Source organism: Chitinophaga ginsengisoli (genome assembly GCF_003014595.1).
Taxonomy (GTDB): Bacteria; Bacteroidota; Bacteroidia; order Chitinophagales; family Chitinophagaceae; genus Chitinophaga; species Chitinophaga ginsengisoli.
Genome location: NZ_PYGK01000016.1, coordinates 57,672 through 173,014 on the forward strand (window position 1 = coordinate 57,672; position 115,343 = coordinate 173,014).

64 protein-coding genes and 1 pseudogene (2 of these 65 cut by a window edge) are annotated in these 115,343 nt (G+C 45.6%); 37 read left to right on the forward strand and 28 right to left on the reverse strand.

Annotated features, from left to right (window positions below):
- The 7 genes in view from CLV42_RS27425 to CLV42_RS27455 are tightly spaced (at most 15 nt apart) and all read left to right on the forward strand, a layout consistent with a single transcriptional unit that may run on beyond the window.
- A protein-coding gene (locus CLV42_RS27425; protein WP_106605140.1) for an aminotransferase class III-fold pyridoxal phosphate-dependent enzyme crosses the window boundary here: on the forward strand, positions 1 to 3,899 show its 3' portion. 982 nt of this gene lie to the left of the window's left edge; only the last 3,899 of its 4,881 coding nucleotides appear in the window; its start codon lies off the left edge, out of view; the stop codon is at positions 3,897 to 3,899.
- A 6-nt stretch (positions 3,900 to 3,905) separates the two neighbouring features.
- Entirely contained in the window at positions 3,906 to 4,907 is a 1,002-nt protein-coding gene (locus CLV42_RS27430) for a TauD/TfdA family dioxygenase (protein ID WP_106605141.1), read from the forward strand.
- Complete coding sequence (locus CLV42_RS27435) at positions 4,907 to 12,238, forward strand: non-ribosomal peptide synthetase (RefSeq protein WP_106605142.1); 7,332 nt, start codon at positions 4,907 to 4,909, stop codon at positions 12,236 to 12,238. Before CLV42_RS27430 ends, CLV42_RS27435 begins: the two co-directional genes overlap by 1 nt.
- 10 nt (positions 12,239 to 12,248) lie before the next feature.
- On the forward strand, positions 12,249 to 16,511 hold the full coding sequence (locus CLV42_RS27440) for a non-ribosomal peptide synthetase (RefSeq protein ID WP_106605143.1): 4,263 nt from the start codon (positions 12,249 to 12,251) through the stop codon (positions 16,509 to 16,511).
- A 2-nt stretch (positions 16,512 to 16,513) separates the two neighbouring features.
- Positions 16,514 to 22,612: a non-ribosomal peptide synthetase gene (locus CLV42_RS27445; protein WP_106605144.1), complete on the forward strand. Its 6,099-nt coding sequence runs from the start codon at positions 16,514 to 16,516 to the stop codon at positions 22,610 to 22,612.
- A 2-nt stretch (positions 22,613 to 22,614) separates the two neighbouring features.
- Positions 22,615 to 24,432, forward strand: coding sequence for a class II aldolase/adducin family protein (locus tag CLV42_RS27450; protein ID WP_106605145.1), 1,818 nt, complete (start codon positions 22,615 to 22,617; stop codon positions 24,430 to 24,432).
- A gap of 15 nt (positions 24,433 to 24,447) precedes the next feature.
- Positions 24,448 to 31,080 (forward strand): non-ribosomal peptide synthetase, encoded by a 6,633-nt coding sequence (locus CLV42_RS27455; protein ID WP_106605146.1) that lies wholly within the window; start codon positions 24,448 to 24,450, stop codon positions 31,078 to 31,080.
- A 3-nt stretch (positions 31,081 to 31,083) separates the two neighbouring features.
- Here CLV42_RS27455 and CLV42_RS27460 read toward each other — a convergent pair whose 3' ends face one another.
- The 3 genes from CLV42_RS27460 to CLV42_RS27470 are packed head-to-tail and all read right to left on the reverse strand — an operon-like array spanning position 31,084 to position 40,736.
- A complete protein-coding gene (locus tag CLV42_RS27460) occupies positions 31,084 to 32,823 on the reverse strand; it encodes a carbamoyltransferase family protein (protein ID WP_106605147.1) in 1,740 nt (579 codons plus the stop codon).
- Complete coding sequence (locus tag CLV42_RS27465) at positions 32,823 to 39,068, reverse strand: type I polyketide synthase (protein WP_106605148.1); 6,246 nt, start codon at positions 39,066 to 39,068, stop codon at positions 32,823 to 32,825. Before CLV42_RS27465 ends, CLV42_RS27460 begins: the two co-directional genes overlap by 1 nt.
- A gap of 9 nt (positions 39,069 to 39,077) precedes the next feature.
- Entirely contained in the window at positions 39,078 to 40,736 is a 1,659-nt protein-coding gene (locus CLV42_RS27470; RefSeq protein WP_106605149.1) for a cyclic peptide export ABC transporter, read from the reverse strand.
- A gap of 162 nt (positions 40,737 to 40,898) precedes the next feature.
- Between CLV42_RS27470 and CLV42_RS27475 the strand changes: the two genes are divergently transcribed.
- A complete protein-coding gene (locus CLV42_RS27475) occupies positions 40,899 to 41,972 on the forward strand; it encodes a class I fructose-bisphosphate aldolase (protein WP_106605150.1) in 1,074 nt (357 codons plus the stop codon).
- 99 nt (positions 41,973 to 42,071) lie between these two features.
- Here the strand turns inward: CLV42_RS27475 and CLV42_RS27480 are convergent, their stop codons facing one another.
- Positions 42,072 to 42,344 (reverse strand): DUF4242 domain-containing protein, encoded by a 273-nt coding sequence (locus tag CLV42_RS27480; protein WP_106605242.1) that lies wholly within the window; start codon positions 42,342 to 42,344, stop codon positions 42,072 to 42,074.
- A gap of 229 nt (positions 42,345 to 42,573) precedes the next feature.
- Between CLV42_RS27480 and CLV42_RS27485 the strand changes: the two genes are divergently transcribed.
- From CLV42_RS27485 to CLV42_RS27535, 10 genes are all read left to right on the forward strand, one after another.
- Positions 42,574 to 43,827 (forward strand): glycoside hydrolase family 2 TIM barrel-domain containing protein, encoded by a 1,254-nt coding sequence (locus CLV42_RS27485; protein WP_170117677.1) that lies wholly within the window; start codon positions 42,574 to 42,576, stop codon positions 43,825 to 43,827.
- A 4-nt stretch (positions 43,828 to 43,831) separates the two neighbouring features.
- The gene (locus tag CLV42_RS34030; protein ID WP_170117678.1) at positions 43,832 to 47,608 is read left to right on the forward strand and encodes a glycosyltransferase; all 3,777 of its coding nucleotides are present in this window, start codon (positions 43,832 to 43,834) and stop codon (positions 47,606 to 47,608) included.
- Positions 47,609 to 47,718: 110 nt separating this feature from the next.
- Positions 47,719 to 50,814, forward strand: coding sequence for an AsmA family protein (locus CLV42_RS27495; protein ID WP_262510012.1), 3,096 nt, complete (start codon positions 47,719 to 47,721; stop codon positions 50,812 to 50,814).
- 83 nt (positions 50,815 to 50,897) lie between these two features.
- Positions 50,898 to 51,701 carry a hypothetical protein gene (locus CLV42_RS27500; protein ID WP_106605153.1) on the forward strand — a complete coding sequence of 268 codons (804 nt, stop codon included), beginning with the start codon at positions 50,898 to 50,900 and terminating at the stop codon, positions 51,699 to 51,701.
- Positions 51,688 to 52,230: a hypothetical protein gene (locus tag CLV42_RS27505; protein WP_106605154.1), complete on the forward strand. Its 543-nt coding sequence runs from the start codon at positions 51,688 to 51,690 to the stop codon at positions 52,228 to 52,230. Before CLV42_RS27500 ends, CLV42_RS27505 begins: the two co-directional genes overlap by 14 nt.
- Positions 52,231 to 52,611: 381 nt before the next feature.
- Positions 52,612 to 53,253, forward strand: coding sequence for a DUF6266 family protein (locus tag CLV42_RS27510; protein WP_106605155.1), 642 nt, complete (start codon positions 52,612 to 52,614; stop codon positions 53,251 to 53,253).
- A 164-nt stretch (positions 53,254 to 53,417) separates the two neighbouring features.
- The gene (locus CLV42_RS27515) at positions 53,418 to 54,056 is read left to right on the forward strand and encodes a DUF6266 family protein (RefSeq protein ID WP_106605156.1); all 639 of its coding nucleotides are present in this window, start codon (positions 53,418 to 53,420) and stop codon (positions 54,054 to 54,056) included.
- A 789-nt stretch (positions 54,057 to 54,845) separates the two neighbouring features.
- A complete protein-coding gene (locus CLV42_RS27525; protein WP_106605158.1) occupies positions 54,846 to 55,343 on the forward strand; it encodes a hypothetical protein in 498 nt (165 codons plus the stop codon).
- 58 nt (positions 55,344 to 55,401) lie between these two features.
- On the forward strand, positions 55,402 to 59,223 hold the full coding sequence (locus CLV42_RS34220; protein WP_211303545.1) for a YecA family protein: 3,822 nt from the start codon (positions 55,402 to 55,404) through the stop codon (positions 59,221 to 59,223).
- A gap of 121 nt (positions 59,224 to 59,344) precedes the next feature.
- On the forward strand, positions 59,345 to 60,655 hold the full coding sequence (locus tag CLV42_RS27535; RefSeq protein WP_146154496.1) for a hypothetical protein: 1,311 nt from the start codon (positions 59,345 to 59,347) through the stop codon (positions 60,653 to 60,655).
- Between the two features lie 650 nt (positions 60,656 to 61,305).
- Here CLV42_RS27535 and CLV42_RS34340 read toward each other — a convergent pair.
- The 8 genes and pseudogenes from CLV42_RS34340 to CLV42_RS27580 all read right to left on the reverse strand — a co-directional run.
- Positions 61,306 to 61,745: pseudogene (locus CLV42_RS34340) on the reverse strand (transposase); the annotation flags it as partial.
- A gap of 217 nt (positions 61,746 to 61,962) precedes the next feature.
- Positions 61,963 to 62,460, reverse strand: coding sequence for an SLATT domain-containing protein (locus CLV42_RS27550; protein ID WP_106605162.1), 498 nt, complete (start codon positions 62,458 to 62,460; stop codon positions 61,963 to 61,965).
- Positions 62,444 to 63,376 (reverse strand): hypothetical protein, encoded by a 933-nt coding sequence (locus CLV42_RS27555; protein WP_106605163.1) that lies wholly within the window; start codon positions 63,374 to 63,376, stop codon positions 62,444 to 62,446. The genes CLV42_RS27550 and CLV42_RS27555 overlap by 17 nt, the downstream gene beginning before the upstream one ends.
- 142 nt (positions 63,377 to 63,518) lie before the next feature.
- The gene (locus CLV42_RS27560; RefSeq protein WP_106605164.1) at positions 63,519 to 64,925 is read right to left on the reverse strand and encodes a hypothetical protein; all 1,407 of its coding nucleotides are present in this window, start codon (positions 64,923 to 64,925) and stop codon (positions 63,519 to 63,521) included.
- A gap of 327 nt (positions 64,926 to 65,252) precedes the next feature.
- Positions 65,253 to 66,071: a trypsin-like serine peptidase gene (locus tag CLV42_RS27565; protein ID WP_106605165.1), complete on the reverse strand. Its 819-nt coding sequence runs from the start codon at positions 66,069 to 66,071 to the stop codon at positions 65,253 to 65,255.
- A gap of 7 nt (positions 66,072 to 66,078) precedes the next feature.
- Positions 66,079 to 68,214 carry a hypothetical protein gene (locus tag CLV42_RS27570; RefSeq protein WP_146154499.1) on the reverse strand — a complete coding sequence of 712 codons (2,136 nt, stop codon included), beginning with the start codon at positions 68,212 to 68,214 and terminating at the stop codon, positions 66,079 to 66,081.
- Positions 68,215 to 68,219: 5 nt separating this feature from the next.
- The gene (locus CLV42_RS27575) at positions 68,220 to 69,344 is read right to left on the reverse strand and encodes a S8 family peptidase (RefSeq protein ID WP_106605167.1); all 1,125 of its coding nucleotides are present in this window, start codon (positions 69,342 to 69,344) and stop codon (positions 68,220 to 68,222) included.
- Positions 69,344 to 70,423 (reverse strand): hypothetical protein, encoded by a 1,080-nt coding sequence (locus tag CLV42_RS27580; protein WP_106605168.1) that lies wholly within the window; start codon positions 70,421 to 70,423, stop codon positions 69,344 to 69,346. The genes CLV42_RS27575 and CLV42_RS27580 overlap by 1 nt, the downstream gene beginning before the upstream one ends.
- Positions 70,424 to 71,630: 1,207 nt before the next feature.
- Here CLV42_RS27580 and CLV42_RS27585 point away from each other — a divergent pair.
- The 3 genes from CLV42_RS27585 (at position 71,631) to CLV42_RS27595 (ending at position 74,997) form a co-directional block, all read left to right on the forward strand.
- The gene (locus CLV42_RS27585; protein WP_106605169.1) at positions 71,631 to 72,980 is read left to right on the forward strand and encodes an NtaA/DmoA family FMN-dependent monooxygenase; all 1,350 of its coding nucleotides are present in this window, start codon (positions 71,631 to 71,633) and stop codon (positions 72,978 to 72,980) included.
- Between the two features lie 248 nt (positions 72,981 to 73,228).
- Positions 73,229 to 74,050 (forward strand): SDR family NAD(P)-dependent oxidoreductase, encoded by an 822-nt coding sequence (locus CLV42_RS27590; protein WP_106605170.1) that lies wholly within the window; start codon positions 73,229 to 73,231, stop codon positions 74,048 to 74,050.
- A gap of 56 nt (positions 74,051 to 74,106) precedes the next feature.
- Positions 74,107 to 74,997, forward strand: a complete 891-nt coding sequence (locus tag CLV42_RS27595; RefSeq protein WP_106605171.1) for a helix-turn-helix domain-containing protein — start codon at positions 74,107 to 74,109, stop codon at positions 74,995 to 74,997.
- A 379-nt stretch (positions 74,998 to 75,376) separates the two neighbouring features.
- On the opposite strand, the gene CLV42_RS27605 is transcribed toward CLV42_RS27595, so the two are convergent.
- Together CLV42_RS27605 and CLV42_RS34510 are read right to left on the reverse strand one after the other, a co-directional pair.
- Positions 75,377 to 76,156 carry an NADPH-dependent F420 reductase gene (locus tag CLV42_RS27605; RefSeq protein ID WP_262510013.1) on the reverse strand — a complete coding sequence of 260 codons (780 nt, stop codon included), beginning with the start codon at positions 76,154 to 76,156 and terminating at the stop codon, positions 75,377 to 75,379.
- Between the two features lie 31 nt (positions 76,157 to 76,187).
- Complete coding sequence (locus CLV42_RS34510; RefSeq protein WP_211303546.1) at positions 76,188 to 76,445, reverse strand: hypothetical protein; 258 nt, start codon at positions 76,443 to 76,445, stop codon at positions 76,188 to 76,190.
- A gap of 190 nt (positions 76,446 to 76,635) precedes the next feature.
- Between CLV42_RS34510 and CLV42_RS27615 the strand changes: the two genes are divergently transcribed.
- A complete protein-coding gene (locus tag CLV42_RS27615; protein ID WP_106605173.1) occupies positions 76,636 to 76,983 on the forward strand; it encodes a winged helix-turn-helix transcriptional regulator in 348 nt (115 codons plus the stop codon).
- A 124-nt stretch (positions 76,984 to 77,107) separates the two neighbouring features.
- On the forward strand, positions 77,108 to 77,305 hold the full coding sequence (locus tag CLV42_RS27620) for a hypothetical protein (protein WP_106605174.1): 198 nt from the start codon (positions 77,108 to 77,110) through the stop codon (positions 77,303 to 77,305).
- A gap of 10 nt (positions 77,306 to 77,315) precedes the next feature.
- Here the strand turns inward: CLV42_RS27620 and CLV42_RS34640 are convergent, their stop codons facing one another.
- Both CLV42_RS34640 and CLV42_RS27630 read right to left on the reverse strand, forming a co-directional pair.
- Positions 77,316 to 77,627: an IS66 family transposase gene (locus CLV42_RS34640; RefSeq protein ID WP_106605175.1), complete on the reverse strand. Its 312-nt coding sequence runs from the start codon at positions 77,625 to 77,627 to the stop codon at positions 77,316 to 77,318.
- A gap of 186 nt (positions 77,628 to 77,813) precedes the next feature.
- Positions 77,814 to 78,377 carry a hypothetical protein gene (locus CLV42_RS27630; protein ID WP_106605176.1) on the reverse strand — a complete coding sequence of 188 codons (564 nt, stop codon included), beginning with the start codon at positions 78,375 to 78,377 and terminating at the stop codon, positions 77,814 to 77,816.
- An 829-nt stretch (positions 78,378 to 79,206) separates the two neighbouring features.
- Between CLV42_RS27630 and CLV42_RS27635 the strand changes: the two genes are divergently transcribed.
- From CLV42_RS27635 to CLV42_RS27660, 6 genes are all read left to right on the forward strand, one after another.
- The gene (locus CLV42_RS27635; protein WP_106605177.1) at positions 79,207 to 80,169 is read left to right on the forward strand and encodes a sensor histidine kinase; all 963 of its coding nucleotides are present in this window, start codon (positions 79,207 to 79,209) and stop codon (positions 80,167 to 80,169) included.
- 71 nt (positions 80,170 to 80,240) lie between these two features.
- Positions 80,241 to 80,528 (forward strand): hypothetical protein, encoded by a 288-nt coding sequence (locus tag CLV42_RS27640; protein ID WP_146154500.1) that lies wholly within the window; start codon positions 80,241 to 80,243, stop codon positions 80,526 to 80,528.
- Positions 80,485 to 81,804, forward strand: a complete 1,320-nt coding sequence (locus CLV42_RS27645; RefSeq protein WP_106605179.1) for an McrB family protein — start codon at positions 80,485 to 80,487, stop codon at positions 81,802 to 81,804. Before CLV42_RS27640 ends, CLV42_RS27645 begins: the two co-directional genes overlap by 44 nt.
- A 470-nt stretch (positions 81,805 to 82,274) precedes the next feature.
- A complete protein-coding gene (locus CLV42_RS33745) occupies positions 82,275 to 82,499 on the forward strand; it encodes a hypothetical protein (RefSeq protein WP_146154501.1) in 225 nt (74 codons plus the stop codon).
- 2 nt (positions 82,500 to 82,501) lie between these two features.
- Positions 82,502 to 83,083: a TetR/AcrR family transcriptional regulator gene (locus CLV42_RS27655; RefSeq protein WP_106605181.1), complete on the forward strand. Its 582-nt coding sequence runs from the start codon at positions 82,502 to 82,504 to the stop codon at positions 83,081 to 83,083.
- 86 nt (positions 83,084 to 83,169) lie between these two features.
- Complete coding sequence (locus tag CLV42_RS27660) at positions 83,170 to 83,964, forward strand: SDR family NAD(P)-dependent oxidoreductase (protein ID WP_106605182.1); 795 nt, start codon at positions 83,170 to 83,172, stop codon at positions 83,962 to 83,964.
- A 170-nt stretch (positions 83,965 to 84,134) separates the two neighbouring features.
- Here the strand turns inward: CLV42_RS27660 and CLV42_RS27665 are convergent, their stop codons facing one another.
- The 8 genes from CLV42_RS27665 to CLV42_RS27700 are packed head-to-tail and all read right to left on the reverse strand — an operon-like array spanning position 84,135 to position 97,926.
- Positions 84,135 to 84,923, reverse strand: a complete 789-nt coding sequence (locus tag CLV42_RS27665) for an SDR family NAD(P)-dependent oxidoreductase (RefSeq protein WP_106605183.1) — start codon at positions 84,921 to 84,923, stop codon at positions 84,135 to 84,137.
- A 29-nt stretch (positions 84,924 to 84,952) separates the two neighbouring features.
- Positions 84,953 to 86,599, reverse strand: coding sequence for a sodium:solute symporter (locus CLV42_RS27670; RefSeq protein WP_106605184.1), 1,647 nt, complete (start codon positions 86,597 to 86,599; stop codon positions 84,953 to 84,955).
- A gap of 11 nt (positions 86,600 to 86,610) precedes the next feature.
- Positions 86,611 to 87,834 (reverse strand): enolase C-terminal domain-like protein, encoded by a 1,224-nt coding sequence (locus CLV42_RS27675; protein WP_106605185.1) that lies wholly within the window; start codon positions 87,832 to 87,834, stop codon positions 86,611 to 86,613.
- Positions 87,835 to 87,839: 5 nt separating this feature from the next.
- Positions 87,840 to 90,170 (reverse strand): glycoside hydrolase family 95 protein, encoded by a 2,331-nt coding sequence (locus CLV42_RS27680; protein ID WP_106605186.1) that lies wholly within the window; start codon positions 90,168 to 90,170, stop codon positions 87,840 to 87,842.
- Between the two features lie 24 nt (positions 90,171 to 90,194).
- Positions 90,195 to 91,415, reverse strand: a complete 1,221-nt coding sequence (locus tag CLV42_RS27685; protein WP_106605187.1) for a DUF4998 domain-containing protein — start codon at positions 91,413 to 91,415, stop codon at positions 90,195 to 90,197.
- Between the two features lie 22 nt (positions 91,416 to 91,437).
- A complete protein-coding gene (locus CLV42_RS27690; protein ID WP_106605188.1) occupies positions 91,438 to 92,697 on the reverse strand; it encodes a DUF4959 domain-containing protein in 1,260 nt (419 codons plus the stop codon).
- A 36-nt stretch (positions 92,698 to 92,733) separates the two neighbouring features.
- Positions 92,734 to 94,656, reverse strand: coding sequence for a RagB/SusD family nutrient uptake outer membrane protein (locus CLV42_RS27695; RefSeq protein WP_106605189.1), 1,923 nt, complete (start codon positions 94,654 to 94,656; stop codon positions 92,734 to 92,736).
- A 24-nt stretch (positions 94,657 to 94,680) separates the two neighbouring features.
- On the reverse strand, positions 94,681 to 97,926 hold the full coding sequence (locus tag CLV42_RS27700) for a SusC/RagA family TonB-linked outer membrane protein (RefSeq protein ID WP_106605190.1): 3,246 nt from the start codon (positions 97,924 to 97,926) through the stop codon (positions 94,681 to 94,683).
- A 287-nt stretch (positions 97,927 to 98,213) separates the two neighbouring features.
- On the opposite strand from CLV42_RS27700, the gene CLV42_RS27705 reads away from it, so the two are divergent.
- The 4 genes from CLV42_RS27705 to CLV42_RS27720 all read left to right on the forward strand — a co-directional run bounded on the left by CLV42_RS27705 (position 98,214) and on the right by CLV42_RS27720 (position 101,289).
- Positions 98,214 to 99,119 carry an AraC family transcriptional regulator gene (locus CLV42_RS27705; RefSeq protein WP_106605191.1) on the forward strand — a complete coding sequence of 302 codons (906 nt, stop codon included), beginning with the start codon at positions 98,214 to 98,216 and terminating at the stop codon, positions 99,117 to 99,119.
- 424 nt (positions 99,120 to 99,543) lie between these two features.
- Positions 99,544 to 99,867 carry a S24 family peptidase gene (locus CLV42_RS27710; RefSeq protein ID WP_106605192.1) on the forward strand — a complete coding sequence of 108 codons (324 nt, stop codon included), beginning with the start codon at positions 99,544 to 99,546 and terminating at the stop codon, positions 99,865 to 99,867.
- A gap of 280 nt (positions 99,868 to 100,147) precedes the next feature.
- A complete protein-coding gene (locus tag CLV42_RS27715) occupies positions 100,148 to 100,591 on the forward strand; it encodes a MauE/DoxX family redox-associated membrane protein (RefSeq protein WP_106605193.1) in 444 nt (147 codons plus the stop codon).
- Between the two features lie 428 nt (positions 100,592 to 101,019).
- Positions 101,020 to 101,289 (forward strand): hypothetical protein, encoded by a 270-nt coding sequence (locus CLV42_RS27720; RefSeq protein WP_106605194.1) that lies wholly within the window; start codon positions 101,020 to 101,022, stop codon positions 101,287 to 101,289.
- Positions 101,290 to 101,365: 76 nt separating this feature from the next.
- Here CLV42_RS27720 and CLV42_RS27725 read toward each other — a convergent pair whose 3' ends face one another.
- Both CLV42_RS27725 and CLV42_RS27730 read right to left on the reverse strand, forming a co-directional pair.
- Positions 101,366 to 102,787: a RagB/SusD family nutrient uptake outer membrane protein gene (locus CLV42_RS27725; protein ID WP_106605195.1), complete on the reverse strand. Its 1,422-nt coding sequence runs from the start codon at positions 102,785 to 102,787 to the stop codon at positions 101,366 to 101,368.
- Positions 102,788 to 102,792: 5 nt separating this feature from the next.
- Positions 102,793 to 106,137: a SusC/RagA family TonB-linked outer membrane protein gene (locus tag CLV42_RS27730; protein ID WP_106605196.1), complete on the reverse strand. Its 3,345-nt coding sequence runs from the start codon at positions 106,135 to 106,137 to the stop codon at positions 102,793 to 102,795.
- A 376-nt stretch (positions 106,138 to 106,513) separates the two neighbouring features.
- On the opposite strand from CLV42_RS27730, the gene CLV42_RS27735 reads away from it, so the two are divergent.
- Together CLV42_RS27735 and CLV42_RS27740 are read left to right on the forward strand one after the other, a co-directional pair.
- Entirely contained in the window at positions 106,514 to 107,125 is a 612-nt protein-coding gene (locus tag CLV42_RS27735) for an RNA polymerase sigma factor (RefSeq protein WP_106605197.1), read from the forward strand.
- 7 nt (positions 107,126 to 107,132) lie between these two features.
- Positions 107,133 to 108,260, forward strand: a complete 1,128-nt coding sequence (locus CLV42_RS27740; protein WP_106605198.1) for a FecR family protein — start codon at positions 107,133 to 107,135, stop codon at positions 108,258 to 108,260.
- A gap of 485 nt (positions 108,261 to 108,745) precedes the next feature.
- Here CLV42_RS27740 and CLV42_RS27745 read toward each other — a convergent pair whose 3' ends face one another.
- Positions 108,746 to 109,543, reverse strand: a complete 798-nt coding sequence (locus CLV42_RS27745) for an alpha/beta fold hydrolase (protein WP_245901747.1) — start codon at positions 109,541 to 109,543, stop codon at positions 108,746 to 108,748.
- Positions 109,544 to 109,910: 367 nt separating this feature from the next.
- Between CLV42_RS27745 and CLV42_RS27750 the strand changes: the two genes are divergently transcribed.
- Entirely contained in the window at positions 109,911 to 110,813 is a 903-nt protein-coding gene (locus tag CLV42_RS27750) for a glucose 1-dehydrogenase (protein WP_106605200.1), read from the forward strand.
- A gap of 96 nt (positions 110,814 to 110,909) precedes the next feature.
- Here CLV42_RS27750 and CLV42_RS27755 read toward each other — a convergent pair whose 3' ends face one another.
- The gene (locus CLV42_RS27755; protein WP_106605201.1) at positions 110,910 to 112,433 is read right to left on the reverse strand and encodes a carboxylesterase/lipase family protein; all 1,524 of its coding nucleotides are present in this window, start codon (positions 112,431 to 112,433) and stop codon (positions 110,910 to 110,912) included.
- Between the two features lie 655 nt (positions 112,434 to 113,088).
- Here CLV42_RS27755 and CLV42_RS27760 point away from each other — a divergent pair.
- A protein-coding gene (locus tag CLV42_RS27760; protein WP_106605202.1) for a SusC/RagA family TonB-linked outer membrane protein crosses the window boundary here: on the forward strand, positions 113,089 to 115,343 show its 5' portion. The gene runs 898 nt beyond the window's last position; 2,255 of the gene's 3,153 nt are visible here — the first part of the coding sequence; it begins with the start codon at positions 113,089 to 113,091; the stop codon falls past the right edge of the window.

Genomic DNA, 115,343 nt, shown 5'->3' on the forward strand with positions numbered 1-115,343 from the left:
ATGATGTGCTGTATATAGAAACACACGGCACAGGCACTAAGCTCGGCGATCCTATTGAAGCAGAGGCCTTGCAACAGGCGTATATCACAGGAAGAAAACGACAACATTCCCTCTATGTAGGTAGTGTGAAAACCAATATTGGTCACCTGGAATCGGCTGCCGGCATCGCAGCATTGATAAAGACTGCTTTATGCCTGTATCATGGAAGGATACCGGCAAGCCTGCATTATCAGCAGCCTAATCCTGTTATCAGTTGGAATGAACAGGTAAAGGTGGTGACGACCCTCACCGATATGCCGCAACAGGAGAATCGCCTGGCGGCAGTCAGTTCTTTCGGATTCAGTGGCACGAATGTGCACATGATATTACAATCAGCAGCGCGGGATTACAGTAATCCTTATCCGGATGAATGTGCTGTATTGCTGCTCTCTGCCCGTTCTCTGCCTGCATTGAAGAAACTGGCGGGGGCATATGTTGATTATCTCGCTAATACGGCTTTTGCTTTACCTGATATTGCTTATACAGCATTGCTGTGCAGAGATCATTTTGAAGAGCGGGTGGCCGTGATCGCAGAGAATAAAGTAGCGGCTGCGCAATTGCTCGAAATGTTCATGGCAGGTGCGCAGGAGAGGTTATTGACATCTCCCGGTATGGTAGGCAGTCATTGTCAGCTGTTACAGGAAGATGCGCAGCAATTCCTGCTGAAGAAAGCAGCGCATACTTATTCATTAACAGGTAAGCTGGTTCCCATTCCCGTTTATCAGTTTGATCATGAAGAATTCTGGGTAGAAGACAGCCTGTATCGTTTGTCAGAAGAATCATCTCCGGAACTTATTAAAGCCACACCGGCAACAGGAATAGAAGATGCTTCAGTGGCGCTATACGTGGACAGGATCGTTGGTGAGATCACAGAAATGAGTGCGGGTACATTCGGTGATAAGGATGATTTCTTTGGTATGGGAATGGACTCTATTATGGTTATGCATCTGAGAGAGCGCATCCTGGAAGATAAAAAGGTGAATATTGACATATCGCTGTTCTACGACAAACTGAATACACCGGGTAAGCTGAAAGAGTATTTACAGACTACTGTTCCCGGTGCCTTGCCGGTAAAGAAGACAGTGGAAGCTGCCTTTGTTCCCTACAGAGTACCGGAAATAACCACCGATCAGATGGCAGAGGGAACGGAAGCAGCCCTACAGGCTTTGGTGAATGACGTTGTGAAAAGAAGCAGCAGCTCCAAAGAGCTGACACAGCGCTACCGCCCATACCACGCTAATAACAGGAATATTGCCGGCTTCAAGCCACGGTGGAAAGAGATGGTCTATCAGCCAGTAGCAGCAAAGGCAGAAGGCGCTTATATCTGGGATACGGCAGGAAACCGTTACCTGGATTTCACCATGGGATTTGGCGTACACCTGTTTGGTTATAATCCACCGTTCGTCAATCAGCATTTACAGGATGTACTGGAAGATAAATTATTCCTGGGGGCATTAAGTCCGCAGGCGGGAGAGCTGGCCATGCGTATCTGTAACATTACAGGTAATGAGCGTGCCGCTTTTTACAATACGGGAACAGAAGCAGTGATGGTGGCTATCAGGCTGGCAAGGGCGGTAACGCAAAAGAACAGGATCGTTATTTTCTCCGGTTCCTATCACGGCACCTTTGATGGTATACTGGCGCGGCAGGGAAAAGACATTTACGGTGAACCACTGGCGCCAGGTGTGAGTGCATCTGTTAGCCAGGATGTTTTGGTATTGCGGTATGGCAACGAAGAAGACCTGGAGGTGATCGCTGGCATGGCAGGAGAGATTGCGGCTGTATTGGTAGAACCTATACAGAGCCGCAGACCGGATTTCTTTCCCGAACATTTCCTGCAGCAGTTATCCGGCGTTACCACACAGCATAATATCGCACTGATATTTGATGAGGTTATATCAGGCTTCAGGTTCTCGCTCAATGGTATCCGCTCTTTTACAAAGGTAAGGCCCGATATATCTGTATATGGCAAGATCATCGGTGGCGGCATACCCATTGGCGTAGTAGCAGGCAACAGGCGTTTTATGGATGCGGTGGATGGCGGCTACTGGTCTTATGGCGATAGTTCACATCCCACTGTGATGAATACGTTTGTAGCAGGTACTTTCTGTCACCATCCGCTGGCAATGACTGCAGGTATCCATGTATTGGATCACCTGGAGGCGAACCCCGGCATCTACCAGCAGCTGGAAGAAACGACCGCTGGCATCTGTGATGAACTGAACGCCTTCTTCAAAAGCCGACGCCTTCCTGTCAGCATGGTGCATTTCGGATCGCTGTTCCGCTTTGTACTGAAAGGTAACTATGAGTTGCTGTTCTATAAACTGTTAGCTAAAGGCATCTATATATGGGAAGGCAGGAACTGTTATGTTTCCACTGCACATACTGCTGCTGATGTCCGTTACCTGATAGACGCCGTAAAGGACAGTTGCGAAGAACTGTTGCAGGATGAGCTGATTGGTGCCACTGAGGAAGAGGCGTTACCGGAAATAAAGCTCTCCTTCGCTCAGCAGAATCTCTGGTGGGCATGGCAACTGCAACCGGAATCAGCATTATTTAATCTATCGGAAACCATGCTTATAGCAGGTGGGTTCCTGCCTGATAAATTCGAAGCGGCTTGTAACCTGCTGATGCAAAGGCATGAAATATTACGTACCGTATTCTATGAAAAAGACGGCGTCCCCTGGCAACGTACCATACAGGACAGAAGGTTTGCGTTAACCTGGATGGAACTGCCGGAAGATGACAAGGCCGCAGAACAACTATTGCTGGAAAAGAACCGGGAGCCTTTCAGACCAGGCGATGATTGGTTATGGCGGGTGGCTGTCGCGGAAAGAAAGAACGGCGCATACCTGGTGGCTATTACAGTACATCATATCATTTGTGATGGATGGTCGATGGAAGTACTTTTTAATGACCTTATTGATGGGTACAATGCATTGGTGAAGGGCGAGACAATTAAGAGCGCCGGATCATTACAATACCGGCATTATGTGCAGGAAGAACAGGACAGTATTCAAAACGAAGCACTGCGTACCTTCTGGCATCAACAGGTGAAAGATGTGAACCCGCTCCATATTCCGGGAACAACCGCGCAGGGAATACCGGGAAATGGAGAGTTTTCATTTCTAATTAGTGGTCAGCACTACGCCGGCATCCGGCAGCTGGCCACTGATTTTAACCTGAGCGTGTTCACTGTCACTACAGCCGTGACCCAATTATTGTTACACAGTTATACTGGAGCAACTGACATTACCACCGGCACACCTGTTACGGGCAGGAGCAAGGCGAAATGGCACAAGCTCATAGGGCATTTCCTGAATATACTGGTACTGCGTACGCAGCTGAGAAAAGAGGAAACATTCGCACAATTGCTGCAAAGGCTGAAGGTACACCTGATGGAGATGTTTGAAAAGCAGGATTACTCTTTCGAAACATTAAAGAACGAATGCTGGGACAGGCGTAAGGGCGAACAACATCCCTTCTTTGACATAGAAATATCACTACAAAATTTCAGACTGAAGCGGCACCATACTTCCAGGGAGTTTAACGGTCTGTCCGTAAGCACTGTCAAAAGCTTGTCTATCGATCCAAGGAAATACCCCATGGAGTTCCGCTTTGACGAAGGGTGTGACGATATAGCACTGCAGCTGCATTATGATACCGAACGTTATCCTGCATCGCTGGTGAAAGAAATGGCGGAAGACTGGCAATTACTGCTGGAACTGGGCGTTAGTGGCAGAGATGAAACCCTGGTGGCATTGACAGGAAAACTGAAGGAGTTGCGTGCAACCAAAACTAAACAGGCATTACATTCTCGTCGTAGTGAGAACCTTTTGAAATTAACCACAACAAAATAAATCCCCATGCAATTCCAGCGACAGCAATTTTCATTAAAAGACGTAAAGCCCAAAACCATTGATATTGCAGGTGATCTTATTGAGAAAATACCCGGCTTCCCGGTGATCTATAAACCTGCCATGGATGGTGTCTCTTTGAAGTCCTGGTTAGCGGGCCACCAGGATGAAGTGGCAGAGGACCTGAAAGTGTATGGTGCTATTTTATTCAGGGGCTTCGACGTGCCAGACAGGAATGCCTTCCAGGATGTAATGGGTGCCTTTAATGAAGAATTCCTCTCTTATAAAGACCGTTCCTCCCCACGTACGGAAGTAAAGGAGAACCTTTACACTTCTACAGAACATCCGGCAGATCAGGTAATTAATATGCATAATGAATTGTCTTACTCGCATACCTGGCCGCTGAAGATTGCTTTTTATTGTTCGCAGGAGCCATCTGAAAAAGGAGAAACACCTGTTGCGGATGTGCGTAAAGTATTAGGACGACTACCTGAAAGGCTGGTAAGCGCATTCAAAGAAAAAGGAATACTATACCGCAGACTATTACAGCAGGGCGTAGGATTGCCTTGGCAGGAGGTATTCCAGACAGAAGATCCAGCAGTAGTAGAACAGCATTGCAAAACATATGGACAGGAGTTCAGCTGGACAGGTAATGACCGGCTGGAGATCAGGTGGCACAGGCCCGCTGTCAGAACGCATCCGGTTACCGGGGAAGAAGTGTGGTTCAATCATGGCTACTTCTTCAACTTCCTGGCACTGGCACCCGAGATAAGAGCTGCCTTTTCTAGTAGTGATGAATTGCCCTTTAATACGTATTACGGTGATGGCTCATCTATTGAAGCCGAATGCCTGGAGCTTATTCATAGGGCATACCAGGAGGAATGCGTCTATTTTCCCTGGAAAAAGAATGATATCCTGCTGATGGATAATATGCTGGTAGCGCATGGCCGTAATGCTTTCAAAGGTCCACGAGAGATCAATGTAATCATGATGAAACCTATCAGACAATAATGACGAGTTTATCCGGTGCTGTCCTCCTGCCTGTGACCGAAACACAGAAAGGATATTTTCAATCATACGTATCGCAGCTGCCAGTTACTTTTTGCTGGCAGATCCATTGTGAGCTGGTGCAGGACATGAAGGCGCTTGAAGAGGTGCTGCGCCATTTTTTTTACGGGCAGGAAGCCCTCCTGGTCCGCTTTGTATACCAACCTGATATAGTGTATCCTTTGCAGCATATCACAACAAGGGCTGAACATATACATATTTTCCTTGAGGAAGGGGGTAGGGACGCAGACTCATTTACAATCGCTTGTAAGCAGTACTTGCGGGAGTTTGATGAGCATGTTGTTTTTGCTGCCTCCCAGGATAGGGAAGAAGACAGTTACCATGCATATCTGCAACTACCCTTTGGCGTTGCAGACGCTCATAGCGTAGGTAAGTTATGCAGTGCTATACAGTTTGTCTTTTCGGGCAAGGAATTGCCTGATCCTGCAATATCCTATTCCCAATATGTAAGCTGGCAAACGGAAACATTAAAACAACAGCCGGAGGAGATCACCGATTGGTTTAAACAACAATTGACTGAACGCGTAAGAGCGACACCTTTTTTGTTTGAAACAGTAGGTAGTACAGATAAACCAATATACGAAAGCACGACTATCAACCGGAAAGGAACCGCATTACCGCTGGCAGCAGAAAAGGCAGGTATGTCAATGAGGGATTGCTGTTACGGCATCTTCAGTGTGCTGTTAAGTCATTTTACCAGCAGGGACTTTGTGATGCCAGGGGTGTTACTGAACGGGAGAGTGTACGATGAACTGGATAATACAGTGGGCCTCATCGAACAGCTGATTCCTTTACCGGTGACATGGGAGGACAGTTTTAAATCTCTGGTTGAAAAGATCTCTCAACTGATCAGTGAAAGGCAATCCGTAGCTGAATATTTCAGTCATACGTTTATACAAGAGGTTTCAGGCAATACACTGCCCTATGTGGTGCAGTATATCAAGATGCCTGATAATGTAAGGCATTGCAGGGAGTGGCAGGTAATGCTTCCCGGGGTAACACTACAGCTGGATATATTGGATACGCAGGATGGACTCGCGACACGCTGGAGCTTCGACAGCACACGCATCTGTCGCCTTGCTGTTGAACAGGTAGATCGTGTATTACAGCGGTTGTTAGATCTTGCTGCGATAGACCTTGAGCAGGTTACTGATATTAATTTATTGGTGGATGATGTAGCCGTTGACAGGGCTTCGTCTATAACTGCAGAAGCCGATTTTATAACATTGTTTCAGGCAAGCTGCCAGCAGTATCCTGATGCAATTGCTGTTATCAGTGAAGATATAGCGTATACGTATGGCGCATTGGAGCAGTCCGCCAATAAGCTGGCGGCTGTACTGATGCATGAAAAGGGCGTACAACCCGGAGATATTGTAGGGATCAGCGCGGGTCGAAGCCCGGAGGTGATCATAGCGCTTATAGCTATTATGAAGGTCGGCGCTGCCTTCCTGCCGCTGGACAGGTCTCAGCCGGCGGCCAGAATGGCCGCCATCCTGGAAGATGCTGCCCCGGTGCTTGTGCTGACAGAAAAAGCAGACGACGATACCGGCTGTTCGATAACAGCCTTACTGGAAAGGGCGGATCGTCTCACCGCTCAGGTGGCATGTCCGCAGCAAGATGGTGAAGCGTTGGCTTATGTGATCTATACATCCGGCACCACAGGCCAACCAAAAGGTTGCATGCTATCAGTGAATAACCTGTCCCATTATCTTCACTGGTGCGCCAAAACATATACGAAGGATAAGACCTGTGGTAATTTCCCCTGGTTTACGCCTTTGTCTTTTGATCTTACTATCACCAGCATTTTCCTGCCGCTGATAACTGGAAAAAGGATCGTGGTATTCCGCGAGGAAGAATCAACGGACCTGATCCTGCAGCAATGTTTTTCCGGGAAGTACGGTATTGACAGCATTAAGCTAACCCCTTCGCATATCAGTTTGTTAAAACACCTGGAACTGACGCATACCCCGGTACGGGTGGTGATCACCGGTGGGGAGCAGTTACAGCGCTCACAGGCGGAGAGCTTGTTCCGGCTCAATAAAGATATTTTATTGTTCAATGAATACGGCCCTACGGAGGCGACTGTAGGATGTATTGTAAAGCGAATCAGTCCGGATGATCAACTGATCACAATAGGTCATCCGATAGCGGGCATGGAGGCCTTTATTTTCAATAACGCGGGACAGCCATTAATGCCGGGACTTGCCGGTGAACTGTTCCTTGCAGGGAATGGTATCGCCAAAGGATACCTGAACAAACAGACATTAACAGCGGAGAAATTCCGGATGGCGGGCAATCGCCTGTTCTACCGCAGCGGCGATCTCGCCAGGCAATTGCCTAACGGGGAACTGGTATTCCTCGGAAGGATAGATCAGCAGTTGAAGATCCGCGGATACCGTATAGAAGCAGCAGAAATTCTACACCATTTACAACATATTCAGGACATAAGAGCAGCGCAGGTACTGGCAGAGCCGCATGGCGATGACCAGGAGCTGGCCTTGTTCTTTGAGGGCGGCGCTGCCATTGCGGTTGTGGTGGCGTCGCTTAAATCGCATTTGCCGGCTTATATGGTGCCGCAACATTACTATCGGGTGAGACAGATACCACTTACCGTGAACGGGAAAGTGGATACCCAACGGCTGTTGTCCCATAGCTTGACCATTAAAGAAGACACCCAACCTTATCAAGCCCCTGTCAATGAGACCGAAGAACAGATCGCCGCGATCTGGAAGGAACTGTTGCAGGCAGACCAGGTGGGAAGACATGATCACTTTTTTGCTTCCGGCGGACAAAGCATCAAGGCCTCGGCATTGGTGGCTCGCTTAAATAAGCATTTTAAGGCTGGATTTTCACTGAAAGATATTTTTGATTGTCCAATATTATCAGAACAGGCAATGCGGGTAAAAAGGACTAAAAAGGCCCTTGGGGACGATCCGGTGGCGCTTCCCTCACAGGAGTCTTATGAACTGTCCGGACAGCAGCTCCGGATCTGGATGGAGCATAACAGCGTGCGTTTCTCTACCGCTTACAACATGCCTGCCGCTTACAGGATACAGGGGCCGTTTTCACTGGCACGTTTCACGACTGCCTTCGGAAAGGTGATTGCGCGTTTTGAATCATTGCGCACCACCTTTGTCTGTGAGGAGGATGGTATGCCCAGGCAGGTGATCCACGGAGATACGACATTTGTTTACCGCTATGGGGAAGGGCCGGTTGATATTGAGGAAATGTGCCGGCAGCATGCACAACTGCATATCCCGCTGGACATGCGTCCCTTGTACAGGGTTGCCTTGCATAAACTGGCAGCCGAGGAATGGCTGTTGCTGATCAACCTGCATCATATCATTGCCGACGGACTGTCGGAAGAGATCCTGTTTGATCATCTGCTGAAAGCATATGATCAGCAGAATGAAAATGAGCCGGTTTCCGGTTTACAGTATAAGGAATACGCTGCATGGCAGAACAGTCTGCAACAGGACACGGCAGCCCGTGATTACTGGCTGCAACAATTCAAAGAACCGCCTCCACTGATGGCGTTAACCGCTGCTGTTAGGGGCGGATATCAGGAAAGTAATACAGCGGGCAGTTACAGCATCCCATTGGGGAAAGCGCTGTCCGGAAAGATATTGTCCTTCTCAAAGGAAAGGAAGATCACCACCTTTTCCCTGTTGCTGTCTATCGTAGATATGCTATTATACCGCTATGGTGGCGGTAGTGATAGAGTAATGGCCATCCCCGTCGATAATCGCCTGCATGAAGCCTTTATGCAACAGGTCGGGTTTTTCCTCAATACACTGTTACTGAGAAATGAACTCGATCCGAAGGCTCCTTTTGATGCATTGACAATCCAATGGAGTCGTCAGCTGATGGAAGGGCTGGAACATCAGCAATACCCCTATGAGTCACTGGCGAAGGAACTGACGGCATTGCACGGCCTTTCAGGCGATCACCTGTTTCATGTACTGGTGAATTTCCAGGAAAGACAACAGGGAAATATTATAGAGACGAATGAGCTGCGCCTGGAGAAACTGCCCTATGAGGGATATACACAGGCAAAGGTGGGACTGGCATTTAATTTCTCTCAGCATAAAGATGAACTGAGCCTGACCATCGATTACGACAGGAGTATCTATACTGCACCTTTCATCTGCCAGCTGTTAAGGCATTGTCTGTTCCTGGCGGAGCAGCTGATTGACCAGCCGGGAAAGGCCGTAGGGACGGTACCAATGCTTTCTCCCGAAGAAGTGGCACAATGGAGGAACTGTGGTACAGGGCCTGTTGTAGATATCAATCCCGCTGAGACGATCCTATCCCGCTTCCACGAGATAGTCGCGCAATACCCGGAGTATACGGCTATTGTGGACGAGGGCAAAGCCATGAGTTACCGTACCTTATTGCAACGGGTGCTTACTATGGATATCGGCGAGGTTCAATCCGGACAGGTTGTGCCGGTACTGGCAGCCCGCAATGAACAGACTATTACGGCTATGCTGGCCATCATGAATAGGGGTGCGGTGTACTTGCCTGTCGACGCAAAACTGCCGGAAGAACGAGTGCTTGCTATCGTAAAAGAATGCGGGGCACAGATCGTACTAAATACCTCCGGACAGTCCTATGAGCTGAATGGCATAAAAATGCATACACCTGGTTTTACAAACGCAGAGAATCCCTCAGTTGACATTACAGGAGCAGCGCCTGCTTACATGATATTCACTTCTGGTTCTACCGGTAAGCCCAAAGGACTCAGCATATCACACACCGGCTTATTAAACACGATCACAGCCCAGATAGCGGGGTTTGGTGTGCAGCAACATGATCATTGCCTCTGGTTCTCTTCTCCTGGCTTTGATGCGTCTTTATCGGAGGTCCTCCTGGCCCTGTTATCTGGTGCTGTTTTGTATACTGCCACACCAGACCTGATCAGTAATCAGTATGTGTTCCTGGACTGGATGGCAACGCAGGGTATTTCGGTGGCAACTATCCCGCCGGCTTACCTTTCAACATTGCCGGCTGCGTTGCCGCAGACCTTACGTGTGCTTATTTCCGCGGGGGAAGCGTTGCCGGAAAGAACAGGACTTGCATTGGCAGACAGGCATATGTTGTTCAATGCATATGGGCCCTCAGAGAATGCCATCTGTACCACCTTCACCAGGATCCATCCTACAGACCACGGGATGCCTATCGGGATGCCGATGACAAACGTAAAAGTAAGGGTACTGGACGCTGATCAGCAGCCGGTGCCTGCTGGTGTGACAGGAGAACTGCACATTACAGGGATCGGACTGACGAAGGGATATCATCACAACGACACAGAAACCGCATTACGTTTTTATAAAGACGGAGAGGAGACATGGTACCGTACGGGGGACATTGTAAGGTGGCTCGACGATGGCAGACTGGCTTTTGCAGGAAGAAAAGACGGGCAGGTAAAGATCAATGGTAACAGGGTGGAACTGGAGGATATTCGGCATTGCCTGACAGCACATCAGCTGGTAAAAGATGCAGTGGTCGTATACAAGGTATTCGAAGAAGCGGAACATCCCGTATTGGTTGCATATGTCGTATCGGAAGATCCTGGTTGCAATGTTGATACGCTGATGGCATACACGGGAAAGGTACTACCAGCGTATATGGTGCCTTCGTTCTTTACCATCATACCGCTTATACCGCTTACCAGCAATGGTAAGAAGGACATAGTGAATTTGCCTTCGCCATTTAACCATGATCAGCAGCAGACAGTCGAACCGCTGTCAGAAAGTGAGCAGATGATCGCCATGTTGTACACCGGGTTATTAAGTACATATGCAGACCGGCATACACATTTCTTTGCCGCCGGTGGTAACAGTCTTCGCGCTATTCAGCTTATTTCAGCTGTCTATAAACACTCCCGTAAGTCTGTAACACTGGGAGAGCTATACAGACATCCGCAGGTAAAAGAACTGGCCCATTTGCTTGATCACAAAACACCGGAGGTATCTTACGAAGAACATACAGCCGGAGATGAGTGGTACAATGCTACACCTATGCAGCAAAGAATGTGGGCAGACATGGAAACAACAGGTAGCGGAAAATACGGGATGAAGGGATCTTTTGAACTGAACGGTCCGTTGGATGAGGTGCGTTTCATGCAGGCACTTCGTCATGTACTGGAAGTACATGGTATGCTGCGATGCCGCTTCCGGGTATCGGGACAGGGGCTGCAGTATAAGCTGTTCGATGTGGAGGAATGCCAGGTACAATATGGAGATGGCGCTGGTGTGGAAATGAATCCTGAGAAAGATCCCTTGTGCCGGCTTTTCTTAGAACGACAGGAACAGCAGCGGTACGTATTCACATTCCTTTTGCATCATCTTATTGCAGATGCCTGGAGTATCAAAGTATTGATGACGTCTATTCTGGATCATTATGGAGAAACAGTACAGCATAAGGAAATCATCCCCTATAGTAAATATGCACACAGTATCAGTCAGCAGCCGCCTGTTGCAACAGACAGGGCCGCATTGGCGAAGCATTGCCTGTTGAAAGAACGACAGGTGGGAAATACTGCCAACCAGGGATCGGGATATTTCAGGAAGATATTTCATAAGTATTCAGGTGATAGTATCACAGCACTATCCGCAGCATATAAGGTATCACCCTTTGCACTGATAACCGGCTTACAGGCCCTGGCGTTTATGGACGATGCGTCGCAACCGGTATTGACAGTGTTTGCGCCATTGCACGGCCGCTTTGATCCGGCCTGGTATAATACGGTGGGACTATTCATGAACGTGGTACCGTTTACTATCTACAAGCAGTTATACACGCATATATCAGACCTGATCGAACACATACAGACCCAGTGTACCGCCTATCTTGAACAGCCGGAGAAGTATGTGGCGCAATGGGTACCTGCCGGAGAGGAGATGGGAGAAAGAGGGATACTGGAAATTCATATAGATGATTTTGAAGGTCATTACAGGGATGCAGCGGTGACGCCGCCAGGTATTACTGTGCGTCCACTTCACACTGCCATGAGCAGAAAGTTCAGCATGGAAATACACTTTACATTGGGCGGCGAGGGACTTTCTGCAGAATGTCTGTATGATCAGGGCGCTTATAGCGGAAGGTTTGTACAGCGGGGTATTGCACGCTTTGAACAGGTGCTGGCTGCACTCAGCAGTGAACCTTCACAAACGATGACAGCCCTGGAACAGCAATTACATAACACGGAAAAAGATATGATGCAGGCTGCACAGCAGGCGAGCATCCGTAGTTTCCTAAAAAAGAATTAAGCGTTTTACTATGAGTACCCATTGTATATCTCCCGTACAGAAAAAGTACTTCAGTCTTAAGTGGGATCAGGCATTGTTACACAGGGCTTTATTCCGGATCACCAGACCTGTTGCACATGATATCATCAGCAGGTGGGAACAGCTGGTAAGCCGGCATGGTATATTAAGAACTGTCAGCACGTATACTAATAATGTCAGTATCCCTTTCCAGGAAGTGGAGGAGGAAGATCAGACTACATTGACCGTCATTGCTGATACCAGTAATGATGAGAAAGCGGTGATTGGCGAATGGCAGCGTATAGCTGCGCCTGAAAATGGTGAGATCAGGCTGGTCATATTCAATGACGAGGAGGGAGGACCGGCTTACCTGGGCATAATTGCTCCCACTGTATGGCTGGATAGCTGGTCTTTACGCTATCTGGTACAACAGCTTGTAACCGCAGATGCGCCGGAGGAAGAGCCCCTGCAGTTCATTCAGTATGTGGAATGGCTGGAAAGCGCTTTGGAGGAAAATCCGGAATTGTCATCCGACCTGGAGCAGGAGCCTATACAGAGCGGCGGAACGCTGACACTACAGGAAGGAAAAGACAATCCCGTATATACTTCTTATATCACCACCAACCTGCAGGCGGGAGAGATCCTGCTTGAACAATTAGAGCAGGTAGCCGCGGAAAAGGGTGTCACACCCGCTGATATCTGGTACTGGGCATGGACAAACGTCACATCTCTCTACCTGAAACAAGGTACGGGCGCCGCCGTATATATATCATCAGGCCGTCAGTTTGATGAGTTTAAGCAGATACCCGGTCCCTTTGCAAAGGGTATTTATGGCAATTTCCGTAAGGAAGACATGCAGGACCTTGTAAAACTGAAGGGAAAGCGGGAACGTTTTGACCTGTACCGGGAACAGTTTAATGCAGATACTGCTAACAACAGCTGTACCTGCAGTTTTGAATACCTGGAACGGGATCATTTTCCCGGTGGTGTATTGGTAGAGATGCCGGTTTGCGTGGATAGCCTTTCCTGTCATGAGCCCTTTATACTCTCCTTCTTTGCAGAAGATACCGCCAGTACCACCAGGATCGTGTTACAGGCAGATAAAAATGCTATTGCGCCGGCGTCACTGGAATGGATCCGGCAGACTTTACTGGACTACGTCAGCCGTTTTATTTCCGGCGAAATAATAGTCAGCAGGGCGGACATACAGCCCCTGTTCGGTGCGGAGATCCCTTTTGACTTTGTTCCTGTTACGGATACTTTCATGGCCACTGCTGGCCGTTATCCTGATCATATAGCACTTGAATGGAATGGTGGGAGTATGAGCTACCGGGATTTGTTGCAGCAGTCAAGACAAGTAGCGGAAGTATTGATCGTGCAACATGGTATACAGCCAGGCGACAGGATTCTGATCAATATGGACCGCACAGAGAAGTTATTGCCTGTTATCTGGGGAGTAATGCTTAGCGGGGCAACTTATATCCCGGCTGATAAACAGTATCCTGCAGCCAGGATTCAATATATCATGCAGCAATCCGAAGCCAGGCTGGCTATTACAGATGATGCGGAGACAGACAACAGTATCTCTCCGGAAGAACTGTTTCAACAGGCCGCCCTTATTGAGGTCAGGAGACAGTTACCCCGCTGGCAGCCGGATCAGCCGGTGTATATACTGTATACTTCGGGTACAACAGGACAGCCCAAAGGTTGTATCATTACCATGAGTAATCTGTTGCATTATACCCGTTGGGCAGGCAATTACTATTTCTCCAATCATCCTTCGGGTACCATGCCATTGTTTACACCAATCGCATTTGACCTGACCGTTACAACTGTCTTCTGCACCTTGTTGAGGGGCGCTATATTGTATATCTGCGAAGAGGATGCAGATGTGAGCGTACATCTGCGGAATGCTTTCAGTACAATGAATGCCATCAAGCTGACACCTTCCCATATCCGCATGCTGCCACACCTGGATATCAAACATACTGCGGTAGATACCTGCATTGTAGGGGGAGAAGCGTTACAGGAAAGTGATATCGCCATCCTGCGTGCATTACATCCTGGGATGAAGATCTACAATGAATATGGTCCTACGGAGTGTACCGTAGGCTGCATTGTATGGGATGTGCCGGCATCATTCAATGATATACTGATAGGCAAACCAATCAGCAATACAAGTGTCAGCATCCTGGATACACAGATGGAACCCTGTACACCGGGTATAGAGGGAGAGATCTGGATCGGCGGCAGTACAGTGGGCGCAGGATATTTTCATGATGAAGCAAAAACCGCCGCACGTTTTGTAAATGGCTTATACAAGACGGGCGACAAAGGGTACTGGTTACCTGATGGCAATATCTGTTATACTGGCCGTAATGACGACATGATCAAGCTGCGGGGCCATCGTATAGAACGGGGTGAAATAACTGCTCTTATACGAAGCGTAACTGGCGTACAGGATGCATTTGTGATCATTCGTCAGGAAGAACTTGTGGCCTATTATGTGGGCGCTCCTGAACTGGCTGCTGCCATCAGGAAGGAAATGGTGTTGCAATTGCCGGTATACATGCATCCTGCCTGCCTTATTGCATTGGACCGGTTCCCCATCAATGCGAACGGCAAACTGGATATTGCTGCATTGCCTTCTCCGGAAGAAGTGCGCAACAGGCAGGAGGTCGTGCTTCCCAACACGCCGCAGGAAAAGCTGTTGGCGCAGGTATGGGAGGCGGTATTACAGAAAACGCCGGTAGGTATCCATGATCATTTCCTGGGCATCGGTGGCGACTCTATAAAGGCCATACAGGTAGTGGCAAAGATGAGAGAGAAAGGCTGGATGCTACAGGTAGGAGACATACTGCGGTTTCCTACTATTTCACAGCTGGTGAACTATCTGAAAGAAGCAGACAATATCCCGGCAGATGAACTGACAGCCGGAGGAACAATCCCGCTTACGCCTTTGCAGATCAAGTTTTTCAGGGATAATACTGCCGACCTGCATTATTATAATCAATCAGTTTTACTACAGGCTGCGGGAAAGATAGCTGTGGATGATCTTAAAACAGCAGTGAACCGTTTGTGGCAATATCATGCCGCCCTGCGTACCAATTTCCCTTTGTCAGGGAATGAGCGTATACAGCAGGTACTGCCTGCGGCTGTTACGCTGGATGGAATCTTTGTTGAACAGGAAGCCTACGATCTGAAAGGACAGACAAAGTACTGGCAGCAGCAGTTTGACCTGGAAACAGGACCGCTGTTCCGTTGCATATTATTCCACGGAGAAGAAGCCGATTATGTGTTCCTGCTGGCGCATCACCTTATCGTTGATGGGGTCTCCTGGCGGATTATCCTCGAACAGTTATCAGGTAACGAGGGACAGCGGGAACATGCATACGGCTCTTACCTGAGATGGTCGCAGGCATTGAGGAAAAAGGCGGATAGTCTTACTGTACAGGAAATGTCTTACTGGATGGAGATGGAGGCAACAGTTGCGGATGATTGGACCGATCTGGCCCCTGTACAGAAAACCTATCAGCATTTTGATCACCTGCATGAGGCATTATCTGCAGCTAGCACGCGGCATTTGCTATCCCTGCCTTTACATAAGATGAACGTCACTATACAGGAATTACAACTGGCTGCGCTGACCAGTGCCATATATAAATGGAGCGGCAGATCCGTCGTTACCCTGTACCTGGAATCGCACGGCAGGAACAGTACTGAAGATGCGGCTTCCTTTGCGGAAACAGTGGGCTGGTTTACGATGAAGTACCCGATAGTATTGCCTTGTCTCCCTGCAGAACATATGTATAGCGGGATCCAGCAAACTATTGCTGCACTGGAAAAAGTACCCGGCAATGGAGAAGGATATCTCTGTCAGCGATACCTGGGAGAACTGCCCGGGAACAATCAGGGTCTTGAACCATTGATCACCTTCAATTACCTCGGACAACATGATACAGGAGATGCACAGCTGTTCACTATTCATCCCTTGTCGCCGCTACAACAGAATGTAGGGCCAGCCATCTACATGCCTTCAGCGCTCTACTTTACGCTGATCATTTCAGAGGGCGCGTTGCAGGTAAGTCTATCTTATCACCGGTCATTATTTACAAAAGAGGCTACTACGCAGTTGCTCGGGAAGTATATCGCATGTCTTGAACAGTTCATTGATGCATTGGGGAAAGGAGATGGCATGTTTAAAAAGAAGGTATCCGGAACAGCGGCGCTTGGGCTGAATGAACAGGAATTGGAAGAGATCTATAATTCACTATAAATATGGGCAATATAAAAAGTATACAGATATTGACTCCCCTGCAAGAAGGATTGTTGTTTCATGCCCTTGCTAAAACAGACAGGCAGGCTTATTTTGAACAGTACAGCTTTACGATGCCGGGGGGAGTAGATGTGGAACGTTTTCGTAACAGCCTGGCAATTATCATGCAGCGTCATGATGCTTTAAGGCTCCGTTTCGTAGCTGACAAAGGGGTAAGGCCCGTACAAGTGATCATGGACGAAGTAACGCCGGAATTGATATACCAATCGCTGGAACAGGAAGACCAGGTGGCAGATTTTCTGCAGGCAGACCGGGAACGTGCTTTCGATATACTCACAGATACCTTGTTCAGAGTAGCCATCTTACATATAGGAGACAGCTCCCGCCTGGTGATCTCCTTTCATCATATCATACTCGATGGCTGGAGCTTTGCCATCGTGATGAATGAACTGATTGCCCTGTACCATGGCAAGACAATATTAAAAGACCCTGTATCATTTACGGGCGTAACAGCCTATCTGTCACAACAACAGCAGGATACTGTAACACAGTACTGGCTGGACCACCTCGCCATAGAACCGGACTTCCTGCCCGGTACTCTGACTGAATCCTTCATGCAGCCTTCTCTCAATATGGAGCAGGTATCGCTGCAGACAACATTCAGCGAAGTACTGAGTAGCCGGTTGAAGCAAGCTGCTGCGGGCTTACAGGTGAGCATTAATACCATTCTGTATGGTATCTGGGGAATATTGTTGTCCCGTTATTGCCGGCAGAAGAAGGTCATAGCGGGGCTTACTGTGTCAGGCCGTGAAATAGGCATTGCCAATGCCGGTGATATTGTTGGCATGTGTATCAATACTGTTCCATTTCCTTTTCATACGGATGATGATATAGCTATAGACGAATATTTCAGCAGTATTTCCAGCCGTTTTATCAGTAGCCTGCCTTACCAATATTGTTCTGTTCCTGATATCAGGCGTCAGGCCGGTGTGGATGGAGAGCTGTTTGATCACGTAGTGGCAGTGGAAGATTATCCATATGATGAAGCACGGCTGGCAGAGGGAAAGATCTTCGGATCAGAGGTGTTTGACCGTACCAACTATCCTTTGTCCGTGCATATCTCTGCTGGTAAACAACTCCTATGGCGCATCTCTTTCAATGTAGACAGATATCCGCAGGCCCTTATCCGGCAGGTGCTGGATCACCTGGTAGTGATTGGCGAGCAGGTGGTGGAGGGTATTGGCGAGGGTAAAAGGTTGTCTGATATTAAACTATGGGGAGATAAACAGACGAATGAGCTGATCCGTAGTTTCAATAATACAGACGGCTACTTCCCGGCAGATAAGACATTGTTATCATTCTACTATGAGCTGTTGGAGAAACATTCTCCGGTGAGGATTAAAGACGAAGAACACTGCCTGTCGATAGAAGACCTGGAGGCCTACAGTAATGCCGTACAGCATGCACTGGCACAGGCAGGGGTAGGCAGAGGCGATACTGTCGCCATATGCTGTAAGCGCTCTGTATGGCTGGAGGTAGCGATTATGTCTATATTAAAGCGGGCTGGTACTTATGTGCCGATTGATCTGAGGATGCCGGAAGACCGTATTGCCTTTGTATTGCAGGATGCCGGTGTGAAGATTGTCTTAGGCTGGGGTGATCCCCTGATACAAACCGAAGTGCCCTACATTGATATGGAAGCGGTAAAAAACGCACCGTTGACAGAATATAGTCCGATGATCATGCCTCTGGTAACTGACCCCGTTTATATCATCTATACATCCGGTTCTACCGGTATGCCTAAAGGGGTGGTGGTTGAGCATAGTGCTGTGGTGAACAGGATGTACTGGATGCAGCAGGACTTTCCGTTATCAAAAGATGATTGCATCCTGCAGAAAACAAGTATAGGCTTCGATGTGTCTGTGTGGGAATTGTTTCACTGGTTATTTTCAGGTTGTACCACCTTTTTCCTGGCGCCGGGCAAAGAGATCGAGCCCTATGAGATCGTGCGTACCATCAAGGATCATCGTGTAACGGTGACACACTTTGTGCCGTCTATGCTGGCGCTGTTTATGGAGACAGTTATCCATGAAAAAATGGTGGACGACTGTGCGGGGTTGCGTTTTGTATTTGCGAGTGGGGAGGCGCTGTTATATGCGGCCATGCAACAATTCAATGAGCATATCTACCAGCATACAGGTACTATCCTGGTGAACCTGTACGGCCCCACAGAGGCTACGGTTGACTGTACAGGCTTTACCTGTTCTCCCTGGAAGGACGCGTACCGGTACGTACCCATAGGTAAACCACTGCTGAATACAAGGGCCTATATTCTTGACGAGCACCAGGCCTTGCTGCCGCCATGGATAAGCGGGGAACTGTGCATTGCAGGGACGGGAGTAGCCAGGGGATATATCGGCAGGGAGCAACTGACGGCAGAGAAGTTTCTGGCAGATCCCTTTGTTGAAAATGCGCGCATGTATAAAACAGGCGATCTGGCTATGTGGAATGATGAGGGAGAACTGGTGTACCTGGGCAGGATAGACCAGCAGGTGAAACTGAACGGGCAACGTATAGAGCCCGGTGATATAGAGGCGAAACTCCTGCTGGTACCCGGCATTAAAGAAGCAGTAGTATTACTGATGAAAAGAGAAGATGGCGCTTCTTTCCTGTATGCGTTCTATACAGGGGAAGATGTTCCCGTTGCCCTTATCCGGTCAACCATGACAAAGCAACTTCCAGTTTATATGATCCCTTCAGGGTTCAAACGGATAGAAGAGATTCCCCGTCTGAATAGTGGAAAGATCAACCGTAAGCAGTTGTCTGCTTTGCTAAAAGAACAGGAGGAGCACGAACCTGTACTACGGAGGCTGGAGAACGACGAAACAGCCACCAGACTCTTACAGGTATGGGCACAGGTAATAGGTCATGCCGTCGACCCTGAGAAAGACTTTTTTGCCAATGGTGCACATAGCCTGACGGCCGTCAGGATGATGTCTGCCATAAAGCGAAACTTTGGTGTACAGATCTCCTTACCGGATATATTGCAGCATGCTACGCTGGATAAATTATCCGCCTATATTAAAGCTGCCAGTCCTTCAAAGGCAGCGAGTATAACAAGTGCTGCTGCCCCGGATACCCTGCCGTTAATGCCTTCACAGGAAAGTATCTATGTATTGGACAGTCTGCCGGACATAGGGTTCAGTTATTATGTACCTGCCCTGATCAGACTTGATCAGAAACCGGAAGAACAGCGCCTGTTACTGGCACTCGCAAAATTGCTGGAAAGGTACTCTGTATTGCGTACCAGGTTTATTGAGAAAGATGACCAGGTATTGCAGCAGATACTGTCGGTAAAAGAAGTGTATGATGCGTTCGTACGCTCAGGCAGTATCAGGGCTACTGAATTGCCCCGTTTATTGCCACTGCAGGCTTTCAATGAACAGCGGGTGGTGATAGACATCCACCAGGTGCCGTTGTTCAGATTGTACCTGTTACAGCATAATAATACTTTCTATCTCCTGCTGGATATGCATCATCTTATTACGGATGAACTGTCAAATACCATATTCGTAGCAGACCTCATGCGCTTTTATAAACAGGAGCCAATGCAGCCACCTGTGTTACAGTACCACGATGTGGCCATGTGGTATCATAACACTTATCTGAAAGGTGAACTATACCAGCAGGATAAGGCATGGTGGGGTAAGTATCTGGAACAGCTAGCCCCGATGTCCTCCCTGCCTGCGGCTAAAGATCCGCATGGTTCTCCTTTTGAAGGAACAGTATTCCGCCCGGTATTGCCACCTGCTGTTGTACAGAGGATCAGGTCTTTATCTGCTAAGCTGGGCGTAACAGATTTCACCCTGATCTTCTCCGCTTTTCATATCGTATTGTCAGGATATACAGAAGATAACCAGCTGCTTTGCGGACTGCCATTCTCCAACAGGATGACGGACGAAATGCAGGATGTGACCGGCTTTATGGTGAGCACACTGCCGTTTTATGCAAGAATGGATCCGGCAGCTTCCTTCGGTGAATATGTACATACAACGGGCATCCGGCTGGCCCAGGTGATGGAACATTCCTGGTATCCGCCTGCGCATATATTACGAGATAAGCAGCTATCAAGATATGGTAGTAAGCATCCTTTATTCAATATCCTCTTTAACTATGTGGTAGCCGCAGAAGGAACTGCCACCCGCGAAGGACTCGACCCGGCGGCTCAATCAGGCGCACGTTTTGACCTGAGCATCGAAATAACAGAGGTAGACAACACGTTCGCACTGTCCTTTATTCATGCCACCCACCTGGTGGACGCGGCATTGCCTGTACACTTATATAATGCCTTCTGTACGCTGTTACAGTCTTTCCCTATGTTGCAGGATGTGGCAATTGCCGATTTGCAGGTGTTGACCCCTCCAATGGGTGCTGGTACAGGAACGGTGAGTTATACTCCGCCAACGGTGATACAAGTGCCTGCAGATGTGGAAGAGAAAGTAGCGGAACTATTCAGAGAAGTACTGAAACTCAAAACGGTATCGCCTGAGGATGACTTCTTCCTCTCCGGCGGACAAAGCCTGCTGGCTATTAAACTGGTAAGCAGGATCAGGGAGCAGTTCAATATACCTATCAGCTTATTTGATGTGTTCAAACATCCACGGCTGTATGATCTATCTATGTATGTGGCTTCACAACAACACAGGGCTACGTATGTCATTCCGCATGTAGGAGAACAAGCCTTCTATAGTGTATCGCCTTTACAACGGAGGTTATGGTTCCTGCAACAGCGCGAGCCGGACAATATCTCCTACAATATGACGACCGCGTTCAAAGTATCTACCCCTTTGAAAAGAGATATACTGGAAGCTGCTTTCGAAGCGCTTGTACAGCGGCATGATCAACTACGGGCGGCTTTCACCTTACAGGAGAACGGGCCGGTGGTGGAATTGAAAGAACTCCCTGAACCTTCCGCATACCTCACCTTCCTCGGTGGAAAGCGGTCTGTTGAAGAGATCATGGACCTGGCGAAAGTGTTCAGTAATACACCCTTTAAACTTGATCAGGCGCCATTGTTCCGGGTACTGATCATGGAAAGCGACGATCAGTATTTTTATATGGTGATCAACCTCCATCATATCATCGCTGATGGCTGGTCTATTGGCGTGCTGCTGGCAGACCTGTTAAGTATCTACGAGGCCAAGCTGGCAGGTACAGCTGCTTCACTGGCACCGCTGCCCTTACGTTATGTAGATATCGCACAATGGATGTCGGGTCAGTCACAGGCGGTGACGGAAAGCGCTATGGTCTATTGGCGGAAGAAGATCACGGCTGGTATAGCGCATTCAGTATTCCCTTATATGGCTGCTGATGAGGAGGTAGAGGGCATCACCTTACACCACGTCTTACCGGAACAGCTCGCGCAGAAGGTATTGCAGCTGGCCAGGAGGCGACAGGTCACTGACTTCCAGTTACTGTTATTCAGCTTTTCATTACTGCAGGCAAAGCTATCGGGTACCGGTCATTTTGTAATAGGCAGTTCTGTGTCTGGAAGAACAAATACCAGTATGGAGCCTGTAGTAGGTTTCTTCGTGAATATGCTGCCGGTGGTAGTAAACGTGGACAGACAGGCGACTGTCAGGAAGGCCTTGCAGGACTTCGCAGCAGGCATCAGACAGGATATGAACCATATGGATATCTCTTTCGATGAATTGTCTGCACTAGTGAAGAAAGAGAGTGGCATACAACTATCTGAATACATCAATACCCGCTTTGTATATAATGACTTCGGTACACGGGAACAGCAGCAGAACAGCATCGAAGCAGAAGAGATAGCCGTGGTGATGGAAGGCAGCAAGTTTGACCTCAGTTTTACCGTGCAGCCATACAGGAATAGCTTGTCGCTCAATGTGGAATATAAAGCAGGGAAGTATACCCGGGCAGTGATTATCTCCTATGTGAAACAATGGGAACAGTTACTTGAACAGCTCTGTGAGCAGGAAGAGGCCGTAGTGGATGTCCTGCTTATACATCATTGGGATGATACAGCGGTGAAGCTCAAAACGAAGTCGCACGAATTACTAAAAAGCATGAAAAAGTGAATATGAAAAACCAGGATATTTTACAGTCATTGAAGCGTACTGTGCCCCGTCCGGTGCAGCGGGAACGGACTGTACGACAGGAGATCGTACGCGGTAATGAACATGGTACGCCGTATGTACTGCTGAATGCCTTTAATACAGGCTTACAGCTAAGGGAATGGGTACAGGGGAATAAGGCGCAACTGGATAAGCTATACAGGGAATATGGCGCTATTCTTTTCCGTGGATTTGCCATTGGTGATGAAGATGATTTTCAACAGATCTGCCAGTTATATGCTACCCGCATGCTGGACTACGCAGAGCCTTCCACACCCCGTACCAAGGTGGGAGATAAAGTCTATACATCTACAGAATATCCGAAGGAAAGAGCGATCCCCTTCCATAATGAACATTCCTACACCAGTACCTGGCCGGGCAAGATATGGTTCTATTGCCAGGAAAGCGCAGCTTCAGGAGGAGAGACGCCTATTGCCGATTCCTCATTGGTATATAGGTTGATACCTGCGGCCATAAGGGAAAAATTTGAACGTTCCGGCGTGCGTTATGTACGCACTTTTCATAAAGAGATAGACCTGAGCTGGCAGAAAGTATTTGGTACCGACAGCCGGGAAGAGGTGGGTCAATACTGTGAAAAGAGAGGTATGAGCTTTCAATGGAAGGACAGCGATGTACTACAGACCAGCTACACTGCACAGGCGATTGCCATACACCCGGTAACAGGAGAAAAGGTCTGGTTTAATCAGGCCCACCTGTTTAATCTAATGAACCTCGATGAAGACACACGTACTTCACTGGTGAGTTTATTGGGTGAAGAGAATGTACCCAGGAACAGCTTCCTGGGAGACGGTACTGCCCTGACAAGGAAGGATTTTGATACCGTAATGACTGCGTACGAAGAAGCAGGCATCATATTCCCCTGGGAAAGCGGGGATGTGCTGTTGCTGGATAATATGCGGTTTGCGCATAGCAGGAAGCCCTTTACCGGTAGTCGTAAGGTATTGGTGGCGATGTCTGATCCTGTTAATGGTACTGCAAATGTGGTAGGAAATACCCGTCGCAATACTGCTGCTTTTTTCGGCAAAAAAGAGCGTCCGCAGACGATCCCCTGGCTGCGTTACCGGCTGGCGGCACTGTATCGTATACTGGCGATGGAGAAACTGGACGAAGGTATCAGCGGGCATATCTCCATGAAAGTGCCGGGCAGGGAAGATGCTTTCTGGGTGAACCCATTCGGGCTTTTCTTTGAGGAGGTGACGCCTGATAACCTGATCACTGTAGATGGAAAGGGAAATGTACTGGAGGGCGACTACCCGGTGAATGTAGCTGGTTTCTGTATCCATGCAGCCCTGCACCAGGGACGGCCGGATACACATTGTATCGTGCATACGCATTCGCCGAATGCTACCTTATATGCTTCTCTCGGCCGGCCGATACAGCCGGTGAACCAGACGTGTTGTATGTTCTTTGAGGATCACGCATTGTACGACGAATATAACGGTCCGGTATTGTCCCTGTCTGAGGGACAGCAATTAGTAGCCGCTGCCGGCAGTAATCATACGCTGTTGCTGCGTAATCATGGTACCCTTACCATGGCAGCAGAACTGGAAACAGCGGCCATCCTCATGATAACAGCAGAGCAGGCCTGCGCCGCCAACCTGATGGCTATGCGTACCGGCAATGTGAAGCTGGTAGATCCGGCCGTGGCCCGGCTTACCCGGCAATGGATCGCTAACCCACTAGGCCTGCAGATTGAATTTGATGCTTATATGCGAAAGGCAGAGCGTTTTTACCCCGACCTGATCCAATATAAACCGCTTTAATAAACTGAAGAGACAATGAACACCGCGTTTGCATACAGGTTATCCTCCCAGCAACAATCCCTGCTGCTTTCTAAGAGCGAACTTTTTTATAACAGGCTCGTTTTCTCATTGCCGGATCGCTTTACGCTGAGAGATGTGGAGTTGTCCATCGTACAATTGCTGGACTGTTATGAGGCTTTAAAGCTATCTATTCATGAAAGTGAGCAGGGTGAATGGTTGCAGTCGGCCGCACAGGAAGTGACCATCTCGTTCTCCGGAGAGCGGTTTCTGTCCGCAGACCTGGAGAGGATCAGCGCTGGAGACCCGGCAGTATGTGTGTTCCTGCAGCAGGGGGAGAATGAAATAAAGGTGACCATGCTGGTAAATCCGCTGGTGGGAGATATCAGCAGTCTGTATATCATACAGCAGCAGCTTAGCGATATGATGGAGAAGGGAGTTACACCGGATGAGGAGATAGGCTACCTGCAATACGCGGAATGGCAGCATCAGCTGCAGGAAAATGAAGACCTGACAGAGCCTTCTGCCTTCTGGAATGGACAGTATAAAGGTGTACAACCGTTATTGCGTAACGAACTGAAATACGATGGTCATCAGCAGGAAGCTGCGATAAGTACTGTTGTATTGCCAGTTGAACTGAGTGGTCATATAGAAGATGAAGAAAGTATCTTCCTGGCCAGCTTTCTTGATATGTTGCAGCTGCTGACAGATAATGAGTCGTTCGTTATAGGTGTGGAATGTCATGGGAGGGAGTTTGATGAACTGAAGAATACTGTCGGTTTGTTGAGTAAGGTATTGCCCTGCACTTATGGTCCATCGTTGGTAGCACCAGATATCCTGCACAATATGCAGGCTTTCCAGTTCTATCATGCAGCAGAACAGGTATTCGATTACCAGTTTGCTTACCTGTCGCTGAATAGTACAGCAGAAGGACTGCAATGGCTGCAGGGTAGGAAGCTGAAATGCCAGGTAGTCAATGACAATGGAGGAATAAAGGTGATATTCCTCTATCATCCTGGTTATTTCAGGGCAGCGGATATCCGGCAGATGCAGGAGCTGTATGTCGCACTGTTAACCGACCGTAGAGGAGGAAATCAACTCGGTCTTTTCCGTACATCATTTGCGGAGAATGTCTGCGGAACAGGTGTCAAAGCAGAAAGCCGGTTCTTACATATTGTGGATGCCTGTAGGGCAATTGCATTACAATTTCCTGAGCACACTGCTGTGCGTAGTTTGTCAGGGAGCCTTAGTTACAAGGAACTGGAGGATTATTCAGATAGAGCAGCCGCTGCACTGACTGACCATTATGGTGTTAGCGCTGGTGATTTTGTCGGCGTCATGATGCCGGAAGATCACTGGCTGCCGGTGGCCTTGCTGGCCATTATGAAACTAGGTGCTGCATATGTGCCCATAGATGCGGGCAATCCGCCTGCCAGGATTCAGCGGATCCTGTCAGACGCCCCCTTGCACTGCCTGTTGATCAACGAAGAACAACCTGACTACCATATACAAACAATACGCTTTAAACAACTCTGGAAACAGCAGGATCTATTGTTTGTTCCCCCTCAGCTTAATGGCGATGAAACGGCCTGTATGATCTATACATCCGGTACTACGGGCACGCCGAAAGGAGTTATGGTCAGCGGTAATAACCTGCTGAACTATACCGAATGGCTGAGTGATACATTTCAGCTGACACCCGATGATCAGAGTATACTACAGGCTTCTTATGCCTATGACCTGGGCTATACCAGCCTATGGGGATGCCTGACCACCGGTGCGGCTATACACATCATTCCTGCGGAGAAAAGACAGGACGCGGATTGGATAGTATCTTATATCGGGGAGCAGCAGATCACTTTTCTGAAGCTGACGCCTTCCATTTGTTATCTGCTTCTGCAGGCAGAGAATGTAACAACATTAAAAGATTCCTCCCTGCGCCTGGTGTTTTCCGGTGGAGAGCAAATAGATATTGCAGGTATACAACGTTTTGCTGCAATAAAGCCGGATATACAGTTCGTCAATCATTATGGTCCAACGGAGACTACTATCGGGACTTTGTATCAACCTGTAAGCCTGCCGGATTTTGCCGCTAAACCTGTGGTAGGGAAACCGGTCAGTGGTAATGAAGTGTTTATTGTAAACGAGGCAGGCGCGTTTTGTGTGCCTGGTGAAAAAGGCGAGATAGTGATAGCGGGTAAAGGCCTGAGCAAAGGATATTACAACCGCGAAACGTTGAACAGCGAAAAGTTCAGGGAAATTATACTGAACGGCAGAACTGTGCAGGTATATCATTCCGGCGATATGGGGTACTGGATGGGAGATGGCACGGTATGCCTGGAGGGAAGAAAAGACAATCAGGTAAAGATCCACGGGCACAGGGTAGAGCTGGGAGAGATCCGCAAGGCATTACAATACCCGGAAGTGAGCGAAGTGTTCCTCCGCCTGATACCGTCCCACTCATTCGGAGAAGAATTGGTCTGTTATTATCTGGCGGATAATGAAATAAATCAAGCTGCCTGGCGTAAGGAGCTCCTGAAAGTGCTGCCTGAATATATGGTACCAGCCTTCTTTATCCCCCTGGATAAATTGCCTCTTACGGCAAACGGCAAGGTAGATGAGAGCAGGTTCCCGGATCCTTATCAGTACCTGGATAAGCAGCCTTCGGGCGATAATCAGTTGAATGCTACTGAGAGCATTATTGCAGGGATATGGTCCGAAGTATTGGGGCTCCATATCCATGCAGACAGTGATTTCTTTGCATCAGGCGGAGATTCCATCAAGGCTATTCAGATAGTGGCGAAACTGAACAGGAAAGGCCTGCATTGCCAGTTGCCTGATATATTCAACTATACTACGGTAAGTACATTGGCAACCCACCTGAGGCCAGGGAAACCCATGGCTGGTCATTACCGTCTTTTACCCATGCAGGAAGCCATGTATTATCACTACAAGGTATTCCCGGAATCTGCCGCCAATTATATCATCAGGCATTTTCACATTACAGGAGAATTACAGCCGGAATTGATGAAAAAGGCGATTGACAGTGCTATACAGCAGTTTGACATCTTACGTCTCCGTTTCTTCACGGGCGAAGATCATTATTTCTACTGCACGATCAGCAATGATGAAACTTCGCCGGTGGAAATAACAGAAAGTGATGATGTAGCCGGTACTAAAAAGAAATGGCTGGAAGATGGGTTTGACCTGTCGGCAGGGCCGGTGTTGAAAGTGAAAATATTCCTTCAGCCAGAGGGGGCGCAGTTGCTGTTGGCCTATCATCATATTATCATGGATGGATGGTGTTTCCAACTGATCATACTGCAGATATTAGCCTGTTATGAGGCCTTGTGTATGGGGCGGGAGCATATCTGGAGAAAGTCTACTTCATTTACGAGGTACCTTGACTGGATACAGGGAAAAGACCTTACAGCTTCCCGTGCATTCTGGAGCAGTTACCTGAAAGGGTATGATACCCTGGCAACGATCCCTGCTGCAGGTGTACGGCATGGCGCCTATGATGCTGGCGAGTATGCGCTTACCTTATCTGCCGGGCTGACCGCACAAATCAGTGCTTTGTGCACGAAATTAAAGCTGACTGCCAGCATTTTCATGCAGGTGGCCTGGGGTATTTTGTTAGGTAATTACAATAATACCAGTGATGTTGTATTTGGTGTAACTGTAGCGGGCAGACCATATGAGATGGAAGGGTTTGAGGATTTACTGGGGCTTTTTATCAATACACTCCCCGTACGTATCTGCTGGGAGGAGCATAGTATTGCTTCCTTGCTGGCTGCAGCAAGGAATTACCTGTTTGATATTCAGGAGCATCAATATCTTTCACTGGCGGAAATACAGGCTTGTTCAACACTTAAAAAAGACTTGCTGGACCATGTGCTGATATTTGAAAATTACCCGCTGAGTAATATGGAAAAATCTATAGCCAATACCAATATCTCCGTTGCTTCGGAAAATGGGGCAGCACAGGTAGGGTATCCGCTGGCTGTAGTAGTATACCCCGGTAGTTCCTGCATAGTTAATTTCATGTACGACAGGAATAAGTATACAGACGATGCTATTGTGAAAATAGGGGACTGTCTTGTACAGGTGTTGCAAAACATGGTGGATGATCCTGAGGGACAGGTAACTGAGCTTGACATCGTACCTGAGCAGGAGCGGCTTGCATTACTGAAAGCAGGAGAACCCTATGGCAGTTATGATCCTGCTGTGAACATTGTTACCGCTATTGAAGCGATTACCATTGTCTGTCCTCAGAAGACTGCGCTGGAAGATGAGCACCAGGTCGTTTCTTACTCCGATATGCAGTTGCAGGTGCAACGGTTGGCAGGATGGCTGATAAGTAAACATAATATCAGCAAGGGGGATCGTGTGTTGATCTGTCTTCCTCCCTCTGTAGAATTGGTTATCGCAATGCTGGCGGTACTAAAGGCGGGTGGCACATACGTTCCCGTAGATGTTGAATATCCGGAAGACAGGAAAATGTATATTGCCGTTGATTGTGAAGCGAAAGCTATGATCAGCAACCGTGCATTTTCAAGCACATTGAGCGGCGTGCCGCTAATTTTAATGGAAGGAGTGCCGCCTGTTATACTGGCTGTAAAGATGCCGGCCATCAGCGGTGATGATATCGCTTACATTATTTATACTTCGGGTTCGACTGGAAAACCTAAAGGCTGCCAGGTAAAACATAGTAATCTGCAACACCTGTTCCTGCAACAGGAACCCTGGTTGGACTTTTCCCCTACAGACAAATGGATCATGGCGCATTCTGCCGCATTTGATTTTTCTGTATGGGAAATCTATGGTGCACTGGTAAATGGAGGATCGCTCTATATCCCTGATCGTGACCAGGTGCGGGATGCAGGCCTGTTCTGTCGCTTGCTGGAAGAGAAAGGTATCACCATTCTTAACCAGACACCCTCTTCATTTTACGGGCTGCTGGATATGATCAGGATCAGTGACCTGCGAATGGTGATCTTTGGTGGAGATATGCTTGATTTTACTAAACTGCGCAGGTGGCTGAATGTCCCGCAACATGAGCAGGTGGCATTGTATAACCTGTATGGTATAACGGAAACTACAGTACATGTTACCTGGCACCAGGTTACGGATGAAGAAATATTACAGGCCAATGGAAGTTCCTATATTGGTACACCATTGCCGGGAGCGGCCGTATACATTATGAATAAGGAGTTGCTGCTTTGCCCGGAGGGTGTTTTCGGAGAGATCTGTGTAGGTGGGGACGGTGTATCTGCCGGGTATTATAATAATCGGGAACTAACAAATATGAAATTCATCACTCATCCTCTGAACGATGAAGGGAAACTGTACAGGAGCGGCGATCTTGGTCGCTGGTTACCTGGTGGTGTACTGGAGTTTGGGGGAAGGATAGATGACCAGGTAAAAGTACGTGGTTATCGTATAGAACCAGGTGAAATAGTCTGCCGCTTACTGGAGCATCCGGCCATCAGGCAGGCCTGCGTGATCCCTGTTGATGTGACAGGGACGACTTCTCTTGCTGCCTATATTATATTTAAAGGAGAGCCGCTGCCTGTAAAAGAGCTCCGTGCATTCCTGGCATTGACGCTTCCAGCTCATTTTATTCCGCAATATTTCATTCCTGTCGATGCAATGCCATTGACGGCCAATGGCAAGGTGGATAAAAGTAAGCTGCCACCACCTGTCGCCACTGCTCCTGTTGCCGAGAGTGACAATGAAATAGAACAATACCTGATGGAATTATGGAGCCGGGAGCTGGGACGGCCTGTTTCCCCGCAGGATAACTTCTTTGAATGTGGAGGCCACAGCCTGATGTCTTTCCGTATCATCAGTGCCGTGCAGGCGAAATTCAATGTAAGGTTGCCTGTGACACAGCTGTACCAGGATCCTGTGCTGAAAGACTTTGCAGTGTGCATCAGGCAATATATGGAAGGCATGAACCTGCAGGTAGAGGCAGACTATGTAGTATTGAAAGATGGGCCTGCAAATAAAACATTATTCTTTTTCCCGCCTGCAGTCGGTTATGCAATAGGGTTTGGAAAGCTGGCGGAACAGCTGGATGGCTTCCGGGTAATCGGTATTAACTTCGTTGAAGGGGACACTATAGCAAAAATGGCTGCGATAGTGCAGGAACTGCAGCCCATTGGGCCGCTTGTTTTCTGCGGGTTCTCCGCCGGCGGAAGCCTGGGATATCATGTAGTGCAGGCACTGGAGAAAGTCGGAAGGAGTGTACGCGCATTAGTGTTCCTGGATTCAAGACGTTTCATGGCAGCGGAGCCGCTGGAAGAATCAATGATCAGCCAGATCGCTACAGATTACCTGGATGATCCGAGAGCAAAAGCGGTGATCAGCTCTCCTGAAATGGCAACCGTAATGCGCCACCGCATTGAGGCTTCTACCCGGTTTATCCATCAGCTGATAGATAACGGAATGGTACAAGCTGACATATACTACATCAGCTCAGAAGAGAACAGTAACAATGTAGCACGCTGGTCTGCCTGGGAGGAAGTAACTACAGGCAGGGTAATGGTGTATAAAGGAAAAGGTCCCCATGTATCCATGCTCGACCGCGAATATCTGCCGCAGAACATACAGGTATACATGGAGATCCTTCAGGAAATATTCCGCTAGTATTTACTTCTCAATCATATAATCATTCACTACCAGCACATCCAGGCCTGTAGTATAAAACATCCCGATGGCGTCTTCCAGTGAATGCAGAATAGGTTTCCCCATGATGTTTAAACTCGTATTGAGTACAATGGGGATGCCTGTGATATCATAGAACGATTTGATGAGCTTATAATAAGAGGCATTCCATTCTTTTTTCACTGTCTGCAGTCTGCCGGTGTGATTAGCATGGACAACAGCGGGTACTTTACTCTTCACTTCTTTCCTGAAAATAAGCGTACGCTCCATATACGGTGTTTCCTGATAATTCTCAAAGTAGGTATCTCCGAATTCATGTAAGATAGATGGCGCAAAGGGACGGAATTCTTCCCTGAACTTCACCATGGAGTTGATCTTGTTCTTCATGTCTTCGGGTCTGGGATCGGCGAGGATACTACGATTACCGAGGGACCGCGGACCGAATTCCGCTCTTCCCTGTACCCAGGCTACCAGTTTACCCTCAGCCAGTTTTGCCGCTGTTTCTTTATGGATACTGAGCGGCAGGTGGCGGATATTGCTGACCTTTCCTAATTGTAACATCCGTTTGATGGCTTCTTCCTGGATAGTGGAACCCAGGTAGGGTGTAAAGAAAGATCTGCTACCCAGTTTTAGTGCAGGATTATCTTCTTTGAGTGCCAGCATGGCGGCGCCTATCGAATTGCCATCATCGGCAGGTGCAGAAGGCACGAATAGTTTGCGGAAGCCGGTGGTGCTGGTCACCGTTCCGTTAAAGGAAGAATTCAGTCCGCAGCCACCGCCGATGACAAGATTAGGCGAGAGCTTCAGGGCTTCCACATCTTTCAGCATAGCCGTAGTCAATTCAGCGAAACAGGTCTGTCCGGTAAAAGCCAGATCAGCCGCCGTCCATGGATCACTGTCGGGTGCCCGTTTGAATGCGTCCAGTTCTCTTAATATAGCAGTGATCCTTTCTACAGGAGGATAATGTAGCCGCAGGTTTTCATAGCGGCATAATTCCTTGATGAGCTTATATGCCTCCGGAATGATCTTGCCGTAAGGTGCAAGCCCCATTACTTTCCATTCCTCACCGGTAAACCAGTCGAACCCGCATAAAGTGGTGATCATTTCATACAGCCAGCCCAGACTTTGTGGTCCTTTATGTAGTCTGACCTCCTTCAGTTTGTCCTGTTCATAATGGTAAATGGAGATGGAACCGCCTTCCCCATATCCGTCTATAACGGCACAGGCAGCATTGTCGTAGGGGCTGGTATAACAGGCGTAGGCAGCATGCGCCAGGTGATGGGAATAGCTGCGGAAGCTTGCCCTGCTTTCTGGGAAGTGTTGCTGTAAGGCTAGCAGGATACCCGTGCCGGCATTTTTCTGGTACTGATGCTGCAGTTTGAGGATTGTGTAAATGGAAGCCTTGGAAAAGATATACCTGGAGGGCAGTTGCAACAGGGGATTCGTCAGGCTCTTTTCCGAGAAGAATCCCAGTCTTTCCAGCCTGTCCAGGAACTGCAGGTAGTCCTGGCTCCATGAAGTGGCTACTACAAAGGAAGCGCCTCTTTTACAGTACTTTTTCAGTGTGCGGCCGATGTCGAAGTTGTCGGCAGGACAGCTCAGGCCCCGTTTGTATTGCAGCTTCCGCTCTGTCGCTTCTGCGAATAAGACCTCTCCCTGATTGTTCATAATAGCAATAGAGGAGTCGTGGAATGTATTTGAAAGACCGATGTAGTATGTTTCCATTACACTTTATATTCATTTAGGATGTTTGCGATTTCCTCATCAGAGATCATGCTGATCTCGGCAATCAGCAGGTCTTCATGATCAACGGCGGTTTTATTGATGGCTGAGAAAAGATAGCCTGATAGGGCAGCTATGGTCGGATACTGAAAGAAGTGAGACATGGGAATGGTAAGACCGGTAACCGCCACCAGCTTATTTTTAAGAGTGCTAAGCATGATGGAGTCAAACCCTGTTTCAAAATAAGGCCGGTCAGTTATCAGGGGTTCATCCTGTGTAAGTCCCAATACCTCTTTTGCCAATGCTTTTACCAGTTCCAGCATGCCTTCCTTATCTCCGGGCAATACAGCCGTTTTTTCCGCCGCATTGTCCTCCTGCGATGTCTGATACCATTCGGCAGGGAGATAGGGCTGTAACCAGTCTGGAAATGCTTGTCCCGGGGTGATATTTAAAGCGGCATATACGGCACCCCGGGTATTGATCAGTGATTCCATCAGTCTGATCCCTTCCCGGCTTTCAAAGGGACGTACGCCCAGCTGTTCAAAATGGGAGACAAGTGATGCCGCCATAGCAGAATGTTTCCAGGGCCCCCAGCAGATGCTGACACAGGGTAAATGCTGTGCTTTGCGCAATAGCGCCAGTGTATTCAGCAGGTAATTGGCGGCACTATAGTTCGTTTGGCCGGCATTACCTGTCAGGGATACGGTGGAGGAGAACAGCACAAAGAAGTCCGGTTGCCATTGCTGACTTAGCTGATGCAGTTCCCAGGCATGCTGCACTTTGCCTTCAAATATCGATGTAAAGCTCTCGGTTGTATGTGATATCAGCAGCTTATCATTGATCGTTCCTGCAGTATGAATAATGCCTTTAACGTTGGTAATACCAGCCGCCAGTAGTCGTTGTTGTAATGGCTCACCTGCATTCATCCGTATATAGGTCACCTTGCAACCCTGCTGTTCCCATTGGGAATGCAGGATCTCTTTTAAGGGGCTTCTGCCGGTGATCACAATATGCCGTGCGCCCTTTTGTATCAGCCATTGTACAGCTAATGTACCGAGGCTTCCGAAGCCACCGGTGACGAGGTAAGTATTGTCCTTCTGAATGGAAAGTGCTGGTGCCTTTTGAACAATGGGCTGTTCTTCCAATGCAGGAATGAACCATTGACCATCCCTGATCAAAAATTGTAAGCCCGTGACGGGTAGCTGCTGACTGATAAGCAACAGTGCAGTATCATATTCGTTTGTGCTGATATCTATGATATGGAGCTGTACATGTTCAAGTTCGTGTTTCAGGGAAATGAAGAATCCCCACAGCATACTACTTTGCAGATTGACGGCTGCATGATGCTGGTGTACGTTATTCGTAATGATGATAAATCTTTCGCAGGAAGCCAGCCGGATCTTTTCTGTGAGGGCAACCACCTGTAACAGCTCCTGCTGATCAATGATGGTCGCCCTGGCATCAAACTGGTTAGAGAGATAACACACCGTCATCTCCGGGCTTATTGCAGGTATTGCCGTAACCGGAGCAATAACAGTGTCCATACCTGCTGCCCGCAATTGCTGCTGCCAGCTTTCCGCCATCTCCTGCTGCTGATCATAAAGGATCATGTGTAGGTTGACCCCGGAGGTTTCTTCTGGCTGGATCTGTTTATATACCAGTTCAGAAATGGTGTTTGCATAGGTATCTGCTGATGTGGTCAGCTTCCCTTGTCCGGCTACAAACAAAGGCATCCAGTATTTCCTGCGTTGGAATGGATACGGCGCCATGGCCAGATGCTGTAGCTGGTAGCCATTCTCTCCTTGTTTCCAATCTACCCGTATACCGTTCCTTTGCAGGACGGCCAGGCTTTCCAGGAACTGGGCAACGGCAGATTTACCCCTTCTTAACGAAGGAATAGCTTCTATGGAAGACAGTTGCAGGTTGCTGACCATATTGGTCAATACCGGCTGTGGGCCCAGCTCCAGGCATATCGTGCACCCTGACTGCTGTATTGAATGAATAGAATCGTTATACCTCACGGCCTGCAACATGTGTTGCGACCAGTAGGCAGGATCCTGTTGCTGTGTTTCACTCAAAACATGCCCTGTAATATTGGATATGACGGGAATAGCCGCTTGTCCACGCCGGATCTTTGCTGACGTCTGCATCAGCGCTGCTGCTGCAGGTGCCATTAAAGGAGAGTGGAATGCATGCGATACATTCAACGGTGCACCGGCAACATCTTTCAGGTTGTTCTTCAACTGTTGCAGCTGATCTGCTTTTCCGGATACCACTGTTTGCTGCGGTGCATTTACACAGGCTATATACAGGTCAAGCCCGGATGCTGTTATCAATTCCCTTGTCTTTGCTTCTGAGACATTCAGCGATAGCATACCCGTGCCTGCCGGTAGTTCCTGCATCAGTCTTGCTCTGTCGCTGATCAACATAATGGCGTCTTCCAGGTGTAGTAATCCTGCCACACACCATGCGGTGAATTCTCCTATGCTGTGCCCCATAGCTATCGCCGGAGTGATACCGAAACTCTTATACAAAACAGACAATGCATAGGACAGACAGAAGAGTGCTGGTTGTGTAAAGCGTGTCTGATCGATCCGTTTATCAGGATCTTCTTTAAAGAGGATATCCGAGAGGGAGATACTGTTGTTATGTTTTGCGTACAGTTGACTACATTCATCTACCGCCTGGCGGAAAACGGGGTAGTATTCATACAGCTCTTTTCCCATGCCAGTGTACTGTGAGCCCTGTCCGGTAAACTGGAACCCAAGCACTTGTTTTGCTTGTTTGCTATATACGGCCTGTTCCTCGGAGAACTTTGCCAATGAGGCAGCAAGGTGTTCTTTGCTGTTTGTTACACAATGCCAGTGATAAGGTAGGAGATTATTCCTCCTGTTGATATTGTAAGTAATATCCCCGATAGTGTCTGTTGTACGGTTGATATATTGCTGCAGATCATGCACCATTTCTTTCAGCGCAGCTACGGAATGAGCTGACAAGGTGCAGACATAACTACCCTTATCGGGCGACGTATAGTGGGTAGCGGCAGGGGCCTCTATGATAGCATGGGCATTGGTACCGCTGAAACCAAATGAACTGAGGCCTGCGATCCTTCTTTTATCTGCGGGCCAGCTAACAGGTTGGTCAACTACTTTTATCTGTGCCGTGTTCCAGGGTATCAGTGGGTTGGGCCGATGAAAATGAAGATTACCAGGCAGCTGTTGGTGCCGGAAGGACAACAGTATCTTCATCAGTCCTGCGATACCGGCAGCGGATTCCAGGTGCCCGATATTGGATTTGAGGCTGCCCGTCAACAGTGGATGCTGTCTGTTGCTGGTACGGTAAGCTTGTTGTAGTGCTTCTACCTCCAGCGGATCGCCCAGGGAAGTACCGGTTCCATGTGCTTCTACATAGTCAACTTCTTCTGGTGCAATGCCTGCCAGCAAGATCGCTTTGCTCAGCAATCTTTGCTGTGCCAGTCCGTTGGGTGCTGTGAGCCCGTTACTTTTCCCGTCCTGATTGATAGCGGAGCTTCGGATCACACCCAGTATGGCATCCCCGTTCTCTATCGCCGCAGCCAGTGGTTTCAGCACAATGAGAGCACATCCTTCTCCACGGCCGTAACCGTCTGCTGATGCATCAAATGTCTTACATCTGCCATCGGGCGATAATGCCTGTATCCGAGTCAGCGCGACTGTTGGTTCGGGGGCGAGCATCAGGTTCACGCCACCGGCAATGGCCATGGAGCAGTCGCCCGACTGTAAACTTTTACAGGCGTAGTGAATCGCCACCAGGGAGGAAGAACAAGCTGTATTGATCACCATGGCAGGCCCATTCAGATCGAAGAAATAAGACAGTCTGCCGGCAGCCGTACTGGTGATGGTGCCTGTCAGGGAATAAGGGTCTATGGCTTCCATATCATCAGAACAGATATGCGCCCGCATATAATCGCTGTGGCTAAGACCAAGGAACACCCCTGTATCCGTGTGCTGAATGGCAGGAAGCGGATAACCCGCATCCTGCAACGCAAGGAACGCGGTTTCCAGCAGCATACGCTGTTGTGGGTCCAGTGCTGCAGCTTCCTTTGGCGAAATACCAAAGAAGCCCGCATCAAATAGTTCCGGATGATCTACAAAACTACCGGCAGCGAATGCCTTGTTACCCTCTGGCATCTGCCACCTTTCTACCGGTATGGCGGTCACCGGGTCGATACCTTTGATCAGCAGTTCCCATAACTTTTCCGGATCATTAGCGCCGCCCGGGAATTTGCCAGCCATACCAATAATTGCTACCGGTTCAAATGCAGTTTGCCGGTTTACAATATGTTTTTCCTGCTTCACCGTAGCCAGGTGTTCTGCCAGGCGGTGAATGGTCGGGTATTCAAATACGACAGTGGGACTTAAACTCAATTGTGTAACCTGGTTGATCCTGTTGATCAGTTCTGTGCCTTTCAGCGAGTCAAATCCGAGATCGGTCAGCGGTACATCCGTTTGTATATCAGTGATGCCAAATAGGGTAGTGATTTCCTGTTGTATCAGTTGTATATAAGTGTTGTATTGCGATATTTTACTTGCTGCAGGCGCCTTTTTCGAAAGGTATTCGGCTGCCAGTTTTCGCCTTTGCAATTTACCGCTGGTCGTTTTCGGAATACGGCTTACTGGTACCACTGCTTTTACTACAAGACCGAAGTGTTTCAGGATAGCCTTCCTGACCTGTTCTGCAATCCCTCCAAACTGTTGTTCGGACCCTCTATATTGTACAAAGATGACCAGCTCTTCTCCGTTATTATCAGCAGGTATAGAAGCTGCTGCTGTTTTAGTAAGTCCGAATAGCTTCCCGTCTTCTACCTCCAGTACTCTTTCCAGGTCGTAAGGGTAATAGTTCAACCCGTTGATGATGATCATCTCTTTCTCGCGACCCGCGATATACAAATTGCCTTCATGAATAAAACCGGTGTCTCCGGTTTTCAGCCAGCCGTCGGCAGAGAAAGTATCCTTGTCCTCCAGCTGATAGTAGCCGGTAGTAATGCTCAGGCCTTTCAACTGTATATTGCCTGTTTTTCCATCTGCAAGGGGCTGGTCACGCTTATCAGTAATCCTCAGCTGCACATATTGTGAAGCCTGACCACAGGATACAAGGGTAATAGCCTGCGGCGATCCTTCCGCTACAAATTCAACAGTTCCTTCATGCTGCAGGCTTAACCTGTTCACTGTGACCGTTATAACAGGTTTGCCGGATGGATGAAAGGACGCCATCAATGTGGCCTCCGCCATTCCGTAAGCCGGCAACATCACCTCACTGCTGATGTTATGTGGTTTAAGTGTAGTAACGAATTGTTCAATCAAAGGATGGGAGATGCTTTCGGCGCCGTTATAGATAGATCTCAGGCAGCTGAGGTCCCATTGTACTTCCTGCTTTTTGCTCTCATAATCCTGTAGGAAGTATTTGTACCCGAAATTTGGAGAGTAGCCGATATTGCCCCTGTGCTGATCAACTTTATGCATCCAGATCATGGGATGCCTGATGAACAGGGCAGTAGGGATCAGTACAAGATTAAATCCTACCAGCAGGCTTTTAAATACACAGCCCACCAGACCCATGTCATGCGTGAGCGGCAGCCAGGATACACCTGTTTCACCTGCTTTCATATTTGCGCTATTGGCAATGGCGTCGACGTTGCTCAGCACATTCATATGGGAGATCATGATACCCTTTGGCTGTCCGGTAGAACCGGAAGAGAATTGCAGATAAGCAATGTCGTGAGAGGATGCAGCATGAATAATGTGTGCAGGTTTGATATCTGTTGTCCACTGTACTATAAAAGGTTGAATGTCCTGCCACCATTGTGCTTCACTTACAGCAAAAAATTGTTCAAGCCTGGACAAGCTTTCAGTATCTGCAAACAGGAAGGGGTGCTTCATGATGCGCCAGGCGTTCCTGATCTTTTGTTTATGTTCATCCTGTGTACCTGTGGCCAGCGGTACAGCGATGATTCCGCCCAGTATACAGGCCAGGAAGGCAATGACAAACTTCCTGTTGTCATCAGTCTGTATCAATAACTCATCTCCCTTTTTTACACCATGATGGGTGAAATGGCCCAGTAATCCTTTAGCCGCATCAATCAGCTGTCCGTGCGTCAGTGTGTCTTCTTCAGCGATTCCTTTAACGAAAACGATCTTTCTTTCATGGAGATCAGGGCGGTTAAGGATAGCGGTATGTATGTCCGGGAATTGAATAAAGCCTTGGTGCATAGTGGTGCGTTATTGAGAGATGATCTTACCATATTCCATTTCTATGACTTTGTCAAACTGCTCGGTATACTTGTCATCATGCGAAACCATGATAACAGTTTTTCCTTTCAGGCGGAATGAGGGTAATACTTCTGTATAAAAGAATTTCTTAAAACCCGGGTCCTGGTCGGCAGTGACTTCATCGAGGATCATGATGGGCTTATCTTCCAGCAGGGTGCAGATCAACGCCAGCCTTTTACGCTGACCGGTAGACAGTCGTACATTACTGAAATTCGTGCCGTTAAAATGTGTCTTATGTGATAATCCCATCAGGTTAATGTACTCATTCACTTTATCAGCATTGAGGTTGGGAATGCCATATATTTTAGGAAACAGATGAAAGTCAGTAAAGATGGTGGAGAACCAGAAGCGATAATCTTCTTTATCGAAATTCCGGAGCTCTGTTCCGTTCACCAGGATGCGCCCGGACGCCGGATGATAAAGACTGGTCAGCACTTTCAGGAAGGTGGACTTTCCGCTGCCGTTACCTCCGATCACGCAGATCAGCGATCCCTTTTTTAGTGTGAAATTTATCGGCCCTAGTGTGAAGGAAGACTGCCTCTCCTCGTCCATGTAGTCATATACCACATTCTCCAGTTTGATCTCTTCGAACGGCGGCAGGGCAGGATGGGACTTAGGCGTATCGTTTTCAGCATATGACGAGATCTTCTGTTCCAGGTGATCGATATTTTGTGTAGCCTGTATCGCTTTGGCAAACAGGGGAATGGTGGTAACGATATTCTCAAGGGGGCCGATCACGAATAGGATAGAAGCTGTCAGGCGGGTGAGCGTGCCTGTATACAATGTCTGGAACTGCGGCAGCAGGAAAATGATAGAAGCCAGCAGCAGGTAAAAGACCATCTCGGAGAACATATAACCCACCGCAAAACGTAGTCCGCTGCTGGTCTTGACCTCCTTGCCATAATCAGCTGTCTGCCTGACATCAGTAAACAACTGTTCATTTTTCAGATGATTGATCTTTATTTCCTTAAATCCTTCTATAAGGTTTTCTATATGATCATAAAAAGCAGCTTCATTTTTATTGGCCTCTCTCAGTTCCCGGTTAATATCATTTTGCCTCCGGAGAAAGTAGGAGATAGCAATGACCAGGATTACGATAGTAGCGGCAAAGGCGGTGAATGAGAGGAAACCGATATAGATCAGTGCAAAGGTGACGAGTACAAGCGCCTGGAAGGCATTGATGATCACGGCGGCCGACTGTGAAATGAAATTCGTGTCGTTGGATACACGTGTGAAGATCTCATCTTTCCCAATGGACTCCATAGGTGACAGTTCACAGCGTCTTAGTTTCTCCAGTATCCGGAGGCGAAGGCTGTAAACGGCATTTTCTACTATGATAACAGATTTCCGGAGGATATATCTTTTAGTGATATAAAATATAGTTAATGCTATGGCAAACAGCAGGAGATATTTCACCTGTACTTCTCCTTCTCCGGCCGAGTTGGCGGCGGCATTCAAAACGGATAGTAATACTGCATTGACGATACCGGATATGACTGTATAAAAGATGATGGTCCTTTTGGGTATATCTGAATGTTCAAGAACCATTCTGAGGTATAACTTATATCCAGCTGGCCGGGCTGCGTCTTTATTATTCTGATCGGGCATGTGTTTTTGAATAAGCGCTAATTTACAATCAGGGTGATGAACCCTTACCACATATTCCTGTAGTCTTTAGCGACAATAGATGACCCGGTATCAGGTTTTTTTTTTAGCTTCGTTCACATCAAAACATATTCAGTTACGGTCATTCATATTAAATAAAATACCATGACTTTAGATAAACTGAGCAGCATATTAGGCGACGAAGCCAGGGACTTACTGGAGCATAAATGTACCAAGGTCACCAAAGAACAGCTTCACCTTCCTTCCCCGCAATTCCTCGACGATCACTTTACCTTTTCCAACAGAAATGCGCAGACCCTGCGAAGTCTGGCGCAGTTATACAACAATGGGCGACTGGCCGGTACGGGGTATGTATCCATCCTGCCCATCGATCAGGGTATTGAACATAGTGGAGGTGCTTCTTTTGCACCCAACCCTATGTATTTTGATCCGGAGAATATAGTCCGGCTTGCTATCGAGGGGGGATGTAATGCAGTTGCTACCACCTTCGGGGGATTGGCATTGATGTCCCGCCGTTATGCCCATAAAATACCTTTCATCGTTAAGATCAATCACAATGAGCTGCTTTCTTATCCGAACACTTACGATCAAACGATGTTCGGTTCTGTAAGGGATGCCTGGAACCTGGGTGCCGTAGCCGTAGGGGCAACCATTTACTTCGGTTCTGAAGAGTCGAGGCGGCAGATCGTGGAAGTGTCAAAAGCCTTCGAGGAAGCACATGAACTGGGGATGGCGGCGATATTGTGGTGTTACCTGCGTAATGATGCTTTTAAATCAGGCGGGAAAGACTATCACGTAGCTGCTGATCTCACAGGGCAGGCCAATCACCTGGGTGTTACGATACAGGCAGATATTATCAAACAGAAATTGCCTGAAATTAATGGCGGATACAAGGCGCTGAATATGGGCAACAGCGCTTACGGTAAACTGGATGAGCGTATGTATACTGAGCTGACCACGGAACATCCGATTGACTGGTGCCGGTACCAGGTGTTGAACTGTTATAGCGGGCGTATTGGGTTGATCAATTCAGGAGGTGCGTCTTCTGGCGCCAGCGATCTGAAAGAAGCAGTACGTACAGCGGTGATCAATAAGCGCGCCGGTGGTATGGGACTCATTTCCGGAAGGAAAGCCTTTCAGCGGCCTTTTGAACAAGGCGTACAACTGTTACAGGCTATCCAGGATGTATATCTTTCTCCGGAGGTAGCTATTGCTTAAACACCTACGCCACATTTATGATAGTGGCATAATATATCATCGCCTGCAGGACAATAAATACCCTGTAGGCGATGATATGGATAACATCAGACAGACCCTTTATTCGGCTGTAGCAGGATCAATGATGGCGGTAACCGCTTTCACTGAATTGGCAGGAAAACCTCCTTTCCTTGCGTGTTCCCGAACCATTTCTTCACTGGGGGCAATGTAAACACAATAGATCTTGTCGTTCGTCACGTAACTCTGTACCCATTGGATTTCCGGTCCCATATTACGCAGTACTTCACAGGAAGATTGTGATACCCCCTTTAATTGTTCGGCAGTTAATTGCCCTGCCCCTGGGATCTCGCGTTCTATTACATACTTTGGCATGGTGTATGGATTTATCTGATAACAATCCAATAAGTTCTTTAGTTCTTCAGTTGCCAGATAATATGCGTGAAATATATTGCCCTGCCCGGTGCCTAACAACTGATTTACACGATGGTATATTGATTGATTCGTATTATATTTATAACGCTGGTAAATGTTCGAGATAAATTTATAAGACTGAATGACTCCTGATTATCTCCGTGTATACGTTTTTCCCCTTTGTATTTTTTTGCTCCTTTTTTGCAACTGCAATAAAGCTGCTGATCCTTTCCGGAAGGTGTGGGTGGCCCGGGAGAATGGCAAATATATTTTGTACAGGAATGGCGCTCCCTTTGTAGTAAGAGGAGGATCTGGCTTTACGCATATGGCCCGGCTGAAAGCAATCGGTGGCAATACGATCCGTACCTGGGATACCGTCGGATTGGGAGCTATTCTCGATGAAGCGGCCGCGAATAACCTGGCTGTTATTGCCGGTTTCTATGTTCCCGAAAGTAAATACCTGGATTATTTCTACCGCAACAAGGAAAAAGTAGATAGCCAGTATGCCGCTTTCCGTGAGACAGTGCGGCGTTACCGTTCGCATCCTGCATTGCTGATGTGGTGCCTGGGAAATGAAGTGGATTTCCCATTCAAAGCCCGGTATAATAAGTTCTATGATGTATATAACGGCTTGCTGGATATGATACATACCGAGGATCCCGATCATCCTGTTACAACAACCATGGTCAATTACCAGTTCAGGAACGTGATGAACATACAGCTGAAAGTACCGGGACTGGACATACTTTCATTTAATGTTTTTGGTGATCTTAAAAATCTGCAACGTAATCTGGCTTCATTTAACTGGTTGTGGAATGGCCCTTTCCTGATAACGGAATGGGGCATATTTTCCCCGCAGGAATCAAAACGTACCGCATGGGGTGTTCCTATAGAGCAAACAAGTACAGTAAAAGCCTGGTTCTACCGCGATTTTTATACAAGCCATCTTCCAGTAAATAATCCCCGTTTCCTTGGCGCACTTACATTTTACTGGGGATTTAAGGAGGAGGTAACACCTACCTGGTACAGTGTTCTTGACGAGAATGGCGCAGCAACTGAGATAGCAGGCGATATGCAGACGTTGTGGACAGGCACTGCACCCAGGCACAGGGCTCCCGCATTGGAGGAGATGCTGGTAAACGGGAAAAAAGCAGCCGACAATATTTTAATGCAGCCAGGTGTATTACAAACCGCCGAAATCAAATTGAAAATGCCTGTAGCAAAGGGACTGCGGGTTGTCTGGAAAGTGCTGGATGAAGATTTTGATCCCCATAGTAACGACCTGCCTGTGGAACGCAACGCAGATATTATCCCGGCTGATAGTTTCAGTGTTACATTCAGGGCGCCAACAAAAGAAGGTCCATACCGGATCTATTCCTGGATTTATGATGCTTGCGGTAACGTGGCAACAGCCAATACACCTTTTTACGTAGTAGGACAATAATAATATGGCAATACGCAAGCGCGTTTCTCCGCCTTCTAAAAGAGAGTTATTTATTCTCCGGGTTATGATCATTACCGGATTGATCAGCTTATGCTTACTGCTGTTCTGCCTTTTCAGTCCTGCCAACCAGGGGAATCGCCCGTTGTATTGGTTATTGATATCTGCTATCATCTTTTCCTGTCTGAAGATACTGCATGAGTGGTATCACTATTTCTATATTACCATTCCTGAAAGACCTGTCTCCACATCTCAGCCTACGGTAGATATCCTCACCACATTCTGCGCCGGCGAGCCTTATGAAATGATCGTTAATACACTCACCGCCATGCAGGCGATCACTTACCCACATACCAGCTATCTCTGTGATGAGGCGAACGATCCCTTCCTGAAAGAGACCTGTGAGCGTTTAGGTGTACGTCATGTTACAAGAAATAATCGTATAAACGCAAAAGCCGGTAACATTAACAATGCCTTACAATATGCCAGCGGAGAGCTGTGTGTGGTGATGGACCCCGATCATGTGCCGACGCCCGATTTCCTGGACAGGGTAGTACCATACTTTGATGATCCGCAGATAGGTTTTGTACAGATCGTGCAGGCGTATAGTAATATCGGCGACAGCATCATCGCCAAAGGCGCTGCGCAGCAAACCTTCCAGTTCTATGGCCCCATGATGATGACAATGCATAAGTATGGTACCGTACAGGCTATCGGCGCTAACTGTACTTTCCGGAGGAGTGCCCTGGATAGTATTGGCGGCCATGCAGCGGGACTGGCGGAGGATATGCATACGGCTATGCAGCTACATGCAAAAGGTTGGCAATCGGTGTATGTACCGGAAGTACTGACCCTGGGTCTGGTGCCTTCCACGCTTTCGGCGTATTATAAGCAACAATTGAAATGGTCGAGGGGCACCTTCGAACTGCTGGTGACCAGCTATCCGGAATTGTTCAGGAAATTTACCTGGCGGCAGAAACTCCATTACGGCATATTGCCGTTCCACTATTTTGCGGGTGTCATATTCCTGATCAACTTCCTGGTACCGGTACTATCCCTGTGTCTGGGGGTAATACCCTTTCAACTGGACCTGGTATCATTCGGTATACTTGGCTTGCCTTTCGTCTGCACTACGCTGCTGATCCGGCACTTTGTACAACGATGGGTGATGGGAGAAGAGGAAAGCGGATTTCACATGGTAGGTGGATTGCTGTTGATTGGTGCCTGGTGGATCTATATACTCGGACTGGTATATACGGTGATCCGTAAAAAGGTGCCTTATATTCCTACGCCGAAAGACGATAAAGACACTACCAGCTGGAAGCTGCTGATTCCCAATGCCACCGTTTTATTGATTTCCGCAGCTGCCATTGTCTATGGGTTATGGCGGGACTGGACACCTTTCTCGGGGGTAATGGCGGGTCTCGCTTTCCTGAACTGCCTGATCATGTTGTTCAATATAATGGCCGGTATCTGGAAAGGACGTATGATGAAAGCCATACCTGTTACATTTGCAGAGGTGTTATACAACCACTATTATGTCTGGAAGATAAGGCTGTGGAAACTGCGTCATAGCGGGTATGTGATGGTAAGAAAAACAGCCCTTTTCCTGACTTTGCTGGTATGTGGATTTACCGCCTGGTTCATTTATGAGGATACAAAACCGCCTGCCAGTTATGCCGGCCGGCCCATTATAATGGAACCTGTTTTTTTAACAGGCATTTTTAGTCCCGCTAATACCTCCGGCTTAACGTCCATGCAGGACGTGGGGCGCTATAACCAGCTGACGGACGCCCGCTTTGATATCGTGTCATGTTACATTCCATGGGGAGATGCTGCCCGTTGTTTTCTGCAGGACTCCCTGATGAATGCCATATATCAGACAGATGCCGTCCCAATGATCACCTGGGAACCCTGGGCTGGATTGTTCCATGTTTCCCGGGAAGATACTTCGTTGATGAGGGAACGGAAAATGATGCAGCATATCAGCCAGGGGTACTTCGATGAGTACCTGCAAAAATTTGCGGAGCAGGTGAGGAAACTGGAACGGCCTGTTTTCATCCGGTTTGGTCATGAACCTGACAATCCTGCCTATCCCTGGTCGGGTACCGGATTGAATACGCCGGAAGAATATGTACAGGCCTGGAGGTATGTGCATGACTACTTCGACCGTGCCGGCGCCCGCAATGCGATATGGGTGTGGACCCCCTGGAAGCCGGAAGCGGTAGCGCAATACTTCCCGGGCAATGGATATGTTGACTGGTTGGGTGTAACCATATTGAATTATGGCAGTTCGCAGTCCGACGGGAAATGGTATACTTTCCAGCAGCTGTATACACCTTATCATAATAAGCCGCTGTTTCGTGCTGGTCTGCCCGTTATGGTAGCAGAACTGGGATCCCTGAAAAAGGCGGGCAACCAGCAAGGCTGGTTACAGGATGCTTTTGCAGACATGGGTGGTCATTTCCCTGAGATAAAGGCCGCTGTGCTTTTCAACAGCAGTTATGATCTGAATATTGTCAGTAAAAAAGACAGTGGAATGCTGGACTGGAAATTGTCAGCGCCCCTGGCTTCCTTAAAGGCAATGTACAGATTACAAAAGAATGATAACGATATCGCCTGTCCCTTGCCAGCGCTTGCCGCAGCTCCGGTCATTCCTCGTCATGAGTGGCTGAGGGATACCGTCAGGGGAGTGATCTACTCCAAAGCCATCCCCTGGTTCAGAAGCCGGCATACCTTAACCCGCAGGGAGGTAACGAAAGACCTGAAAGATATGCAGCACCTGGGTATTAATACCCTCAGGAGATATGGCCCTGGCGTTTATGATCATAACATTCTTGCTGTGGCCAACGAGACCGGGATGAAGATACAGTATGCCTTCTGGATGCCCGACCAGGACCCTGATATTACAAAGGTGCAGTATCGTGATGATTTCAGGGAGTCGGTGATAGCTACCGTGCGGAAAAGAAAGGACGACAAAAGTATTATTAGCTGGCATCTCGGAAATAATGCCTGGCACAGGCTGCAGCGGATGTATGTAAAGCCTTCATTATTGCGTCACGAGGATGAGTATCTGCACTGGTTGCGGGAACTGGTACAGGAAATCAAAGCAGTGGACCCGGGAAGACCTGTAACACTGGACGTACCCCTGGATAGCCAGGTTACGACCACTTTACAGACCTTTGCCTCAGCCATACCCGAAATATCCTGCCTCGGACTGGCCACGCCGGATGACACCACAAAGATTACCCTGCCGGAAACAACAATCCCCTGGTTTATAAGCGGGATTAGCGTAGATCAATACATTGCCACTGCTACAAAGAAACCCCTGTTTATCAGCTCCTGGCAGGATGTTGAAACCAGGAATGTCGTTACCTTCAACGGGTTGCTGGACCATGAACGGCATTATAAACCGGCTTATTCACGATTGGCGGATTACTGGCATGTGAAAACGGACGCTCCCCGGTTACCACCGGTGAAAATTCTGCGTCCGGCCCAGATAACATATCCCGGTATGGTCTTGTCCTATCATGCATTGGTCTATAGTAACGGTATGTGGAACCTGCAAGATCCTATCAACCGCAAGCTGCACTTTGAATGGTTCCTGTATAAAACGGATGGCTGGGGGAATGCCATTTACATGCACCGCCTGGGTACAGGACGGGGCATTCAACTCAGTATACCTGATTCCCCTGAGCTTTACAGGTTATACCTGATAGTCAGTAAGGATGGTTATGCGGTAAATGCCAGCTCCCCACTCAATACACCGTTCAGGATGGAGTAATTACACAACTTATTTTCACATGTTATTTTTTAGACATTTGTAGATTTTCTATCTTTGCGCCGCTAGTGGAATGCAAATAACAGATCCTATACCTTATGCTTAGTGCTACTATGAAGAGAACCGCAGGGCGGACGTTGAAAATTGTTTCGATAACTGCGGGGGGAATGATACTATTACTTTTTCTGCTGCCGCTCCTGTTTCCGGCGGCCGTGTCAGACAGAATAAAAGCATGGGCTAACCATAATATCACTGGCGAGATCAATTTTTCAAAAGCGAGATTATCCTTCTTTAATCACTTTCCCACTCTCACCTTAACACTGTACGATTTCAGCCTGAAGGGATCAGCTCCTTTTGAGCAGGATACACTGGTATCGGCAGACGAAATAGCGTTGGGCGTCAATCTGGGGAGTATCTTTTCAAAAGCTACCCGGGTCGATAAGATCTATCTCACAAAAGGGAATATACATGTATTGGTGGATACCGAAGGGCGTCCCAATTATAACGTATACCAGCCTGCTGCGCCTTCGCGGAAATCGACCGACAGTAGCAGCGTGTCGCTGAAGATAGAAAAGATACAGCTGGAGCACTGTAAGATCATCTACAATGATAAATCCCTGACCCTGCAGATAAGGGCCCGGGAAGTGAATTATACGGGTAAGGGCGACCTGGATCAGTCGCAGTTCGACCTGTATTCTCATATCGGCATCGCCTCCTTCGACCTGGCCTATGGCGGAGTACCTTATATACAGTCCAAGAAACTGGACGGTAACCTGATCACCCGGATCAATACGAAGTCGCTGAATTTCATTTTCGAGAGGAATGACCTGAAGATCAATCAGCTGCCGATGAAATTGAATGGTGCCTTCAGCTTCCTGAAGAACGGGTATAAAATGGATTTTAAGCTGAGCTCCGGGGAATCGACCCTGGAAGCACTTTTCAGTGCTTTACCAGCGAAATACACTTCCTGGAGGGAGCATACCGACATCAAAGGCTATGCTGAGGTAAATGCCTCATTAGCAGGTAAGTACATCGCTAAGACTAACAAGATGCCTGACCTCACGTTTAGCATGAAGGTGAGGGACGGAGAAATTTCCAGCTCAGGGGCGCCTTATGCTATTGAAGGCCTGCGCTTGGATTTCGGGGCCCGGTTACCAGAGATGAACCCTGATAAGTTTACCATCAACGTTGACTCAGCCTTCTTTAAGCTGGACAAAGGATATTTCAGCTCAGATATTAAAATAACGGGCCTGACTAAACCGGACATTCACGCTAAGATGAGTGCCGATCTGGATATGGAGAAGTGGGGAAAGGCAATGGGATGGGATGCCTTCGATCTGAAAGGACGCTTTCAGGCCAGTCTGCAGGCCGACGGCAGATATGCACAATATACAGCGAACAATGGCCCCGGGCATGAATCGGACCTGGTGATCAGCAGTATACCCGTATTTGATTTCAAAGCTACGCTCAATGATGGTTACCTGAAATTCAGGGATGTACGGGAGCCGATCCGGCATATTGGGTTTGATGTACAGGCATCCTGTGCGGATAACAACTATGCCAATGTGCACGTGAACGTGAGTAAGATCAATGCGGAGGTGTTAGGCAACTATATCAAAGGATATTTGCATCTGACCAACGCGCAGGAGCCACAGGTGGATGCCAGCCTGAAAGGTCTGGTGCATATGGGGGATGTAGAGAAGTTTTATCCGTTGGATGGCGTAGACCTGGGTGGTGAACTGAACATCAATATCTTAAGTAAGGGGATCTATCAGCCCGCAAGAAATCTATTCCCGGTAACTACTGCCTCCCTGACGATGGACAACGGAGCGGTACATACGAAGTACTATAAACATCCGGTAGAAAAGATCAATGTCAATGCTACGCTGACAGATACCGCCGGTAGTTTACAGGCGTTGAAGATCGATATTAAACCGATATCCTTCGACTTTGAGGGTCAGACATTTACCCTCAAAGCAGCACTGAACAATTTTGATGATCTGCATTATAATATCCTGGCCAATGGCGTCATCGATCTTGGAAAGATCTACCAGGTATTGGGCCGGGAAGGATATGACGCCAAAGGTTATATCAAAGCAGATCTGACCCTGCAGGGTACGAAGAGTGATGCGATGAACAGCCAGTACGACAGGCTCCTGAATAAGGGTACGCTGACGCTGAGGGATGTAGCCGTGAAAGCTGCCCGTTTCCCGTTGCCTTTCTATATCAACAATGGCGTTTTCCGCTTTGAGGAAGATAAGATGTGGTTTGACAAATTTGAAGCACATTACGGCAAATCTGATCTCCGCCTGGATGGTCATTTATATAACCTGATCGCTTATGCTACACAGAAGAACCAACGCCTTCAGGGCGCCTTTAACCTGAAGAGCAGTTACATCCTGGTGGATGAGCTGATGTCGTATAACAGCGATCCTTATTCGGGAGATGAACCCGGGACTTCCGGTGTAGTCGTGATACCGGATAACCTGTCTCTCACCCTGAATGCCGCAGCAGATAAAGCCAGTTTCCGGGGGATAGATATACAGCATTTCCATGGTCAGCTACAGGTCGACAACGGCGGCCTGCAGATGAGTAATACCGGCTTTAATATCATCGGGGCGCCGGTTGCAATGGAGGCTCAGTATAACAGCCTGAATAACGAAAGTGCCGACTTTGACTATCATATCAACGCGCGGGAATTCGATATCAAGCGAGCTTATAACGAGATCCCGCTGTTCCATGACATGGTTTCTTCTGCGTCTTCCGCCAGTGGCATTGTGGGGCTGGATTATCATGTCAGTGGCAGGTTCAGGGAGAATATGCAGCTGGTGTATCCATCTCTGAAAGGAGAGGGGGTGCTGTCATTGAAGAAGATTAAGCTGAAAGGTTTCAAACTGTTCAATGCAGTGAGCAATAGCACAAAAAGGAATATCAAAGATCCGAACCTGTCTGAGGTAGAAATAAAATCCACTATCAGTAATAATATCATCACCATCGAGCGGACAAAGATGCGTATAGCTGGCTTCCGTCCCCGTTTTGAAGGACAGGTAAGTTTCAACGGAAGACTGAACCTGAAAGGGCGTATAGGTTTGCCTCCCTTGGGTATCTGGGGTATACCTTTCAACGTTACGGGAACACAGACAAATCCTCACGTAAAACTGAAAAGGGGAAGTGATAAGGATTCGCTGGATAAGGAATCGGCGGATTGATGATAGGTGTTTCCACCTGTATTTGATCCGGTAGGTATTTCATATTTTACGATATTATTATATTTATCAGATAATCTGTACTGATGAAGTCCCGATATTTATCCTTATGCGGCCTGATAATCTGTCTGTCTTTTTCCACAGTTCATGCACAGGATATCATTTCCGCAGATAGTTTATCGAAAGCGATACGCAAAATCGATGTGGAAGAAGAGCTTATCCAAGAGAATGAGCAATTGCGTCATATGGTGGATTCCCTGGATAGGGGATTGAATAACTGGAGATACCGTGCGCTGGCGGTGATAGATGAATCCCGATACGAAATAAAGCTATACCAATTACTGTATGCGATCGAAACAGCTAAAAATGTGAATGATGGGGATATTTATAAGTGGTTTGGGAAAATGCTGACTGTAGATTATAAAGCCAATGGGGAAGTGGATAAACTGCATATCCGGGCTGACTCTTATTACCTGGATGCAGGTTATGCAGACAAAAAGTCGCTGAAGTACCGGTTATTCCGGGCCATTGAAGAAAAATCGATTGTGTCTTCATACCCTGTTACATCCCGGCTCATCATTCAGCAAAAATTATTATTGAAAGATACGACTGAGGTTGGGCTTGCTACGGTTGATCCGATGGGCATAAGGAGAATAGAATTTCCACAGTTGAGCAGCAAGGCAATACCACTGGAAGAGAAACAAAGGAAAGCAGATCAGCTGCTGAATTTTATCATGACGGTATCTGGCAGTAAGCCCTTTGAAAGATATTCTTTTCCTACTTATCAATCACTGGAAAAGAAAGAGGTGCCTAATAAAGACATCAACAAGTTACTGAAGATCCGTTATTCCTATATTCTGTATTTAAAGAAGCAATATGAAAAAATGTAAGCTCATTGCTATGCTCATCGTATTGGTTATGACGATGACAAATGCAGTTGCCCAGATCCAATTAAAAGACGAGACACAAAGGGCTTTTGATAGTGCAATGGCGATGGTGGCGGTGACAGTTCCTGAAATGAGCGAGGATTCTTCTGCTATTACCTATTTTAAACTGGAACAGGCGAAATTAAGCCTGCAACAATACCAGTTTGACCTGCAACATCAGAAAAGAGCATTCACCTGGCAGTTTTATAGTGGCATCCTTATCTTCTTCCTGGTCATCATTATCGTAGTGGCCGGGCTGGTATTATCATACCGGCAGTTCTTGTTGCAGGAAAAGATCGTCCATAAATGGATGAGTTCCAAGACACCGGGAGGTGCTACGCCGCAGCCCGAAGTACCGGATTCGGAGTTTTCTTTGGGGAAGGATGGTATTAAGTTTAACTCAGCGGTGATAGGGTTGTCTATTATGTTCTTGTCAGTCGTGTTTCTGATAGCGTATCTGACTTATGTGTATCCGATTACGTTGATAAAGTGAAATTTGGAGCTCGATCCATTAACTTTGGATATCCGGAATATATTTCCATGTTCCAACTTATATTCCACTTATCACCTTATCTTTATATCGGAATGGAAGACTAGTAGAACGGACTTTGATAATAGCTTGATCATCCTTTGATCGGTCGCGAACGATCAACATACGATCAATCTACGACCAACCTACGATCAACCTGCGAACAACCTCTGATTTAACCTATGATTTAGCGCTCCGAAGGCCAAGGAGCATCCTATTACTCACTTTAAAATACCTTATAGCCTCCATCTCGAAAAGATCACTAACAATTCAAACAGCGTTAACCCACGCTCTCACTTACGTTTTTAACCCGATTTAATCACCTGACATTAAAACCCTTATTTTATGGGAAAGTATCTCAAAGGCATCTTAGGCCCATTTTCCGGCCTGGTAGGGACCGTAGTAGGTGCCAGTTGGAAAGGCATCTCTGTAATGCGTAGCCGGTCAGTAAAAAGTAATAGACCAGCAACGGAAAATCAGATGAAGCAACGCACCGCGTTCGCCCTCATGACCGAGTTTCTCAATCCTATTCGCGATCTGATAAATGTTGGTTTCCAGACATATCAAAAAGGACTTACGCCTTACAATGCCGCGTTTAAGATCAATCTTGAAAAGGGAATCACCGGTGTTTACCCTGCCCTGACGATCAACTATCCACAGATAGTGATCGGTAAAGGACGGCTGCTGGCTCCTCCCGAATTTGCAACTGCTACTACGACAGCAGCCCGGCTGGACTTCACCTGGGTAAATAACGCAGGTACCGACAGTACCAACGGTACGGACTTACTGACCATATTGCTTTACAATCCTTTGAAACAGTCGCATGTACAGGCTGTAGGCGTTGCTACCAGATCCAGCCAGACTTATAACATGACCGTGCCGGCCCAGTGGTCAACAGACACCGTTCATGTATGGGTGCTGTTTGTCAGCTTTGATGGAAAGATAAATTCAGAGTCCCGGTATTTAGGCGATATGGAAATTCAATAGTTTCTCCAACTTTTCTTGTTCCAGGTAAAGCGAGCCTACGGTTAAAATTGTTAACTCGCGGTAAGCTCCGAAGATGAAAGGGACGAGGAATTATTTAGTCCTCTTCCCTCCGGAGACTCCGAAGGGGAGAGGACATTAACATCACGACATTAAATCCTAATACTATGGCACGACTTAAAAAAGGGCTGTTAAACGGCTTCTTCGGAGCCATTGGCAATGTAGAAGGTTATGAACAAGATGGCCAGTATATTATCCGCTCACGGCGGATTCAGGGATCTCAGCCACCCAGTGAAAAACAGTTGGCCTGCAGGGAGAAAATGCGGATTACCAATCAGTTGTTAAGCCGATTCTCTGAGTTTGTAAAGCTCGGTTTTGCTAAACCATCCAAAGACCGTTCCTTTAGAGCCTATAGCGCGGCTGTGGCCTATCAGCTAACACACGCCATTATTGGCAGTTATCCTAACTATGAAATAGATTATAGTAAACTTCGCGTTGCAGAAGGCCCTATCGATACGGACGGACTTAGCCCTTCTGTATCTTTACAAAGTAATACCTTACTATTCAGCTGGACACCAGCTGCCAACTATCCGGATAGTACAGACCATGTAATGCTCCTGGCATATGCGCCGGCATTAAAACAGGCTGTCTGTAATTTGTGCGGCGCAAAGAGAAGGATTGGTCAGGAAATATTGGAACTACCAGAGACCTGGCAGCAACAAAGAATAGAAACTTATATGGCATTTAGAGGTGAGATAAACAGACAGTGTAGTAATAGTATCTATTTGGGCAGCGTTTTTGGATGAAAGAGATTTTGAAAGATGATCTATATTGCGGTTGCTTGCAGTCCTGGAAAGGCGAATGCGATCCTTATTCTTAGGATGGCATTCGCTTTGTGTAATCTGCTAGCCCTTACCGGTAAATCTTGACTCCAAATAAATTTCGCAAATAATAACCAAGGCTATAAATACAGCAAAGGAGCAAAATGTTATCGTGAGATGTCGAGGGCTTTTCCTAATTGAATAACTTATTTGCGCTACTATCAGCGCGAGGGCGATAAAAGCAACTATAAACTCATAAATATAGAATTGAACCATTGACAAATTATAATACAGATAATAACTACCATTCAGTCCGGATTTTTCAGTTAAGGTAGCATAGCCTGTCCAGCCATATGTGACCAGAATAAGCAGACAAATTGGAATAAGAATAATTGGGAGTATAGAATGATACAACTTTAGTTCTTCGCGCATTTTGTTAAAATAATAGGTTAGAGTAAATAAGCATGCAAAAATTGAGAAAATAAATTTCTGCTGCAATTAGTCTGGATACTAATTGAAATATTGGCTATTGCAGATGATTTGAAACCTGTCCCATATTCTTGTAATTTATCTACCAGCCTTTCTATATTCTATGTACGAAATCCCGGGCAAATTTGCCTAAACGCAAAACTCATCATATATTGCAATATCCGTATCGTTGGATGTTGTCAGGGAGGCGTGGCCCAACCTAACCTATTCCAATCGATTTCCGTCTAAAAAGAGATTTCGAAATTTTGTGTTTGGTAATTCCCTTAAAACCTCAATCGTACTTCGATGCTCGCTGTAACTTTGTATTTTCTCATCAGTATTGCCTCGTTTTTGATAGCCGCTTCAATTAATGTAACGCTCACTAATGCTGGGCTTACTAAAGGCTTGAACCCAATTGGTGAATTAGTTAGTATACTGGGTGCTTTTTTTTCAATCAAAATGCTGCTTGTTACGCCGTTAAATGCGCAGGTGCTGGTTTTTCCGATGTTTATTCTCGTCGCAGGTGTATTGATAGCTATCTTTCTCAAGACCCTGCTTGGAAATGTTGCAGACACCAATTATGGAATCTGTACGTGCCTTGACCATCTTATAGCAGATGTAAAAGATGACTTCAGGCGAAATCTTGTGAAAGCTGGACAGACCCGGATCGTTCTATTTGCGAAAAATTGCCTGTTCTATATCTTTTTTGCCTTGTCGACCATTCTACTAGCTATTTTCTGTAGCATCTTGGATCTAATACTGCTCTACTTCCACTTTTATCTGTATGTACCAGGCTTTATATAAACATCCAGTGCCATTGGTCGCGTAAGATCGGAGAACCCTTCTGTCAAACAAGTATTGTATGAACAAAATTGGCCGTAATGAACGCTGTCCCTGCGGAAGCGGAAAAAAATATAAACATTGTCACCTGAAAAGTGGGATATATGAGGATAAACCAACTGCGGCGCCAGACGTGGCCCCTACATCTGTCCTGGATGGACTTGATATACGTTATGACAGCGCCATGTTGGCTTGTTTGATAGGTGCATTGCAACTGTATATGCCCAACCATGAAAGAAATGTGCGTTTGGAGTATCTGTTAGGGAAGGTCCTGGCTACAAGAGACACCGGGTTACGTAAACCGAAGCCTGTTTACCCGGCGTTTAAAGAAGCTGTAGAAGCATTCGAAGACCATGCTTATATGGAAGACACACTTACAGGCACTTTTTCAGATAATGTAGTATATAGTGAAGGTAACGCCATCGTATTCCCCGGGCAGTATGGGGATCTTACCGTTTTGTTGAATCAATTGATGGAAGCCATCTTTACCATGGAGCATACGCTTCCTGAGGAGTTTGTTTCAGAAGTAAGAACGGCATCACACCTTTTGTTGGCATTGAGCAATTTTGCAGCAGAGAACCTTAAAATCGGCCGTAACCTTTTTGAGGAAAACGACCGGGATCATATCCTTGTACCAGACGATCACTTGCTCCTTAAAATGGAGAATGCCATTCGAACAAAGTCACGGGTACTGGCTGCTTACTGCGGGAAAGTAGGAATGGATTACGAAATATTGAATGATTTCATTATTAATGAACACCAGCCGGATTTACAGGATGAGGAAGTCGCCGCCCGGCTGCTTGCCACAAAACCCCTTCTCGTCGATGGCGATGACATTGTATTGGTTAACCCTGGTGGGGTGGTGCCTGCCGTTACCGACTTCATTTTCCGGCAGGCTCATAATCGTCATTGCGCAACAGAATTGGCCCGGGTAATGAATATACGCCAGCAGGATTTGGTTAAACGTGCGCTCCGCCATACGGGTTGGAGTTCCATGGCCGTACCATTACCGGCGGAAGGTACCCTCGCACATACCCACGAACAACTATTTGCCTTTGATCGCAATAAACTTGCCTACGTATGTTTTGTGCAGGATCATGTGCCCCAATCTGTTGAGGGTAACTGGGCGCCGGTAGCCGGCTGGCGACAGCCCTCGCCTTCGGCTCATGTTGCCAGGGCCTCACAGGTGATCACCTACCTGAGCGGGCAACCAGTAGTCAGCAACAAAGAGGTTTTTTGCCTTTTTGTTCGCGGTGAAATCGCACCTGGCGGCATTTGGGCAATACCTGTCGCTACAGAGAGCTATTCTTTGGGGTTGGCGCTGTCAGAACTGGAGGCCATTGCCTACTCGAAAGGAACCAATATGCTGACACTGTATAAGTTTGCTAAATGTTACATGCATACCAGATCAACTGTGGGTATGTTTCTGACTGGTGGTGTATTAGACGCATTTGAGATCTACCTGCAAAATAAAGGTAGCCTGCTGCCAGTCAATGATGAACATCCCCATGGCGGAGTGATGGCTTTTGCACCTGGTATCAGTGGCAATTATAACAGAACTGTACATATGCAGATCGATGCCCATGCCGTTCCAATTCACTATGGTACGAGCCTGGCATTTGCGAAAGTAATTCGTTATAGGAGCTATGCCCCTATATATGTCGACAGGGAACATCCGGAACGATTGAGCATCGTCATTGAAGATTTTCCTATACCGGTCTGGATCATCGATACATCGAAAACCGAATTTGGCGAGCATGTCGCTGAAGCCATCGCGTTCTGGATGCATAAAATGCGCAAGCCTCTTCAATCATTGTTAAACGCCCGCGCATTGATGAGTGTTGAAATAAATGTGGCAACGGACCCTGCACTAGCGCAACGGCGGTATGTACATGAAACTGTCGATACGTCCCAGATATTAATTGACTGCCAGCAAATGCAGCATGGTATTCAGCTGACGATACCATTTGCATATTTGCATCTGGTAAAAGAAGCTGATAACCGCGCGGATAGACTGCTCATGAATAGTGTGCTGACGGGGTTACATACCTACATGCAGGCTCACGGACAAGCGGAAAAGATAATAGCTGCCAACATAGGCGCATTGGTAGATGATACCCTCAGACCAGACCATGCCAAAATGCTGTTGTTGCTGGATCCTATGGATAATCCCTGTTTTGATACGGTCGACCTACCGCCCATCCAATATCTGAGTAATCCCGATATAAGCTGGGTCCTGGCCAATCTCGTACACTATCTCCCGGTGGGAGTAACGGTACCTAATAAGGTGGAGACTCTGGCCGAAAAAAAAGAACTTGTCGACCAGATTGTAGATGGCCTGGCGATTATGCTTACTCATTATATTAATGAATACGATGGCATCGCCTTATTGGAATGGCTCATCAAACTTAATGAACGGTGCATTCGCAATAAAGAATTTAAAGAAATACAGGTGCCAGCAAAAATAGCCTGCTTTAGCGACTACGAAACCGAAATTGATCGTATACTGGATGAGGAGACCAACTTGACCACTACCGCCCATGCTGTTCGTACTTTGATTGAATTTGTGTCTATACTGCAGCCGCAGGACACCAAACAGCCGAACCTCGATGACGTTGATCTGCTATTGGCATTTACAAATCAACTCACAGAATGGGGCGCAACAAATGAGGCCATGTATATGGGAATATATGAGCCGGAGATAGGTTTGCTTCCCTCGGGAAGGATAGGTACAAGTAAAGATTTTGAAGCTGAATGCCTACGCCCATACGCTGTTGCAAAAACGGAAGCTGAATTATTTGGCTACACAGAGGATTTTGCCTTTAACTACGCACCGTCTACCAACCAACGTTCAGAAACGTATATAACCCAGGAACACCTGGTAGGCCTTGACCTGGCTTTTGAACAGGAGCTGGGCGTTGCATTTTCGAGACTGAATTTGATGGTGGATATCCTGGCATACCACGGATTTGAGCAGCAAAAAAGCTGCATTGCCATTACCGGTACGCAGGTCAGGGAAATACTCGCGAAAGCTCACATACCGGTGCCATTTGCAGAAAACGAGATCATCGCAATGTTAAAGCTGTTAACATCGGTACCCCGGCCGGCGCTCATGCAACCGCCTCCCGGAGATGCCTACTCTTTGCAAGATGTTTTTACCTGGCGTTATAACCGCCAGTTGGGCTATCTGCGCAGGCCATTGGTAACAGTACAAAGTGGGGGAGAGGTTGTATACTTATATGGATTCAGGCACCTGGTTGCAGCTATGCGGAATATGGAATTCCTGTTGTTCACCGGTAAATATCCTCAATTTGTAAAGAAGGGAGCGCTTGAAATCTGGTTGGGCACCATTCAGCATGCAAAAGGGAAACCTTTTAGGGATCAGGTGGTTGCCTGGTTTAAAGAGCGGCCTGGCCTCCGCGTGATCGAACATGAGATTACCCCCAAGCATTTGGGTGCACAAAAATCATTTGGCGATATTGACGTACTGGTGATTGACGACGTTCAAAAGATAGTCTATCCCATCGAGTGTAAGAATATAACGGGCGCAAAAAACATATTGGAAATGAAGAAGGAACTTGATGATTACCTTGGTCGAAAGCCCAATGATAAAGATGCCCTTGTAAATAAACACGTTAGACGCAATGAATGGCTAGTTGCAAACCCCATGGCCTTTAAGCATTTCGTGGAAAATCCCGCACAATACAAAATTAGGTCCCTTGTACTCACTGCCGATGAAATGGCCCTGACATACTTAAAAGGAAGAACGATTCCTATGGAGATCAAATCGTTCGCCCTCTTGCGTAAGTACGGGATCGGCTATTTAAAGGGAACAACAAAGTGATTATTGAAGTAAGTAGCGGCGACGGTCTTGATATGTCAAAATGCCGGGGCAAAGCTGTATATTACAATTTTGTTTGATCAAGTGGCAGCTGCCTTTTTCAAGAATAAAACCTTATTACTTTATGGCAGCATCTTATTTGCCATCTTTTTTTGAAGTGAATATCCCGGTTGCAGACAATCTCAGTAGTATTCTGGAGATGAGACCAGAGGTCCAGGCCCTGTATGCACATGAATACGTACATTTTTTACAAAACCTAACCACCAATTTTGGGCTACTTAGGACCTGGAACCAGTTTGACCGTATCGTGCAAATCATTAATTATGTACGGCAATCAGGTCCTGATATTCAACTGCCATTAACAGGGGAGGTGATTGAGCATGAGAAGAATAATAGAATCCTGCTGCGTTGCCTGGAAGGAAGTGGCTTTCGGGCAGTGCCTGAACGCAATTCGCACGATTATTCCATTGTGGCGGTAGAACAGAGACGGGATCCGCTACTGGATGAAACCTTTGCAGTGGATTACCTACGCCATATCGTGCTGAAACTGCAACTCCAGGATTTACCGGAGGTCGACTATACATTTGGAGAAACGGCCATCGCTGAAACCATGGCCTATCTCATTGAATCGAAATTTTTTCAGATCGAAGCTCCTCAAAAATGGCCCTACCTGGCAGGCAAAGAGTTTGCGCAATTCATATATCCCCCTGTAGCTGCAGATAGCGAACTTTTACTAGCACTATGTGATATTTCTTTGATGCATCCGGTGCCTGGTTGGGCCTTCTTTACTCTTTTGACCGAGATGGCCGCGTCAGTGGCACCACCGACGACTGCAGAAAAGCTCATTGATTTTGCCCGGGTATCTTATGCCAGGCGCGGGTGGAATATCGATAAGCAACTGGAATCAGCCAGAGACGGTGTAATGAACCGTATTCAAACACTGTTTAATAGTCCGTTTTTGGAACCTACCAGAAAGTGGTTTGAGAACATCGTTTACCGGGCGGCCGACCTCAGGGACAGCCACTATAAATTTATACTGGAAGTATACAGAAGTAACGATTTATTTAAAGAAGGGCTGGTTGATATGGTAGTAAACCTGGGTGGTCCACACACCATCAACGCTCTTGGTAACCGGTATATAATAGCCCCCCACGGCATAGGAATCACTGCCGAAGATATTCATCCACAAAAGCTCAAAGCCCTGGATCAGGTCCATGATATGTTGCTCATGCCGGCAGCCATCTACCGATGCAAACTCCTGGACATATGTAGAGATTCGGAGCCTGCTGATCTGGTAGACGAAAAATGTCGAGATAGGCCTTGGGAGCGTACTCGATATGACCGCCTCTGTCCTTTCTCAGTACTTTGGAACTATTATGAGCTGGACAAAAAGAGATTCCACTTTGGACAAGAACAGATATATGTAACACCCTAGCGCCATTGTACTAAAAGACAACGCGCAAAAAAAAACTAATAACAAATACCGCAATTTCTGACTTCAATTCTTAATGGCGGCGATAATGGAAAGTCGCCCCACGTAGTAGAGTCCGCATAACTTCAGATTTTTGCGCCGGCAAGCTTAATAAAACTGTTCAAAAGTATGCCCATTGCAATCAACCTGAACAGAGATAAAGAAAATATTACAGCCTTTGCCATATTTCCTACTGGAATAAAATAGTCTATTTTACCGTTAGCCATTACCATGATGACATAATACCAGATAATCCCGAGTGGGAACACCGTTAGGCTGGTGGGCTGATCGCTAAGTTCCTTTAAGATCTTTGCTTCGTGGTCATGTAGATAGGAAAGTGTTTGTAAGGTAATCTCCCTGCTTTTTGTCTCACTGGAGTTGATATTTTTAAATGCGTCAAGGACTTTTTTATTTTTCGGTCGTTCCAAATTGTCGTAGAGATGTTGCCAACTTCCATTTGTAAAAGAATAGATGTTAAAATATTCCGCCTCACCTCTGATTGAAATCTGTATGTCGCGGTGGAACATCATTAAAGTGTTTGCATCATACAAAAAGACGTGCATATCAATACAAGACCGATCGCTAAGGTATTCGTGGGGAGGTCTGCCGAACCGTTCATCGAGCTTTTTAATTGCGCGTGGGATAGCTCCGCTCACCTCTACACCATATACTTCTTTAACATGCTCGCTAATATCAGAAGTTGTCATTCCCCGACTGTACATGCCTATGATAGCCTCTTCCAGCTTATCACTCATCCGTTGTCCTTTGGGAATAAGGGCTGGGTCAAATTCACTATTGCTGTCACGAGGAATATTGAGTGCGAGGTCGCCAAGAGATTCGGTTTTAACCTTTTTTTTGTAAGACCCATTACGGCTATTTCCTGAATTGCGGCCTTCAGGGCTATGCTTCTCATAACGATATGCTCATCTAGTTCTGCTTTCAGCATTTCCTCGACCCCTTGCTTAAAGAGACCATTAAAGAAGGTGTGAAATTCTTCCTTACTCCTGAACTGCTTAAAGAAGTCCTTGGGGAATTGTGGGTGTTGATTGTCCACAATACTGTATTCAAAGTTAAAAAATATCGGGGGCAAATCCAGCCGCCGTACCCAGCAGGTGTCGTTTCGTTCGGCTTCGCTCCGCTCCGCCTCACTTCACTCCACCTGCTGGGTGGTATTAACTCGTATACAGGTCCTTACTAGTCTATTTACACAAAGGATTAAATACTACCAAATTTAAATACACAGTACACTTCTGCTATTTTTAAAATTACAACTAACTTATGGTTTCTAAAAAACCTAACTCTTCAGGATATTTTTTGAACCCCTTTACCTTTACTTTGGCGTCCTTAAATGCCTTGTTTGATACATTTAATGAGTCTATACTCGACCAATCCTTTCTAATTCTTTCCAGTCCTAATTTAGCCGTATCTTCATTATCTGCCTGCAAAATTATTTCAACTTTATGTCTCAATTCTTCATACTTAACTGACATTTTTCTATACGATTCGGCTTTCTCAGTAGGCTTAAGGAATGTTTGAAGACCTGTTAAAATGGCAATTATCATACCTCCAATAGGGATTATTACTTGGACACTATCTGATAAAATAGAGATTTTAGGGACTGCTCCTATGGAAATACCAATAATTAGAGCTGGTATACCAAGCCATAAATTGAGATTCTTCCATCTAATTGATGTAAAACGACTTGCATATTCCATTGTATGAATTTTTCTCATCCAATCCAGAATTAATTTTCTAGTTTCCTCCTTCATTGTTAACAATTGCATGATTTAAAGATTCCAATAATATCTGTGCATTAATAGTAATTTTTCTATTAACCGTAGACTCTTTTATAATCGTTGGCCCTACAACATTGGATTGACCTACTCTTCCTTTAACCGTACTAAATAAAAACAACGTAGCTGTCAACTGTTTTGAATCCACTGTCGAACGGTGATATTCACCAGCCTTAATTTCGTAGCTATCACCATGCTCATAACTTTCAATGTCATGTTCTTTTATAGAAACGAATTTACCTGTATTTTGCGCTATTGATGTTTTCTGATTCACATTGTCAAGATTATTCCAATGAATTTCGAAGAAGCTAAATTCAGATTCAAAAGATTGTTCAGTAACATCAAATCTTTGATTATAAATTTCACCACAAAGAACTCTGCTCTGAGCATAAAATTGATGAGAATGAATTGAGAACATCTCAGCCTTTTCATTGTCTATAAATTTCTTGAGCGATTCATGCCATATATGCAATCTTAAGAATTCAAATGACTCCTCTTTTTTGTCATTATGATATAAAGGTATTGATAAAAATCCTTGTGAGCCAATCGTTGCCAAAATTTCGCTTCCTTGAAGATTCATAATTGATCTATAGATGAATGGCCAAATCTCTTTTAAACTCTTTATATACGTCTTTGTGTTTTGATGCTGATTAAAGTCTGCTAGCAACAATGATACAGCGCAAATTCTGTCGATGATTATCTGAAAATATGGGGATAAGTGAGACGCTTTTAGTTGAATTTCATTTATTGTAATGCTTTCTTTTGAATCAAAAATTAAATCACTTAAAACTTCTTTCTTGGGGATGTTTTCTTTGAAACTATCCGAAAACGTGGGGACTATTCCTTTTATAATTTCAATAAATTCTTCAATGTGAACTTCTTTATTAATCATAAACACATATTATACCGCGATAATTAAAAAAAACTCTAGCAAATCCATATTGGGGGTCTATATTATAAAAGAAGCATCAATAGCTAGCAGTTAAATATAAACGAAGCGAATAAAGATATAAATAATAAATTTTATTAAAGTGTTATTCTTGGGGTTTTGAAATCATAACTATAGTCATAGAATTTAGTACTTCATAAGGGATTGAGTAGCCACTAACAAGTGTTTTCTCCGCATCATAAAACATATGAGAAATATCAGGAAAAGAATTGATGTCAACTGCACATTTAGCATTGGGATTATGATACATTACTAAGCCATCCCCCCAAGCTTCTTCGTAATCCTTATCCATAATGTCCATAACCTTCCGAATAGGCTCTACAGACCCAGGATCTGGATTGTATATATCCATAAAGCGGATCATTCTAGTATCACTTAATCCCAACCCAGCCATCTGACCCATCCGATTAAAAGTTGTAAGTGTAGCATTGTTGGAAAATAGTATTGCACTTACATTTTCCGCCTCTGGCAACCCAAAAAAACCGGATTCAATTCTTTTATTCTTCCATTCATGTTTTTCAATTTTTTCATAATTAAGGCTTACCCCATATTCGGTTTGCTTTAGTTCTAGAACGATCTTACCATCCTCAGCTAAACTATATTTTGGCCGAATCCCATATAGATAGTCAATTAAAGCATTTCTCGACCAGGTCATTGAGCCAAGGCTTTCCAAAGTTGACGCTTTATGGAAGTCATGAATAGCAATAATGAATGGTTTCCCCTTCACATGATCTTTTAACCAATATTGCTTCTTCAGTTTGGTGGTTAGCGAACTACCAAACTTAATAGGCATGTAGTCTCGACTCAGAAGAAATGCTTCTTTAGAATCTTTAGGAGATGGTTCATCAAAGGAATCACTGTGATTTACAGTCACTGCTTCTATAGCAAATTCGTTACCAAAATAAGATACCAGATAATCAGGTGCATTAAACGAATTATCAAAAGAAAAACGAGCGTTATATAGATAAATGTAAAGGTATAATTCCCATAATCTGCTGTCAAATCCAGTGGTTTGAAAGTCTTTAATATAGTTTCCGTCCACATCGATAAAACTATATATAATCTCATTGATAAGATTCCGGGCCCCCTCATGACCTCTTTGTTCAGTCAATACTTTGAAATACGGGTGCAGCTTTTCCTTTGGCACTTGGAGCTTTAGAAACTCATTGGGCATTTTCCTTTCATCTCCCTGTTCATAAATAGTCAATCCGTCATTTTCATATTTTAGTAGTGATTTTCTTAACGCCAATTTTGCCTCTTCCTTCGTTCGAAAGGTGCTAGAAGCAAAGTCTATAGCTCGAAATATCTTGCGTTTGTCTCTGCCTAATATTAAAAAACTATACTCTGAGTCTCTGTCTATCACGATAGTAGCAATTAATTTATAATTAAAAGCTTCAAACCATTCCATTTCTTCAAAAAAATAACCAATATGCGCTGACCGAGAGTAGCAGTAAACGTTAAATTTTCGAAGTGAAATTTCCTTAATATTCATAGGCCTATTATAATTTTTAGCATTTAAATATCAGTTTTAAAATTTTATTGATACATCCATTTGGACTGTAATATATATTAGAGGTATTGTCGTATGCATCATGTAAATATTATATAATTAATTCCATCTCTTACATAACACTTTAGTAACTACTCCAAGATGGGTTCTATTCCTGAATTGTATTTTCATTTTTCTTTTGTATTATAACATACAACACCAAACCTAAAATATCTTCCGCCTGTTGGCACAAATTGGAACTATTACGCTTAAATTAATCTTAATACTGTCTAAACTTTTGGGCAATTCATTATGAGTTAGCCCTTTTATTTATTCCTTAGAAACGCTGTTAAGCCAGGCTATCATTTTATCATCTAATTTTACGGCTATATTATAGTCTTCGTCAAAATCCTCCCCTTCTTTACCTCCATGATGAATACCAACAATATTGTTCACTCCATTTTGATTCATCCAAAGTGGGGCACCGCTGTCTCCAACACGGGTAAATATCTGATAGGCAATAAAATTATTATTTATTTGCAAACGATTTACAGGCACACTTTTGTTGATAAGTGTATCATGCTTTGTCTCCGGTGTATTGGCAAAGTAACAAGGATACCCAGTTAAATTCAGTCTTTCTTCTTTCATTGTAATGGTATCCAGTTTTGAAATGCAAAAAAATGAACCTTTATATAGTCTTCTGAGTTTATTCGAATTTAATATTTTTATTACTGCCAGATCTGCATCTCCATCTTCATAATATTTTACTTCAAAGTCATTCTTTTTAAGTGTAATCCAGTCGTCTTCTCCTTTATTGGGTGCGCTAAGAGCAATTTCCCTGAGAAATGCTTTGTTACTTACAACATGACGTGCTGTTACTAAAGTATTATGACTGATAAAAGACAGGGTTCCCCAATCTGGTTTCTTGTTAATAAATGTATACCTGCGCCTAGTCTCTATATGAAGTATCTGTTGATAAGGCGATTTTAGCGTTTCCTCACCAAGTATCTTTATTACAGCGTCAATCATATCATATGGTCCGCAATGGTCAGTTTCACCACAATATTTTTTAATTTGATCTCTATTTATATTTTGGGCGAAAACACTCCAAGGAGAAATGATGAATAACAACAAGATCTTTATATTCATAATTTAGCTATTTAATCTTTACCCTATTGTGCAAATTAATAAGCGGTATATCGACGGCGAGAAACACACTCCATCTCCATGAAGGATTATTAATTACTGCTGTATTGTCCACATTTATTTTTGACAAACCGGGTCCGTATTGTCCTCCTGCTCCTATTGAAAGTGGCAGATTACCAAAGAAGCCATACACAACAAATAAGCCAGGAGAAAAAATCTGTCCCAGTTTAATTTTGTAATCCTTGGAAATAGCATTGGCATTGGTGGTTCCGTTGTCGATAACCGTGGAATCCTTTTTAAGATTGTAATCAACGATTGCACTTAGGTCAATGAGCGAGCCGAACAAACCGATTGAGCCGCCTGATTTCCAGCTTAAAAATCCAGGAGTATAGGAAATGCCGATGGGTGCGATCACTCCGAATTTGCTGGTCCAGGAACTGAAGGAATTATCTTTGTCGGATAAATAAGCTCCTAGATAAGCTTGAACAGATAAGTTGCTGACTGTATTCTTTTTAACAGAAGAACTTCCCACGGGTAATACTGCATTTTCTATTGCTGCCTGAACATCTTCTGGTTTCTTGGCTGAGATTACATTCGCCATAAATAATCCATATGGCTTCAGTTCTTTCAGAAAATGAACCAGCTGCTTTAGCCTGTAATGCCCCAATGCGTCCGATACATCTCCATTGATGTTTCTCTCCAGATCCCCCTGAATTGCCTCGATATCTTTTTCCTCTATTGCTGTAAAACCGGCACTATTTTTCGTCATCTTTTTTACTGCCTTCTTTTCTGAACCGGCATAAGAAGTGATTCCGGATTTATCCTTTAGTTTCGTGAAATCAATACGTTTATCAGTTACCTTTGAAATCAGGTCAAACTCATCGACAAGATCACTGAACAACTGGGCGTATTTTTTAGAATAACTATCCTTAAAGATATCATTGGCTTTTCTGACAATCGGGAATATATCCAACTGGATGGGTGTCTTAACATAGGAATTGATGATCTCAACACTGCCTTGTACGATATCAACCGAGGTATTGATATAATTATAGTAATCATCGTTTGTGATAGCTGTATGCGAAGCCTTTTTATCAGCAATATCTTTTACAACAGCATTCACTTGAGTGGCAAGCACGAAAAATTCATTGAGATTACTACGGAAGGTGATAATAGACTCAGTGTTGGATTTAATCAGTCCCGCAAAAGTATGAGAGCCTTTATCTTTATCGTAGAATGTAATGTTATCATGTTTTATTTTCTGATAGACAAGTGAAAGATAGATATTAAAGAGTATCTGGTCACTCACTAGCTCTTTGAGTTCTTTTGCGGTAAGCCATACATTATCAGTACCACTTTTAGCTGGATCATTCCTGATACTTTCGGAAAAAATAGCAGCTACAGTCAGCATGCTGCCAGCATTTTTAAAACCTGGTGTACTATTGCCCGACTTCCATTCTGGGAAAACTGAAAACTCCAGTAAGATTTCTGCTGTATTACTAAATCCAACTTCCAGTTCACGAACAATTCTAATCGAACGTAAGCAGATCTTTATTTCGGGGAAATTTTCTAGTAATGCCTGATACCTAGGAAGCTCCATCACATTATCTATCTTTTCGGTTATCTTTTCAAGGTCGTCAAGAAACGCTGTTTGTAGTGCCGGTAGCATCTGTGGATAAGAAAAACTCAGGAGGCTTTTTAAGGTATTTGTTGTTTTAGGAAATAGAATTTCAAACTCAGGATTCTTCTCTGAGAATTTTCGAAAACGTTCAAAAAAAGCGATCGTTAGTTCCTGCTTTGCCCGCTCTATCAGAAAAACAGATACATTGTTTGCGAGATCAGTGACATCTATGCCACCTGCCAATGCAGTAATAGTTTGCAATACATTTGATCCCGCTGCCGTTCTTTTAATATAGCTATCCTTTGCTGTAAATGGGTTATCATTCAGAGAATCAACCAAAACTTGTACATCTGAGGTTGTGCAAATATCTGAAAAATTGGCTAAGTCAGTAGCGTCCAGCGGTATTTTACCTGTTGTAGCGTTCCTCAGGCTTATTAAATATTTTGCCTTGTAATAAATTCCCTGTTGTGCAATACAAAGGATGGACGACATTGATAAAATAGCGGTGAGTAAGTGTTTTTTCATGAGGTTTAAAGACTTTTGAAAAGTTTTACGGGATTGATAATTCGTTTCTGATTATTACCGCCTATCGGGTCCGCAGTGGTATAAATTTTATTCAGGAGATTATTTTTGTCCCAATGTTTATCCCTGTTTTTTAGAAATGAAACAGCCAGCGCAGCGATCCCGGCAACAATGGGTGTAGAAAAACTGGTTCCTGAAGCCGGAGACGGTATGTCACCGACTCCATATGATTCAATATCTTCACCAGGGGCATGCAAAATAGTTTGAGCATTGAATGTAGTTTCAGTGCTGATTTGATCATTCAATGTACTGGCTCCTATTGAAATACATTGTTTAAAAGAAGCGGGATAGAAGTCTTTGGGAACAGCAGATTTACCTGCGCTGGCAAAGATCAGCACCTTATCAATACTCGGAATTGAATTCAAAGACTGTCCAAGCTGAATGATCTCATTCCCGACCAGTTCTTCACTATAGCTGACAGAAATAATATCAGCTCCTTTTTTGATTGCCCAGGTAATACCATCAATGACGTATTGAAACCTGGGGATAGAACCATCAATACTAAACTTTCCAACCATCAGGGTTGCTTCAGGAGCAATGCCGATCAACCAGTCCCTTTTATTAGCCGCTCCAACAATCGACGCACATCTGGTACCATGCATAAGCGTATCCTGATCATTAATGACCAATGGTATACCCGGGTAGTCTGCAGGCTGAAGCAGCATGTTGCAATTCGCCATTGTTATTTTGGAAAGTAAATCTGTATTTGACTTGCTAAATCCAGTATCCAAAATTGCTACGGATGCATTTTTACCCTTTTCATTGTAAGTATTCCAGATACTTTTTATGTTCAAATGATCAAACCAGGGGTATGTAATTTGACTATCCGACTTTGCTATCGAAATTTTCAAGAATTCAGACACCGGTATGGCGTGCTGGACGCCGCCAATCCAATAATAGTTATCTCCTTCGTCTCTCAACCATATATCGCTGTCATCATAGACATCCCCTTTATATAACTTCCCATCAACCTCAATTTTACTTCCCGGAGCAAGATACTGGTAACAGGCAGCATTCAACCGGGGACTACCAGCACGAATGTTTAAGTACTTATCTTTTACAGTTACTTTCATTAGCCAACTCTGTCTGTGATTTTTATAGTAGTTGTATCTGAATCTTCCTTCCTTTTTGAGGCTATAGCTCCGCGTAATTGCATTAATTTATTCAGCAGATCGAACCAGAACGGTGCGCCCAGAGAAATAGCCAGAGCGGTCAGGATCCATCCACCTATTGTACTGCCAATATCTGCGTCCTTCTCAAAATTCATGAAACCTTTCTTCCAGCCTAATCCAAGCAGGTCATTGACCTTTCTAATGTCATTTTCTACTAATGTCTTTGCCTGACTGACAAGACTATCTTTCAGATGCTTTGCATCATTGTATTGAGCGTTTGCATTTGCAGCCAGAGAGTCTTTCCCCGCAACAGATAATGATTGCATTTTTGCAATAGCATCTTTTGAATCCTGTAATTCCTGTTCAAGATTAGGATGTGCTTTTACAAAATCGTTTGCCTGTGATACGATTTTCTCCGTCAGGGTAGGGTTATTTTCCAGTTTCTTAACAATGCTGATTGTATCCACATTAAAAACAGTCGCAATGGTAAGTCCAATAATCATCAACATTAACTGGGTCCATTGTTTATACCAACCTGATGTTTTGACCATCATCTTGTTAAACCAATCCTCCAGTAATGCTTTGAATTTCTGTACATCACCCTGAGAATCTGCCCAGATTGTATTCAGATAATCTATGGTTTCGTTGTCAATCTTCACCTTATCCCAGGCCAGCTCTTTTTTATCAAGGCTGTCCTGAATCTGGTATTTTATGGGATCTCCCGGTTTCATATTTTTCCCACGGAGTAAGTCAGTTATCACACGGGAGAAGGTATCAGGCTCAATGTAAGATGGACATCCACTAATAAAGTTGCCTGTTTTAAGAATTTTTATTAGTGGATGATTATAGAAAATGGTAGAGAATGATTTCTTCTTATTTGTAGCATGATCCAGTATTACGAAAAGTGAATACCGGAGAATTAATCCACGTAATTGAATATTAGTAGCTACAATTTCCTGAATGATGGTTGCCAGTAAACTATAAAGAAGATAAATAAAAGTAAGTCCAATGACGACAGATAATGCTTCATTGCTAAACATGGGATATTATGATTTGAGGTCTTAAAGCTGATATAATCAAAACCGTTTCAAGTTAGGGGTAACAAATCTTTCCCGCAATACCAACTAGTTTGTATTTTTAATACGGAAAGAGGCTGTTTTCAACATCATGTTAGTAAATTGACTAATTTTCTTATCTTCGTTTCGACAGGTAGAAAGAGCTAAAAATCGTGCAAAACAGGCGCGTTTTTTCAGAGTTTTAAATACCCTGCCATTCATTTGACTTTCAGGATTTATAAAATATTGATATCCAGAATGATAGTATTCCTGTTCTGGGCACGCAATGGCTCTGTAATCAATTGATTTACAGGGTCATTTTTAATTTATGATTGTCAATAATTCACAGATTTTAACCCTTTCTACCACTATTGTCGACAGTCAATTGACAAGCAGAAATTGTCTTATCTCACAACTGATTCCCGTTCTAAGTAATCACCCGGGAAATTACAGCATTACCTCCGGCATCAGAGAATCGGGCGTGTCTTAAATGGCAGACCTGAAAATGTAAACATGTCAGGACGGAAACGTATGCAGGTAAAATCTCTGAAAATTTCTTCTCCCCCTTTTTACCTCTTATTACCTATTTCTCTCTCCTCTCAACGAAAACAATTCATTTAAGGCCACAACGCTGTGGCACGGCACGTACATTGATCATTGTAAATTTATAACCCAAAAGCCACAACGAAATAAATATTGGATCTTACCTAAACAGAAAAAAGGGGCAAAGAAATTTATTTTTACGATTATGGACGTGGGCCTGGACAACGCCTGCAATTGGTGTATTCACCTTGTCTAGTCCGGAAAAAAGTTTACACCTAAAACATGTAAACTATGATTCCGAAACAACGAATTCAAGGCATTAAAGGCAAACCAGGACGTCAATTCCAGTATGAACTATCCTTCATGCAGGAAGAGTTAAATAAAAAGAGATAACACTACCGGAATTATTTCCTGGATTTCTGTGATTCGGCCGTTACCTATACCCACTGAATAATGAGGGATAATTTCTATTTCTCACTAATCACTTCAAGAGTATCCCGTACCGGTTTTACAATATTCAGGCATTCGCAGTAAGCTTTCTTTTTTGCCATAATTATATTGGCTAATACGCTTTCCTTTAGGAAACTACTATACAAAGTATAGTAGTTTTGTTTAATTTTGGGATCCGATTATTCAAATTTATACCATTATGAACGCTGGTAAAAAGATGCTCATCGGCCTGCACCTTGGAAACGGATATGGCTCTCAACCAGGAGCCTGGCGTATGCCGGGAGTAGATTCTAAGAGCTATACAAGTTTTGATGCGAGGGTCAAACAAGCCCAGGCAGCTGAACGCGGTAAGTTGCAGTTTATATTTCTGCCTGATGGCCCAGGGGCGATTATGGCCGATATAGAGACCGAATCGCCAGGTTTCAACCTTGATGTTATGCTCACCCTGGCCGCAGTCGCACGCGAAACCGAATATATTGGTTTAGTTGCCACGGGATCTACCACATTTAATGAGCCCTTCAATCTGGCCAGACAATCTAAGGCGTTGGATATTATGAGTCACGGCCGGGCAGGCTGGAATGCTATTACTTCAAGTGGTGAGGATGTCGCTGCGAATTATGGAAAAAGAATACCATCGGGCGAAGAACGGTATGGACGCGCGCACGAGGTCGTTCAGATAATCCAGGCGCTTTGGGGCAGTTGGGGGAAAGACGCCTGGGTGCACGATAAAGAGACTGGTCAGTTCGCGCACAAAGATCAGATTATTCCGATCAACTTACAGGGCAAATTTGTCGGCTCAAGAGGCCCTCTTTATATCCCTCCGTCGGAGCAGGGCCAGCCCATTATTTTTCATGCTGGCGGTAGCCCAAATGCATACGAGCTGGCGGGGCGTTTCGCCAATGCGGTAATTGGTGCAGCATTTACTATTGAGGATGCGCGTGCCCAGCGCAATGCGTTTAGAGAAGCCGCAAAACGTTTTGGGCGTGAGCCTGATGAGATTAAATATATTCCTGGCCTGATGACTACAATCGAAAAAGACAGGCGCACAGCACTGGATCGCCGAATTCAATTAACAGAACATTTATTCCCTCAAAGAGTAGCCTATCTTCAACAAATGCTTGGCATCCCCCTTGATATTAAACGACTTGACGAACCGCTCTCAAAAGTGCAACTGGATGCCGCCCGCCCGTCCCGCTATGATCCACGCTCACCCCATGCACTTCAGATTGCAAAACAAGGCTGGAGCCTGCGTGATATATTGGCCCACGGAGTTATAGATTATCACCCTGTAATTGTAGGTCCCGGTATCGAAGCGGCAGACCATATGCAGGCGTGGTTTGAAGCAGGTGCCGCGGATGGATTCTGGATTTCACCAGACGTTAATTCGGACGGCATTGATGCCTTTGTGGATGAAGTGGTCCCAATCTTGCAGGAACGCAGGCTCTTCCATCAAGATTACGAAGGCAAGACTTTACGCGAACATCTTGGTGTCCCAGATCAATACGGAATTGATCCCCGAGTTGAAGAATTAAAATATAAAACAAATTAATATATAGAATATCGAATTCGGAATAAACGGATCTGGCAATATTGGTAGTATACAGGCTGCTTTTCAGCTCCAGATCATCAAGTTTGCATTTCAAACTCGTGTAGACAAGAAACGCCAGACGAAGTAGTTGAGAAAGCCGCGTAATTCCGGTGACAGGTCAAGCGTAAAAAAGTTTCATTAGTGCCTACTTTTGTATCATAATAACCGTTATAATTTGGCAGAGCTTTGTCCTTATAAAAAATAAAATAATGGCAAAAACAATTTTTATAACTGGTGCATCGCGTGGATTCGGCAGGATATGGTCAGAAGCGTTTTTACAACGTGGCGACAATGTCGTTGCGGCTGTTAGAAACCCTGAAACATTGACCGGACTTAGAAAGGAATACTCGTCAAGTCTTTTGGTATTAAAACTTGATGTAACCGATAAGAACGCAAGTTTTGAAGCAATTGAAACCGCAAAAACTCACTTTGGCCGCATCGACGTATTAATAAACAATGCCGGCTACGGGCACATTGGAGCTATAGAGGAGTTAAACGAGCAGGATGTCAGGACGCAGTTTGAAACTAATGTGCTGGGTTCATTATGGGCTATACAGGCAGTAGTACCTATCATGCGTCAGCAAAAATCGGGGCATATTATTCAACTTTCAAGCGCTTTGGGTTTGAATACGGTATCATTGATGGGACTGTATAGTGCATCCAAGTTTGCAGTTGAAGGTCTTACTGAAACACTGGCTGGCGAAGTAAGTGGTTTTGGCATTAAAGTAACCATTCTGGAACCTGGTGGTTTCTCCACAGATTTCTTCGGTACCAATTCGCTTGTACTTAGTGAATCAATACCGGCCTACGATGACATCAGAAAGGACTTTTATGAGCATGCTAATGAGCAGGATTCCGGTAACCCTGCAGCAACTCCCAAAGCTCTTCTTAGCCTCGTGGATTCGGAAAATCCGCCATTAAGATTACTATTAGGTAAAACTGTTTACCCCTGGGTAAAATACACTTACGAAGAGCGCCTGAAAACATGGGAATCATGGCAGGATGTTTCTGTGGAAGCACATGGTTTATAGAAGTTCAAAGTCAACAGAACCCGGATTCGCCGGGTTCTGTTTTATAATTAAGTACAATGAAACATTTCAAAAAAATCAGCGATCTACATGATGCTCTCGGTATCAAGCCGCCTGAGCAGCCCCTTTTCAGTGTGGCTTACGGTGAACGGGATGCTTGCACCGGCACCAGCGAACTTGAATTTACTTCAGCATTTTACATTATTGGATTCAAAAAACTGAAATCGGGGCACATGCTGTACGGGAAAACCAGGTATGACCATGACCTTGGCACCATGTCATTTATTAAACCGCAGCAGAAGGTGTTTTTTCAAAATATGGAATTAGAGGAAAAGGGGTTTCTAATCATCATCCATGAGGACTTTTTACCTGGAACGTCCCTTTACAATGATCTTAAAAAATACAGTTACTTTGACTACGAGGTAAATGAGGCCCTACACCTTTCTCCCTCAGAAGAAAGTGTTATCTGGAACCTGTATTTCAGCATAGAAAAGGAATATAATAATAATACTGATGAACATAGCAAAGCGATCATCGTCAGTCATATTGATTCCATGCTAAAATATGCGCAGCGATTTTATAAAAGACAGTTTATTCACCGGACAGAATTAACGGGAGCGACGGTTACCAGGTTCAATGCATTACTCGCTGCTAATTTCGAAGAAAGAAAATCGAAAGATACCAGGCTACCCAAGGTAGCTTCTCTGGCAGAAAAAATGAATATATCTCCCCGGTATTTAACTGATCTGCTTAAAGAGGAAACCGGCAAAACAGCGTTAGAACTTATTCACCTTTTTTTGATCGGCGAAGCAAAAAATATGTTAACAGAGGGCGAACTGAATATTTCTGAGATCTCGTCGTCGCTTGGTTTTGAGAATCCAACCTATTTTTCGCGTCTGTTTAAAAAAGAGGTAGGAAGTACGCCAAATAAATTTAAGGACAGTTGTTGAATTAAGGTGATTGATCTTGGTATGGGTATTTAGTTTAAGAAACGGATGGCAATACATCCGTTACGGCACGAATAAGTATCGGTCAAATAGAAAACGGTGGTTTCGGACTTTCGGCAGAATTGGTAGTCAACGTTCCTGGCGTAAGCATAGAAGAGGCATGGCAACTGGTAGAAAAAGCCCATCAGGTTTGCCTTTCTTCTAATGCAACACGCGGTAATATAGAAGTAAAACTGAATGTAACAAACAGTTAAGTTTACCTTACAGAGCATGCCTCTTGTTCATGGTCTATAATTTTAAAAAATGCCTGCCCTTTGGGCAGGCCAGTCCGAGATTATTATCAAAAATCGAAATTCTGATTTCTGCCATATGGATGTCCTGATTATTCCATTTTCGGATTTTTAGGAAATAGAGAGCGGTTAAATTCCACTATCTCCTCATGCGACGGTTGAGTAGTGCGTTCTGAGAATAGCTTAATCACAGAATCCCTGATTTGCGGTGCCACTTCCCTTATACCATCTTTGAGCGCCTGTTTCAGTTCCGTTACATTTAATTCCGTACAATAGGCCGGAGTTCCTGGCTGTTGTCTCCACGAGCTTTCTAAGTTACCCGCATCAACGACATCAAAGCCTGCTTCATCGATAAGTCCGGAAATAATTTCCTTAGCTCTGGGATCATCTCCTGATACAGCAATAGCTATGCGCCCAGGTGTGCCCTGAGGTTTCCCACCGGATACAAGGGTTTGCGCCAAAAGATTATTAAACGCTTTAATAACTGGGCGCCCTATTTGTTCAGAAACCCAAACGCTTTCCACTTTACCATTCTTTATTTCCTCTATGTCAGCATCACGGAACGGATAATAATTGGATGTATCCACTACAATGGTCTCCTTGGCTATTTCGTCAAACAAACTTTTTGACAGGCTGGGAATGGCTATCGTTGGCACTGATAATATAACCACATCTACACCTTTAACCACATCTCCCACGGTCGAAGGCAAGGCACCTAATTCTTTGGCCCGCTTCTCTAGTTTATCAAATTCACCTGAATTGCTTACTAAAACCTGATGGCCTGCTGCAACCATTTTTTGGGCAATAGTGCCTCCAATGGCACCCGTACCTATTATTCCAATTTTCATTCTTTTATTTTTGAAAAATGTTATTTTATTCTGATTACCCTTTCAAGTTCTGCTGTTATTTCCTTGGTGGAAGATTGTTGATAGCCCGGTTAATATCGATAGCATGGTCTACAAAACCTTTAGGATAATTACCCGACACTATGTTATCAAAATACTCATTACCAAGTTCCTTCATTTTACTAAGGGCCAGTTCTTGCTTTTCTTGTAACTCTTCTTTTTTTGCTCCTTCTTGCGAAAACAACCGTGCATGTGCTTCTCCCATTCCTCTCGCGGCCCCTGTTATAATAGCAACTTTACCTTCGAGTCTTTTCATTTTCGTCTATCTAATTGGAAATTAATTATACTATCGAACACTTCTTCTATGTTACTATTCAGCATTCCAAAGTGTTAACCCTCCTTTGTTAAAGACTATATTTAAATTATCCTTTGCAAAGTTAGATACTTTTACTTTCCTTTGTATAGCACTTTCCCAAAGGAAAGTAGAATTTCAAAAACGAAGGCTTATGGCACAAAAAAAAACGCACTGCGATTGTCTTAATACTATAAAGCCTGTTCGGGACGCGCTTGACGTAATCAGTGGGAAATGGAAATTGCCTATTATAATTTCGGTGGGTGTCGGCAATGACCGCTTTACTGACATACAAGAAAGTATTCCCTTGATTACTCCTAAGGTTTTGGCAAAGGAGCTCAAAGAGTTAGAGCAGCATAAATTGATAAAGCGTATTATTTTGGGAGAATATCCTGTTAAAATCTCTTACAAGTTAGAGCCTTATGCAAATACCTTGACACCAATAATTTATGCGCTCAAGGACTGGGGAATAAACCATAGAAAAAAAGTAATGGACCGATGACCATGCTTTTACCAATTATAGGGCAGCTACTATTACCCAGATGCGGATACTAAAGAATTAGTAGAAATTTTACTACCCTTAAATGAATTTTCGATATATTCGAATAACTTAAAACACTATTAATATGGCTATTAAATTTACTAGGAAGGTGGAAGTCATTAATCGTGTGAAAGCCGAAGGTAAATTTAATTACATGAATTCAGGAAAAGATGGTGAAATGAGAAAGGCTATAAATACTCATGTGATTGAAACCAAACGTGATTTCGAACACAAAGAAAGAATGTCTAGAATAGCAGCATCTCAACTAACTCTTACGGCATAGTCTGCAGTATTCATCTTATCAAAATAATAAAAAGGTTCGCTTCAACATAAGCGGACCTTTTTATTATTTTGAATTTAACATTCGTAAAAGCGGCGCACTTTTCATTATCGTGATTTAGCGCCAAGCTATCACGTTCAATCTGATAAACAAGCTGTAATTGTTCCGGTGTGTATTCCGCTCTTGCACGATCGCTGTAAGCGGATTCGGTAAAATATCTTCTTGCATGTGCAAAGCAGTGGATCGGTGTTATATTATTAGTGTCGACGATGCTATTATACCCAGAGTACGCGTTGGTTTGCGGCGTTCCATAAAAATCCTTAATGGCTTATTTGGTCACACTTCACCAAGGCTTTAGAAACTGGAGAAGGCGTTGCTGCCGCGTCATTCCCCCTTCCCCGATCCGGCAGGGTTCCAAACGATGGGGAAGGTATTTGCACAAAATTAGATACTCCCCAAATATATTTTCGTTCAATCCGGTCGCGGATATAATATAGACATTTTTGGTGACTCAAAGGCTCACGTTTCTTCTAACGGTAAGTACATACCTGTCTTTATCATCAACCGGCGTACGATAATAATCATTAGTATCAGAAATGCCTATTATATAGCTTCCAATATTCCAGACATGATGACGGTCCTCACTGGGATCATCTTTTGATGATCCAAAACTAGATTCATAACTCCATTTTCCACTTTCAGTCCCCAGCTTTTCACTAGCTATCTTCAAAAATGTATCATTCTTGCTAATGGTAACAAAAACGCGATAGACGGTAGAATCTATACCAATACTAACCATTATTTTCTGAATTGATGACCCAAAGAGCTGGAGGCTGTCTGTTTTCTTTAGTAGAAAGAACCCTGTTTCGTAAAGGCGGAAGGTAGGAGAGGGAATATCTAAATTGCGTATTGGCGTTTTAATGTTGTTTTTGATATCAGGTAGTGGTTTTGACAGTATATCGGTCAAGAAAATAAGCTCAGCGGGAATTTCTTGTTTTACCTGGCCCAAACCATTTTCAAGCGAAAAGAGGAAACAGATAAAAAATGCACAGCGGGGCAGGGATTGAATGAACATTTTATTTTATTAATATTAACGTGAGTACTGTTAGTGAAAATAAGATTTTTTATTGACGCAGTACCAGAAAGTTAGTATCAAGGTTCAAAGCGCGGCACACGTTGTTGAAACGATGCTTGATCGATATCAATAGTTATATCCTCTCGATGTACTTTGATAATACTAACGTACATCGGTATATATTTTTCTTCAATTTTTTTTGTCGTGTATTTATTTCTTCATTAACTTGCTTTTATAATTATCATACTTGTATATAGCTATCGATAATGAGTTGACCTTTTCAGTAAGAAATCATTATTTTGTGATACATATGACAAGAAGGTAAGCGTTTAACGAATCTCGTCCATCGAATCTGACAGTTTACTGTACGAGGTATAAGTTAAAGCGCTCAACCCACATAACAAGGGTTGGGCCTACTTATGCATTGGGCAGGGCTACCGAAAGGTAGTTGGCTTTGTCAGAGCCAGATGGACAATGCGGGTGGGTTCCAGCCCTTATTATATTCCCTGCACTCGAAAATGCTTCCTCCTCCGGGTATTGCGCAATCACTTCTTACTCTCTTTAATCAAGGATATTATTTGTCGGCGTTACAAATAGGATAACGTCGTCAATTTACAGTATGCATCGCTACTATCTACGTTATAGATGGTTGAATAGAACTACTGGGGGAACAATTAATTTTTAAACATAAGTCAATCGCCATATCAGTAATATTTATTACTGATGGGATAGTATTTGGTATATCGAAGGATATGCATCTGGAATTTTCTTCCGGCAGCCTCCTTCATGCGTATACTCATCAGTCAGCATTGTTAACAACAAATTTTCTATGAATACACAAACTCAAACGTTAACTCGAAAGAAACACTTTTTCCCATTTTGCCTATCCGATGAGGAAATGCAATATCCGATGGAGGTCTTTTATGATTTCTGCGCTCGTACAGATCTACGGAAGGAAACTCACCGCCTTGACAGGCTACTTGAAGCCATCTCTAAATCCGGATCTGAGAATAATCGAAACTGTTATGATCTGGTAGACACAGAGTATCGAAGATTAATAGAGGCTGCATTTCTGCTTACAGAAAATGTAACCAGGGAAGAAGTATCTGTAGAACGCTTCCTTGGACTATTTGCACATGAAATCAAAACGCAACTATCGGCCGCTTCATTGGCTGTTGAGTCGTTAGTTGACAGAACAGATTCCTTCTTTGCCAACAGGCCAGATGTGGCTTTTTATCTTACTACTTTACAATCTATTCTTTTCAACAGCATACATGTCTTAAAGAATATGATTAATACCGTGCATTTTCGGGAAGAATGTTTTTTCCTGAGAGCGGAAGAGACATCCTTTAAAGTAGCGGATTTCATAGATGAATGTACGATTCCGCAGCACATTTTGAATGAAAGTTTTGACAAAAACCTGATTATCGAGCTGAATGAACTGCAGGGTAAGACTATTGTAACTGATAAGATGAAGCTTGGGCAAATAATTCAAAACTTCCTTATTAATGCGTATAAACACAGTAAGGGAAAGGAGATTCAGCTAATCGGAACGGGGTCAAATGATCATGTATCATTTTCGGTTGTCAGTTATGGTCAAACCATTTCAGCAGAAGAAATTAAAAGGATTGTAAAGATTTACTATCAGGTCGAGCCGGGTAATGCAGGAAACGGATTAGGACTTTATTTATGCGAGCTATACGCGGAAATCCTGCGTGGAAATATCAAAATCACTAGCAATAAGGGCATCACAAGCTTCACAATTATCATTCCCTGTGAAGTAAGAGACTGAATATCAAAATTGTCATGGCATCGGTGTCATCTTACGCCGATGCTTTTTAAATCATTCTATAAATGTATGTTATGAAAGGCTTACCAGAATGGCACCAACAGCCACTCGCACTTACGGAAGAAGAGATTGCAGCACCAATGACTGTAATTAATGACTTCTTTTATTCCTATCCTTTACCGGAGTTCAGAGAGCATATTAAAACGCTTCTCCTGATGGCATGCAGTGATCAGGATTGTAATGCTGCTTTTAATATCATTTTCTGCGAAGATGTTACCCGTTTAATCGAATCCTGTTATCTACTAAAAAATGAAGACCATGGAAAGAATAATATCACCAGGGGCGAGTCTCTCAAGCATTAAAGACCGCCGGCATAGGCTTTATCGAATTGAAGAAGAAGATGAGCTGGAAGGAGATTTTGGCATTTCTGCGGCTGATGAAGGTGAAGTCAAGGTAAAAAAGAAACCGCGTTCCAGGAAGGCCACAAAGAAAGCAAATGATGCCGGTATCAGAATAGGGGGACCTTTTCCCATCGAAGTTGACTTTGACCATCCATACCGCCAGGTATTGATGGCATTAAAAACAAAACCTTTTCTGCTTATGGCAGGTATGTGTGGGTCCGGAAAATCGCTTTTTGCAAGAGCATTAGCGTACCAGACCTGCCCTAAACATCTTCAGGAAAATGGGAAACCCGGCAACTTTCAGATAATGGCAGTTCAGCCCAATTGGTGCGATAACGAGGATATCGTCGGCTGGACTAACAACCAAGGGAAACGCCACTTCACACCTTTTATCCATTTTCTGATAAAGGCGTGGCGGCATCCGGATGTGCCGTTTATTCTATGTCTTGACGAAATGAATCTTGCCAGGGTGGAACATTATTTTGCTGATTTCTTATCCATACTGGAAAGTCGTCAGCTTATCAATGATAAACTTGTTTCTGATGCGTTCATAGATGGGATGCAGTTAAAAGAGTGCCTAGAGAAAGATCCTCATTTTTGGGAGCAGTTAGAACTTACATTTGACGGTGACCTGCAGGCCTTCTTTCTCAATAACGGAATCATGCTGCCATCAAATCTGATTGTTATCGGTACGGCAAATATGGATGAATTTGGGCACCAATTCAGCATGAAGGTGCTGGATAGGATCATGGTTGTTGAACTAAATGGCATAGATTTCTATGGAGGGCTTACAAACACCGGCACTGATCTGGAATTTCCGGCTAGCCCCTTAAATAGCGACTATCTGTTCGGACCGTTATTGTCGGCCAAAGAAGCATACCATTCATCACCAGCTGACGGGGACCTGATTATATCAGAGCTTCAAGCTATTGATAATATATTGTCAGCATCCTCTTTTCGATTTGGTTATCGTATCAGGGATGCGGCGCTTATTTACTGCGCACATAATTCCAGAATAAATCGAAGCAAGAAGGACGATAAGTGGCTGTTTGGCTGTTTAGATGAAATTATTCTGATGAAAATACTGCCCCGAATAAACGGGAACTGGGAATCTTCACAAAAGATCATTAACGATCTGCTTCGTTTTACGAGGAACAAATATCAACGCAGTTTTAAAAGATTGTCATATATGAAGAATAGGGCGGAGGAGTCTCATTTCGTTTCTTTTTGGGGCTAATAATGGCTATTTTAGGCGGTATACTGTTTTAATATAACCAATATATGTTCTTGCAAGTAGCGAAGTTAACTTTTCTTTTTTGACAGAGAATACGTCGGAATGTGTACCTTAGATGGACCAACCTATATGCCAATCACCAATATCCTGATTATTATGACGCCAAATGTAGCAGGAAGGCATGTGTGTAAGATAACATTGTATACAGTGATTATCCTGGAATTATTTTGGCTGTTCGTGGAAACAAGGGGGGATTTCGCTAACGGTATACTTTTCTATCTGAAAGCCCAGATGAACTATATTGTATGGATCTTTTTCGCGATCTGGTTTCTTTCATCCTATTTCCTGGGGAAGATGATGGGAGGGGAGATGCTTAAAGGGCGTAACCATTTGGTTCTGGCAAGTATATATGGATTAGTAGAAGGTTTGATTTTAGTGACTTATGCGATTATAGTATTCATTACTTCGGGACAATGGAGCAATATGGTACATGCCATGCCAGAGCTCTCTTTAATGATAATTATACCTATACTGTTGCTGTGGTTGGCGGCGGCGAGTACATTAAAGCAAAAGATGAAATAGATGTCTGGAAATACCTCGACTATACTAACTCCCAAAAAAAATCTCACCATTTTAGAAATTTATCTATTTTTGTAGTGAACAATACAAAAATACCTTTCCCAAGAGAAAAGCAATAGAAATGAGAGGCAGACCCACTATATACGACAACAAAGAAGTCTTATCGAAAGCACAGAAAGTGTTCTGGGCCAAGGGGTTTACCGCTACTTCACTGGAAGATATTCTCGAAGCCACCGGTCTTGGTAGCGGCAGCTTTTACCATGCTTTTAAAGGCGGTAAAAAAGAGCTGTTCAGAAAAGCTATTCAGCAGAGGAGGGAAGCTTTTAAGCAGTTCAGGGATGAGTTGGAGCAGAGCAAAGCACCTGTTGAACTGATCAAAGACTTCTTTCGCAGTATGGCTAAAGATGACCGGGAGACACATTTATTAGGCTGTATCATCGTGAATACGGTCGTTGAAATGGCCTGCCTGGATAGTGAGCTGGAAGAGGAAGCTATTACCATCCTGAAAGAAGTAGAACAGTTCTTTACCGCCACTATCAGGAAGGCGCAGAAGAATGGTACGCTGAAGAACCAGACCAATCCGGAGATCCTTGGGCGTTACCTGATCACCCTTTGGAACGGGATGAACGTGACCCGACGCATGTACCCGGACCAGCAGATCCTCAGCAAACAGATTGAAATGCAGCTGGAAATCATCAGCTGATTTTTTTTGACCATTTTTGTAGTGATCAATACAGAAATGCATAAGCCATTCAATATCTCATACTAAATACTGGAATATATACACTTATGGATTTACAATTGAAATCAAAGACTGCTTTTGTCAGCGGATCGACACAAGGTATTGGCTTCGCTATTGCGAAACAATTACTAACCGAAGGAGCAAAGGTGATCATCAATGGAAGAACCCGGGAGAAGATCGATCTCGCACAGCGGAAGTTAAAAGAGGAAATACCAGGAGCGGATGTATCGGGTATCCCGGCGAATTTTGCTGATCCTGAAGAAGTGGATCAGCTGCTGAAAGCGTTACCGGATATCGACATCCTTGTAAATAACGTCGGTATCTTTGAACTCAGACCATTTTTCGACGTAGAAGATAGCGACTGGGCAAAGTTCTTTGAGGTGAATGTAATGAGTGGCGTGCGCCTGTCAAGGGGCTTATTGCCGAAGATGCTGAAACGTAACTGGGGCCGGGTGATTTTCATCAGCAGTGAATCCGGCATCAATATCCCTGAAAATATGATCCACTACGGGATGACCAAAACCGCTATGCTCTCCGTCAGCCGCGGATTGTCCCAACTTACGAAAAACACCGGTGTTACCGTTAACACAATCATCGGCGGACCTACCTATTCCGAAGGTGTGGGCGGTGCTGTGGAACAAATATCCGCAGCACAAGGCCGGAACGTGGAAGATGTGAAAGCTGACCTGATAAAGGCATTAAACCCTACTTCATTATTACAGCGATTTATACAACCCGAAGAGATCGCACATCTTGCAACATATCTTTCCAGCCCTCTTTCAGTTGCCACTAATGGTGCGGCCCTGCGTGCAGATGGAGGTGTGCTAAATACCATTCTCTAAAGGAACAGCGAACAAGGAACAGGCTGTCTCAAAATTCAGACAGCCTGTTTTTATTTGGATGTATGGGCGGGCTGGGGCATCATTATATTCCCCGGGGTTTGCAACCCCGGGCTACAAACAAAAAGACCCCTAACGGGGTCTATTAAAGCGAATGATCGCGTTATAATGTGCTACACCGTCTCCTTTGCCTGCAACAAAGCCCTATACCCCAGCTCCGCACCTCCGCTCACATGCATCACATGCCCGGTAATAAACCGTGCTTTATCAGAAGCAAGGAAAACACAGGCGTCTGCAATGACATCCCCTTCAGGACAATAACCCAGGGGATGGATGGCATTCATATATTGTTCTATGCCTTGTCCGTTGTTCTGGTATTGGCCCCATTCCCGCAGCATGGGTGTCCATACACCTGCAGGTGCTACGGCATTCACGCGTATCTGAAAGGGCGCATAATCCAGCGCCATAGACTTTGTGAGCGCATTTACCGCTCCCTTACTGGCCGTATATGCGGCATGATTCTCCTGTCCGATCTCACCTACAAGACTGCTTGTATTGATAATGCATCCCCGGCTTTGTTTCAGGGCATGAATACCATATCGGGTGGTTAAGAAAATACTTTTCAGGTTGACGTTCATCACGTCATCCCATTCGGTCTCACTGGTTTCATGCAGCGGACTTGAAGGATGTGCAATACCTGCATTATTATGGATCACATCAAGTCTACCATATTTTTCCAATGTCTGCTGAATAGCGCGTTCCACGTCAACAGCTACAGAAATATCAGCCAGGATAGCGGAATGAGGTGCTCCCAGTTCAGCAATGGCGGATGCCAGTGAAACGGGGTCATTGGACAGGATCACTACGGTAGCCCCGGCCTCCGCATATTTTAAGGCGCATTCAAATCCAATACCTCTGGATCCTCCAGTCAACAATATTATTTTACCGGTCAAAAGTTGCATGCGTAGTTATTTTGTACTTGAATGGTCTGCTATTTAAAAATGATATACAGTACGATCATTACCAGCAGTAACAGCGCTGATAAGATCTTATAGTTGCCAGGTCCTTTCCAGCCCTTGTCCTGCAAGGGTTCTCCGGGCGATTTCCAATACAGTGTTCCGCTTACTGCGGTATGCTGCATCGGATAGCGCAGGGAGAAAAATACCTGGATGATACAACAGGCAACAAAAAGATAAAACGCCATCATCAGGAAGGGGATCTCTTTCAGCGGTGTATATGGGTACAATTTATTGACAGTATATACCGCGGCACCGAGTAAAGATCCCACCAGTAAGGTGATCTGCGCGGCCTTTGCGGACGCTTTCTTCCAGAAGATGCCAAAAAGGAATACACAGGTGATGGGCGGTGCAATATGTGAGATGATATCATTCACCCCATTGAAAAGGCTGCTATAACTGTTCAGCAATGGCAGGAGCAGGATAGAAAGCACTAAGGCAATACCTGCAGATATACGCCCCATACGTACCAGTTCCTTCTCATCGGCAGCGGGTTTGAAGCGCTTGTACAGATCAAAGCTGACCAGTGTGGAAATGGAGTTTAATGCGCCCGATACCTGACTCATTAAGCCCGACAGCAATGCCGCTATTATAATCCCCACCAGACCTGTCGGCACCAGCTGGGTGATCATCAGGGTATAGATACCCTTGCTGTTCACTGCAGGCTTGCCGAAAGCATCGACATACTGAATAGCACTGATATCCAATAATCCCTTTTGCGCCAGTGTACTGGCTAGTAATCCCGGTAGTATGAAAATGAACAGGGGCAGTATTTTGATAAATCCGCAGAACAGCGCACCGGTCCTGGCATGGTTCTCGTCTTTCGCGCCAAGTACTCGTTGTACGATTGTCTGATCGGCGCACCAGTACCAGATACCCAGTACCGGATATCCCAGGAATACAGCATACCAGGGCAACTGACTACCATCGCCGGAGGGGCGCAACATCTTCAGTTTATGTAATTGCTGGTGTTCCTGGAGCGTGGCTATCATCGCGTCCCATCCACCCATTTTATGCAGGCAGACGATAGTAATGATCACCGCGCCTGTTACCAGCACGATCGTCTGAATGCTTTCAGTCACCACTACTGCACGTAGCCCTCCAATGATCGTATAGATAGCTGTGATCACCGCAATAACGGTGACGCTGGTATACATATCAATGCCCAACAAGGTTTCCAGTACAATACCGCCTGTGAGCAGCGAAAAGGCAATATGGATGGTGATGGCGGAGATGATCGAGATGAAGGTCAGCCAGTCCCTGCAGGCACGGTTATAGCGCTTCTCTAGAAAATCGGGTAAGGTACTCACACCGCTGCGGATATAGAAGGGCGCAAAGAATAAGGCGAGCAGGATGAGCGTAAAAGCGGCCATCCACTCAAAATTACCACTGAGCAGTCCTTCGTCAAATCCGCTTTGCGCCAGGCTAACCAGATGGAGGCAGGAGATATTGGTGGCGAATAATGCCATGCCGATCATGGGCCAGCGTAATGATTTGCCGGCCAGGAAATAATCATTGGAGGCACTTGCTTCCTTCTTCTTTTTCAAGCCCGCCCAGAGGCCTATACTGACGATTGCCACGATGTACAGGGCACTGATAATGATATCCGGCGTTTTTATCATAGGAACTTGTATTAAATAATGAGATCACAGCTGCTGCCCGGTTCCTGTGGTGTCTGATAGACGCCTCCCCGGATACTCACAGGATGTCTGAAGTGTTGCTGCAGGTGTGGGATATGCTCCAGGAACAGCGCTTCATTCCCTAAAGCAATATGGTTGAACAACACAAGATGCTGATGGAGCTGTCCCATATCGCCCACATGAGGTACCACAGGTACACCGAATTTGCGGCATAAGAGGCTGATAGTGATGAATTCACTGACACCGCCTACACGTACCGCATCAACCTGTATAAAACCAGCGCATTTTGTTTGCAGATAGTTTTTGAAGATGACACGGTTCGGCACATGTTCTCCCAATGCCAGTTTTATCGGCGCAATGGCAGTGGCCAGCTGATGATGTGCCAGCACATCATCAGGATGGGTAGGCTCTTCGATCCAGTAGGGATTCATATGCCGTAGCCTGCTGCAGATCTCCAACGCCTGCGGTAGTGTCCATTGCTGATTGGCATCCAGCATGATCTTTACATAGTCTCCTGCCGCTTCTCTTACCATGTTTGCCCGGCGGATGTCCCGCTCAGGATCTGCAGACCCTACTTTTAGTTTCATTGCAGTAAAACCTTCTGCCACCGCTTTTTTCACATTCTCTTTTACCTTGTCGTCGGAGTAATTGAACCAGCCAATAGAGGTATCATAGCCGGGATAACCCGCTGCAGTGATCTGCTCGCGGATGGCTCTTCCTGCATGATTCTCTTTAAGCAAGGCCAATGCTTCTTCCCTTGTCAGCTCGTCTTCCAGATAGGAGAGGTCGAGTGTGTTCAGCAAGGCTTCCGGCGACAGATCAATCAGTAGTTTCCAGAGTGGCACACCTCTTTTCTTTGCCCAGAGATCATAACAGGCATTCGTCACAGATGCCAGTGCCAGGTGCACGACGCCTTTGTGTGGCCCCAGCCAGCGGAATTGCTGTTCATTGGAGAGCTGATAAAAGAGATGACCAAAACTGGCCATCACTTCTTCTATGTCTTTCCCCTTCAGCTGTGCAGCATAGAAATCTGCTGCCTTACAAACGAGATCATTCCCTTCTCCCAATGTAAAAGCAAGTCCGGTGCCGGTGAGGCCACTGTCGTCATGTAATTGTGTGACGGCGTAAGAATAAATAGGATCACGATGAATAGCGTCACTGCCTGCTCCCTGTCCTAATGGATAGCGGACGTCCTTAGTAGATGTATGTTGTATCATTCAGCTCAGATTTTAGTGGCAGTGATCTCTTTGGTCACGCCGTTGATTTTTACTTTCACCTTCCGCGGGACAGGCGAAGTAATTTTGTAAGTAGTGACTTTACCATCTTTCCAGGCAAAGTCCACCGTGAAATTCCCGCGTGCTTTTAAGCCCTTTACGGCCCCTTCTGCCTTCCATTGATCAGGAACAGCCGGCAGCAGGTTAATAAGCCCTGCATGGCTCTGTAATAGCATTTCTGCAATACCTGCTGTAGCTCCGAAGTTGCCATCTATCTGGAACGGAGGGCCCGCAGATAACATGTTCTGGTATACGCCACCACCTGCGCCATAGTTGATATCAGTTCTGGCTGTTGGTTTCAGCAGTTCCCTCAGCAGTTTGAATGAGCGGTTGCCATCCTGCAGTCTTGCCCAGAATAACAGTTTGTAGGCAATCGTCCAGCTGGGACCATCATCGCCTCTCACTTCCAGCGTCTTCTTTGCTGCTGCTGCGAGATCGGGTGTGTTTTCTGCAGTGATCAATGAGGCAGGATACAATCCCCAGAGATGGGAAATATGCCTGTGCTGCGGATCGGTCTCTTTGTAATCTTCCAGCCATTCCATGATCCTGCCGTCTTTGGAGATCACACCAGGAGGCGGCAACAGGGCCAGCTTTTGCTGTAATTCTCTCCTGAATGCACTGTCTTTACCCAGGGTAGCTGATGCACTGATCACATTGTTGAACAGGTCACGCACGATCTGGTTATCAATAGTAGCGCCGATACAAATGCTGGCATGTTTGCCATTCGGTAAATAGAATGCATTCTCCGGAGAAGACGATGGAGACATTACCAGCCAGCCGGTTTTTTCGTCTTTTATCAGCAGGCTGTTATAAAATACTGCTGATTCTTTTATCACAGGATAGATGTCTGCCAGGTAATGTTTGTCATTGGTATACGCATAATGCTCCCACAGGTTGTTGCAGAGCCATCCCGAACCGGACTTCGTTGCTCCCCAGGAGGCACTTTCTCCGGGTTCTGTAAAGCCCCATATATTGGTGATCACATGCGCTACCCAACCTGGTGCGTTATAGTAGGCACGGGCCGTTCTTTTACCAGGTTCCACTAATCCCTTTACCAGTGATGCCAGTGGCAGGTTCAGTTCTGAAAGATTAGATACCTCTACCGGCCAGTGATTCATCTGTACATTCACGTCGAGGTGATAATCGCCGTTCCATGGCGTCTGTACCTGGTTGGCCCAGAGTCCCTGTAAATTCGGTGGTAGCAGTCCGGGTCTTGTGCTGGAGATCAGCAGGTAACGGCCAAACTGGTAAAAGAGCACAGGCAGTTCTTTGTCAGCGGCTGAGTTGTTGTAAAAGTCCGCCAGCCTTTTGTCTGTTGTCAGTGTACTGGCGCTGCCTTTCCCTAAACTTAGTTGTACTCTGTTAAACAGTTTACCGTAGTTACCGAGATGCTGTTTTCGCTGGATAGCATAAGGCTTCTTCATGGCAGTTGCCAGTGTCTGACTAATCTTCTTTTTAAAGTCAGGGTTCCTGAAATCCGTACCGGCAGCTACATACAGGATAATCTCCGTAGCATTCCTGATGACCAGTGCATTCCCATCCGTACTGATCACACCGTCTTTTGCACTTGCTTTTACAGTGGCCTGGTATTGCATGCCTTTACCATCTGTGCCATTATCCAGTTGTCCGTATAGTTCCAGTGCATTGCCGGTAGTACGGGTAGCAGCTCTTTCGGGTCTGGTCATCGTCACGCGACAGCTAAGTTTTCCCGGTTGATCTGCCGTCAGGCGGATCATTCCCAGGTCATCTCCGAAGCTGCTGAAGTATTCGCGGCGGTAAGTAACACCATCAGCTTTATAGCTGCAGGTAGCGATCGCCTTATCCAGTGACAGTGTTCTTTCATACTGTTCAGGGGTACCATTACCTGCGCCTTCAAATTGCAGCTGTAATTCTCCTAATACCTGGTAACAGCCAAAAGGTACACTACCCGAGCCCTTGCCGGTACAGATGAAGTCTTTGTCCATCAGCGCCTGCGCCTCATCATTCCGGCCTTCTTTCAGCAACTGCCTGATGCGGGGTAGTTGCTTGTAAGCCTCATAGTTGTTGGCATCCTGCGGTGCGCCCGACCAGAGTGTGATATCGTTCAGAACGATCTTCTCTGCAGCAATACCGCCATCAGGCATCATACCTAAACGACCATTACCAAGGGGCAGGGTTTCCTCCCATACCTTTGCCGGTTTATCATACCTTAATTCCAATGTGTTGCTTTGTGCCGTGCAAAATGCTGCCGGCAAGGCTGCAACAATAACTGTGATAATACTTCTGCTGAAAAACATCATTAGACCTGTAACTTGTGATAATAATTATTCCTTATTCCAGAACGTGAGTTCTGACATGTTTACATAATTGTTTTCGCCATTGGCATTGTGCAGTACCCTGATACGGATGTAACGCACCGGTGGCGGATTGCTCATCAACGTTGTTTTATAAGGCGCATTGCCATTGTCTGTCCTGACCACTTCTTTCAACAATGTCCATCCTTTTGACTGCATGGCTGCCTTCCAGCCTCCGTCACGGGAATCCAGTTCCGGTACCGCGTTCGTGATATCTGCAATACCCCATACTTCAAACTGATCAGGATTATTACAACAATCCCTGCCTGTTTCTTCTATCATGCCCAGATTATTGTATACTTTACCCATATCAAAACTAAGCACCCTTGGCATACCGCTATTACCGTCGCTGTGGAATATATTCGGATAGCCCTGCGGCCCCACAGATCCATCCCATAACTTACTCACACGGGTATCAGACTGGTAGATTCCCATATCTCCATAAAGGCTCAGTTCACTGAAGATGCTTTTGTCGCATTGTACCTGTCTGAAGATAGTAGGAAAAGTATCATTCTGCAGGGTGTAGAACGTATCCAGTGCGCCCGCTACAGGAATATAAGAAGACTTATACACTACCGGTGTACCGAATTTATAATCCGTCAGTTTAAGCGAATCTACATCAGGCAATAATGATACCTGCACTGTCTGACCATCCTTGGCGGTGTACTTCAGCATCGTGTTGATGTTGATCGTATCCGGTGTGGAGAAGCGGATGATAACGGAGCTGTCTTCGTTAATGGTATAAGGATTCTCCGGATTGCTCAACCTGTTATTGAGCGTGGCTGTATACACCGTGCCATATACCTTTGCATTACTGATCTCTGTAGCGACAGATCTGTTGCCTTTTGCATCATAAGAGTATATGACGAATGAGTACACGTATTCTGATAAGCCGGATATAGTACACCTGACAGTATCGCTGGTATTGTGTGTAGTGGAATTGATCGTGAGGGAATCGGCTTTATTATTCCAGTACACGGTATACTTCACAACACTGGGATCGGGACTGGGCTGCCAGATCAGCTGCAGCCGGCTATTACCGGGCAATACTTTTGCGTTGGTTATCGCGCCGGGGTAGACCAGTTCTTCGCCTCCCAGGAAATCACGGTAATCAGTCGGTTTCTTACTGCATGCCAACATCACGATGAAGCAGGCGAGCAGGTATATTTTGTTTGTATGATAGTGTTTCATTTTTCTGCCGTTTAAGGTGTTATTATCTCGGATCTCCCCAGAAGCTCAGCTCTGTCACGTTGAAAAAGTTATTTGTCTGCGCCATATTGGACAGGCATTCGAAGCGCATATACCTTACCTTGGGTAGATTCAGCGGGAAGTTGTAGCTGAAGCCAGCATTCCAGAATGCCAGGTCTGCACTGGTATACTGCGGATTAGGCAGTTTAGATGGCTTGCCTGGTGCATCGAACACACCCAGGTTGATCCAGCCATTAGGTGTACGGCCACCTACGGGAGGAAGGTTGTTTTCATCAGGCATGGTCTCGTCTACCGGCTGATCTTCCCGTCCCCACAATACCCAACGCTGCGGTGCGCCCGCCTGCCATAACCAGTTGCCACTGCCATCTATTCCCCTGTTCCAGATAGTATAGCGGCTTAACCTGGCTGCCTTACCCATATCAAAGGTGATCACTGCCGGCCATACCAATGGCTGGATAGGCTGTTCTGTATGATAACCGGGCGATTGTGCAGTACCATTCCAGAGATACTGGATTTCCCATCCAAAGCCGGTTCTGGCATCTGTACCCAAGCGATAGGCCTGGAATAGCGACTTGTCCATCAGTGCCTCAAATACAGGTGTAATGCTAGAAAACAGTGTATCAGAGATATTACCCCACTGGTCTGTAATATATACCCCGAATTGATGCGGGATTGTATCATACCCTCTGAGGCTGAATGAAATGCTATCTTCATCAGTATAATTCTGTGCGATGATCTGGTACTTATTAGTCGCATCAGGCGCAACCGTGATGATACCCAGGGCCGCATTGGTCTTATTGATACAGGTAATGTTCACACCGCCGAAATCCTGCTGCATATTCACCGTAGGGCGTGCCAGCAGGTAGGGAGGTGTGTCCGGATGTACGGTTACTGTTACCGGCTCAGAAGATACCTGTGCACGGCTTACCGTACGTAGTATCACTTCATAGTCCTGGCTTTTCGCAAAGCCACTTACCGTGATGCTATCAGAGTAATAGGAGGACTTTGCCTGCCTGCTTGTCTTATCGTTGATCTTATACTCTGCCTGTACATACAGGATATTAGGTGAGTTAGGCAGTTTATAAGTGATATATGCGCCTCCATTGAAATTCACCACTTTCACATCTGTCACTACACCGGGTTTCGTCATATCGGTGGAGACGATTTCGTTATAACCATCCAGTCTTTTGCAGGACAGTGGCAGCAGGGCCACGATCATCAGCAGTAGTAAAAATTGATGTATATGATGCTTGCTGTATTTCATACGTGATAATTAATATGGTAGATGGATATGCTGCGTTTACCAATAAAGCGTTTGCACCAGGTTAGGATTGGTCAGCAGATCATAATCCTGTATCGGGTACAGGTAGTTCCTGACACCAAAGGCTGTTTGCTGTGCGATCCTTATCTGGTAATAACCTTCCGTTGTCCTGTTAAAGACATTCCAACCCAACAGCGGAGTGCTCAGCACATTCTGTAGTTCTTTCCATCTGCGCAGGTCCCAGCCAGCCTGTCCTTCGAAGGCTGTTTCAATTCTCCGTTCCTGGTGAATGATAGCCCGTAGTCCATCTTTGGAATTGTATTTATCAGGATTGCTGGAATACTGTGACCAGGATGCAACTACACCCTGCAAACCAGCTCTTTCCCTTACTTTATCAATCCATTTATATACTTCTGCACCAGGGCCATTTACCTCATTCAGGCATTCTGCATATAACAACCAGAGACCCGTCAGGCGCATGAAAGGCCAGGAGTAATTCTGCTGCACACTGTTTTGTCCGAAGGTGGTTTGATAAGGCACCAGTTTCTTCGCCCAATAACCTGTTGCGTTATAACGCAGTTGATCGGGAGGTGCGGCAAAGCCATTCACCGCGTTCACGTAATTCGGATTATTATCATCCAGGTTACCCGATCCGAACCATACACTACCGTCAAAAGCAACATCGGCATAATAACGAGGCTCCCTGTTAAAGTTGCCCTTCACAGTAGTATATCCCTTCTTGATGTAGTACGCATGAGCATCGTCGCCCGCCTGTAGTTTATAACGGTTCTTATAGTCCCAGAGCCTGTCTTCATTGATAGGTACACCATTGCTGCTATAAAAGAGTTCTGACTGTCCGATAGGAACGGATAAGTTAGAATACACGGCAAACACATTGGCGGCTGCTTCTGCTGTTACACGTGGAGAGGCCATATACTGCCATCCGAACTGCGGATTGAGCGTCCATACCTGTTCAGAATTCCAGCTATCAACAAATGCGCCCTGTATGGTAAGCATCCTGCGTGTAATGTCGGACAGGTGTACAACACCTCCGGAGATTCTCAGCTGATACAGGTCGGCCCCTGCAGACGTTGCAGCATCAATAGCTTCCTTGCAGGCGTTCATGGCACGTTCCCACTTCTTATCATCATATTCGGAAGCAAACAATCTGGTGCCGTCACCCCGCTTCATGGAAGCATAATCGGGGTTGCCGTTAAACAGCGGACTTGCCTGTGTAACGAGTACTTCCGCCTTTACAGCCTTTGCAATGGTACCACTGATGCGGCCCTGTTCTGCAGCCAGGTTCTGGATCACAGGCGGCAGATCAACGATCGCTTCGTCGAGCAGTCTTATTACATAGCTAAAGCAGGAGTCTACAGGTTGTTGTTTGATCCTTACTTCATCGATAGATGCATTTACCGGAAGGTTTACATCTACGATAGGAATAGGGCCATACATCCGGATCAGCCAGTAGTGAAAATATGCCTTCAGGAACTTAGCTTCCGCGTTCCATCTTTTGCGTTGGAACTCCGGCAGATCGAGTGCGATGTGTGAGTTCTCGAGGAAGATGTTACACCTCCGGATGGCCTGCCACATATTGAGGCCCATGTTATAACCATCCCAGAAGTTCAGCACGGGATTGGCACTGTTCTGCAGACCACGTATGATACTGAAACCGGCATCGCCACCGGGGCCGCCAAGCGTGCTCTGATCCTGCAGGGGATAAGGAAACATGATCTCGCCTGATGTAGTAAAACCAGCATTCCTGCGGATGTCTGCCAGCATTTGCAGAGGGGCATAACAGCCGAATAAATAGGCCTGCGTTTCATTGGCATTGGCGAAAGCGCTTTCCAGTGTAGCAACGTCGTCGGGTACGACGTCCAGATACTTCTTACAGGAAGGTTGTATGAATATAGACAGGCAGGTGACTGCACAGAGTAGTTGTTTTGTAATGGATCGCATAAGTAATCGTTTACGTTACTTTCGTTAAAAATTGACATTAGCTCCGAAATTGAGCACCTTCTGAATAGGGTAGCTGAATCCCTGGCCCGCCTGCTCAGGATCCCAGAGCTTGAAGTGGCTGAAGGTGAACAGATTGAGTCCACTGAAATACACACGCATGCTGGAGAGGTACAGGTGTTTGGCAAGAGACTTTGGCAACGTATAACCTATTTCCACTGATTTCAAACGCATAAAGCTACCATCTCTCAGCCACCAGGTGCTCTGTTGTTGGTTGTTCAGGATATCAGTAGTGGATAGGCGTGGCCATAATGCATAGAGGTGTTGGTTCTCTTCAGACCAGTGGTCATCCGCATACGCTTTTAAGATCTGCGCATTGTTCACAAATGGTGCAGTACCATATTTTCCCCAGTACCTGTCGTCTTCGGATGTGGCATTGATGAAGAAAGATTCCCTGGCCAGTCCCTGGAAAAAGGCATTCAGGTCGAAGTTTTTATAGCCCATTGAGAAGCCAAATCCATAAATGATCTGTGGTGTAGTTGGAAGACCGATAGGTACCTGGTCGTCCTGGTTGATGATACCATCTTTGTTGACGTCCCTGTATTTAATGTCGCCACCGATCGGCAATGGAGAAGAGCCGAACAACTGCGTCGGAGAGTTAGCCGCTTCTTTATCATCTACAAACAATCTTTCCGCGATATATCCGAATGGCTGATTAATAGGTCTGCCTTTTTGGAAGCGGTAGGCGTATTTATATTGCGGTTCTTCAAAACGGCCATAATGGTTGGCAGTCACTGTCAGGTTACCCAGTACGGATGCCCACAGTTGTTTTGTGATGTTCTGTTTATAGTTGATATTCAGATCAAGTCCTTTGGCATAAGCGGTGCCCACATTGGATTTCACAGTTGCTTCAAGACCGTTTGTAACAGGGATATATCCGCGTTTCTGCAGGATGTTGTACCTGTATTCATGGTAGATCTCTGCGGTGATGTTCAGCTGGTGAAATAAGGTGATCTCTGCCGCCAGGTTAGCTTTACGGGCCGTTTCCCAGGTTACGCCAGGATTAGGATAGTTCTGAATAGTGGTACCGTACATCTTCACGCTATTGTTGGTCCCAAAAACAGCATATATCCCATTCACGTCATCAGGCGTTACGTTGGACAGATAGTAGAAACGTGTGTTGTCAATGTTGTCATTTCCCACAAGACCATAACTACCTCTCAGTTTCAGCCTTGTAACGACGTCGGAGATGCCTCCTTTCCAGAATTTCTCATTAGAGATCACCCAGCCTGCACCAACGGTAGGGAAGAAGCCCCAGCGGTATTGGGTAGAGAAACGTTCGGAACCATTATATCCGAAGTTGAATTCGACATAATACTTACCGGCGAAGGAATAGGTGGCCCTGCCTGCCAGTCCGAGATTACGGTAAGGCAGTGAATACTGTAAGGATGGCTGGTGCGTATTGGGATCATCCGCCTCCGCATTCAGCTTTTGCTGACGCGTAGCAATGAGGGCGGCGCTGATATTGTGTTTACCGAAAGCTCTTGCATAGTCAAGGCTTCCCTGCAGGTAAAGGAATGTATTCATATCCTTTTTACCTGGATAGTAGCTGAGGAATTCCTGTGCACCTCCCGGCTGATTGTTCAGCCAGTTAAGGGTGTAGGTGTTGTTGGTCTGGTCATAACTTCCCACATCGTAATAGAAAGGTTTGTATGCTCTTCTCAGATCAAAATAAGCGTACCTGTTAGTGCTGAACAGACCATGAAATGCCAGTCCTTCGGTGACGAAGTTCAGGTTCTGGTTTACTTCAAACTGGGCAGAGATCTTGGATTCAGAGAATGATTTATAACCATACATCAGGGAAGCATATGGATTGTTTTGCAGTCCGCCTGTAGTACTGAGCGAGTTACCGAACAGAATATGTTTGGTCAGCAGGTTGGCACTATCCGCAGGAAAAAATGCCGGAAAGGCTACAGGACTGGTATGCAGCGCCCTGTCGTACATATCACTGGCGAAGCCGGACTGGTCATCGGTGATAGGTCCGGTGTATTCATTGAAATTTCCCCAGAGACGAACTACTGCTTCTGTGGTTTTGGTCAGTTTAACGTTGACGTTGGAACGTAGCTGGTAGTTCTCGAACTTCATGGAGGAATTGAAGTTATTGACAGGGTTTACCTGCAGGATGCCGTTGTCTTTGTCGTAAGACCCTGCTATATAATACCTTGCCGCTTCTGTACCTCCCTGTACGCTGAAATTGGCGCGTTGCGTGGTGGTCTGGTCTTTAAACAAGGTAGACATCCAGTCGACCGCCGGATACACATAAGGATTGCTGCCCGGGGCTTTGTTCATAGTCGCCTGTGTGTTGATGATCTCATTAGGCGTGTACTGTGGTGTAGCCAGTGGATTACGGGTAGTGAGCGCCTCGTTGTACAGTTTCATGTACGTAACAGGATCTGCCAGTTTCACTGTTTGTGTAGGTCGGGAGATGGAACGTTCGTAGCGAAAGTTCATGCGTGCTTTACCGGCCTTACCTTCCTTGGTAGTGACGAGTATCACGCCGTTTGCGCCCCTGGCGCCATAGAGTGCAGCGGCGCTGGCGTCTTTCAGAATGGAGAAGCTGGCAATGTCATCGACCTGCAGACGGGCGAGGTCGTTGGAACTCAGTTCAACGTTGTCTACCAGTATCAGCGGACTGGCACTGTAGCCGAAGGTAGTCACCCCACGGATAAAGAATGATGAATTGTCCAGTCCTGGTTGACCGCCACGCTGGAATGATACCATACCGGCAATCTGTCCGGCCATGGCGTTGGTAAGGTTGCTGGAAGGGATCTTCAGCGCAGAAGGATCAATACTTGTTACCGATCCTACCACCGCTTCTTTCCTTTGTTTTCTTCCATAGGCCACTACGACCACTTCTTCGGCGCTGAATGTAGCAGGTCTTAATACCAGGTTGACCACCTTCGTGTTGTGCGTTACGGATATGAACTGCTGTTCAAAGCCGACAAACGTAAACCGGAGGATGGTGCCCGGTTCTACGTCGAGCACAAACTTGCCGTTTGCATTAGTGGAAGTGGCGACGTTCTTTTTGTTTTCGGCTACAATGTTGACACCTTCAAGCTTCGCGCCTGAGGTATCTGTGACAGTTCCGGTGACGGTTAGTTTTTCGGCTTGTTGTGCCGCCGCATTGTAGGTAAAGAACGTGGATAATAGAAAAAGCAGGCATACGGATTTTAAGGCCCTGAGCCTGTTGTACGTGGAGAGGCATTCTGGCATAAACCAAGATTTAGGAAGATAGTGTGAATAAAACTATTTCAACATGGAATTGCGGCAAAACTATCTTATGGGAGATGTCAGGGAAATGGAACATTCATTTATTTTGATGGATTATTCTACGATTTTGGACAAAATACTTATTTTGGCATCGGCCCGGATTTTATAGCGGTAAGATAGTATTGGGCTGAGGTAATTTAATATGAATCACGTTATTGGACCATTAAAAGATCAGAACAGGCTCAGGTCAATATAGTATTGAGCTAAGTTAATTTAACACGTACCACGTTATGAGAACAGTAAAGCGCAAAGACGGTTTTGAAGGACAACGTATGATCAGTCTCCCGGAGGCTGTCTGGAAAAATGCCATTAAAGCAAACCCGGTTATTGGTCAGTTGTATATTACCCACATCGGTTATTTCCCAAGAGCTGCTTTTCACTACCGGGAAAGGAAGAATGGGTGCCCTGACAATATTCTGTTATACTGTGTAAAAGGAAAGGGATGGTATACGGTAAACGACCGGCGTTTTGAAATGGGCGTGAACCAGTTTGTGATCATCCCTGCTACGAAGGCCCATTTGCGTTATGGATCGGACGATAAAAATCCGTGGACCATTTACTGGGTACATTTCAGCGGAAAAGATATGGATAGTTTCAACCGCGGATTTAATATCGGTTTGCTGGATGGTCCGCGGCATATACATTCCAATGAAGCTGGTATTCAGCTGTGGGATATGATGTATCAGAGTCTGAAGATGGGATTCGGAAAGGATAATATGGGCAAGGCGAATTTATGCCTGTATCATTTCGTTTCTTCATTTCTTTATCCCGAAAAGGAGTGTGCGGAAGAAAATGAGGCCAGGAGCAGGATTGACGGCACCATAAAGCATATGCAGCAGCATTTGTCTGCAACCCTGACAGTGGAAGATCTGGCGCAGCAATGTGATCTGTCTCCTTCGCATTTTTCCAACCTGTTTAAGAAAGCGACGGGTATGTCGCCCTTGAATTATTTTATTCATCTGAAGTTACAGAGAGCCTGCCTGTTGTTGTATACTACCGATATGAAGATCAAAGATGTGGCAGTGACCATTGGTTATGATGACCCTTATCATTTCTCCCGTTTATTCAAAAAGACCATGCATATTTCTCCGGAGCAGTACCGTGGGTTGAGAAGGAAGGAGGATCCGGCTGGGTGAACTGCCGGTATGAGTGGCATATAAACAGGATCAAAACCCGTACAAACAACGTTTCACCTATGTCTATCTTACGTTAATCCTGCGTTCCAGAACGTAGGATCAACGTAGGATGAACATAGGTGAAACCTTGTTAAGACGATGTTTGTACCTGATTAATACCTGTTTACATGAAGATGTAAACCTTTTCGTACCCGGGACGAAACGTCTGTGTAAAGGGCTCTTTCCCCAGGTTCTGAAAAAGGGCTTTTTAAGGCGATTAAAGCAATAGTAACAGAATAATGATCTTCATATGCCATTGCCACCTTTAAGCCAAAATACAGGCTGTTATAACGGTTTGATGTAAGTGTCTCCCCCGGGGGGGAAGCGCAGTACAGATGGTCGTATGTTATATTTCATTATTTTTGCATTTAAATTTTTTGACAAAATGAATAAATACGAAAGATTAAAGACTGAGCTGCAGACAGCCGGTACAGGAAGGATGAAAGCCTTCGGGAGTTCGATGTTACCCATTTTAAAAAGCGGCAGTTTGCTTACGTTCACGAAAGCAGCTGAATATGAGATTGGCGATATTGTATTCTGCAAAGTAAGAGGCCGTTACATTGATGCGCATAAGGTCGTGAAGAAAGATGCGAACAAGGGGTTTCTGATCGCAAACAATCATGGTTTTGAGAATGGATGGACGAAGATCATTTACGGCCGGGTAGTTACCGGTGAATTTGAAAACAGGATCATTTATCAGGGCCGTTAATAGCAGTACACCCCATTTAGCCCGGGCCCATCCGCAATGTTTTCGCGGTGCAACAACACGGCCCCGGCTTACTGAAAAGAAGAAATCCCAACTATCATTTTGATGCCATTGACGTTGAAACCCTCTACAGCTGCCTTTGCAGTAGATAAACAAACAGCCGTTCGCGATAAAAAGATAGCTCTAATTAACATAGGATTAACTAAGTTGTAATGAAAAAAAATTACCTTGGTTTATCTGCTTTTGAGTTCAAAAAAATAGGGGGCACTAAAAATTTTTGCTTATGCAAAGGGGAAGCATTAAAGCCAGGGACGCAGTTCTCCTGATCTGTTATTTTTTATTTACCAGTATGTTTATTTATGCCGCTGTCTCTAAACTGATGAATTACCAGATTTTTATTATTCAGATGGATCGCCAGCCATTCCCGGATAGCTACACGCCCATATTGGTATGGAGCGTTCTCGCATCTGAGATCCTGGCAGCTGTGATGATGATGACCCTTTCCCTGAGAAGGATCGGATTGTTTTTCGCTACAGCCATGATGATCTGTTTTACTGCTTACATCATCCTTGTCAAACTGCACTATTATGGCGTAATTCCCTGTAGCTGCGGGGGCGTGATTGCGAGCTTTACATGGACGCAACACCTGATCTTCAATCTCTTTTTTGTCACTATCGGCATTGTTGGTATTTATCTGGAACAGCAATTCAGAAAGAAAAAGGCATAGTTATCAGCGTGCAACATTTTACAGCACTATTGGTTATTCATAACACAGACCAGAATTGTAATCGCTTACGTAGAAACGACAACAATAAGACAATTACCTATTTTTAATCGCTTACGTAAAAGGGGATAGTAACGTGCAATACGTGAAATAATTACCTATGTGAGGTAATAAGGGACAATTTTTGCATTGCGAGTAACGGATGCTTACAACTGATAGGAGCGATGGACAGCGCATTCTCCTGATCTTAATGTATTAAGAATAATACTGGCTAAAAAACGTGTATGCCGGCGGCATGAAGGGGGAATCATGTCTTAATCTCAGGGGGATAAGAGAAGAAGTGTACTTCACAGAAGTGAGGACAAGATTGTGTTTTCTGACAATTTCAATATAGGGTTTCAATCACATCAATCACTTCAATTAGCATTCGTATGAAAAAGATCAAATTAGTATTTGCCATCCTGGCCCTTGCGGCAGGAGTTAGCGGCGCTGTTGCAGCCAATCGTCCTTCTACTACTGTTGCCAGTACTACATCTTCTACAGACGTCTTACATGATTGGATCGACTGGAACAATCAGCTAGTGCTTACCAATGCAACGCAGGCACAGGCGCAAACACTTTGTTCGGGAAATTTCAACATCTGTCTCCGGGCTAAAGATAATACCAACATCTACACAGTTGGAGAGCTTCCTGCGAGATAACTGAAAAGTACAACAGCACCCGGGTATGAAGAACCCAGGTGCTGTCTTAAACTACAATGTATCCGGCGCTTCTCAGCTAGTATCCATCATTTTGAGTAAGCGCCGGATTCAAAGCTCTCTGTGCCTGGGGGATCGGCCATAGTTCTTTTGTTACTTTCCAGTCAGATTTGATCTGTTTTAAAGTTTCAGATGCTTTGCCTGTTCGCTTCAGATCAAACCATCTGTGACCACCTTCCATAAAAAATTCAATCCTTCTTTCCCGTGCTATTTTTTCAGATAGCTCGGCTGCAGATATATTTGGATAGGTAGTCTGCACCAATGGCAATCCTGCACGTTGCCGGATGGCATCAATATCGGCGATAGCACCAGGCAATAGGTTCAGGTGTACACGGCATTCTGCGCGGATCAACAGTATCTCGGCAAGGCGGAATATCATGTTATATTCTACTGGTTTGGGATTGGCAATAAAGTCAGCCTTTTTCTTATACTTAAATGGATAATAGTAGGTGATGCCGTCAATCACCTTACTTTTAACCCATGAGTTCCAACGTTTGTCATTTGCCTCAAATGCGTCTCTCAGGTATGATGTCAATGCGTAAGTTGGCCGGGCAGCTTCTGATGGAATAAAATTGTTGCCTTCCATCGTATTGTAACCTGCGAGAACAGGTTGTATCTGGAATATGGCTTCATCGCTGTTAGCGAGAAATACATTGTCAAGCGCGGATAAATGGTAACGACCCGTATTAATGATTTCAGTGGCTTCTTTCTCTGCTGCCTGCCATTCCTGCTGATACAGATAGTACCTGGCCAGCAGGGCTGATGCCGTACTTTTATTGGCCCTGGCCCTTTCGGTTCCGGGATAGGCGTCTGAAAGCAGATCCTTTGCACTGAGGAGATCTATAAGAATGCTTTTTTTGATAGCATCTATTTCGGTTCTCGGCATGTTTTCATTGACCCTGTAATCTGTTACGGTAATGAGCGGTACCTTTCCGAATAACTGGATCATCTGAAAGTAAGTATAGGCTCTTAATAACCTGCATTCCCCGCTTAGCTGGTTTTTAATGGCATTGGAAAGCGTCGTGCTCTTATCTAATTTTTCCAGGCAGGCGTTGATCTGGTAGACAACCTTATAGGAATTATTCCAGAAATTGGTTTCGATGATCGTATTGGTAGTTGAAATAGCACCATTATAAAATTCCTGGGCGGAGATCGCCTGTCCTGTAAAGAATGCTTCATCGGCATAGATTGCAGTGTAACTGGTGATGACTCCGGCAAACACATTGGATATGCCTGCGATGGCGGAATAGATACCGAGAACGGCGGTTTCCGCAGATTCTTTATCCTTGAAGAGATCATCTCCCACAGCTTTGTTGGCAGGAATATCTACATCCAGTATGCTATTACAACTGAATGAAAAGCAGCAGATGATTGCTATTAATAAAGACTGTCTTTTGATTCGGTGGTTAATAAACGTATTACGCATATAGTATTGTTTCATTTACTTTATTGTATGGAAAACCGGATTCCTCCTGCAAAGGTTCTGAGTGGAGGCAGACTAAGGAAATCTGCTACCTCCGGATCGCCTTCCTTATACTTGCTGATTGTGAAAAGGTTCTGTGTATTGCAGAAGATAGTAAGTTGTGTGGGTGTTTTATCTTTACGCTTGCGCATATCCATTGTATAAGAAACAGCCACATTCCGGAATTTCAGAAAACTACCATCCGAATAGGCTTCACTGGAGGACAGAATGTCGGGCTTCTGGCGATATACATCGCCCGTAGGTTTCGTCGAATATTTTGGATACTTTGCAATGTCTCCTTTTTGCTGCCAGTGATCAAGTACAAGGTCGGATTGATTGACCATCATACCTGGAAAGAAGCTATTCAGGTAGGTCCTGTAAAGATAATTTTGGACCATTTGTTTCCTGAATTCTCCTGCTATGGAGAAACTCAAACGCCTATATTGTAAATTCAGCTGAAAGCCGCCGTGATATACCGGATCGAGATTACCGATTACTTTATAATCGGATGGAGTATAATGGCCATTACCATCTGTGTCTCTGAGCTTGAAATATCCGCTATCGGGTGAAACACCCCCGGATTGCAGTTTATACAATACGTTCAGTGATTCTCCTATTACATAAGTGCCAGCGTACGAGGAGTTAGCCAGGTTATCGAAGCGCAGCAATTTGTTCCTCGGAATGCTGATATTAAATGCGGCATTGAGTGTAAGGGATTTGCTTTTTATGAGGTCGCTGGTAATGGCAAATTCCCAGCCGCTGCTTTGCACCAGCGCGTTAAAGTTTTTTAGAATACTGTTAAAGCCTGTTTGCAGGGGCAATGAATATTTTATCAGTTGGTTATCGCTTCTGTTCCGGAAATAGGCAAACGAGGCGATCAGCCGGTCTTTGAAGAAGCCCAATTCCAGTGCTGCTTCAATCTTTTTAGTCCTTTCCCAGGTGTAAGCCGGGTTAAAGAGCGCATCCGGCTGCATAGTCGTCGTATTCTGGTAAGGGTTACCAAGGGTAGGAGACCAGGTATCCAGAAATTTGTAATCGGCTATCTGATCATTTCCTGTAACGCCAAAGCTTGAGCGCAATTTACCGAAGCTGAGAAAGGACAATTGCTCCTTGATAAAGGGTTCTTCTGAAAAGATCCAGGCCGCACCTAATGAACCGAAGTTACTGAACCGGTGCTCCGGACCGAATTTGGAACTGCCGTCCCTTCGTCCTGAAAGATTTGCGATATACTTGTTCCTGAGTTTATATGTGACCCTGCCAAAGGCAGCGCCATATTTATACTCAAGGCGGTTTGTAAGGTTGCTGGCTATCATGGCCGCTCCATCGAGTGAGGAAAGCAATGCATCATTGGTATAACCCTGCCCGACGATGGTGGAGGAATAATTGCTGGTATATTGAAAAGATACTCCGGCGAGAATGATCAGTTCTGCGTTTTTGATCCGCCGGTAATATTCCGCCTGGGGTTCTGCAAGATAACTTTTGAAGTTGTTGGTCCCGAATGAGGAAGTACCGGTAATGTTATCTGTCAGATAAGGGTTCTGCGACGCTTTAGGGATCCTTAAGTTTTCATTGGCTAGGGTACTGTTGTATCCCAGATTGAATTTTATCTTGAAGTCCTGTTGAGTGTCCCGGATGATTGAATATTCAGCATTGAAGTTGACGATCTGGTTCTCCTTTTCATGTATATAGGCTTTCAGGTATTCTGCCGCCGGATTCTGGAATGGCTCGTTTCCTTCAATCCAGTTCAATTGATTGTTCTTGTCGTATAACTGCGGAGCATCAGGAGGTGACAACATAGCGGTCAGGGAACTATTAAACATCGCATTCCTGTCCTTTGCGTAATTCGTGTATACACCTAGCCGGAACCGGTTGTCGGCAGATCTGTGGTTAAATGAAAAACTGGCCGTTCCCCTGAGATAGGCCATATCCGACGGGTAGACGGTGCCTTCCCGGTAGTAGCCAAGGCTCACCATCATCTGGGTGGTCTCATTGCCGCCTGAGAGGTAGAGGTTGGCGTTATTGGTAGGCGCATTGCCCCCTATCTGCCACTTCTGCCAGTCCGTATAGCGTGTAGTGTCCCACGACAGGATATCGGGTGCATAGCCGGGATCACCGGGCATCTTGCTGATCTTGAGCCCGTCGTTACTGAAGGCTTCACGGCGGACTTTCAGGTACTGTTGTGTGTTAAGTAGCCGTAGTTTGTTGCTGACCTGGCTGACACCCATCGTGTAATCTGCCCTGACCTTCAGCTTCCCTGCCACCCCTCTTTTAGTAGTAATAACAATAACTCCATTCCCGCCACGACTGCCATAGATGGCGGTGGCGTCAGCATCCTTCAGTACTTCGATACTGGCAATGTCCATGTTATTAAAGATGGAGTACAGTCCAACATTACTATTGGGATGAGCGGTGAGCAGGTTGATGTTCTGACTGCCGGCGGGCAAGGGTATACCATCAACTACGATCAGGGGCGTATTATTACTCAGGAAGGAGTTCTGTACCCTGAGGCGGATATCCAACGGAGTACCGGGTGCACCGCTGAACTGGTAAATAGTCAGACCAGGTACCCTGCCCTGAAGGGTGAACAGGGGATTACTGACAGGGTATTTTTCTATATCAATGGCAGCGACTTTCGCTACATTTCCTGTATTCAATCGTTTAGAAGTGGTGCCATATGCGATGATCACCGTTTCGTCTAGAGGGCTGAGCTGCCGGCGGAGCACTACGGTGATATCTTTATCAGGATCGGTGACAGGATATTCCTCAGCGCCATAACCGGTATAGCTGATCAGCAGGATGGGATGGGGGTCACCAGCTGAGAGGAAGAACTGTCCGTCTTCTTTAGCCGTGTATCCCTTATGTGTACCTTTTATTAAGATGGTGGCGCCAGGCAAAGGTATACCTGTGCTGTCCAGCACCTGCCCATGCAAGCGAAATGTCTTTGGTGTTGTGGCAGCGCGTTCGGTAACCTGATTGTCTGTGCCGGTTGGCGTCTTAAAGACAAGGAGCATCAGGCCTTCCACTTTACAGGTGAACCCTTTTTTATTGACTAAGCGATTGGCAACCGCCAGTACCGGTTCATTTGCGGTACGGAAGCTATATTCTTCGCGGTCGTCAAGAAGCTCTTTAGAGTAGTTAATACGCAGGCCGGTCTGTTTGGCGATGGTATCAAATATATCGTGTAAAGTAGTGTTGTGTACAGAGAAACTCACCTTCTTAGCGGCGAGGGATGAAGTGTCCTGCGCAATAACCGCAGTGGATAAGTATAGTGAGAACTGGAGTAACAGCATGGGATATAACGCGCTGGCATGCCTCTTATAAAGTTGCATATCTCTCGTGTATAGTTTTTATTAAATATCAGTATGTTCCCCTCGGGTAGACAATATTCATTAGCTAAACAGATGAACGATAGTTGTGCTTTTTTTTTGGTGGTTCCTTTGCCGAAAAAATCAGAATTATTCCAAAGTAGTTGTGGTAAAGCCTTTCATAACATATGGACCGGGCATCAACAGTCGGATTATTTTATTATCAAAATGATTATAGCTAATTTAGTACACTTTCTCCTGACTCAACACTTTCACTGCAATCTTATGATAATCCCAAGACAATTTAGATTATAGTCAGACTACGCAGAAATTGCGTTGTCAGTATTTTGTAATACGAATATTTGTTCACGTACAATGAAAAAACAGAAATCCAACTCATATGCAAATACCAGACAATGCCACATTGATCAGGCAGCTTAACGAGGGCAGTGAGCGGGCCTTTAGCCTGCTCTTTGAGCTGTATGCCAAAGATGTAAAGGCTTGTGCGATGTTTTATCTTAAAAATCCTGAAGATGCGGAGGATGTTGTACAGGAGCTGTTTCTCGAAATATGGAAGAGGAAGGGTACACTGAGGATCCGGGGTGAGCTGAGAGCTTATCTCATTTCTGCTGCCCACAATAAAAGTATAACCAAATCCGGCAGGAACAGGAAGTATGCTTTGAGGAAGCAGCTGTATTCGGAGGAGCTGGACCTGGCGTTGGTGGAGCTGCCGTCCTTTGACAAGGAGAGTGACCGGGTGGCACAGATAAGGGACGCGTTGAAAAAGGTACCGAAGAAGAGCCGGGAGGCATTCGAGATGATCTATTTTGGACAAATGAGCTATAAGGAGGCATCAGCCTTGCTCGGGGTATCGGAAGCTACCTTGAAGACACATGTGCAGAATGCCGCAAATTCCATCCGGAAGGAACTTGGTTCCCGGAAGGCCAGAGGGGGATCAAAAATTTTTTTGATTCTTTTCATCTATTTTTTATCTCAGTCATGTCTACAATAGTATAACCATGAAAAAAAGAAACTTGAAAACTGAAGCCCTCATAATTGCCGAAATAACCGGGTCGATCACCAGTGAAGAGCGTGTGGAGCTGCAGGAGCTGATGAAAACTTCTTCTCAGGTGAGAGCATTATCGGAACAAATGCATAAGGTCCTGGACCCGCAGAAAAGTGAGTTCCTTCAAATAAGGACCACTTCTGCAGAGAAGATCATTGAAATGGGCAATGCCCAGCTGCATAAAAGAGGCAAGGTACGCCGGATGGCAATGACCATTTCGGTGGCTGCGGCCTGTTTGGTAGGGCTGCTTTTTGCGGTATTCCACTATTCCGGACAAAAAGCCAGACCGGAAATATTATTTGGTAAAGGACAAAGTGTATGGTTAGACCTTAATAGAAAAGTGATTGCGTTGAATGGTCAGGGTGGTGAGATAGACGCCAGCGGATCATTTACGTATAATGGAACAGAGACATTGCCGATCGGGGAGGTTGTTGATGGAAAGGACAGTATTAAACTGATCGTGCCCTGGGGTAGGGAGTATAAAATTAAATTGAGCGATGGTACGCTTGTTCATATGAACTCGGGTTCTGTGTTAAGCTGGCCGGCCAGCTTCGGAAAAGGGAAAAGAGAGGTATCTCTGCGCGGGGAGGCATTCCTGACGGTAAAAGAAAATGAACAGGAACCGTTTATCGTTCACCTGCAGAATGAGGTGGTGCAGGTATTGGGTACCAGTTTTAATATCAAAGCATATAATGAAAAAGGGTTGCAGGTAGCCCTGTTTACCGGTAATATCCATGTGAAGGGAAAAGGTGGAAGTGTAGATCTTGCACCCGGTCAGGAAGCTGTTTACCAGGGCGAACACCTCCAGGTACAACCGGCTGATACAAAGAAGGTGGAAGAATGGAGAGAACGGATCATCGATCTGGAGGATGCAAGGGTTGCTGATGTGGAAAGAGCCGTGGTCAGATATTATGGTGAGAAGGTGGTATTTGATCCAGCCATCGGTGATAGACGGGCCAGGGTTTCCATTGATCGCGAGATGCCTGTGGAAGTCTTTTTAAAGCAATATGCGCTGGTGAATGACCTCCGGTATTCGAAAGAAAATGGTGTATATCGTTTATCGTTACCCGAGGAGAAATGATATTAAGTGCTCATGATAAGATAATTGAGACCGTGGCCGGTAATTTTAAATATTGGAGGAGTGATCTTAAGTGCTCATGATGGGTCATCTTAAGTGATACAGGCGAGCGATTTTAAAGACCGTGACCGGTAATCTTGAAAATTTGACAAGTGACCTTAATACTTGTGATGGGTGGTTTTAGGCCCCAAATGGGAGATCCTGAGTCGTGGCGGATGAACTGAAAATTATAATAAATGATTCTACATATTCATGATAAATGATTTCAAATATGACAAATGAGATTTTATATATTATTCAAGTTGGTTAGTTTTTATTTATCATCCTATGATACCCAGGTACTAATGAGTCAAGAGTTGCCCTCAAAATGACTATTGGTATGTTCCCAGATAGACAATCATTTGCACCATCCAGAATTGTTAACCTTTTTTTAGCTAGTCTAGTAGCGAGCCGGTAATTTCTTACCGGCTTTATTTTTTCCTGATATTTTATTTGCTGCTTTCCTCTTTAAGGAACTTATCGATCATCGCCACTACGAGATCGGGAATTTTACTGTTTCTGTCCGGAGCACAGATCTCCCCGATATAATCGCCATGTCCACCCGGCAATATCGCCAGCTGGGCATGTGGTAATGTACGGGACAATGCAAAGGCATGTTCTGCCTTTATGGCCTCGGCATCGCCATTGATCACCAATGCAGGCGCCTGGATATTTTTGATCTGCTCATCATTGATATCTTTGAAGCCGACCATTCTGGCCACATCGCGGTGGAACATAGCGTCGAGGCCTTTCGGGTCGGGATTGGCCTTTAGATAGGCATCCTTCAGCGGTTGCGGCATCTGATCGAAGGTGGCATGTTCCATACCTTCAAAGAAACCGGGCATCATGCCTTCGCGTTTGTAAAGGGTGGAGGCGAGTACCAGTTTATTCACCAGTTTAGGGTGACGGATAGCGATCTGTAAACTGGTAGTAGCGCCATTACTGAACCCCATGATATCTGCTTCTTCAATATGCAGCTGTTTCAGCAAGGCGGCCACATCGTCTGCGTCCTGCTCAAAACTTAAAGGACGGTCAATATCTGCCGTATGTCCGTGGGCCTGTAACTCTACCGCAATCACCTGGTGGCTTTTGGCCAGTTCCGGCAGAATACGGCTCCAGTTGGAAGCGATGGTAGAGCCTCCGCCATGCAGCAATACCAGTGGCATTCCCTTACCATGGATCTCATAGTACATCTTCAGGCCATTTACAGTGGCATAGTGTCCTGTCTGTTCATGTTGTGCATTCATTTGCAAGTGTGTTGTCATTACAAGGAATAAAAGTATCAATGATCTGATCTGCATTGAAGAGTTGTTTAGGCGCAAACTTACGCTGCGGTGGTTGAAATAAGGGGTGGCAAACAGGCCAATTCTGCGGGGTAGACAGGTCAGACTGAACTGTTAAAGAAAGGAAACAGGAAGTACTGATCCATTGGTATTGTGTACAAATGTTTACAGGTATGATGATTCCGGGCAACAAACTGCCTCTGCTTTAGCCCTATACTGTAAGACCTTTCAGGCAGATATAGAGAGGAAATATCTCTGGCATTGAATTTACGGGTTAAGTGTCTACCCGTTTGATGATAGGGAATTGTAAACCATTTAAAAGTATTATGTCATGGCAACTGAAATAAAAGGGAAAAATACTGTTATTGTTAACCCGGTTGAACAATATCCTCAACCCGAATTTCTTGAACAGGAACAGGAACTACCGGGTTCAGAACAGAAAATGACAGCTAAGCCGGATCACGGTGAGAACACTTATAAGGGAAGTGGTAAACTGAAGGGACGAAAGGCCATTATTACAGGTGCCGACTCAGGAATAGGGAAGGCAGTGGCCATTGCTTATGCCAGGGAAGGCGCTGATGTGTTGATCTCTTATTTAAATGAAGAGGAAGATGCCAAGGAGGCGGCGGCTTATGTAGAAAAAGAGGGGAGGAAAGCCATTCTTTTTCCGGGTGATATCAGTGATGAGGCGCATTGTAAGGAAATGGTCGAGAGGGCCGTACGTGAGTTCGGCGGACTGGACATCCTGGTGAATAATGCTGCATTCCAGGTAGCGCACGAATCGCTGCAGGACATCTCAGGTGAGGAATGGGATAAAACGATCCGGGTGAATGTCACTGCCATGTTCTATTTGTGCAAGGCGGCAGAGCCTTACCTGCAACCGGGCAGTGCCGTCATTAATACGACTTCCGTCAATGCATATACTCCGAAACCTACGCTCATTCCTTACACCCTGACAAAGGCCGCGATCCAGAACTTTACAGCCACCTTAGCCCAGTTGTGGGGTGAGAAAGGCATCCGCGTGAATTGTGTAGCGCCAGGTCCTATCTGGACGCCACTGATTCCCGCCAGCTTTTCAGCGGAAGAAACAGCGAAGTTCGGCGCACAAACGCCTATGAAACGCCCTGGCCAGCCGGCTGAATTAGCGGCGGTATATGTTTTGCTGGCATCTCAGGAAGCCAGTTATATGTCTGGTGCCACTGTACCTGTTACAGGAGGCATGCCGACTATCTGATCGAAGAAAGGCTCAATACTGTTAAGACTAGCAAGGAAAGAACCGCATCTCAGACACTTGTCCGGGATACGGTTCTTTTTTCAGTTTGTTTTTAAATCAGTGTAAGATGAATCCCATAGTCGGATGGGCCGGATCTTCATAATCATTCAGCTTCCTTTCACGGCTTTCGTCTGCAAAGATCATCCCCGTACGGTCTTTGCCGTATTGGCGCCAGAGCGGACGGCCTTTTATGAAATCAACCCAGCGCTGATGCATCAGCACTGCCAGTGGTATATTGTGCGGCGTACTATGACCTGCTTCATACCAGACGTATTGTAACTCTTCCCCATGAGTAGCCGGAGCGCCTTTGTTAGGCTGTTCGAATGAATACATCCAGGTCTTACAACCGCCTGCAGCCAGCGCTTTCGCCAGGCGATAGGTATGCAATTGGTACATGTATCGGCTTAGTGTGACAATGGCAGCTGTGTCAGGGGGCAGGTTGTGGATCTTCTGCCATGCTTTATAACTGTATTTATAATTATCTCCGAACCAGTCGCTCAATACCGTTGAATCCGGCGTATATAAACGTTTATCGAGATTCATGAACAGCAGGGCTTCTGCTTTGTTGGTGCCCAGCAGTACACGGATATTTTTATCCGGATGATTCCTGACATAGCGTAAAGCATCTTCTTTGATCAGGATGCCATCCTGCGCAGGACCGAAATAGTTGGTGCCTTTAGCGCCTCCCAATACCTTATCCTGTGCTGTTATGAGGGTGGCCGTTGGCAGTTGCAGGAGCTCCGCAGGACTTGAAATGCCCAGCGTATCCATCAGTCGTTTACGGATGGCCTTTGCCGTGAGGGTGTCGCGGATACAATTTACAGCGCCGCTTTCCAGGATTAGCTGCCTGAAATATCCTTTGGCCGCGGGCGTTACCAGTAATGAAGAGATCAGTTTCGCGCCAGCTGATTCTCCGATCAGTGTTACACGGGAAGGATCTCCACCGAAGGCTTTGATGTTCTCTCTGATCCATTTCATCGCCATAATACAATCCAGTAAGGCATTGTTTCCTGCTGTCTCATAACCCGGCACATCATTCAGGTATAAGAAGCCAAATACGCCAAGGCGGTAATTGATCGTGATGGTGATGATACTATCGTTATGAGAAAAGGAATGGCCGTTCTGTCCGATACCACTACCGCCGGTCATTCCTCCACCATGTACCCATACCAGGATGGGCAGGCCTTTTGCAGGCTTCAGGGAAGGCGTATATATGTTAAGCTGCAGGCAATTTTCATCACCTTTTACTGTCTTCGTATCGCCTGCATATTGTGCTGCCACAGGCCCAAATTGAATGCAGGGAAGCGTATCTTTCCAGGGATGTACCGGCTGCGGTGCTTTAAAGCGAAGGGCGCCGGTGGGAGGAGCCGCATAGGGCACTCCTTTGAAAACATAAATGCCTTTCTCTACTATACCCTGGACGTACCCACGTGGTGTTTTGACAACAGGACCTTCCTGTCCGGATGCTTGAGTGTATGGTAACAATAGAAGGCAGGCAATAGCGAACGAGCGCATTACACTTATGGCTGAGGAAAAATACATAGTGGAATCGTAATTGAGCCAGCCAAGATAAGCATTCATGCTGACATCTTATTCGGACTTTTATCATGCAGTGAGCACTGGAAAGCATCTACTTTTTTTTATCCGCAGTAATAATAAATGTTGTCATTCCTGCGTACTGAATAGAGGCATGTACGTTGTATGTGTAACACAAACTATTGTGATGCTAAAACCCTAAGGGAAGGTAGTATTGCCGCCGCTTATGTGACGATGATCCTTCCGTAGACCCGCTACTGGCCCCCGGAAAAGGCAGCGGTGATTACGCCGGTCGGAACTTATTGTTATATAAGCAGTTGCAGATCTTGTGCTCAGCGTCTGAATTATTATAAAAGCTTTTTAATATTTTTGCTGCAATCGATTGCCTTTTTATTACATTTGTATTGACGAACTATATATTCTGTAGAAGAGTTATTCCCTTATGAACCAAATCTGAGTCAGAAATTTAAAACATTCCACGCATGACAAATTCACTTAACAAAACCGTTATTAGCAGCTCATAGTATGCAAACGTTTGCATTCCGGGGACGGAGTGTTGTGATGATGTGCCGGTAAAACACGGCATAGGCCTTTTATTGCCTTAAATGCCGGTTGGATACGGTATAAGCTTTCTATCGTTTTAGTCTTTTTGCCGCTGAAAACCGGCACAAGCCTTTTATTGTCTTTAAATACCAACGTTATGACTAATCATTTACTCCCAACGGGACTGGGGGTACGATGGCTCTATGCCAGAAGTATTCTGCCTGTTCTCCTCCTTTCAGCAGGATCCATTACAAAAGCTGCAGCAGCCAACTTAACAACGCCTGCGGCTGTCTATTTTCAGGACACTACAAAGTATCATATTATCAACGGGCGTATTACAGATGTAAACAAACAGCCCTTGCCCGGGGTGAGCGTATCATTGCAGGGAACTTCCTCCGGTACCGTCACCAATGAAGCTGGTACCTATAGCTTACGCGTAACTAAAAGTAAAGGAACACTTGTCTTTTCCTCCATGGGATTTCAGAAAAAGGAGATCCCGTTTTCCGGTCAGGCAAAATTTGATATCATCCTGGAACCGGATCAGAAAGCGTTGGGTGAGGTAGTTGTAGTGGGATACGGCACCCAAAAGAAAGTGAATCTCGTAGGGTCTGTTTCTGTTGTGAAAATGGATGAGAAGGTTACCAGCAGGGCACTACCCAATACCTCTTCCGCCCTTTCCGGACTGGCGCCCGGGCTGGCGGTGACACAGTCTTCCGGGATGGCGGGCAACAATGCCGCGAGCCTGATCATCCGTGGACTAGGTACCGTTAATAATGCCAGTCCGCTGGTAGTCGTAGACGGTATGCCTGATGTGGACATTAACCGCATCAACATGAATGATATAGAGACCATCTCCATTTTAAAAGATGCTACCTCTGCTTCGGTGTATGGTTCCAGGGCGGCAAACGGCGTGATCCTGATCACTACTAAATCAGGAAAAGGGCAAAAGAAAACAGCGATCAGTTTCTCCGGTGGTTATGCTGTTGAAGTACCTACCCGTTCATATGAGTTCATGGCTGATTATGCACGGGCGCTGACCTTACATCAGCGTGCGGCAGCAGTGAACACCCGCCGGGAAGATTACTATTTTAAAGATGGTACCATAGATCAATGGATGGCCATGGGCATGGTAGACCCGCTGCGGTTTCCTAATACAGACTGGTGGAACGTCATCATGCGCGACGGGCAGCTCCAGAACTATAATCTCTCTGCATCAGGAGGAACCGAGAACTCCAACTTCTATATATCCGCAGGTATTATGAATGAAAAAGGATTACAGATCAACAACGACTTTAAGCGTTACAATGTCCGTTTCAACTATGATAATAAACTGCGTAAAAATATAAATGCCGGTGTGCGTTTCAATGGTAACTGGTCCAAGTATACCTATGCGCTGGCAGATGGTTATACAGATGATGACGCCTCTAATACAGCCGGATTTGATCTGCAGTATGCCATTGCCGGTATCTCACCTTATGATCCCCTGACGGGATATTATGGGGGCGTAATGGCGTACAATGAAGATCCGCAAGCATACAATCCATATACGGTATATCAGAACAATCTGAACCGTCAGAACAGGCAGGAAGCCAGTGCCATGACATATGTAGATTGGGAACCGATAAAAGGGCTGGTAGGACGCGTTGACTATACGTTGAACTATTATAACCAGTTCCGCTGGAATGCCAGTATCCCCAATCGTTCCTTTAACTTCCAGACAGGCACTTTCGGCAGCCGTGTATATGTTGGCGACAATGCCGGCGTGGGCAACTATACCAATACCGGTTATAAAACAATGCTGAACGGACGCCTGACCTATCAGCACAGCTTTGGTGCTAATCATGATATCAGCCTGTTGGGCGTATATAGTGAGGAATTCTGGTATGACCGTTACCAGGGCACTTCACGTAATGACAGGTTGTATCCTACCTTACATGAAGTGGATGCCGCACTTACGGATATACAGTCTACCGGAGGGAACTCCAGTACCGAAGGCCTTCGCTCCTATATCGGTCGTGTGAATTACACCGCTTTCGGCAAATACCTGTTTGAAGCGAATTTCCGTTATGACGGTTCTTCCCGTTTCCTGCCGGGACATCAATATGGCTTTTTCCCTTCTGCTGCTTTGGGATGGCGCTTTACAGAAGAGGGCTTCATCAATGCTTTCACGCATCGCTTCCTCAGTAATGGTAAACTGCGCCTCTCTTATGGCGGATTGGGTAATAACAGTGGTGTGGGCCGTTATGAGCAGCAGGGTACACTGGGTGCCAGCAACTACATGATAGACGGTACGATCATGAAAGGTTTTGTTAACCAGAAGATGGTGAACCCGAACCTGTCCTGGGAATCGACCAAGGTGCTGAATATCGGTCTGGACCTGAGCTTCTTCGACAATCGCCTGACGACGGAACT

What these genes read in the sequence shown, in the direction of transcription:
- CLV42_RS27430 (WP_106605141.1), top strand. Translation starts at nt 3,906, where the DNA reads ATGCAATTCCAGCGACAGCAATTTTCATTAAAAGACGTAAAGCCCAAA.
- CLV42_RS27435 (WP_106605142.1), top strand. Translation starts at nt 4,907, where the DNA reads ATGACGAGTTTATCCGGTGCTGTCCTCCTGCCTGTGACCGAAACACAG.
- CLV42_RS27440 (WP_106605143.1), top strand. Translation starts at nt 12,249, where the DNA reads ATGAGTACCCATTGTATATCTCCCGTACAGAAAAAGTACTTCAGTCTT.
- CLV42_RS27445 (WP_106605144.1), top strand. Translation starts at nt 16,514, where the DNA reads ATGGGCAATATAAAAAGTATACAGATATTGACTCCCCTGCAAGAAGGA.
- CLV42_RS27450 (WP_106605145.1), top strand. Translation starts at nt 22,615, where the DNA reads ATGAAAAACCAGGATATTTTACAGTCATTGAAGCGTACTGTGCCCCGT.
- CLV42_RS27455 (WP_106605146.1), top strand. Translation starts at nt 24,448, where the DNA reads ATGAACACCGCGTTTGCATACAGGTTATCCTCCCAGCAACAATCCCTG.
- CLV42_RS27460 (WP_106605147.1), bottom strand. Translation starts at nt 32,823, where the DNA reads ATGGAAACATACTACATCGGTCTTTCAAATACATTCCACGACTCCTCT.
- CLV42_RS27465 (WP_106605148.1), bottom strand. Translation starts at nt 39,068, where the DNA reads ATGCACCAAGGCTTTATTCAATTCCCGGACATACATACCGCTATCCTT.
- CLV42_RS27470 (WP_106605149.1), bottom strand. Translation starts at nt 40,736, where the DNA reads ATGCCCGATCAGAATAATAAAGACGCAGCCCGGCCAGCTGGATATAAG.
- CLV42_RS27475 (WP_106605150.1), top strand. Translation starts at nt 40,899, where the DNA reads ATGACTTTAGATAAACTGAGCAGCATATTAGGCGACGAAGCCAGGGAC.
- CLV42_RS27480 (WP_106605242.1), bottom strand. Translation starts at nt 42,344, where the DNA reads ATGCCAAAGTATGTAATAGAACGCGAGATCCCAGGGGCAGGGCAATTA.
- CLV42_RS34030 (WP_170117678.1), top strand. Translation starts at nt 43,832, where the DNA reads ATGGCAATACGCAAGCGCGTTTCTCCGCCTTCTAAAAGAGAGTTATTT.
- CLV42_RS27495 (WP_262510012.1), top strand. Translation starts at nt 47,719, where the DNA reads ATGAAGAGAACCGCAGGGCGGACGTTGAAAATTGTTTCGATAACTGCG.
- CLV42_RS27500 (WP_106605153.1), top strand. Translation starts at nt 50,898, where the DNA reads ATGAAGTCCCGATATTTATCCTTATGCGGCCTGATAATCTGTCTGTCT.
- CLV42_RS27505 (WP_106605154.1), top strand. Translation starts at nt 51,688, where the DNA reads ATGAAAAAATGTAAGCTCATTGCTATGCTCATCGTATTGGTTATGACG.
- CLV42_RS27510 (WP_106605155.1), top strand. Translation starts at nt 52,612, where the DNA reads ATGGGAAAGTATCTCAAAGGCATCTTAGGCCCATTTTCCGGCCTGGTA.
- CLV42_RS27515 (WP_106605156.1), top strand. Translation starts at nt 53,418, where the DNA reads ATGGCACGACTTAAAAAAGGGCTGTTAAACGGCTTCTTCGGAGCCATT.
- CLV42_RS27525 (WP_106605158.1), top strand. Translation starts at nt 54,846, where the DNA reads ATGCTCGCTGTAACTTTGTATTTTCTCATCAGTATTGCCTCGTTTTTG.
- CLV42_RS34220 (WP_211303545.1), top strand. Translation starts at nt 55,402, where the DNA reads ATGAACAAAATTGGCCGTAATGAACGCTGTCCCTGCGGAAGCGGAAAA.
- CLV42_RS27535 (WP_146154496.1), top strand. Translation starts at nt 59,345, where the DNA reads ATGGCAGCATCTTATTTGCCATCTTTTTTTGAAGTGAATATCCCGGTT.
- CLV42_RS27550 (WP_106605162.1), bottom strand. Translation starts at nt 62,460, where the DNA reads ATGAAGGAGGAAACTAGAAAATTAATTCTGGATTGGATGAGAAAAATT.
- CLV42_RS27555 (WP_106605163.1), bottom strand. Translation starts at nt 63,376, where the DNA reads ATGATTAATAAAGAAGTTCACATTGAAGAATTTATTGAAATTATAAAA.
- CLV42_RS27560 (WP_106605164.1), bottom strand. Translation starts at nt 64,925, where the DNA reads ATGAATATTAAGGAAATTTCACTTCGAAAATTTAACGTTTACTGCTAC.
- CLV42_RS27565 (WP_106605165.1), bottom strand. Translation starts at nt 66,071, where the DNA reads ATGAATATAAAGATCTTGTTGTTATTCATCATTTCTCCTTGGAGTGTT.
- CLV42_RS27570 (WP_146154499.1), bottom strand. Translation starts at nt 68,214, where the DNA reads ATGAAAAAACACTTACTCACCGCTATTTTATCAATGTCGTCCATCCTT.
- CLV42_RS27575 (WP_106605167.1), bottom strand. Translation starts at nt 69,344, where the DNA reads ATGAAAGTAACTGTAAAAGATAAGTACTTAAACATTCGTGCTGGTAGT.
- CLV42_RS27580 (WP_106605168.1), bottom strand. Translation starts at nt 70,423, where the DNA reads ATGTTTAGCAATGAAGCATTATCTGTCGTCATTGGACTTACTTTTATT.
- CLV42_RS27585 (WP_106605169.1), top strand. Translation starts at nt 71,631, where the DNA reads ATGAACGCTGGTAAAAAGATGCTCATCGGCCTGCACCTTGGAAACGGA.
- CLV42_RS27590 (WP_106605170.1), top strand. Translation starts at nt 73,229, where the DNA reads ATGGCAAAAACAATTTTTATAACTGGTGCATCGCGTGGATTCGGCAGG.
- CLV42_RS27595 (WP_106605171.1), top strand. Translation starts at nt 74,107, where the DNA reads ATGAAACATTTCAAAAAAATCAGCGATCTACATGATGCTCTCGGTATC.
- CLV42_RS34510 (WP_211303546.1), bottom strand. Translation starts at nt 76,445, where the DNA reads ATGAAAAGACTCGAAGGTAAAGTTGCTATTATAACAGGGGCCGCGAGA.
- CLV42_RS27615 (WP_106605173.1), top strand. Translation starts at nt 76,636, where the DNA reads ATGGCACAAAAAAAAACGCACTGCGATTGTCTTAATACTATAAAGCCT.
- CLV42_RS27620 (WP_106605174.1), top strand. Translation starts at nt 77,108, where the DNA reads ATGGCTATTAAATTTACTAGGAAGGTGGAAGTCATTAATCGTGTGAAA.
- CLV42_RS27630 (WP_106605176.1), bottom strand. Translation starts at nt 78,377, where the DNA reads ATGTTCATTCAATCCCTGCCCCGCTGTGCATTTTTTATCTGTTTCCTC.
- CLV42_RS27635 (WP_106605177.1), top strand. Translation starts at nt 79,207, where the DNA reads ATGAATACACAAACTCAAACGTTAACTCGAAAGAAACACTTTTTCCCA.
- CLV42_RS27640 (WP_146154500.1), top strand. Translation starts at nt 80,241, where the DNA reads ATGAAAGGCTTACCAGAATGGCACCAACAGCCACTCGCACTTACGGAA.
- CLV42_RS27645 (WP_106605179.1), top strand. Translation starts at nt 80,485, where the DNA reads ATGGAAAGAATAATATCACCAGGGGCGAGTCTCTCAAGCATTAAAGAC.
- CLV42_RS33745 (WP_146154501.1), top strand. Translation starts at nt 82,275, where the DNA reads ATGGAGCAATATGGTACATGCCATGCCAGAGCTCTCTTTAATGATAAT.
- CLV42_RS27655 (WP_106605181.1), top strand. Translation starts at nt 82,502, where the DNA reads ATGAGAGGCAGACCCACTATATACGACAACAAAGAAGTCTTATCGAAA.
- CLV42_RS27660 (WP_106605182.1), top strand. Translation starts at nt 83,170, where the DNA reads ATGGATTTACAATTGAAATCAAAGACTGCTTTTGTCAGCGGATCGACA.
- CLV42_RS27665 (WP_106605183.1), bottom strand. Translation starts at nt 84,923, where the DNA reads ATGCAACTTTTGACCGGTAAAATAATATTGTTGACTGGAGGATCCAGA.
- CLV42_RS27670 (WP_106605184.1), bottom strand. Translation starts at nt 86,599, where the DNA reads ATGATAAAAACGCCGGATATCATTATCAGTGCCCTGTACATCGTGGCA.
- CLV42_RS27675 (WP_106605185.1), bottom strand. Translation starts at nt 87,834, where the DNA reads ATGATACAACATACATCTACTAAGGACGTCCGCTATCCATTAGGACAG.
- CLV42_RS27680 (WP_106605186.1), bottom strand. Translation starts at nt 90,170, where the DNA reads ATGATGTTTTTCAGCAGAAGTATTATCACAGTTATTGTTGCAGCCTTG.
- CLV42_RS27685 (WP_106605187.1), bottom strand. Translation starts at nt 91,415, where the DNA reads ATGAAACACTATCATACAAACAAAATATACCTGCTCGCCTGCTTCATC.
- CLV42_RS27690 (WP_106605188.1), bottom strand. Translation starts at nt 92,697, where the DNA reads ATGAAATACAGCAAGCATCATATACATCAATTTTTACTACTGCTGATG.
- CLV42_RS27695 (WP_106605189.1), bottom strand. Translation starts at nt 94,656, where the DNA reads ATGCGATCCATTACAAAACAACTACTCTGTGCAGTCACCTGCCTGTCT.
- CLV42_RS27700 (WP_106605190.1), bottom strand. Translation starts at nt 97,926, where the DNA reads ATGCCAGAATGCCTCTCCACGTACAACAGGCTCAGGGCCTTAAAATCC.
- CLV42_RS27705 (WP_106605191.1), top strand. Translation starts at nt 98,214, where the DNA reads ATGAGAACAGTAAAGCGCAAAGACGGTTTTGAAGGACAACGTATGATC.
- CLV42_RS27710 (WP_106605192.1), top strand. Translation starts at nt 99,544, where the DNA reads ATGAATAAATACGAAAGATTAAAGACTGAGCTGCAGACAGCCGGTACA.
- CLV42_RS27715 (WP_106605193.1), top strand. Translation starts at nt 100,148, where the DNA reads ATGCAAAGGGGAAGCATTAAAGCCAGGGACGCAGTTCTCCTGATCTGT.
- CLV42_RS27720 (WP_106605194.1), top strand. Translation starts at nt 101,020, where the DNA reads ATGAAAAAGATCAAATTAGTATTTGCCATCCTGGCCCTTGCGGCAGGA.
- CLV42_RS27725 (WP_106605195.1), bottom strand. Translation starts at nt 102,787, where the DNA reads ATGAAACAATACTATATGCGTAATACGTTTATTAACCACCGAATCAAA.
- CLV42_RS27730 (WP_106605196.1), bottom strand. Translation starts at nt 106,137, where the DNA reads ATGCAACTTTATAAGAGGCATGCCAGCGCGTTATATCCCATGCTGTTA.
- CLV42_RS27735 (WP_106605197.1), top strand. Translation starts at nt 106,514, where the DNA reads ATGCAAATACCAGACAATGCCACATTGATCAGGCAGCTTAACGAGGGC.
- CLV42_RS27740 (WP_106605198.1), top strand. Translation starts at nt 107,133, where the DNA reads ATGAAAAAAAGAAACTTGAAAACTGAAGCCCTCATAATTGCCGAAATA.
- CLV42_RS27745 (WP_245901747.1), bottom strand. Translation starts at nt 109,543, where the DNA reads ATGAATGCACAACATGAACAGACAGGACACTATGCCACTGTAAATGGC.
- CLV42_RS27750 (WP_106605200.1), top strand. Translation starts at nt 109,911, where the DNA reads ATGGCAACTGAAATAAAAGGGAAAAATACTGTTATTGTTAACCCGGTT.
- CLV42_RS27755 (WP_106605201.1), bottom strand. Translation starts at nt 112,433, where the DNA reads ATGAATGCTTATCTTGGCTGGCTCAATTACGATTCCACTATGTATTTT.